Genomic DNA, 111,270 nt, shown 5'->3' with positions numbered 1-111,270 from the left:
GCCGTGCTGGGTGAACTCAAGGCCAACGGAAAGCTGTCCGACAAGCTGCGCTTTGCGCTGTCCGTGGCCGCCTTCAACCGCATCGCCCAGTACGACGGCGCCATCAGCGACTACCTGTCCAGCGTGAAGTTCGAGGACGAGAAGCTCTCCGAAACCTACGTGCCCGAGCGCAGCCCCTTCCCCGGCCAGAGCAACGGCCACTTCACCAAGGTGCAGGACCTGCGCTACGGCGAAAACAGCCACCAGCAGGCCGCCCTGTACCGCGACCTGTATCCGGCTCCTGGCTCCCTGGTCACGGGCGAGCAGCTGCAGGGCAAGGAGCTGTCGTACAACAACATCGCCGACGCCGACGCTGCCTGGGAATGCGTCAAGAGCTTCGAGCAGCCCGCCTGCGTGATCGTCAAGCACGCCAACCCCTGCGGCGTGGCCGTGGGCAAGGACGCGCACGAAGCCTATGCCAAGGCCTTCCAGACCGACCCCACCAGCGCCTTCGGCGGCATCATCGCCTTCAACCGCACGGTGGACAAGGCAGCGGCCGAGGCCGTGGTCAAGCAGTTCGTCGAGGTGCTGATGGCTCCCGACTTCACGGCCGAGGCGCTGGAAATCTTCAAGCCCAAGGTCAATGTGCGCCTCATGAAGATCGCCCTGCCGGCCGGCGGCGAGCGCGCCTGGGACCAGGGCCGCAACGCCATGGACGCCAAGCGCGTCGGCTCGGGCCTGCTGCTGCAGACCGCCGACAACCATGAGCTGGCCCTGGCCGACCTCAAGGTCGTCACCGTCAAGCAGCCTACCCCCGAAGAACTGCAGGACCTGCTGTTCGCCTGGAAGGTCGCCAAGTACGTCAAGAGCAATGCCATCGTGTTCTGCAAGAACGGCATGACCATGGGCGTGGGCGCAGGCCAGATGAGCCGCCTGGACTCGGCGCGCATCGCCTCCATCAAGGCCGAGGCCGCCAAGCTGAGCCTGCAGGGCACGGTCGTGGCCAGCGATGCCTTCTTCCCCTTCCGCGACGGCCTGGACGTGGTCGTTGACGCAGGCGCCACCTGCGTGGCCCAGCCCGGCGGCTCCATGCGCGACCAGGAAGTCATTGACGCCGCCAACGAGCGCGGCGTCGCCATGGTCTTCACCGGCGTGCGCCACTTCCGCCACTGATGGCCGGCCAACTGCCTCCTGACGCAGACGACGAGGGCTACGACGCCCCCCACCGGCCCCGCTGGCTGGGCTGGGCGCTCGTGGTCTTCATGCTGCTGGTGGCGCTGGGTGTCTTCAACATCGGCTGGCGCATCATGCGCGGGCCGGCTGTCGGGGCCACCACGGCGGCGGCCAATGCGGCCCCGGCCGCCGCTGCCGTGACAGCCGACGCGCAGCTGGCCGCCGGCAAGGCCCTGGTGGAAGGCAATGACTGCCTGCGCTGCCACGGCCTGGTGCGCCACTACGTGGGCCCGTCCTTCCAGCAGATCGCCGAGCGCTACCGGGCCCGCGAAGATGCCGCCGACTACCTGGCGCGCAAGATCCGCGAGGGCGGGGCCGGCGAATGGGGCCGCGCCATCATGCCGCGCCACCCGCACCTCGATACGGCGCAATCCCTGCAGATGGCGGCCTGGCTGCTGTCCCTCCCCTCTCCCGAGCCCGGGAAGTCCTGACCATGTCCCGCCTGTTCACCGCCCCTGACGGCCGGCCGCGCTGCCACTGGTGCGCCGCCACGGACAACTACCTGGCCTACCACGACCGTGAATGGGGCTTTCCCGTCACCGACGACCGGCGCCTGTTCGAGAAGCTCAGCCTCGAAGGCTTCCAGTCCGGCCTGAGCTGGCTGACCATCCTCAACAAGCGCGAGAACTTCCGCGCGGCCTTTGCGGGCTTCGACTTCCACCAGGTCGCGCGCTTCACCGAAGACGACGTGCTGCGGCTGCTGGGCGATGCGGGCATCGTGCGGCATCGCGGCAAGATCGAGGCCGTGATCAACAACGCGCAGCGGGCGCTGGAGATGGTGGAGGCGGAAGGCTCGCTGTCGGCCTTCTTCTGGCGCCATGCGCCTGCACCCGTGACTGGTGGCGGGCCCGTGTCCGAGACGGCCGAGTCTCGGGCGCTGTCCAAGGAGTTGAAGAAGCTCGGTTGGAAGTTCGTGGGGCCTACGACTGTCTACTCGTTCATGCAGGCCATGGGGTTGGTCAATGACCATGCTTTGGGGTGTGTGGTGAGGGGGGAGGTGGAGAGGGCGCGGGGGGCGTTTTCCGCCTTCGCTCGGTAAGGTCTGGGGTTTCGTTTTTGACCCTGCCGGGTGGTTGTTTTTCGAGGCCGGGTTTCGGCCCGGCGGCCGACCACCTTTCTTGATCGCCAAGAAAGGTGGCCAAAGAAGGCGACCCGAATGTCCGCGACCCTCCGCTTCGCTGCGGGCAACCTGCGTCGGGCCGCCTGCGGGGTTCGCCGTGAAACTCACTTCGCGCTGCGCGCTCCGTTCAAACAATCACGGCGAGTCAGTTGACGAGGCAGTCCTGTCCTTCGGCAGGACTGCAACCCCGCAGGCGGCCCGACGCAGGCGCTGACATACGGGGAATGGGGGCGGGCCGTCGCTGCGCTCGGCCTGGTTTGCAATACCCAGCCATTACACTTGTCGCAGGCCGAAAGGCTTGGTGTGTCGTAACGCCACGGATACGGAGGTGCGGCCCCCACCTTGAAGGGGGTCTTGTCATGTCCAGATACCTGGGGCAGATGCGCTAGTGCGCGCCTGTCTCCAACGGTTTTGGACGGGATGGGCCTACCCGCAAGGATGGTCGCACGGCCGTATCCGTGTTACGAACATCCCGTCCACCCGTTGCCTGTCGTAGGGTGACGAGTGGCTCTCTTGATTCATATGGGAACCAAGACATGCACCCTCTCACCGCCGCGCAGGCGAACTCTCCCCAACCACCCCTTCTTCCCACCTGGCAGCAGGCCATGCACGCCTCGCTGGGGCTGGTGCAGAGCACGCTGCAGCAGTTGATCGATCTGATGGTGGACGATCCCGACAGGGACGACAGCGAAGTCGATGTGGACTGCGCCGTGGAGCTGGCGCTGGAACACATCAAGCGCATGAGTGTCCAGCAGCACGCGGACCGCTATGCCTTCGAGGTGGAATGGATCAAGGCAACGGCGGCGCTGCGGTTGGCGCAGGGCGCTTTCGGGCGGCCGGAATCACGCTTTGGCCTGCGGCTCAAGGATGCCATCCAGCAGCTGGAGATGCTGCCGGAGCTGGTGGAGTTCGTGGACCAGGGCGACGACGAGTGATGTGACCTGCACGCCAGCGCCGGATCACGGTGTTGGTGGCGTTGGCGTGCAAGGGGAGATATCTGCGGATATCAGAGCGTCTTGAACACTTCGCGCGCGGCTTCGATGGTTTTGTCGATGTCCGCGTCCGTGTGCGCGGCGCTCACGAAGCCGGCCTCGTACAGGGCGGGCGCGAAGTAGTGGCCGCGCTCCAGCATGCCGTGGAAGAAGCGGTTGAAGCGGGCGCCATCGGTCTTCATGACCTCGGTCCAGGTGCTGGGCAGCTCGGGCAGCAGGTAGAAGCCGAACAGGCCGCCCTGGTGGTCCACGCTGAAGGGCACGCCGGCGGCGTCGGCCTCGGCCTTGAAGCCGGCCATCAGGCGGCCGGTCTTCGCGTGCAGGGCGTCGTGGAAGCCCGGCTCGCTGATCAGCTCCAGCGTCTTGAGGCCGCAGGCCGTGGCGATGGGGTTGCCCGACAGCGTGCCAGCCTGGTAGACCGGGCCCAGGGGCGAGAGCTTTTCCATGATCTCGCGGCGCGCGCCGAAGGCCGCCATGGGCATGCCGCCGCCGATGACCTTGCCCAGCACGGTGATGTCGGGCGCAAAGCCTTCGATCTGCTGGGCGTACAGGCTCTGGGCGCTGCCCAGGGCCACGCGAAAGCCGGTCATCACCTCGTCGTAGACCATCAGCGCGCCATGCTCGCGCGTGAGTTCGCGGATGCGGCGCGTGAAGGGCACGCTGGCGCGCACGAAGTTCATGTTGCCGGCAATGGGCTCCATGATCACGCAGGCGATCTGGTCGCCGAACTGGGCGAAGGCCTCTTCGAGCTGGCCCACGTCGTTGTATTCCAGCACCACGGTGTCCTTGACCACGTCCTGCGGCACGCCGGCCGAGGAGGAGGCGCCAAAGGTCGCCAGGCCCGAGCCGGCCTTGACCAGCAGCGCGTCGGCATGGCCGTGGTAGCAGCCGTTGAACTTGATGATCTTGTTGCGGCCCGTGAAGCCGCGCGCCAGGCGCAGCGCGCTCATGCCGGCCTCGGTGCCCGAGCTGACCATGCGCACCATGTCCATGGAGGGCATGAGCGAGAGGATCTTCTCGGCCAGCACGACCTCGCGTTCCGTGGGCGCGCCGAAGGAGAAGCCTTCCAGCGCGGCGGCCTGCACGGCGGCCATCACCTCGGGGTGGCCATGGCCCAGGATCATCGGACCCCAGGAGCCGATGTAGTCGGTGAACTGCTGGGCGTTCTCGTCCCAGAAATGCGCGCCCTGCGCACGGCGCACGAAGCGCGGCGTGCCGCCCACGGCGTTGAAGGCGCGCACGGGTGAATTCACGCCGCCGGGGATCACGGCCTTGGCGCGTTCGAACAGGGGAATATTCAGGTCAGTGGTCATAGTGCAGGAGTCTGCCATGTGCGGGGTACAAGCCAGAGGCGCCAAGCCAAGGGCGCAGCCGCTCAGGGGCGGCATGCCTCAATGCTTGGTGTCATGGGGAGGCATCACGAAGCCTTCGATGGCCTGGGTGTCGGCGTCAAGCTCGGTGAGCGGCTCGGCCGCCTCGGCGTCTTCGTCCTCGGGTTCGGGCTGGGCCCAGAACATGCGGTCCGGGATGAAGTGGCCCATGCCGGGGCGAAAGCCGCTGTCCAGGCTGCGGTCCAGGTACTCCAGCGCCTCCTGCGTGGCCAGCCCCAGGTCGTTGCCGCTGGCCACCAGGGCCGCCAGCGCGGCCGACAGGGTGTCGCCCGAGCCGGTGAACGTGGCGTCGAACATCTCGTACTTGCTGTTGCCCAGCACGGACTGCGCCGTGGCCAGCACGTTGTCCACGAACTGGTCGGGCAGGGGGATGCCGGTGACCAGCACGTAGGGCACTTCCAGGGCCTCGGCCGCCATGGCGATGTCGCGCGCCGTGGGGCTGCGGCTGTTGCTCCAGTCGGGCAGCAGCCAGCGGCACAGCGTACTGTGGCTTCCAACCAACACCGAGGTTTGCGGCAGCACAAGCTCCTTGAGCGCGTCCATGTACTGGTCGAGCGGGTCTTCCTCCCACCACGACAGGTCCGGCATGTAGCAGACGATGGGGATGTCGGGATAGTCGGAAGCTATCTCGGCGATCGCCGCCAGGTTGCCCGGGCTGCCCACGAAGCCGACCTTGATGGCGGACACGGGTATGTCCTCCAGCACGGCGCGCGCCTGCTCGGCCACGGCCTCGTCGTCAAAGGGAAAATGCTCGAAGATCTTGGCCGAATCGCGTGCGTAGGCACCCGTGACCACGGGCAGCGGATGACCGCCGACCGAGGCGATGGTGGCGATGTCGGCCGACAGGCCACCTGCTCCGCTGGGGTCGCTGGCGTTGAAGACCAGCACGCATACGGGAGCGGTTTCGTCCACCAATTCGGTGTCGGGACTGGGGGAGTTGGAGGGGTTCAATGCCATGGCTCAGCCCAGTTTGCGCCCCGCCAGCGAAGGCCGTGGCGGGTGGTTATGACTAGATACAATCGTTGCATTCTATGTGAAGGCCCTTTAAGCTGTGACCGACCCTAAAACTTGGATGTGCTTGATCTGCGGGTGGATCTATGACGAGGCGCAAGGCTGCCCCGAGCATGGCATCGCACCCCAGACGCGTTGGGATGACGTGCCCATGAATTGGACCTGTCCCGAATGCGGTGCACGTAAAGAAGACTTTGAGATGGTCGAAATCTGAGCGCGGGACCACCCGCGCCGACTCATACATTTCCGGGAGGTTTCTCAGTGACGACATCGGGCGCACCCTTGCGCGTACTCGTGGTGGATGACAGCAATACCATCCGCCGCAGCGCAGAAATCTTCCTCAAACAGGGCGGGCACGAAGTGCTCCTGGCCGACGACGGCTTCGACGCACTGTCCAAAGTCAACGACTATCAGCCCCAGCTGATCTTCTGCGACATCCTCATGCCCAAACTGGACGGCTACCAGACCTGCGCCATCATCAAGCGCAACGCGCGCTTCTCCGATACGCCCGTGGTCATGCTCTCGTCCAAGGACGGCGTATTCGACAAGGCGCGCGGGCGCATGGTGGGCTGCCAGGACTACCTCACGAAACCCTTCACCAAAGACCAGCTGCTGCAGGCCGTGGAGCAGTTCGGCAAGCAAACCATAGGAGCACTTTGATGCCCATCCGCAAAGTCCTGGTCGTGGACGATTCCAAGACCGAACTGATGTTTCTGTCCGACATGCTGCAAAAGCAGGGACTGCAGGTACGTACGGCCGAGAACGGCGAGGAAGCCCTGCGCAGCCTGGCCGAAGACCGGCCCGACCTGATCCTGATGGACGTGGTCATGCCCGGCCAGAACGGCTTTCAGCTCACGCGCGCCATCACGCGCGACCCGCTGTACGCGGACCTGCCCATCATCATGTGCACCAGCAAGAACCAGGAAACCGACCGGGTCTGGGGCATGCGCCAGGGCGCGCGTGACTACATCACCAAGCCGGTGGATGCAGGCGAGCTGCAGGCCAAGATCGCGGCGCTGAACTGACGCGGTGCGCTGGCCATGGCGAACCGTGAAGCACTGCGCGATCTGCAATCCCGTCTGGCCGGCCGTCTCCAGGCCGCACGCAGCGAAGGCGTCAAGGTGGCGGCCTGGCTGGCCGTCCAGGCCGGCGGGCGCAACTACCTGATGCCGCTGGGCCAGTCCGGCGAGATCTTTCCCTGGGCCGGCGTACAGCCCGTGCCCTATACAAAGCCCTGGTTCCTGGGCATTGCCAACCTGCGCGGCACCCTGGCCGGGGTGATCGACCTGGCCAGCCTGCTGGGCCATGGCGTGGCGCGCAGCGAACCGGCGCTGGCCGAGTCCAGCCTGCTGGCCTTCAATGCCGCGCTGGAGGTGAACGCCTCCCTGCTGGTGGACCGCCTGCAGGGCCTGCGCAGCGCCGACGCCTTTGTGCGCACCGAGCCCGCGCCCGAGCAATCCCCCGCCTTTTTCGGCCCCGTGCATATCGATGAAGCGGGCCACCGCTGGCAGGAGCTGCAATTGCAGCGCCTGTCCCAAACCTCCGAGTTTCTGAGCATTCGCGCCTGAGTTTCTGAAGGTCGTCCCATGTCATTCTTGCAACGTCTTGCAAATCGCTTCCAACGCAAGCCGGCCGACTCCGGCTCGGGCGCGGACAACAGCATGCTCGGAGACACCGTCTCCCAGGATATGTACGCACTCGATGCGTCCATGACCGTGCAGGGCGCGCCCGACGCCATGCCGGGCGACGCCGGCGCAGTCCTGGACCAGGAAACGGTGGTCCTGCCGCTGCTGGGCCGCGCGCCTGCCGCGCGCCACCAGCGCACGCTGTCCACGCTGCTGGGCGTTTCCGTGCTGGCCCTGGTGCTGGCGGCGGCATGGGCTCTGCGCCAGGCGGACGGCTCGGCACAGCAGCTGGCCGCCACCGGCCAGGCCCTGATGCAGTCGCAGCGCCTTGCCAAGTCGGTGTCGCAGGCGCTGACCGGCGCGGCACCTTCTTTTGCGGACGTGCAAGACAGTGCGGGCGTGCTGGCGCGCAACGTGCGCGCCCTCACCTCGGGCGATGACTCCATGGGCGTGCGCCCGCTGGGCGGCGCCTACGCCGACGAGCTGGGCCAGATCATGCCGCTGATGGAGCGCGCCGAGCAAAGCGCCAAGGTGGTGATGGAGCAAAAGCAGATCCTGACCCAGGTCGGCGACGCGCTGCGCACCATCAACCGCCAGTCCTCGGACCTGCTGGAGATCGCCGAAACCATCTCCTCGCTCAAGCTGCAGCAGGGCGCCAGCCCCGCCGAGATCTCGGCCGCAGGCCAGCTGGTGATGTTGACCCAGCGTATCGGCAAGTCGGCCAACGAATTCCAGACCGCCGAAGGCGTGAGCCCCGAGGCCGTGTTCCTGCTGGGCAAGGACTTGAACTCGTTCAAGGAAATCTCCGAAAGCCTGCTGGGCGGCAGCAGCGAACTGCGCCTGCCCCCCACGCGCGACGCCCAGACCCGCGAGCAGATCGAGGCACTGATCAAGCTCTACGAAGAGACCCGCACCGAGGCCAGCGCCATTCTGGGCAACCTGCAGGGCCTGGTCTCCGCCCGCGAGGCACAGACCGCCATCAACGCCGACAGCGAACCGCTGCGCCGCCAGCTGGAAGACCTGCAGACCAAGCTGCAAAGCGGCGCCGGCATCGGCTCGCTGCCCATGGGCCTGCTGGCCCTGGCCACCGTGCTGGTGCTGCTGTGCGGCGTGGGCCTGTCCCGCGTGCAGCTGCTCGACAGCCGCCTGCGCCAGGAAGCTGCCGAACGCCGCCAGGAAGAGTCGCGCGTGCAGGAGCATGAAGCCAAGCGCATCAACGACGCCAACCAGGCCGCCATTTTGCGTTTGATGAACGAGTTGCAGTCGGTGGCCGAGGGCGATCTGACGCAGGAAGCCACCGTGACCGAGGACATCACCGGCGCCATCGCCGACTCGGTGAACTACACGGTGGAAGAGTTGCGCGCCCTGGTGGGCAGCGTGCAGAACACGGCAACGCGCGTGGCGCAGACCACGGCCGAGGTGGATGCCAACTCCACCGAGCTGCTGGCCGCATCGACCGAACAGCTGCGCGAGATCCGCGAAACCGGCCGCTCCGTGCTGGACATGGCCGGCCGCATCAACGAGGTCTCCACCCAGGCGCAGGAATCTGCCCAGGTGGCGCGCCAGTCGCTGGAAGCTGCCGACCTGGGCCTGAAGGCCGTGCAGAACGCCATCGGCGGCATGAACTCCATCCGCGACCAGATCCAGGAAACCTCCAAGCGCATCAAGCGGCTGGGCGAATCCTCGCAGGAGATCGGCGAAATCACCGAGCTGATTTCCGACATTACCGAGCAGACCAACGTGCTGGCGCTGAACGCCGCCATCCAGGCCGCATCGGCCGGTGAAGCCGGTCGCGGCTTCTCGGTGGTGGCCGAAGAAGTGCAGCGCCTGGCCGAACGCTCGGCCGACGCGACGCGCCAGATCGCGGCGCTGGTGAAGGCGATTCAGACCGACACCCAGGATGCCGTGGCCGCCATGGAGCGCTCCACCCAGGGTGTGGTCGAGGGGGCCCGCCTGTCCGACTCCGCCGGCACCGCGCTGACCGAGATCGACTCCGTGTCGCGCCATCTGGCCGAGCTGATCGAGCTGATCTCCTCGTCCACCTCGCGCGAAGCCGTTCTGGCCAACGACGTGGCCGAGAACATCCAGCACATTTTCGCGGTGACCGAGCAGACGGGCGAAGGTACGCGCACCACGGCACAGCAGGTGCGCGAACTCTCGCACATGGCCGAGGAACTGCGCCAGTCGGTGGCGCGTTTCAAGATTGCCTGACCCGGTCCAACATAGCTATGCACAGGCCCTAGGGGCTTGGGGAACTGTCCATGTCAGTGGTTGACGAATCGCAAACGGGCGCGGCGCAGGCCGCGCACACCGAACAGGACCTGGGCCCGCTGGCCTGGGTGCTCGATGAGCTGCGCAAGTCGCTGGAAGGGGCGAGCAAGGCGGTGGCCCGTTTCGTGCGCGATGCCGATGCGGCACGCGCCTCGGACCTTGAGGAGCTTGACACCTCGGCCCTGCGCATCGCCCGCCAGCAACTGCACCAGGCCTGCGGCGCCCTCGAAATGGTGGGCCTGGGCTCTCCGGCCCTGGTGCTGCGCGGCATGGAAAGCGCCGTGCAGCGCTTTGTGCAGCGCCCCGAGCTGTGCACCGACCAGGCTGCCGCCACGCTGGAGCGCGCCAGCTTCGCGCTCATCGAATACCTGGAAACCGTGCTGGCCGGCAAGACCGTCTCGGCCGTGGCCCTGTTTCCCCAATACCGCGACACCCAGGCGCTGGCCGGCAACGACAAGGTGCATCCGGCCGACCTATGGCCTGCCGAGCGCCGCGCGCGCGAGCCCGAGTGGGCGCGCCAGCCCGAGCCGCTGGCCTACGGCCCCGATGCCCGGGCCCTGCTCGACGGCGTGGTGCTGCGCATGGTCAAGAGCGACGACCGCGAGGCCGCCGCCCAGATGCGCGACCTGTGCCTGCGCTTTGCCGTGGGCCAGACCGAGGATGTCACCGCGCGCAGCTTCTGGAAGGTGGCGGCCGGCTTCTTCGACGCGCAGTCGCGCGGGATGATCGTGGTCGACCTGTACGTCAAGCGCATGGCCTCGCGCGTGCTCATGCAGTACGCGGCCATGGCCAAGGGCGACCGCACGCCGCCTGCGCGGCTGCTGCAGGACCTGCTGTTCTTCTGCGCCCAGGCCCGCCCTGCCGAGCAGGCCGGCGCCGCCCTGCAGGCGGTGCGCCAGGCCTACGGCATGCAGGCCCAGCCCCAGGTGGACTACCAGCAAACACGCTTTGGCCGCTACGACCCGGCGGTGCTGGTGCAGGCGCGCAAGCGCATCACCACGGCAGCCGATACCTGGTCCGCCCTGGCCGGCGGCGACCGTGCCCGCACCAAGACCGTGGTGGACCAGTTCGCCCAGGTGGCCGAATCCCTGGTCAAGCTGCATCCGGCCAGCCATGGCCTGGCGCGCATGCTGATCAAGGTGGCCGAAACCGTGGCCCGCATCGGCGAGCCGCCACCGGCCGAACTGGCCATGGAAGTGGCCACCTCCGTGCTCTACTTGCAGGCGGCCTTTGCCACCATGGACATGGGCGACGAGGAACTGGCCGAGCAGTCCGCCAACCTGGTCCAGCGCCTGGAGGAATCCCTGCAGGGCGCGCCCGCGCGTCCGCTGGAGCCCTGGATGGAGGAGCTGTACCGCCAGGCCAGCGACCACCAGACCATGGGCTCGGTCGTGGGCGAGCTGCGTGCCACGCTGGCCGAGGCCGAGCGGCACCTGGACCAGTATTTCCGCAATCCTGCCGATGCCACCGTGCTGGCACCCGTCTCGGGCCAGATGGCCCAGATGCGCGGCGTGCTGTCCGTGCTGGGCCTGGACCAGGCCACGCAGGCCATGCAGCGCATGCGCGAGACCGTGGAACGGCTGGTGCTGGGTGAGATCGACGACGCAGAACGTCCCCAGGTGTTCGAGAAACTGGGCAACAGCCTGGGCGCCATGGGCTTTCTGATCGACATGCTGAGCTACCAGCGCAGCATGGCGCGCAAGCTCTTCGTCTATGACGAGGCCGAAGGCGGCCTGCGCATCCTCATGGGCCGTCGCGGCCACCGGGCCGATGATGCGGGCAAGGCGCCCGAGCAACTGCCCGCCCTGGATACCGCCGCCGTGCCGCCGCAGCGCGAAGCCGTTGCCGTGGCCCAGCCGCTGCCCGTGCCGCAGGACGCCATCGCCGAGCCGGAATCTGCCGCGCCCTCCACGCCGCCCCCGCCGCCCCCGGCTCCCGTGGACATCGCGACCGAGCCGCTGGCGCAGCCCGCCGCCGCCGAGCAGGACGCGCTGGCCGATGCCGCGGAACTGGCGCAATTCGCCAAGGCCCTCGAAGCACCGGCCGAGCCGGTCTTCCAGCTGGACCAGTCCCTGGCCGAGCCAGAGCCCGCAGCCGAATCTGCGCCTGAAACCGTCTCTGAATTCGTCTCTGCATCCGTGTCCGCGCCCGTGCCCCCGCCGGCCGGCCTGTCGGTCTCGGAAGAAGACTCGGACGACGAACTGCTGGGCATCTTCCTGGAAGAGGCCCGCGAGGTGGTGGACAACGGCCTGCAGGCCCTGCGCGCCCTGGCCGACGAGCCGGGCAACCTCAGCGAGCAGACCACGCTGCGCCGCGCCTTCCATACGCTCAAGGGCAGTTCGCGCATGGTGGGCCTGGATGAATTCGGCGAAGCCGGCTGGGCCATGGAGCAGATGCTCAACGCCTGGCTGGCCGAGCAAAAGGCCATGCCCCAGCCCATGCAGGAGCTGGCCAGCGATGCGCTGCGCGCCTTTGGCGCCTGGGCCTCGGCCATAGAGCGCCACCAGGCCGATGCCTGGCAGGCCACGCCTTTCCGCGCTGCGGCCGATGCCATGCGCCTGGAAGGCCTGCGCGCCGACGTGGCCCTGGTGCCGCGCACACCGCGTGCCGAGCCCCTTGCACAGCCCGAACCCGAACTCGAGCCCGCATCCGCACCCGCCGCAATCGAGGAATTCGCGCCCGTGGCCCAGGAGCCGCAGGCAGAACACCTGGATGCGCCCGAGCAGGCCACGCCCGCCCAGCCCGCCCAGCCCGTCCAGCCCGTCCAGACCTCTGGCGAGCTGGACTTTGCGCTGGACTTCGACCTGCTGGAGCCGGACCCCCAGCCTTCGGCCGCCGCGCCTCAGGAGTCGCTGGAGGCACTGACGCCGCAAGCCCCCGAGGCGCCTGCCGAACTGGCCACCGACGCCGTCGAGGAACTGGACTTTGCGGCCTTCGAAGCCGCCATGCGCGACAGCGAGCAGGAGGCCCTGGCCGTCGTCGCGGGCGACCCGCCCGCGCTGCCCGAGGCCGCCGCCATCGAAGCCGAAGCCATCAAGGCCGAAGCTGAAAGTGAAACCGAAACTGAAACTGAAGCACCGCAAGCCGCCGTGCCCCTGGCGCCTTTCGAGGGGCTGGACCTGGATCTGGGCCTGACCCCGGCAGCGGCACCCGCCGAAGCGATCGAGATGATCGCGGTGCCAGAAACGGTTGAGGCGGTCGAAGCGGTCGAAGCACCAGAAGCGGTTGAAGCGGTTGAAGCACCCGACGCAGTCGAGCCGGTCACGGCGCCCGAGGTGCCCGAGGCAGAAACCCCGCAGGCTGAAGAGTCCGGCGACGAGGATCTGTCCGGCATCGACGCCGATGGCTTCAAGGTCGTGGATGGCCTGCGCATCAGCGCGCCGCTGTACAACGTCTATCTCAACGAGGCCGACGAATGGTCGCGCCGCCTGGACCTGACGCTGCAGCAATGGGCGACCGAGCCCGGCGAGCCCGTGCCCGACGACGCCGTCGCCTTTGCGCATTCGCTGGCCGGAAGCTCGGCCACCGTGGGCTTCAAGGCCTTGTCGGACCTGGCGCGCCTGCTGGAACATACGCTGACCCATCTGCAGCCGCAGCGCTGTGGCACGCCCGACCAGGTTGCCGCCTGCGTGGCGGCCTCCGACGAAGTGCAGCGCCTGCTGCACCAGTTCGCCGCCGGTTTCCTCAAGACGCCCCAGCCGGGCGTGGAAGAAGCACTGCAGGCGCTGCTGGCGCTGGACATCGAGGCCGCAGACGCGCCGGACAGCCGCCTGGACGCGCTGGAGCAGCTGGACCAACTGGACCAGCTGGAGCCTCAGGACGCCAGCGATGGCACGGACGCCGTGCTCGACGCCGGTGCCCAGGCGCAGACACCGTCGGTGGCGCCCCTGGCCTACTCCATGCGCCCCCTGGTCAACGATGCGCGCCACGAAGCCGAGCTGCAGCGCCGCATCGACGAGGCCATCGCCCATGCCGTGGCCGTGGGCAGCGACCTGGACGATGACATCGATGCGCTGGACGAGGTCGATCCCGACCTGTTCCCCATCTTCGAGGAAGAGGCCATCGAGCTGCTGCCCCGCCTGGGCGCCGCGCTGCGCCGCTGGCATGGCCGGCCCTCGCTGGACGAGGCGCGCCACGAAACCCTGCGCGCCCTGCACACGCTCAAGGGCAGTGCCCGGCTGGCGGGCGCCATGCGCCTGGGCGAGATGGCTCACCGCCTTGAATCTGCCGTGGAGCGGGTCGATGGCGAATCTCCGACCGCCGAGCAGATCGAGCCCTTGCTGGGCAGCTTCGACGCGCTGCAGGCCGGCTTCGACGTGCTGCGCGTGGCCGGTGAGCAGGCGCAGGAAGCGCCGCTGGACCTGGGCGATGAAATCTCCCTCGACGAGCCTGCAGCGGCTGCGGCCTCCGACGCATCGGCAGCGGCTGGATCACCGGCGGCCGCGGCCCCTGTGCCAGCGCCTGTCACTGCGCCGCTGCGCGCCGGTGCCCAGCAGACGGTGCGCGTGCGCGCCCAGCTGCTGGACCGCCTGATCAGCCAGGCCGGCGAGGTGCTGATTGCGCGCTCGCGTGTCGATGCGCGCCTGGCCCAGGCCCGTGGCTCGCTGGACGAGCTGGCCGGCAACCTGGAGCGCCTGCGCATGCAACTGCGCGACATCGAGGTCCAGGCCGAGAGCCAGATGCAGTCGCGCCTGGCCCTGTCCAAGGACTCGGCCGTGGGCTTCGACCCGCTGGAGTTCGACCGCTTCACGCGCGTGCAGGAACTCACCCGCATGATGGCCGAGTCGGTCAACGACGTGGCCACCGTGCAGCGCAACCTGCAGCGCGACATGGCCGGCGCCGAGGACGACCTGGTCGCCCAGGGCCGCCAGGCCCGCGAGTTGCAGCGCGACCTGCTGCGCACGCGCATGGTGGAGTTCGACTCCCTGGCCGAGCGCCTGTACGCCGTGGTCCGCCAGACCTCCAAGGAGATGGGCAAGCAGGTGCGGCTGAACATCCTGGGCGGCACCATTGAAATGGACCGGGGCATGCTGGACCGCATGATGCCGGCCTTCGAGCACTTGCTGCGCAACTGCGTGGCCCACGGCATCGAGTCGCCCGAGCAGCGTGCCGCCGCAGGCAAGCCCGCCATGGGCACCATTGAAATCATCCTGAGCCAGGAGCGCAACGACGTGGCGCTGTCGGTGGAGGACGATGGCGCCGGCCTGAACCTGCAGCGCATCCGCGACAAGGCCGTGGCCCAGGGCCTGTGGCCCGAGGACCAGACGCTGACGGAGCAGGACGCCGGCCGCCTGATCTTCGAGCCCGGCTTCACCACGGCCACCGAGGTGACCGGCGTGGCCGGGCGCGGCATCGGCATGGACGTGGTGCGCTCCGAAGTCAACGCGCTGGGCGGCCGCATCGAAACCCACAGCGAGGCGGGCCGGGGCAGTGCCTTCCGCCTCGTGCTGCCGCTGACGACCGCCGTCACCCAGGTGGTCATGCTGCGCGCGGGCCAGTTGCTGGTCGGCGTGCCCGCCAGCCTGGTGGAAATCGTGCGCCGCGCGCCGCTGGAGCTGCTGCAGCAGGCCTATGCCAGCCACAGCTTCGAAGACGGCAGCGAGACCCTGCCTTTCTACTGGGCCGGCGCGCTGTGGCAGTCCTCGCTGCGCAGCGAGGAAACCGTGGGCCGCACCCGGCCCGTGGTCATCCTGCGCAGCGCGGCGCAGCGCATTGCGCTGCACGTGGACGAAGTGCTGGGCAACCAGGAAGTGGTGATCAAGAACCTCGGCCCCCAGCTGGCCCGCCTGCCCGGCCTGACCGGCATGTCGGTGCTGGCCTCGGGCGCCGTGGTGCAGATCTACAACCCCGTGGCGCTGGCCAACGTCTATGGCGACGAGGTGCGCGCCCGGACCGAAGAGGCCGAGCGCGCCGCAGGCCAGGGCGACGGCGAAGCCGTGCTGGCCAGCGCAGGGCCGGCCTCGGTGCCGCTGGTGCTGGTGGTGGACGACTCCATCACCGTGCGCCGCGTCACCCAGCGCCTGCTGCAGCGCGAAGGCTACCGCGTGGCCCTGGCGGCCGACGGCCTGCAGGCCATGGAACGCCTGGCCGAGGAGCGCCCCACCCTGGTGCTGTCCGACATCGAGATGCCGCGCATGGACGGCTTCGACCTGCTGCGCAACATCCGCGCCGACGAGGCCCTGCGCGACCTGCCCGTGGTCATGATCACCTCGCGCATCGCCCAGAAGCATCGCGAGATGGCGCGCCAGCTGGGCGCCAACCACTACCTGGGCAAGCCCTACTCGGACGAGGAACTGCTGGGCCTGATCCAGCACTACTCCCTGCAGGGCGGCAGCATCAGCGGCGGCCCGCTGGCGCCGCAGTCGCTGCAGGCGCAGCAGGTGGACAGCGAGCCCCTGGGCGAAGGGGCCTGAAGGCTGGTGGCCTGAACAAAAAAGAGCAGCATCCGCTGCTCTTTTTTGTTTCAACGGCCCGTGCGTGAGGCCCATTTCGAAGTGCTTATGATGTGCAGGATTCTGTACAACTCCTGGGGGAGCCGAACATGGCCATTTCTGCCGGTGACGTGATTCCGCTGTCGCAAGCCAGGGCACACCTGTCTGAACTGGCCGACCAGGTGAAGGCAGGGGCCGAGAAGATCATCACCAAGAACGGTGAGAGCTACGTGGCCATCATCGACGCCCAACGGCTGGGCTACTACCATCAGCTGGAGCGCGAGCGAATCCATTTGCTGCTGATCGACGATGCCAGCCAAGGCCTCGCGGATGTGGCGGCGGGCGAGGTCAAGGATGCGCGCAGCACGCTGGGCGCCATCAAGCGCCGACGTGCTGCCAGGGCGGCCGGGTAATGCATAGCACGCCCTGAACGCGGCCTCGCAGCATGGCAGCCAGGAGCACCGTCAAGCTCACGGGCAACTTCGAGCGGAACCTGCAAGTGCTTGAGGACTTCCTGATCGAGGCCCAGGCCCCGCACGCCTTCGACGCGCTGCTGGACGAACTGACGGAGACCGTCATCCCAAATCTGGAAAGCTTCCCTGGCATGGGTCGCTCGTTTCTGGAGCTGCCGGCTCGCTCGGTCGAGGGCGCCAGAGGCTTGGCACGTCTGAAGAAACAACTGGGCTCACTCGACAAGGACGGCGAGCTGCGTGAGTACGTGATGGCCCACTATCTGCTGCTGTATGCGCGGATCAGGGGCACGGTTTACCTGCTTTCGATCCGCCACCAAAGGCAGCTTTCCTTCGATTTTCCGAACCACTGGACCCTGCAGCGATGAGGTGGGCAGTGGGAATCATTTGGAGTCATCGGCCGCCTGTTTGACCACGCCATAGCGGGCCAGCGTGCGCTCGCGCGCGGCTGCGTGGTCCACCACGGGATGGGGGTAGTCCGTGCCCAGCACCACGCCGGCCTCGGCCAGCTCCAGCGGCCGGGCCTGCCAGGGCGCATGGCGCAGCGCGGCGGGCAGGCGGGCCAGTTCGGGCACGTAGCGCTCGATGAAGCGCGCATCGGCATCGAACTTCTGGCTTTGCGTGATGGGGTTGAAGATGCGGAACCAGGGCTGGGCGTCGCAGCCCGTGGAGGCCGCCCACTGCCAGCCGCCGTTGTTGGCCGCCAGGTCGAAGTCGTTGAGCTGGCGCGCAAACCAGGCCTCGCCCCGGCGCCAGTCTATGCCCAGATCCTTGACCAGGAAGCTGGCCGCCACCATGCGCAGCCGGTTGTGCATGTAGCCCGTGGTGTTGAGCTGGCGCATGGCGGCATCGACCAGCGGATAGCCGGTGCGGCCCTCGCACCAGGCGGCGTACAGCGCGTCGGCCTCGGGGCCGGTATCCCACACGATGGCGTCGTAGGCGGGCTTGAAGCTGGCGTGCACCACGTGCGGATGGTGGGCCAGGATCTGGAAATAGAAGTCGCGCCAGATCAGCTCGGACAGCCAGGTGGCGGCGCCCTCGGCATCATGGGGCTGGCTCTGCGTCTGCTCCCAGGCCAGCCTTGCCAGGCGGCGGATGGAGACCGTGCCAAAGCGCAGGTGCACGCTCAGGTAGCTGGGTCCCTTGACGGCGGGAAAGTCTCGCGCCTGCTTGTAGCGCGGCAGGCGCGGCAGGAAGTCGGCCAGCAGTTCCTCGGCGCCAGCGCAGCCCGTGGGAAGGCGCAGGCCGTCCAGCGTGCCGGCTTCGAAGCCCAGGTCGGCTGCGGTGGGCACGGGGCGGCGCTCGCCTTCGGGGCGCGGGGCCAGGCGCTCGGGCAGGTCGCGCTCGCTGGGATAGGCGGACAGGAAGAAGGGCGTGATCTGGCGCAGCCAGGCGTTCTTGTACGGGGTGAACACCGAGAACGGCGCGCCGGCCTGGGTCAGCACCTCGTCGCGCGCAAAGACCATGTGGTCCTTGAAGCTGTGCAGGGCCACGCCCTCGGCGGCCAGGGCCTGGCGCACGCGGGCGTCGCGGGCCAGGGCGTCGGGCTCGTCGTCCCAGTTGCAGAACACGGCCTGGGCGCCGAGCTGCCGGGCCAGGTCCGGGATCTGCTCAGCGGGCTGGCCACGGCGCACGATGAGGCCGGTGTCGGCGCGGCCCGAGGCCTCGCGCAGCGCATCGTCCAGCCCGCCCAGGCTCTGGCAGATGAACTCCACGCGCCGGTCTGCACGGGGCAGGGGGGCGAGGATGTCGTCGTCGAAGATGAACACGCAATGCACCTGCCTGCACTGGCGCAGCGCGTGGTAGAGGGCAGCGTGGTCGGCCAGGCGCAGGTCGCGCCGCAGCCAGACCAAGCCCACAGGGTAAGAAGGTGGCATGGATCGCCGGTAAAATCCGTGGTTATGTCTGCTGAAACTGCGCCTATCAATCTGACGCACCACTTCCTGATTGCCATGCCTGGCCTGGAAGACGAAGCGTTCTCGCGCAGTGTGATCTACCTGTGCGAACACAGCGAGCGCGGTGCGCTCGGTCTGATTATCAACAAGCCCTCGCAGCTTACGCTGGAAGGCTTGCTGGAAAAGGTGGATCTGGCCCTGGGCCGCGAGGACCTTCGCGGCAACCGTGTCTTCAACGGCGGGCCCGTGCAGACCGATCGCGGCTTCGTGCTGCACGACCCCATGGTCATCGAAGGCGCGCCCGACGACGAGTCCGCCTACGCCTCGACCATGACCATTCCCGGCGGCCTGGAGATGACCACCTCCAAGGACGTGCTCGAAGCCCTGTCCGACGGCGCAGGCCCCAAGCGCCTGCTGGTCACCCTGGGCTATGCGTCCTGGGGCGAGGGACAGCTGGAGTCGGAGCTGGCCGAAAACGCCTGGCTCACGGTGGGCGCCGACGCCAACGTCATCTTCGATACCCCGGTCGACGACCGCTATGACCGCGCCCTGGGCCTGCTGGGCCTGCAGCGCTGGATGATCTCGCCCGAGGCGGGGCGCGCATGAGCCTGCCCGCTCCCGAGTCCCAGGCAGCAGCGGCAGCCGGCACGGCCGTGCCGCCCACCGTTCCCTCCCATTTCCAGAGTTTCGTGGCCTTCGACTTCGGGGCCAAGCGCACGGGCTGCGCCGTGGGCACGCGCATGCTGCGCTCGGCCAACCCGCTGCCCACCATCCGCGCCGAGGCCGGCGAGGCCCGCCTGGCCCAGGCCGGCGAGCGCATCAAGGAGTGGCAGCCCGATGCGCTGGTCATCGGCGTGCCCTACCACCCCGACGGCAATGCGCACGAGAACACGGCGCGGGCGAAGAAGTTCGGCCGCCAGCTCAAGAGCCGCTTCGGCCTGCCTGTCTACGAGGTGGACGAGCGCTACAGCACCACCGAGGCCCTGGCCGGTGGCGCAAGGGATGCCGATGCGGCCTCGGCCTGCATCATTCTTGAACAGTTTTTGAGGAGTCTTCCATGAGTGAAACCATTGCGGGAGCCGGCAGCCTGGTGCTGGACGCCGAGGCCCTGTACCGCGAACTGCTGCGCGGCGTGCGCAGCCTCATGGGGCCTGAAACCCGCCTGGCCGGCATCACCTCGGGCGGCGCCTGGCTGGTGGAGCGGCTGCACAAGGACCTGAACCTGCCCGGCAACCCCAGCGTGCTGTCCTCGGCCCTGCACCGCGACGACTTCGCGCAGCGCGGCATGGCCACCAGCGCCCAGACGCAGATCGACTTTGACGTCAACGGCGCCGACATCCTGGTGCTGGACGACGTGCTCTACACCGGCCGCACCGTGCGCGCCGTGCTCAACGAACTCTATGACTACGGCCGCCCGGCCTGCGTGCGCCTGGCGGTGCTGGTGGACCGGGGCGGGCGCGAGTTGCCCTTCCAGGCCGACTTTGCCGCCGCGCGCATCGCGCTGCCGGCCGACCGCCTGCTGTCGCTGGCGCGCGATGACGCCGGCGTCTTCCAATTCCGCATCCAAGAGGCCTGACCGTGCTGTACAAGCGCAATCCCCAGCTCAACAAGAACGGCGAACTGATCCACCTGCTGTCCACCGAAGGACTGTCCAAGGACATCCTGACCCACATCCTGGACACGGCGGCCAACTTCGTCAGCGTCAATGACCGCGAGGTCAAGAAGGTGCCGCTGCTGCGCGGCAAGAGCGTGTTCAACCTGTTCTTCGAGAACAGCACGCGCACGCGCACCACGTTCGAGATCGCGGCCAAGCGCCTGTCGGCCGACGTGTTCAACCTGGACATCGCGCGCAGCTCGGCCAGCAAGGGCGAGTCGCTGCTGGACACCATCGCCAACCTCTCGGCCATGGCCGCCGACATCTTCGTCGTGCGCCACAGCGAGTCGGGTGCGCCCTACCTCATCGCCCAGCATGTGGCGCCCCATGTCCACGTGGTCAATGCCGGCGACGGCCGCCACGCCCACCCCACGCAGGGGCTGCTGGACATGTACACCATCCGCCACTACAAGAAGGACTTCGCCAACCTGCGCGTGGCCATCGTGGGCGATGTGCTGCATTCGCGCGTGGCGCGCTCCGACATCCATGCGCTGACCACGCTGGGCGCAGCCGAAGTGCGCGTCGTCGGCCCGCGCACCCTGGTGCCGCCGGACCTGGCGCAGATGGGCGTGCGCGTCTTCCACACGCTGGAAGAGGGCATCCGGGACTGTGACGTGATCATCATGCTGCGCCTGCAGAACGAGCGCATGAGCGGCGCCCTGCTGCCGTCCAGCCAGGAATACTTCAAGAGCTTCGGCCTCACGGCCGAGAAGCTGCGCCTGGCCAAGCCGGACGCCATCGTCATGCACCCGGGACCCATCAACCGCGGCGTGGAGATCGACTCCGAAGTGGTCGATGGCCCGCAGGCCGTGATCCTGTCGCAGGTCTCGTTCGGCATCGCCGTGCGCATGGCCGTCATGTCGATAGTGGCCGGCAACGAAGCCTGAAATGAAGCACCCCCTGAGCGACTGCGTCGCTTCCCCCTCTCTCGCTACGCGGGAGGGGGACGACGCCCTCGCTGCAGGGCGGCCTTTGCTCGGCGTCCCTGAGATGGGCCATGCTTTTTCCATGCCCGGTGTCCTGGACTGAGTCCAGGCGCTTTTTGTGAATGCATATGTTTTTGATCGCCGCAGGCCGCAGCCCATGCGCCGCCTGCGGTCTACGGGGTAGCAAACCATGAAGATACTCATCCGCAACGGCCGAGTGATGGACCCGGCACGGGGCCTGGACCAGCAGGCCGACGTGGCCATCGACGGCGGCAAGGTGCTGGCCATCGGCAAGGCGCCCGAGGGATTTGCCGCAGAACGCGAGATCGATGCCGCCGGCTGCTGGGTGCTGCCGGGCCTGGTCGATCTGGCCGTGCGCCTGCGCGAGCCCGGCCACGAGCACGAAGGCATGCTGCAGTCCGAGATGGCTGCATCGGTGGCCGGTGGCGTGACCAGCCTGGTCTGCCCGCCCGACACCGACCCCGTGCTCGACGAGCAGGGCCTGGTGGAGATGCTCAAGTTCCGCGCCGAGAAGCTGCACCAGTCGCGCCTGTTCCCGCTGGGCGCGCTGACGCTGGGCCTCAAGGGCGAAGTGCTGACCGAGATGGCCGAGCTGACCGAGTCCGGCTGCATCGGCTTCAGCCAGGCCGAAGTGCCTATGACCAGCACCCAGACCCTGCAGCGCGCGCTGGCGTATGCGGCCACCTACGGCTACACCGTGTGGCTGCGCCCGCAGGAGCTGTACCTGGGCAAGGGCGTGGCCGCCAGCGGCCCGCTGGCCACGCGCATGGGCCTGTCCGGCGTGCCCGTGGCGGCCGAGACGATTGCCCTGCACACCATCTTCGAGCTGATGCGCGGCACCCAGGCGCGCGTGCACCTGTGCCGCCTGTCCAGCGCCGCAGGCGTGGAACTGGTGCGCCGTGCCAAGGCCGAAGGCCTGCAGGTCACGGCCGACGTGTCCATCAACTCGCTGCACCTGACCGATACCGATATCGGCTACTTCGACAGCAGCGCACGCGTCACGCCCCCGCTGCGCCAGCAGCGCGACCGCGATGCGCTGTCTGCCGCGCTGGCCGATGGCACCATCGACGCCCTGGTCTCCGACCACACGCCCGTCGATGAAGACGCCAAGGTCCTGCCCTTTGCCGAAGCCGAGCCCGGCGCCACGGGCGTGGAGCTGCTGCTGTCGCTGGCCGTCAAGTGGTCGCAGGAAAGCGGTGTGCCCCTGAGCCGCGCACTGGCTGCCATCACGGCATCGCCCGTGCAGGTGCTGGGATCGGCGCTGGGCGAGCTGCAGGAGCAACTGGGCCGTCTGGCCGAGGGCGGCGTGGCCGACCTGTGCATCGTCGATCCGCAGGCGGCCTGGACCGTGAAGCCCCAGGAACTGGCCAGCCAGGGCAAGAGCACGCCCTTCGGCGGCTACGAGCTGCCGGCCCGTGTGCGCTGCACGCTGGTCGATGGCCGTATCGCTTACGAACGCCGCTGAAATGAAGCGCCCCCTGAGTCGCTTCGCGACTTCCCCCTCTCTACTCGCTACGCGAGGGAGGGGGACGACACCCTCGGTGCGGGGCGGCCCTTCCTCGGTGTCCCTGAGATGGAGCGTGCCTGTTTCACGGGCATGGGCGTTGCCAAACGCTCTGAATGGCTGAAATGAAACGCTTGCGTAATGGAGGGCGCGCCACGCTGCGCGCAGCGCGCCTGTTCGGCCATGTGTGCAAGGGGCTGTGGATCGTGGCCCTGCGCTTTCCGCAGCTGCCCGAGGCGCGCCAGCACGCCCATGTGCAGGCCTGGGCCCTGCAGTTGCTGGCCCATGCGGGCGTGCGACTGGAGATCCAGGGCGAGCCGCCGCGCCAGGGCCCCATGCTCATGGTCAGCAACCATATTTCCTGGCTCGACATTCCCGTGCTGCATGCAGCGCGGCACTGCCGCTTCATCTCCAAGTCCGACGTCAAGGGCTGGCCGCTGATCGGCACGCTGGCCACGGCGGCGGGCACGCTGTACATCGAGCGCACCTCGCGCCGCGATGCCCGGCGCATGGTGCAGAGCATGGAGGAATCCCTGCAGCGCCGCGAGATCCTGGCCATCTTCCCGGAAGGCACGACGGGCGACGGCCGCAAGCTGCTGCCCTTTCATGCCAACCTGCTGCAGGCGGCCGTTCAGATCGATGCGCCCGTGCTGCCCGTCGGCCTGCGCTTCATCGACGGCGCCACCGGGCAGATCAGCCACGCACCCAGTTACGAGGGCGATGAAACCCTGCTGGGCTCCATCTGGCGCACGCTGTGCGCCGACGACCTGGTGGCCGTCGTCCACTATGGGCAGCCTCAGACGGCCGAAGGCCGCGACCGCCGCGTCTGGGCCCAGGATCTGCATGCCGAGGTGGACCGGCTGCGCCAGGCCTGAACGCTGCCAGCGACATGACAGACACCCTCACGCTCCGGCCCTCGCGGCCTGATGACCTTCCGGCCCTGAACGCCGTTCTCTGGGCCACCTACGACAGCACCTGGAAGCCCCAGCTGACGGCGGACAAGCATGCGGAGTTCTGCGCCTCCGGCAAGACCGCGCAGTACGTGCAGTCGCGCGGCCACCTGTTCTGGGTGGCCGAGTGCGGCGGCGTAGTCGCCGGCTTCGTGGACTGGGTGGATGACTTCATCGGCGCCCTGCATGTGCTGCCGGCCTGGCAGGGGCGCGGCGTGGGCCGTGCCCTGCTGGCCCATGCCGAGCAGGCTCTGCGCGCCGCCGGCCACGCCCAGGTGCGCCTGGAGACCGACAGCTTCAACACCCAGGCCCTGGGCTTTTACACGGCGCAGGGCTATGCCACGCTGGACACCTATCCCGACGAGGAGTGGGACTGCGGCCTGACCACGGTGCTCATGGGCAAGCCGCTGGCCTGAAGGCCGGCGCGGAGCAGGCCCGCCCTCAGTTGCTGTAGGGCTGTCGCTCCAGCACCAGGTTGGCGAAGTCCTCCACCAGGTCGGCGCCCAGTTCCTCGATGGCGTCGTCTTCCTCGTCGAAGGCCCAGACTACGCGGATGTCCGTGCCCTTTTGCCCGGCCTGGTCGAGCAGCTCGAACAGCGAGCGCAGTCCCATGGTCGATGCGCTGTTGATGTACTGCAGCTTCACCTCGGCCACGAAGCGTGCGGGCTGGCTTGCCTCGAAGTACTGGCCCAGCATGGCCAGCAGGGGGTTGAAGAAGGGCAGGGGGTTTTCGGGATAGCACTCGCCTTCGATGCGCAAAAGCTGCTCGGCCGGCGAGAAGACCACTTCGGGCGTGACGGAAGTGCGTTCGGATTTCAGTGCTTGCATGGCGGCGTCATTCGGATTCGGGAAGGGGGCCCGGCGCTCAGATCAGCGCCTTGACGTGGAACACGGCATGGGGCGCGGTATCTGCGGCGTCCTCTCCCGTGGCGATGTGGTACTGCAGCGGTGCCGAGGCGTCGCGCGCAATGGTCAGCCAGCCCAGGCCCGCGCCGCGGCTGATGTCATCGCTGGCGCTGTGGTCGGTGTTGTGCAGCTGGGCCTTGTAGGCGGCCTTGATTTCGGGGTGGCTCATGGCGCGAACGGCATCCAGCTTGGCGGCCAGGCGCGGCACATGTTCGCGGCGCACGGCGTTGCTGCAGGCAATCCAGAAGCGCGCCTGTGCCTGATCGGCCCCCGCGTCCGGGGCACCGGCCGGTGCATCGATGCGGCCCACGCCGATGGCGCCCTGCGCCACGGGTTCGCCGAGTGCCTGGCTGGCTCCGGCGTCAGAGGCATGCAGCGGCGCCGCGTAGTGCAGCACGTTCTGCGCCATCTCGATGAAGGTGGAAAACAGCTTGCGCTTGGCGCTGCTCGATCCGTCCTCGCTGGCCAGCCGGCACTTGAGCGTGTCGGCCGCCGCCTGGATCACATTGGGGTTGAAGGTGCCCGCGTAGTACAGCAGCAGACCGTTGTGCTCGGCCTGGGCGCGCAGGTGCGCGAATTCGGACGGGCTCATGGCTGCAGGGCCTGGTTGCGCCACACCAGCAGCGAGACATCGTCGCGGCGGCGCTGCGTGCCCTGCCACTGGGCAAAGGCCTGCCGGAATTCGGCGCAGGCCTGGGCGGCGGGGCGGTCGTGCTGCTCGTGCAGGAAGCGCGCCAGGCGCTTTCTGCCGTGGGCGATCTGGCGCGGGCCGCCCAATTGGTCGATGACGCCATCGGTGGCCACCATCAGCAGCGAGCCGGGCGCGACCTCCAGCTCCTGCGTGCTCCAGGCCGCGTCGTCGGGCGTGGTCGCATAGCCTATGCCCAGCTTGTCGCCGGCATGGATCTGCACCTGTGCCGCCTCCTGCACGCCGGGTGGCGCCACCAGCAGGTCCAGCCGGGCCGAGGCAAAGCGCAGTTGCGTGCCGCAGTGCGACTGCAGGAACAGCGCGGCGTCCAGGCCGTCGCTGGAGGCTTTTTCGGCGGGCAGGCCATCGGCGGGCGCTGCCGGTGCGACCCAGGCGGGCTGGACGTCGCGGCTGCGCTGCTGCAGCACGCGCTTGATGTAGCGGTTCATCTGGCCCAGCAGGGCGCCGGGGTCGATGGCCGCGCCGGTGCCGATACCTGCAGGCGCCACGGCCTGTTCGAGAAAGGACAGCGCAATCAGCGTCATGAAGGCGCCCGGCACGCCGTGGCCCGTGCAGTCGAACATGCAGCCCAGCAGGCCCTGCGGTGTGGCGCGGAAGAAATACGCATCGCCGCCCACCACGTCGCGCGGCTCCCACAGCAGGCCGTGGTCCGCCAGCTGGCTGGCGAGCACGCGGTCGGACTCGACCAGGTGCGAGCGCTGGATCAGGCTGGCGTAGTCGATGCTGGCCATGAGCTGGCGCGTCTTGTCGGCCTCGATGTCGGACATGGCGGCCATCAGCGCGTGGCCCGTGCCTATGCCTGCGTAGCGGCCTTCCTCCACGGTGATGAAGCCGTCCTTGAGCACGCGGCTGCCGCTGGCCAGCGCCTGCTGCACCAGCTGGTCGATGGGCAGGCCGGCCGCCACCACCATGGGCGCGGTGTCGGTGAAGACCATGCAGCTGCGGCGGCCGAACACGTCGCGCGCAAAGGGCCGCGCGTACTGCTCCATGAACCGCTGGCGGTTGATCAGGCCCAGCGGCCGGTCATCGGCCACCACGGCCAGGGTTTCGAGCAGGGGCTGCTCGCTGAACAGCCGGTGCACATCCTCGTTGCTGGTCTCGGGGGGAATCGGTGCCGTGGGCTGGCTGAGCTGGCCTGCACGGGCCACGAGGCGCGGCGCGGCGGGCGCCGGGGCCAGCGCGGGAATGGGGGCAGGGTCGGGTAGGTGATCCGCTGCAGGGTGCTGCGTGGAGGAGGGGTCCAGAGCAAACATGGGCGGCCTTGAATTGTCACAAGATGTGACTGATTCTGGGTTCCACCCGTGACCGTCGAATGACAAAGCCCGGACGGCGCGGCGGACGCCGCTGGTTCAGGCTGCAGCGGACTGCGGGGCGCCCTGTGTTTCTCGCGGGAAGGCGACCACGTGATTCATGTCGAGCCGGATTCCCACCCACTCGCCCACCGCATGGTCGTGGTGGCTGGGCACATGGGCCATCACGCTGTGGCCGCTGGCCAGCTCCAGCGTGTAGAGGAACTCCGAGCCGCGAAACGCCTTGCGCAGGATGCGTGCCTGCACGGGAGAGGCATCGTCGTGCACCACATCGTCGGCGCGCAGCAGCACATCGCATTCGCCGCCCGGAAACTGCGCGGGCAGCGGGCAGGTGGCCGGATCGACCAGATCGCCCAGCGCCGTGCGCGCCACCACGCCGCCGGCCCCGGAAGGCGCCAGCGTGGCCGGCACGAAGACGCCGTGGCCGATGAAGTCCGCCACGAAGCGCGTGGCCGGGCGGTGGTACAGCGAATAGGCGTCGTCCCACTGCTGCAGCTGCCCCTGGTGGACCACGCCGATCATGTCGCCGATGGCAAAGGCCTCCAGCTGGTCGTGCGTGACGAACAGGGCCGTGGCGCCTGCGGCCTTGAGGATGCCGCGCACCTCATGCGCCAGGCGCTCGCGCAGGTCCACGTCGAGGTTGGAGAACGGCTCGTCCAGCAGCATCAGCTGCGGGCTGGGCGCCAGTGCGCGGGCCAGTGCCACGCGCTGCTGCTGGCCGCCCGACAGCTCATGCGGAAACCTCCCTGCACTGCCGGCCAGGCCCACCAGCTCCAGCACCTCGGCCACGCGCTCGGCCTGGCGTGCCTTGGGCAGATGGTGGATGCCGAAGGCCACGTTGCGGCCCACGTTCAGATGGGGGAACAGCGCATAGTCCTGGAACACCATGCCGATGCGCCGCTGCTCGGGAGGGAGCGAGAAATCCGCGCTGCCCACGAGCTGGCCGTCGATGCGGATCTCGCCGCCGCTCACGGGCTCCAGGCCCGCCACGGCACGCAGCAGCGTGGTCTTGCCGCAGCCCGAGGGGCCGATGAGCACGCCGATGTCGCCAGCGGCCAGATTCAGCGTGACGCCCTGCACGGCAGGCCTGTCGCGGCCCGGGTAGCGCACCTCGAGTTGGGAGACGGTCAAAAACATGCGGCGATTGTAGAACCGCGCAAATGAATAGAATTCGCATTTGCATTGGCGGGCCAAGGGCATGCCCGGAGCCCGCCGACTCCAGCAGCCTGCAGGCACGCCCGGTCTCGGCGGCACATCGGCCCACAGGCCGGCGGCAGCCGCAGATCCCGGCCCGTTCCATAGCCCGGCAGCCAGATCCTCCCCCTCATCCTCTAGCCGAGACCTCCGCTTTGCGCCGTCTGTCGTCCGTACTCCGCTCCCTTCCCCTGCTATTGCTGGCCCTGGTGCTGATGCTGCCCGTGCTGGCCGTGCTCGGCTCCTGGCTGCCCGTGGGGCAGGGCGATGCCCTGGCCGGCTCCATCCTGCGCGAGATGGCGGCCACCGTGCTGCCCGGCTATCTGTGGACCACGGTCTGGCTGGGCCTGCTGGTGGCGCTGGGCGCGGCCATCGTGGGCACGGGCACGGCGGCGGCCGTGACGCTGTTCGACTTCCGGGGCCGGCGCCAGCTCGAATGGCTGCTGCTGCTGCCGCTGGCCATGCCGGCCTATGTCACGGCCTATGCCTATACCGACTTCCTGCAGTTCAGCGGCCCGCTGCAGACCTGGCTGCGCGATACCTATGGCCTGGAAGGCCGGCTCCTGCCCGAGGTGCGCAGCCTCGGCGGCGCGGTCTGGGTCTTCATCTTCTCGCTCTACCCGTATGTCTACCTGCTGGCGCGCACCGCGCTGGGCGAGCGCGCCGCGCACCTGATGGAGGCCGCGCGCCTGATGGGCGCGCCGCTGTCGCGGCGCATCTGGTCGGTGGCGCTGCCGCTGGCGCGCCCGGCCGTGGCCGCTGGCGTGGCCCTGGTGGTGATGGAGACGCTGGCCGACTTCGGCGTGGTCAGCTACTTCGGCATACAGACCTTCACCACGGGCATCTACAAGGCCTGGCTGTCCATGGACAACCGCATTGCCGCCGCGCAGCTGGCCACCTTCCTGCTGGTGCTGGTGGTGCTGCTGCTGCAGCTGGAGCTGCGCGCCCAGCGGCGCATGCGCTTTGTGACCGGCAGCACGGGCCGCGCCAGCTCGGCCGAGGCGCAGCCGCTGCGCCTGCGCGGCTGGCGCTGCGCGCTGGCCTGGCTGGCGTGCCTGCTGCCCGTGCTCATGGGCTTTGTGGCGCCCGTGTTCTTCATGCTGCGCCCGCTGGCGGCCGACTGGTCGGTGCTGCCCTGGGACCGCTTCCTCGACTGGGCGCTCAACAGCGTGCGCCTGGGCACCATCACCTCGGTGCTGGCCGTGATCATCGCCGTGGCCCTGGCGTTTGCCGTGCGCCGCCACAAGGAGTCGGCCGTCACGCGCGGCGTGGTGCAACTGGCCAGCCTGGGCTATGCGGTGCCGGGCGCCGTCGTCGTCGTCGGCCTGCTGCTGCCCGTGGGCTGGGTGCAGCAGGTGCGGCCCGAATGGGGCTTTGCCGGCCTGGTCACGGCCACCGCCGTGGGCATTGTCTGGGCCTACCTGGTGCGCTTTTGCGCCGTGGCCCTGCAGTCCATGCAAAGCGGCTATGCGCGCATCGCGCCCAGCCTGGACGACTCGGCCCGCATGCTGGGCACGGGCGCCTGGGGCATGCTGTCGCGCGTGCACTGGCCGCTGCTCAGGCGCTCCACGGCGGCGGCGGCGCTGCTGGTCTTCGTCGATGTGATGAAGGAGCTGCCCGCCACCATGGTGCTGCGCCCCTTCAACAGCGACACCCTGGCCGTCGTGGCCTACCAGCTCGCGCGCGACGAACGCCTGGGCGAGGCCGCCCTGCCGTCGCTGGCCCTGGTGCTGGTGGGCCTGATCCCCGTGATCATGCTCAGCCGCACGCTGCGCGCCGAGCGCCCGGGCACGGCCCGCTGAGCCTGGGCTGCCGGGTGCTGCAAAGCGCGGCCCGGCAAACCCCGCTACGCTCGCGCCATGCACGCCAGAGTCCTGCGCTATCTCGACGAAGTGGTCCGCCGCGGTTCCATCCGCAAGGCGGCCGAACATCTGCACGTGGCCCCCACGGCCGTCAACCGCCAGATCCTCGACCTGGAGGCCGAGCTGGGAACGCCCCTGTTCGAGCGCATCCACAAGCGCCTGCGCCTCACCCCGACGGGCGAGATGGTCCTGGCCCATGTGCGCGCCACGCTGCGCGAGCATGCGGCGCTGCGCGAGCGCATTGCCGAACTGCAGGGCGCGCGCAGCGGCGAGATCACCGTGGCCGCGACCACGGGGCTGGCCGGCTCGCTGCTACCCTCGCTGGTGCATGAATTCCGCCAGCGCCACCCGGGCATCGTGGTACGCATCATCGACCTGCCCCTGAGCGACATCGCGGCCGCCGTGGAAGGCGGCGACGCCGACCTGGGCCTGGCCTACGACCTGTCCGAACGCCCCGCGCTGCGCGCGCTGGCCACCAGCGAATGGCAGATCGGCGCCATCGTGCCGCCCCGGCATGCGCTGGCGCGCCAATCGTCCGTGCTGCTCAGCGAGTGCATAGGCCATCCGCTCATCCTGCCCGCGCCGCCGCTGTCCATCCGCAGCCTGCTGGACGAAGCCTTTGCGCGCAACGCCATCGAGGTCACGCCCGTGGCCGAATCCACCTCCATGGCGCTGATCCAGCGCCTGGTCATGCTGGGCGAGGGCATCGCCCTGCTCAATCCGCTGGACGTGATGGAGGAGCGCAGCCGCAATGCCCTGGTCTTCGTGCCTTTGCGCGATGCGCATCTGCGGCGGCAGACGCTGGTGCTGACCGGCCGGGCCAGGGGGCAGTTGAGCGCGGCGGGGGAGCTGATGGCCCAGTCCATCGGCCAGGCGCTGGCAAGGCTGTTTGCCGGGGGGCGGTGAGTCTTTGGCACTGTCCACTTTTTGTGGACACATCGGGCGGAATTCAGCGCTATCGGCAATGGCTTGTCCTTCCTAGACTGGCGGCTTTTCCATTTCGAAGAAGAGAACGCCATGACCTTGATCGCACTGAACGCCGATGTACTCGTCACCATGGATGCGCAGCGCCGCGAGATCCGCGACGGCGCCCTGGTGGCCGACGGCCCGGCCGTGCAATGGGTGGGCGCCACGGCCGATCTGCCGCCGCAGTACCGCCGCATGGTGGACGACGGCACGGCCCAGGTGCTGGACATGCGCGGCCGCGTGCTCATGCCGGGCCTGGTCAACACGCACCACCACATGTACCAGAGCCTCACGCGCGCCGTGCCGGCCGCGCAGGATGCGGAGCTGTTCTCGTGGCTGACCAACCTCTACATGCTGTGGTCGCACCTCACGCCGGAGATGATCCACGTCTCCACCCAGACCGCCATGGCCGAGCTGATGCTGTCGGGCTGCACCACCACCAGCGACCACCTGTACCTGTATCCGAATGGCGCTCGGCTGGATGACTCCATCGCCGCGGCGCAGCAGATGGGCATGCGCTTTCATGCGGCGCGCGGCTCCATGAGCCTGGGCCGCAGCAAGGGCGGCCTGCCGCCCGACGCGGTGGTGGAAGAAGAGGAAGCCATCCTGCGCGACAGCCTGCGCCTGATCCAGCAGTACCACGACAGCGCACGCCACTCCATGCTGCGCGTGGTGCTGGCGCCGTGCTCGCCGTTTTCGGTGACGCGCGAGCTGATGCGCGAGTCCGCCGTGCTGGCGCGTGCGCACGGCGTGTCGCTGCACACCCACCTGGCCGAGAACGACAACGACGTCGCCTTCTCGCGCGAGAAATTCGGCCTCACCCCCGCGCAGTACGCCGAAAGCCTGGGCTGGGTCGGCCCCGATGTCTGGCATGCCCACTGCGTCAAGCTCGATGCCGAGGGCATTGCGCTGTTCGCGCGCACGGGCACGGGCGTGGCGCATTGCCCGTGCTCCAACATGCGCCTGGCCTCGGGCATTGCGCCCGTGCGCACCATGCGCGATGCGGGCGTGTCCGTGGGCCTGGGCGTGGACGGCAGCGCCTCCAACGACGGCGCCCACATGCTGGGCGAGGCGCGCCAGGCCCTGCTGCTGCAGCGCGTGGGCCACGGCCCTGCCGCCATGGGCGCGCGCGAGGCGCTGGAGATCGCCACGCTGGGCGGCGCGCGCGTGCTGGGGCGCGACGACATCGGCGCGCTGGCGCCGGGCATGTCGGCCGACTTCGTGGCCTTCGACATGTCGGGCGTGGGCTACGCGGGCGCAGGCCATGACCCCGTGGCCGCGCTGGTGTTCTGCACGCCCACCGACGTGTCCACCAGCGTCATCAATGGCCGCGTCGTGGTCCGCGACGGCCACCTGCTCACGGCCGACCTGCCGCGCGTGCTGACACGCCACCGCGAGCTGGCCCGCACGCTGTTCGAGCGCGCAGCGGGCCACTGACATAACCCTGCAGCGCGGCACGCCGGCACCCAGGCCATCGCGGGTGCCGGCGTGCCGTCCTGCGCCATTTCCCCGAAGCACCTCCAGGAGGCTCGAAGACCCGGACAGCACTTTCAGGACCCCCACCCTTTTCCGGCACCACTGCCCCGACATACATACAAGCGCCTCTGAAGAGGCCAACGGCCAGGACACAAGGAGACAAGACAATGGAACAACTGCTTTACAAGGTGGAAGACCGACCGCCAATGCTCATCACCACGGTGCTTCTGTCGCTGCAGCACCTGCTGGCGGCGCTGGGCGGCATCATCGCCGTGCCCCTGGTCTTCGGCGGGGCGCTCAAGCTGCCGGCCGACCAGATCGTGGCGCTGGTGAATGCAGCGCTGCTGGGCTCGGGCGTGGTCACCATCGTCCAGTGTAGGGGGGTGGGGCCCGTGGGCATACGGCTGCCCTGCGTCATGGGCACAAGCTTCGCCTTCGTGGGCGCGGGCATCAGCGTGGGGCTGGAGCATGGCGTGGCCGGCATCCTGGGCTCCTCGCTGGTAGGGTCGCTGGTGATGATCGTGGGCAGCTACTTCATGCCCGTGATCCGCCGCTTCTTTCCGCACACCGTGACCAGCGTGGTCGTGACCATGATCGGCCTGTCGCTGACCCCCGTCGCCGTGGACTGGGCTGCGGGCGGCGTGGGCCGCAGCGACTACGGCGCGATCGGCCACTTGGCCATCGCCGGCTTCGTGCTGGTGCTGGTGATCGGCTTCGTGCAGTGGGGCAGGGGCATCGTCTCTGCCTCGGCCGTGGTGCTGGGCATCGCCTGCGGCTATGTGCTGTGCCTGGCGCTGGGCCTGATCGACTTCACCCAGGTGAGCGAGGCCGCGGTCTTCGCCATCCCGCAGCCGCTGACCTTCGGCATGACGTTCCCGGTGGCCGGCATCGTCGCCATGTCCATCGCCTTTCTGGTGACCATCGTCGAGACCACGGGCACCTTCATGGCCCTGGGCGCGGCCACGCAGACGCGCATCGACGGCAAGCGCCTGTCCAGCGGCATGCTGTGCGATGGCGTGGGCTCGGCCTTTGCCGCCGTGATGTCCAGCCCTCCGCTGTCCACCTTCGCCCAGAACGTGGGCGTGGTCTCGCTGACCGGCGTGGCCAGCCGCCACGTGGTCATGCTGACGGGCGTCATGCTGCTGCTGGCCGGACTCTTTCCTGTGCTGGGCGCACTGGTGGTGACGATTCCGCAGCCCGTGCTCGGCGGCGCGGGGCTGATGATGTTTGCCATGATCATTTCGGCCGGCATCCGCATGCTCAGCGGCGCCGAGCACTCGCGGCGCGCCAGCCTGATCATCGCGGTCTCGCTGGGCTGCGGCCTGGCGGTCACGGTGCGCCCGGACCTGCTGTCCCGCATGCCTGCCTTCGTGCGCGAAGTCTTCGGCTCGGGCATCACCGTCGGCGCCCTGGTCGCGGTGGGACTGAACCTGCTGCTGCCCGGCCGCGAGGTCGATGCCCATCCCGAGGAAGCCGTGGCCTGATGCGCATTTTCATGGGCCTACACTGCGGCCCATGAACACCACCGCACCCCGCACCGACATCACCATCTACCACAACAACCGCTGCAGCAACTCGCGCGGCGCGCTGGCCCTGCTGCGCGACAACGGCGTGGAGCCGACCATCGTCGACTACATCGCCCAGCCCCTGGACGCTGCGCAACTGCAGGCCCTGGTCCGGCGGCTGGGCGTGCCCGTGCGCGAGCTGCTGCGCAGCAAGGAAGCCGTCTACACCGAGCTGGGCCTGGGCGATGCATCCGTCAGCGATGCGCAGCTCATCGCCGCCGTGGCCGAGCACCCCGTGCTGCTCAACCGCCCCATCGTCGTCACGCCCAAGGGCGCGGCGCTGTGCCGCCCGCCGGAGAAGGTGCTGGCGCTGATCTGAGATGCACGGCGAGGGTTCTAAGCCTCGCCTAAGTCTGCCCCTTCAGACTTCTCCTCAACGCAGCAAGGAACGCTGCTTTTGAGGAAAGGTATGCGATGAACAAGATTCTGTCCACTCCCCGCCGTCTGGTGCTGGCCCTGGTGGCCGCAGGTGCCATCGGCGCCCTGGGCGCCACGGGCGCCGGTCTGGTTGGTGTGGTGCATGGCGATGCGCGTGCCGCCACGTCGCTGTTTGCGCCTGCAGCACAGCCGGCTTCTACCGCTTCTCCAGCTTCTCCCGCCGCCGCCGTGGTGGCGCCCAACTTTGCCGACATCACGGCGCGCAACGGCGCGGCCGTGGTCAACATCAGCGTGGTCGGCAGCTCGCGTGCCATGGGCGAGGATGGCGACGAGGCCGCTGCACGGCAGGGCCAAGGCCAAGGTCAGGGCCTGCAGGGCATGGACCCCAACGATCCGTTCTTTGAATTCTTCCGCCGCTTCGGCGTGCCCGGCATGCCGGGCATGGGCCAGGGCCAGCCCCAGCGCGATGTGCCCACGCGCGGCGAAGGCTCGGGCTTCATCGTCTCCAGCGACGGCCTGATCCTGACCAACGCCCACGTGGTGCGCGGCGCCAAGGAAGTGACCGTCAAGCTGACCGACCGGCGCGAGTTCAGCGCCAAGGTGCTGGGCGCCGATCCCAAGACCGACGTGGCCGTGCTGCGCATCGAGGCGAAGAACCTGCCCACCGTATCGCTGGGCAAGACGGCCGATCTGCGCGTGGGCGACTGGGTGCTGGCCATCGGCTCGCCCTTCGGTTTCGAGAGCAGCGTGACGGCCGGCGTGGTCAGCGCCAAGGGCCGCACCCTGCCTGACGACTCCTTCGTGCCCTTCCTGCAGACCGACGTGGCCATCAACCCCGGCAACTCGGGCGGCCCGCTGTTCAATGCGCGCGGCGAGGTGGTGGGCATCAACAGCCAGATCTACTCGCGCTCGGGCGGCTACCAGGGCGTGTCCTTCGCCATTCCCATCGAGGTGGCCACGCGCGTGCAGCAGCAGATCGTGGCCACGGGCAAGGTGCAGCATGCGCGGCTGGGCGTGGCCGTGCAGGAGGTGAACCAGGCCTTTGCCGACTCCTTCAAGCTCGACCGTCCCGAAGGCGCCCTGGTGTCCAGCGTAGACAAGAGCGGCCCCGCCGCCCAGGCAGGCCTGGAGCCCGGTGACGTGGTGCGCAAGATCGATGGCCAGCCCATCGTGGGCTCGGGCGATCTGCCGGCCTTTGTGGGCCAGGCGCTGCCGGGCCAGAAGGTCACGCTGGAGATATGGCGCAACGGCGAGGCCCGCACGCTCAGCGCCGTGCTGGGCGATGCCAGCGACAAGGCCGCCAAGGTGGCCAAGGACAAGCCCGACGCCGGCAAGGGAAAGCTGGGCCTGGCCCTGCGCCCGCTGCAGCCCGAGGAAAAGCAGCAGATCGGCGTGAAGGACGGCCTGGTCGTGGCCGACGCCGCAGGCCCGGCGGCCGAGGCCGGCATCACCCAGGGCGATGTGCTGCTGTCCATCAACGGCTCGCCTGCCGGTGATATCGAGGCCGTGCGCGCCGCCATGGCCAAGGCCGGCAAGACCGTGGCCGTGCTGATCTGGCGCGATGGCAACAGGATCTTTGTCCCCGTACGTCTCGGGTAAGTGAAAGGAGGTAAGGGACCAGAAGTATCCACACACTTGATTGATCGCACGGCCCCGGCGTGAATGCGCCGGGGCTATCGCTTTGGGAAAACCCAGAGAAAAATGCCAGCGGTCCAAGGAGCGGTACGCCAATGTGATGGTTGTATCGTGTGAAATGACGCCCGTTTGCGTTAGTAATGTTTCTTTTTGTGACGGATTGATGTAAGGGAAACCGCTTAGACTGCCGGCCCATCGAGGCGTGCGCTGACCGTCTTGATTCACGGAATACGGCCCCTGGGGGCGCAACGCATCACAGGAAAGGCACGGCTTTGAATCAGGACTACAGCTTGCAGGTGGCGGGTTTGGGCGCATCGTTCGGTGCGCGCGTCATCCTGGCTGAGGTGGACTTCGCACTGCCCGCCCGGGGCGTCACCGTTTTGCTGGGGCCTTCGGGATCGGGCAAATCCACCCTGCTGCGCACGCTGGCCGATCTCAATGCCGCCAACCCGCGTTTTCGCCGCTGGGGCAGCACGCGCTATGCGGGCCAGCCATGGCGCAGCGGCCTGCAGGCGCCGCGCCTGGTGCAGCAGCAGGCCAGGCTGATGATGGCCAGCACCTTCGATGCCATCGTGGAGCTGGCGCGCCCCCGTCTCAAGCTGGTGCCGCATGAACTGCGCGACTGGTGCCGCGCCCAGGTGCAGGCCTTTGGCTTCCCCGAGCTTGCGCTGATGTTCGACCAGCCGGCGCTGCAGCTGTCCCCCGTGCAGCAGCGGGCCGTGGCCATCCTGCGCGAGGCGCTGGCCGAGCCGGCGCTGCTGATGGTGGACGAGCCCACCGCCGAGCTGGAGGGCTACGAGGCCTTCGTGCTGCTGGAACTGCTGCGCCAGGTGGGTCAGCGCACCGCCGTGCTGATGAGCACGCACCAGCAGCAGCACGCACAGGCCGTGGCGCAGGACATGCTGCTGCTGGCCGGTGGCCGCATCGCCGAGGCGCAATCCATGGAAGCCTTTCAGCGTGCACCGCTGTCGCTGGCGGGCCAGCAGTTCCTGCGCACCGGCAGCTGTGCCGTGGCCTCTCCCGATGCGCGGGCCGAAGACCTGGAGGAGGGCGTGCCCCTGCCTCCTCCGCTGCCTGCAGCGGCCGTGGCCGCGATCTCCGAGTTTCTGTCGGATGCAGTGGCCACCGAGCCTGCATCCGAGCCCATGCCTGCACCTGAGCCTGCACCTGAGCCTGCACCCGTGCCTGCATCCATGCCTGCGCCGGTACCCGCACCGACACCCGCTCCCCGGCCGCGCGCCGTCAATCCCGCCGTGCTGGTGGACTGGCAGCCGCTGGCCGCCGACCCGCAGGCCGTGCCCGCCAGCCGTGGCCCCAACGGTTTTGCCTGGCTGGTGCCGGGACGGCTGGCCGGTGCGCCGCAGCCCGGCGTGGTGCAGTCCATGGACTTTGACCTGAAGGCCCTGCGCGGCTGCGGTGTCACCGTGTTGATCACGCTGACCGAAAACGACCTGCCGCAAGAGCCGCTGCAGCGGCACGGCCTGCGCAACCTGCACCTGCCGGTGCGCGACCACGAATCACCCACGGTGGCCCAGATCCAGATGCTGCTGGCGCGCATGTCGGCCATGCTGCGCGCGGGCGAGGTGCTGGCCGTGCACTGCCTGGCCGGCCTGGGCCGCACGGGCACGGTGCTGGCCGCATGGCTGGTGCGCGAGGGCCTCACCGCCGACGAGGCGCTGCGCCGCGTGCGCCTCATCGACGCCCAGTACGTGCAGTCCCAGGCCCAGGAGGACCTGCTCTACGCGTACGAAGTGGCACTGCTGCTGAAGATGGGCTGACCGATCACATCCATTCACAAAAAAAGGAAAGCTGCAATGAGCCTGGATAACGTTTTGAGCGAGGTGGCCGGGTCCGTGCCCGAGTGCCTGGCCATCGGCTACGTGGATGCCGCCTCCGGCATGCTGCTGGCCATCCGCACGGTGGACTCGCATCCGCGCGAAGTCATCGACCTGGTGGCCGCTGCCACGGCTGACCTGTTCAACGGCCCCAATGTCTCGATGATCGAGAGCCTGTTCAAGAAGTCGCGCGGCCTCAAGGACGACGGCCACCACTACTTCCAGGAGCTCATCGTCAACAGCGACAACCTCATCCACGTCTTCCTGCGCGGCAAGCTCATGCCCGACTACGTGGCCGTCTTCGTCTGCCGCCGCACGGCCAACCTGGGCATGGCGCTGACCAAGGCCCGGATGGCCATGCCGAAGATTGAAGCGGCGGTGTAGCCGCCGCTCACCCCCTGAGTCGCTGCGCGCCTTCCCCCTCTCTAATCGCTTCGCGAAGGAGGGGGACGACAGCCTCGCGGCGGGGCGGCCCTTGCTCGCTGTCCCTGACGTTTGAGCGCGCCAGTTTCGGGCGGCATGTGCCTCAGAACTGAGCCAGCCTTCCAGGGAGCTATTCTTCAACCATGCGCTTACTGCTTGTCGAAGATGACGCCATGATCGGCGAGGCCGTGCAGACCCTGCTGCGCGGCGAGGGCCATGCGGTGGACTGGGTCCGTGACGGCCTGCAGGCCGATGCGGCCCTGTGCCCCGGCCCGGGCGGCGGCCATGGCTATGACATGGTGCTGCTGGACCTGGGCCTGCCCGGGCAGGACGGATTGCAGGTGCTGCGCCATCTGCGCGGGCGCCGCGACCGCACGCCGGTGCTGGTGGCCACGGCGCGCGATGCCGTGCGCGACCGCATTGCCGGGCTGGATGCGGGGGCCGATGACTACGTGGTCAAACCCTATGACCTGGACGAGCTGCTCGCGCGGCTGCGCGCGCTGGCGCGGCGTGCCTCTGGCGGGTCCGACCCGCTGTACGAGCGCGAGGGCGTGCGGCTGAACCCCGCCACGCGCGAGGCCAGCGTCGATGGCCGCGACGTGGTGCTCTCCGGCCGCGAATGGGCGGTGCTGGAGACGCTGCTGGCGCGCCCGGGCAGCACGCTGTCGCGCCAGCAGATCGAGGACAAGCTCTACGGCTGGGGCGACGAGGTCAGCAGCAACGCCATCGAGGTCTACATCCACGGCCTGCGCAAGAAGCTGGGCGCGGGGCTGATCCTCAATGTGCGCGGCGTGGGCTACATGGTGCCCAAGCCATGACGGCGCCGGCTTCCTCCCTTGTTTCCTCCCTTATCGCCCGGGCGCGCAGCCGCCTGCCCGGCGCACTGGGCACGCGGCTGCTCATGTTCCTGGGCGCGGCCATCGTGCTCACCGCGCTGCTGCAGGGCCTGCTGGCCTACCGCAATGCGCTGCTGCAGACCGACACCCTGTTCGATTACCAGATGCAGCAGACCGCCTTTGCGCTGCGCGCCGGCCTGCCGGTGGATGCGCGCGGCAGGCCCCAGGGCACGCCGCCCGAGGATGAGAACCACGAATTCATCGTCCAGGTCTGGACCAACGAAGGCCTGCGCATTTTTGAATCCGCCCTGGGCGCCGCGCTGCCGCAGATGGCCGTGCTGGGCTTTGCCGACGTGCCTGCGCGCGGCACGGTGTACCGCGTGTTCTCGCTGCAGACGCGCTCGCAGGTGATCCAGGTGGCGCAGGACATGCGCGTGCGCCGCACCCTGGCGCGCGATGCCGCCTGGCAAAGCCTGCTGCCCATTGCCCTGCTGGCGCCCGTGCTGGCGCTGGCCGTGTGGTGGGTGGTGCGCAGTTCGCTGGCGCCCGTGCAGCGCGTGCGCCGCGAACTGGCCACGCGCCGCCCGCAGGACCTTGCGCCCGTGCCTGCCGAGGGCCTGCCCGACGAGGTGCGGCCCCTGGTGGCCGAGCTCAATGCGCTGCTGCAGCGCGTGGGCCAGGCCTTCGAGGCGCAGCAGCACTTCGTGGCGGACGCCGCACACGAGCTGCGCTCTCCGCTGGCCGCGCTCAAGCTGCAACTGGTGGCCTTGCAGCGCGCGCCCGATGCGGCCGCGCATGACGAGGCCGTGCAGCGTCTTTCGGCCGGCATAGACCGGGCGACACGGCTCGTCGAACAATTGTTGACATTGGCGCGGCAGGAAGCCCAAGGCACGGTACAAGGCACGGCCCCAGGCCTGCAAGGCATGCAGGGCCAGCACGGCGCTGCCGCGGCCGCACCTGCCGACGTGGACCTGCGCGAGGTGGTGGAGCAGGCCCTGGCGGACCAGGCCGTGGCGGCCCAGCAGCACGGCCTGGACATGGGCCTGAGCGAGTCCCCGCAACTGCGGCAGTCCTTTGCCGTGGCGGGCGACGCACAGTCCTTGCAGATGCTGGTGCGCAACCTGCTGGACAACGCCGTCAAGTACGTTCCGCAAGGCGGCCGCGTCGATGTCGGCTGGCGCAGCGATGCACAGGGCCGCGCGCTGGTGGTCGAGGACTCGGGCCCCGGCATTGCCGAAAGCGAGCGCGAACTGGTGCTGCGGCGCTTTGTGCGTGGACCCTCTGCGGCTTCAGCGGCTTCTGCGGGCCAGCAGGCGCAGGGCAGCGGCCTGGGCCTGGCCATCGTGCAGACCATTGCCGAGCGCCACGGTGCTCGCTTGCTGCTGGACCGCTCGCCCACGCTGGGCGGCCTGCGCGTGCAGGTGCTGTGGCCGCCCGTGTCGGGCCGCTGACATCGGCCGTGGCGCGCAGACGTATCAGCGTGTAGCGCGCGGCGGGAATGCTTCCCGCTTGCGTCCGGCCGGGTCACAATCCCCAAATTGGTGCCGGCCCGCCTGCCTTCCCATTCCCTCATCAGGCGCGCGGGCAGTCTGCATCCGTAGTTATTTCGAGAGGTATTTCATGGAGTCCCTTGTCCAGCGCCTGTCCCAGTCCGTGACCCAGGCGCATTCGTTGGAAGAGTTGACGCGGCCCCTGCTGCAAATGCTCGAAGAGAGCACGCATCTGGAGTCCACCTATCTCACCACCATCAACGAAGAACAGGGCCAGCAGCGCGTGCTCTACGCACGTAACGCGAGCGAGATGCAGATTCCCGAGGGCCTGGTCGTTCCCTGGGGCGACACGCTGTGCAAGCGCGCCCTGGATGAGGGCCGCATGTACACGCCCGATGTGGGCGACTGCTGGGGAGACTCCGAGGCCGCGCGTGAACTGGGCATACGCACCTACGCCAGCGCGCCCGTGCGTTTTTCGGATGGCCAGCTCTACGGCACGCTGTGCGCGGCCAGCAAGTCCTCGCAGGCCCTGAGCAGCGAGGCCGAAGGCATGCTGCGCCTGTTCGCCAACCTGATTGCCGAGCGCGTGGAGCGCGAGCAGCTCATCGCCAGCCTGAACCGGACCAACCGGGAGCTGGCGGCGCTGGCCTTGCTGGACCCGCTGACCGGCCTGCCCAACCGGCGCTGCCTCACCGACGAGCTGGGCCGGCTCATCGCCCGGTGCGCCCGCAGCCAGGAATGCGTGGTGGTGGGCTTCATCGACCTGGACCGCTTCAAGAACGTCAACGACGAGTACGGCCACGAGGCCGGCGACGCGCTGCTGCGTGCCATGGGCGAACGCCTGTCCGCCCACCTGCGCAGCGCCGACATGCTGGCGCGCTTTGGCGGGGACGAGTTCGTCTTCATCGGCGTGGGGCCCTTGTTCGGCAGCGAGGCCGATGCCGTGGCGCGTGAACTGCAGCAGCGCCTGTCGGATGCCTCGGCCTTCCAGGTCGATCTGTCCGATGGCAAGACGCTGGACTACGGCGGCGCCAGCGTGGGCGTGGTCTGCCTGCGGCCGGACTCCATTGACGCCGACGACGCGCTGCAAAAGGCCGATGCGGCCATGTACCGCGTCAAGATGGCGCGCAGCCGCGAAGCCAGGGGCACCGCGCTGCATTGAGCCAGCCGCAGGCCTGGCCCGGCGGCCAAGACCTGTTGCTGCCTTGCTCCGGCCTGTCTCGCTGCTTCTCGCGCGCGCTCTTTTTTCTTTCCGCCTCAGCCTGCTGCCAGCATGGGCTGCCTGCGCTGCAGCTCCACGGCGGCATGCTGATGGCCGCTTGCCGCCTCCAGCTTGAAGGCGCCCACCGTGCGCACCAGGTCGCCGGCCTGGCCGCGCAGGCTGGAGGCGGCGGCGGCCATCTCCTCCACCAGTGCCGAGTTCTGCTGCGTGGCCTGGTCCATCTGCGTGACCGCCTGGCCGATCTGGGCCACGCCCGAGCTTTGCTCGGAACTGGCGGCGCTGATCTCGCCCATCAGATCCGTCACGCGGCGTATGGCGTCCACCACCTCGGCCATGGTCGTGCCGGCCTGGTCGGCCAGCGCGCTGCCGTTGTGCACGCGGCTGGCGCTGTCGGTGATCAGTTGCTTGATCTGCTTGGCGGCCTCGGCACTGCGGCTGGCCAGGCCGCGCACCTCGGTGGCCACCACGGCAAAGCCCCGGCCCTGTTCGCCCGCACGCGCGGCTTCCACGGCCGCGTTCAGCGCCAGGATATTGGTCTGGAAGGCAATGCCGTCGATCACATTGATGATGTCGGCGATCTGCCGGCTGGAATCACTGATGCCGCGCATGGTGTCCACCACCTGCCGCACGACCTCGCCGCCCTGCTCGGCCACGGTGGAGGCACCCAGCGCCAGCTGGTTGGCCATCTGCGCGTTGTCGGCGTTCTGGCGCACGGTGGAGCTGAGCTGCTCCATGGAGGCGGCCGTCTGCTGCAGGGCGCTGGCCTGGCTTTCCGTGCGTGAGGACAGGTCCTGGTTGGCCTGCGCGATCTGCCCGCTGGCAGCTGCCACGCTGACCGATCCCTGGTGCACCTGGCGCACCACGCCACGCAGCCCCTCCTGCATGGTCTGCAGCGCGCGCAGCAGCATGGACACCTCGTCCTTGCCGCGCACATCGATGTGCCGTGTCAGGTCGCCCGCCGCCACGGCATCGGCCGTATGGATGGCCAGGCGCAGCGACCGCGCCATGTTGCGGATGATGGACCAGCCCAGCAGCACCCCGAGCAGCACGCCCGCGATGATGGAGCCCACGGCCACCGCAAAGATCACCTGGTAGAGCGACTGCGCGGCGTCGTATTCCTCCTTGGCGACGCGGGTCTGCAGCGCGGTCAGCTGCACGATCACATCACGCAGCGGCGCGTACAGGGCCTCGTCCTTGTCGATCAGCAGCTGCCGGGCCAGCTCCAGGTCGCCGGACTGCAGCGCCTGCTGGGCCGGCTTCAGAAAGCCCTGCAGGAACAGCGCGCGCACGGCCTCGAAGCGGTCGGCCAGCTGCTCCTCTTCCTCGGTCATCCGGGTCTGGCGGAACGAGGCCCAGGCCTTGTTCACGTCGTTGATGTTGATCTGTATCTCCTGCTGCTTTTGCTGCGTGTATTCGGGCAGGTGCACGGCAATGGCGCCCGAGACCGCATGGCGGTTGCGCAGCAGCAGGCGCTGCACTTCCAGCAGATCGCCCAGTGCGACCAGGCGCTCTTCATAGACCACCTTGAATCGGCGGTTGGACTCGCTGATTCCATATAGCCCAAAAGCGCCGATCACGATCATGAGCAGTGAGAGAAAACCAATCAAGGCGGTCAGGCGAGTCGATAACTTGAAATTATTCATACTGCGTCCTTTGCATGCATTGCGGATGGTTGGTGGGTACTTGCGTTGTCAGGCCGCCCCGTGATGACTCGTATCTCTCACAACGAACTCGGTAATGAAAATGAGATTTCATTAACGGGAAATGCCCGGTCTGCACAAATGCTCACAGGCATCCGGAAACGGCGATGCTGGCTTGCCGATGGCCTGCGTGGCCAATGGCGATCCATGTTGTATTGGTTTGTAAACTATTTGTTACAAACTATAGTATGAATCGAATGGGCCAGGCAATACCAGTTTTTCAGGCATTGGCCTTGGCCTGATAGGGGCTCTCTGCGTATTGCTTCGCTATTGTTTCGCTATGAAAAATACAGGCGGCAACGGCCCTGGCAGTGGCTGCGGCGCCGAACGGCCCGCCTAGAATCCGCCTTTATGCGCTGTGCATACGCGTTCATCCGCGCTTGCGCGAGGCCCCTGGCCTGCCTTCACGAAAGAGATCCATGAAACCCAAAACCCTTGCCCGCGCGCTGGCCGCCCTCTGCGTGGCTGCGGCCGGACTGCTCTACGCATCGCCCTACATCGCCCTGCACCAGATCGGCAAGGCCGTGGAGCGCCGCGACGCCCAGGCCCTGTCCGGCTACGTGGACTTCCCCGCGCTGCGCGAAAGCATCAAGGGCCAGATGATGGCCAGGCTGCAGTCCCAGATGGGCGGCTCGGGCGACAGCGCCTCCAACCCCCTGGCCGGCTTTGGCCAGCAACTGGCCCAGGGCCTGGTCAGCCAGTTCACCGAGGCGCTGGTCTCGCCCGACGGCGTCATGCTCATGCTGGAAAAAGGCAAGCCCGGCAAACCCACGGACGTGGCCGCCGCAGGCGTGGGCGTGGACACCCAGGGCGGGCCGCCGCGCAAGGACTACTCCGTGGAGTACCAGGGCTGGTCCAAGGTCTTCGTGCACCCGCGCGGCGAGCCGGGCGGCTTCATCTTCAGGCGCGAAGGCCTGATGGGGTGGAAGCTGGTGGCCGTGAAGATGGATTGAGGGGCGCGGGCAGGCGCCAGCACCCTGGCGCCTCAGCCTTGATGCAGCACCTTCATCACATGGCGCTTGCCCAGCCGCAGCGCGCGGGCATCGGCCTCTGGCTGCGTATCGCAGGGCTGGTCATCGGTGACGGCCTCCAGGGCCTTGCCGCTGGCCACCTCCAGCAAGGTGGCGCGCGGCAGCCAGGCGCCTGGCGAGGCATCGCTGGGCAGTGATGCGGGCGTGATCCGCACGCCCATGTAGAGAAGGCTGTCCATGGCCTGCCGTATCCGTTCGGATCAGCCTGCCAGGGGCGGGCGGGGCAGGGCCAGCCACTGCTGGACGGCGGGGTGTTGCCACTGCCGGCGCGCATAGGCGGCCAGCGGCGCAGGCACGGCATCGCCGTTGAGCACCAGGCGGTTGAGCATCAGCGCCAGATCCACATCGGCAATCGACCACGGGCCGGCGATGTGGTCATCTTCCGAGCGGATGAAGGCACCGGCCACCGAAAACAGCTTGCGCGCCGCAGCCTGGCCCGCATCCGACAGCGGCGTGGGCGTGGGGCGGTAGAACACCACTTCGGTGCTGCGCTCCGAGCGCAAGGCCATCAGATCGCTGCGCAGCCAGGCCTGGACCTGGCGTACACGGGCACGCGCCTGCGCATCCTGGGGGTAGAGCGGGGCGCCGCCAAAGCGGTCCTGCAGGTACTCGCAAATCGCCGAAGACTCCGACAGGCTGAACTCACCATCCACCAGCGTGGGAACCCGTGCCGTCAGCGACGCGGCCACATAGTCCGCCCCGGTGTTCTGTCCCGCCGAAAGGTCCAGCGTGCGCAACTCGAAGTCAATCCCCTTGACCTTCAGCGCAACGAATACGGACATGGCATAGGGAGAGGCGAATTGCGAATCGGCGTACAGCAGCATGAGGGCCTTTCGGGGAAACTGCATGGGGATTGGGGCACCGATGGTAGCCGAGTGGGCAGCCGGATGGCCGGGCCGGCCATGCCTCGGCCCAAGCCCCGCAGTCCCAGGATCACACCTTCAGCGACCGCTCGATATCCGTCAGCTTGTAGCGGGCCAAGGCGAGGTTGCCACGGGCCTTGTCCAGCACCAGGTAGAGAAACAGCCCGGGGCTGTTGGGGATGAGGCGGATCAAATGGTATTGGTCGCCCAGGGTGATCAGAATATCTTCGATGCCCTTGCGCAGTCCCAGCGACTCCATGGTCTTGAGCTTGGCCCGCACCACCTGGGTATTGCCTGCCGCAGCAAGCTCCAGATCCACGCCGCTGCCCGCCTGGGCCAGGCACATCCCGCTTTGATGGTCCACCAGGGCCGCTGCCATGGCGCCTTCGATGGAAATAATGGATTGCATGGATTGGGATAGATTGCTTGACATTGAAACTTCTCTTTTTCTGAAATCGGTGTTGCCACCGGATGAAAATCGGGCTAAGAGCTTCTGCAGCTCTTCGATCAAAACAAACCAAAGTGTTTCTGAACTGCTGTCCGGTAATCGGTAAAGCTGAATGGATTCATGGTGCGGCATCAGCATTTGCTTGAGCGCTATTTCTTCCATGATGGCGCTTGGCATCAGAAAAATGCGTACGCAACGCACGGCCTCATTCAATGCTCTTTGAAACAACTCCCTGGCCTGATGCACGGCGCCGGGGCCGATCAGCAGCACCAGGGCGCTCGGCGCCGAGGGCTCGCACAGCGGCTCATCCCGCCCCGGCGGTCCGCCCCAGTCGATGACAGGGGCGCTTTCCGAGTCCGCCAGCCTCACGGCAACCCGTGGCTTGCCGGGGGCGTAGGCCACGCCCAGCTTGGCCAGGGCGCGGCCGCCCAGGCTGGAAGTCAAATCGATCACCCGAACGCCACAAGACATTTTTCAAGCACACAAGACAGAGGACGCCGCCAGGCGACGGAATGCTGCGAACTCTATATCAATTAGTTACATGTGTTTCTTGCTGCTTGAAAGACTTGGGCCAGAAAAGGGAATTGGATGCCTTGAGAAAATGCAAACAATTGTGAATTGAAGAGGAGTTTTTTTATTTCTGTAGGCGTCTTCTGACAGAAAGTGCACGTCAATGCGAAGGACGCAGAAAATAGCAAACAGATACAATCGTTGCCAGACCAGCCCATTGTCGGGCGCAAATCACCCATTCAGCGCTGAATAACAAGGGCTCCCATGCGCGGCATCCGCTCCATCCTGTCCAGGCTCGGCCTGCGTTCCGATTCCCCAAGCTCCCAACTGAAGGCCTTGTACAGCACCCAGGCCGTCATCGAGCTCGATCCCCAGGGCCACATCCTCTTTGCCAACGCGCAGTTTCTGGACCTCATGGGCTATGAGCTGGACGAGCTGCGCGGGCAGCACCACCGCATCTTCCTGGACCCGGCGGATGCGCAGGCTCGGGACTATCGGGACTTCTGGGCACGGCTTGCGCGCGGGCAAGCCTTTGTGGGCCGGTGCCGGCGCATCGACCGCCAGGGGCGGGAGGTCTGGCTGCAGGCCAACTACAGCCCCGTGCTCGACAGCCGTGGACAGGTGCTGCGGGTCGTCAAGTACGCCATGGATATCTCGGCCGAAGTGCTGCGCGACGCCGAAGCCAGCAGCCAGCTGGCGGCGGTAGGCAGGGCCCAGGCCGTGATCGAGTTCGGCCTGGACGGCAGCATCCTGCGCTGCAACCGCAATTTTCTGCAGGCCATGGGCTATGCGTCCGAAGACGAGCTGGTCGGCCGGCACCACAGCATGTTCGTGGCCCCGCAGGAGCGCAGCTCGGCCGAGTACGCGGCCTTCTGGGCGCACCTGTCGCAGGGCAAGCACTACCGGGGCCAGTTCCGGCGCATAGGGCGCCTGGGCAACGATGTCTGGATCGAGGCCAACTACAGCCCCGTGCTCAACCAGTCCGGCCAGCCCTTCAAGGTGGTGAAGTACGCCACCGACATCACGCAGCGCTACGAGGCCACGCGCCTGGTGCAATCGGCTTTCGAGCAACTGCAGCAACTGGTGCGCGACAGCGCTGCCCAGGCGCATGACGCGCATGCCCAGGCGAGGGACGTGACGCGCATTGCCCAGCGCGGCGACGTGGCCCTGGACAGTGCGGTCGACGCCATGTCCAGCATCTCCAGCAACTCCCGGCGCATTGGCGAGATGGTGGGCCTGATCGATGGCATTGCCTTCCAGACCAATCTGCTGGCGCTCAACGCCGCTGTCGAAGCCGCGCGTGCGGGCGAGCAGGGGCGCGGGTTCGGTGTCGTGGCCGGCGAAGTGCGCAGCCTGGCCCAGCGCTGCGCCGAGGCCGCCAGGGAGGTCAAATCCGTCATCGGCGCGTCTGCGGCCAGCGTGCAACTGGGCTTCGAGCGTGTGAATGAATCGGGCGACATGATGAAGCAGATGCGCGCGGCTGCCGTGAATGCCAGCGACATCATGGACACCATCATCCAGGCCTCGCAGGCGCAGGACACGCGCCTGGGCGAGGTGCGCGAAGCCGTGCTGAGGCTGGAGAACGTCGTCGTCCAGAGCTGAGCCGCGCCCCGCTCATCCCAGGCGGCCCATGCCGCCTTCAAAGATATGGCGCACGTCGCGCAGGACCGGCGAGCCCCAGCCATCACGGTGCTCGCCATGCAGGGCGGCGGCCACGAAAACGATCTCCGTCAGCTGCGCAATGCGCGCCGCCATGCCGTGCGCCACGACATGGGTCTCCATATCCTGGCGGTGGCCCATCTGCATCAGCGCCTGTGCCAACTGCTGGGCCTCGTAATTGGCCTCGCGGGCCAGTTCGCGCCACTGCGATGGCGTTGCGCCGGTGTCCAGCCTGGCTTGCAATTCGTGCAGCGTGGTGCGTGGAAACACGATCCCGTCCACCGGCGTCTCTGATATCTGCGCCAGCGCCTGGGCCGCTTCTGCCAGCAGGCGAGTGCGTGGGCCGGACTCCGCATCGCCGGGCACCAACCGCGCAGAATTGATGCAGGCGGCCACATCGAACGCCGTGTTCTGCAGATCGCACGTCGAGCCGGGCTTGGCCGCGTGGCGTGCCACATCGCTGGCAATGCGCAGCAGGCGGTCGGATTCCCCGCTGTGCCGGTGCGTCTCATCGGTCATCGCGGCCTGCTTGAGTGCTTCAGCGGCCTGCAGGAACAGCGCGCGGTCCGCCTTGGCGAGCTTCTTGCGCGATGGTTTTGCGGCAGCGTGCTTCATGGACCTCCTTCGTGCAACGTACAGGCGCAGCAAAGGAGCCGCCTGAGGGGTCAGGTAGTATTTGGAGTCAAGGTCTACAAGGTATATCGACTATCACACGGAAATCCGTGGTCGTCAACAAGATGAATGCAGAAATCCGTGTAATTTTTGGTGAGCGCCTTCGTCAAGAACGCGATCGTCTTGGCCTGTCTCAAGCGGACATGGCCGAGTTGGGCGGCACCAAAACGCGCACTTATCAGGACTGGGAGCGTGACGTGGCAACCGTCAGCGCCGAGTTTCTTGCACGGATTTCTGCGCATGGCCTGGACATTTCATTTGTTCTGACCGGCCTCCGCTCGTTTGACCCGAACGCCATCCAGCATGAGCGCCCTGAACCTACCCTCGCCGCCCGCCTGCAACAGGAGCGCCAGCGCCTGAACCTCAGCGAAGCCGAACTGGCCCGCAAGGCCGGCCAAGCCAAACAGGTCCTGCAGCAATTCGAGTCCGGCGCCCTCGTCCCCGACGCCACTGCGCTGCAGCAACTGCACCTTGCCGGTGTCGATATCGGCTACGTGCTGCTGTCCCTGCGCTCCCATGCGCCCGACGCCGATGTGCAGGCACTGCTGGCGCATTACGGCAAGGCGACGGACGCTGGGCGTGCGCTGGTGCGAGGGGTGGCGGAGCTGGCCGGGCGGGCGGGAATGGAGGGCGTTGCTTAGTCGCCATTCGGATGCGGTTCACGAAGCCATGGCTGCCAGCACGTAATCCGGTCCAGGTACCAGGATATGCAGAAACCGCCATCGGGGCGGTTTTTGTATTTCAAGAATATTTTCGAGAGCGTGTGTGCGTGGCTCCCTCTTGCAACGCTCGCAACCTTCAGTCCACATGCATTTGTGTACCATCTGGCCCAACTTCATTGGGGGCAGGCTGTGGTGGCAAGACTGGCAATCGCTATTTGGTGGTTTGGTGTGGTCGTCGGTGTCGGCGGTGCCTTGGCTGGGATGGCCCTGGGCGCTGTCGAGGTTCTGGTGAACCACGAAGAGCCCTGGGTCTTTTGGGGATACGGCGTGGGTGCCATCTGGTCATTGGTAACGGCTGTGACCTTCATGGGAATCAGCTATGTGCTGGGTGGTTCTTTCTGGAAGCCGCCGAAGGCTGATTGATGGCTTTTCGACAGCCATTGCTTGGCCCGCTCAGGCCGAACTAGCTGCAAGCTACTCAAGGAGAATCAGCGTTGCCTGCGTCTGGCCCGCCGGCGCCCTCTGACCGGCCGACCCCAATAAGAGTGGCTAACACCACCGATCCACGAAGCGCGCACAGATGATTGCCGCGGCCAGTTTCAGCAGCGCTTCGTGGATATCCAGTCGTCTTTCAAAGCGGATTCGCAGCTTGCCAAAGCCTGCAAACCAGCTGTGCGTCCTCTCCACCACCCACCGGTGTTTGCGCAGCCGCTCGCTGCTCTCAATGCCTCGTCTAGCAATCCGGCCAATGATGCCCCGCTGCCTCAGGTGGGCTCGGCATCGCTTGAAGTCGTAGCCTTTGTCGGCGTGCAGCTTTGCCGGTCTTCTACGGGGACGTCCTGGCAGGCCTGCAATCGCAGGAATCGCGTCCACGCACCTCTCGAACATCTTGGAGTCGTGCCGGTTCGCGCCGCTAACCAAGATCACCAGCGGGATGCCTCTGGCATCTACAACGATGTGTCGCTTGGAGCCGAGCTTGCCTCTGTCCGTCGGGTTGGGCCCCGTTTCCTGGCCCCCCGGGGGCTTGGTACCGAGGAGCCATCAATGCTGCCTCGGCTCCAATCGATCTGGTCATGTTCACGCAAGCGAGTCAGCATGGCCTGGTGCAACTGTTCCCACACACCAGCGGCATTCCAGTCGCGCAGGCGCCGCCAGCAAGTCATGCCGCTACCGTACCCAAGAGATTGGGGAAGGTCTTCCCATGGAATGCCTGTTTGCAGCACGAACAGGATGCCGTTGAGAGCGGCTTCATCGCTGACTGCGAGCTTGCGGGCACCACCTTTGGCGGAAGGTACGAAGGCTGGGATGAGAGGTTGTGGCTGTCGCCACAGTTCTTTGCTTACGGGTCGTCGTGCCATGAGGGCAGCGAGCATAACGCTCTGCGGGGGGGCTTCTGACCAAGTGGTGTTAGCCGCTCTAAATGTGTGGCTTTTGACGGCCCCCCACGACCGGGGCCCGTGCCAAGCGCGGCGGGGCCTGCACAGCGATGTGTTCGGCATTTCATGTGATGGGATTTGACGGAGAAACGCGGGTTTTGACGGTTTCACCAGGTGCCTGCGGAAATCACTATCGCGGGAGGCCAGAAGCGACAAGGCCCGTGAGGACTAAATTTGTCCGCACGGGCCTCGGCGATACGAGATTACTGAATTATCTTAGGTGTTAGGTGTTAGGTGTTAGGTGTTAGGGGTTGTGCCCTTTGTAAGGGCGTCTACCCCTTTCTTCATTACCTCTTTGTAAAAATCCACAAGAGGTAAGCCTGTGGTGGCATCTTTGTCACTACTCTGCTGTTTAAAAACACCTCGCATTAAACCCACTAAAAGAACCGTGGGAGGAATGACGAACGCTGCTATAAGCAAAGATGCATGCCAGTGTAATTCTTTATTCTCTGCCTTTGAGAGAATATGTATCATACACCCTCCAAAAACTATTGCAGAAAGGAAAAGAATTACTGACAGTGCAATGATTGAATAAAAAGTCGATTGTCTAAGGTTGTGAAACTGTTGATGCTCAATTAGGCCTAGTCCTACTTTTTGTCGTTCATCGTCCGGCAGCTGGCCAGATGAAAAATCTTCACCAGTCATTGAGCATTTCCAAGTTAATGAGGCGCCATTTCATGGCGACCTCAGATACACCAAACAACCTAGACAATGAGAATACTGAAGTGTACCCGCGCTCCCCAATAGCAAAATTCAGCATTCTTTCGGGCATCAAAAGTTCGGCGGCAAAATGATTTGCCTCTCTTTCGACTGGCTTGAAAACACCAGTTGAAAAATTAGAGCTCTCGTCACGAAGCAATTTATTGGTTTGATTGACATGTTTTAGAGCGAAATGCCCTATTTCATGAGCAATGGTAAATCTTTGGCGGTTGGGATGCTCGTTGTCATTAATGGTGATCGTAACTTCTTTTCCATTTGAAATCTCGATCATTCCGCTTTCGGAAAGGAAATAGCTTTTTCTTACTTTAATCCCTAGCCTTTTTGCAATATCAAAAACGTCAACTGGTAGCTTACCGTCCCAATATTTATCAAGTATTTTTTGTGCTTCTGACATATTAAGCTCCTAAATTAAGGGCATCAATAGCCAAATGTGCCGATATACCCTGCCTCTAGACATGAAAACTAAATTTTTCATTCATGCTCCCTTGCTAATTTGGGATCGCTGCAGGGGGATCAAGAGGTTGCTGCAAGCTTAGCAGCTATGCCTGCTAAGTTTGAGTGTCGAATCCTACCGCTGCATGTCAGCGCGGCTCCGACATAAAAATAGAGGGAGCCCATCAGCTCGGTTTTGTCCCACTGTTGTCCCGGTTAAGAAATAAATCTTTATAAATCAACAACTTGGTGGTCCCTCCGACAGGAATCGAACCTGTATCTGGCGCTTAGGAGGCGCCCGTTCTATCCATTGAACTACGGAGAGGAGCAAACGGCGATTGTAAACCCACGCCGGACCCGCCCCGCGCACCGCGGGGCGGGCGGCACGCGGGGCGCTGTGCGTCAGTCCTTGCGCACGGTGTAGATCAGGTCCAGCGCGCTGGTTTCCCCGGTCTGGCCGCGCAGGGTGAGGCGGCGCGAGAGGTCGTAGAAGATGTACAGCGTGCCCATGGCGCCCGAGAGGCTTTGCTCGTAGGTGACGTAGAGATCGCTGGACAGGCGCTTGCCCAGGGTGAGGGCGGCGCCGGTGGAGCCTTCGCCGCCCGGTCCCTTGAAGCCGATTTCGTCCAGGCCCAGGTTGCTGGCGATCTTGCCGCTGTTGTTGCGCCCGCCGCTGAGCAGGGACAGCGCGGCCTGCTGGAGCAGGGCGCTTTCGGCGCCGCCCGTGGCGGGGTCACGGCCCATGACCACCCAGGAGAGCTTTTCGGCATCGGGCATTTCGGGGTCGGAGTACAGGCGCACGCGCGGGGCGTTGGCCGTGCCCTGCACCTGCACGCCTGCGCGCACGGCGATGTTCGGGCGCAGCGCCAGGATGTCCAGCGAGGGGTTGGCGTAGGGGCCGTTGAAGCGGATGAGGCCGGTCTCCACGTCCAGCGACTGGCCCCAGGCGCGGTAGCGGCCCTGCACGGTGCGGATCTCGCCCGTGATGCGCGGCGGGCCGCCCGCCACGGTGGGGCCTTGCACTTCCAGCGCGCCTTCCAGGCGGGTGGTGATGCCGTAGCCCTGCAGCGCGAAGTCGCGGCCCAGGTCGAGCTTGACGAGGATGTCGGGCAGCTTGATGGTTTCCGCGCGGGCCTGGGCCTTGCGGTCGGCCTGCTGCTGTTTGCGCGCCGCTTCCTGCTCGGCCTTGCGCGAGGCGGCCGAGTGCACGACCACGTCGGAGTCCAGCGAGGGGGCGGATTCCTCGGGCAGGATGATGGTGGCGCGGTCGGTGGTGAGGTCGCCGCGCAGCGTGAACTGCCCTTGCTCCAGCTTGGCCTGCAGGCCGCCGGAGATGCTGACCTGGCGGTCTGCGCGCACCAGCACCTGCAGCCTGGTGGCCTGGGCGCGCAGGTCCATGCTCAGGCCGGAGTTGCTGCCATCGGCATTGGGCGGGTCCCAGCGCACGAAGCCCGAGCCCGTGAGTTCGCCGCCTTCGCGCGGGGCCGTGGTGAGGTTGCCGCTGTAGCCCAGGATGCGCGCATTGCTGCCGCGCCCGCCCTGCATGCGCAGTTCGGTCAGGTCCAGCCGGTTGCCTTGCAGGCGGGCGCGCAGCACGCCGTTTTGCAGGTCGATGCCGTCCAGCGCGGACAGGATGCTCAGGCCGTCGGCCGAGAGATTGCCCTGCCACTGCGGGTTCTGGCGGTCGCCGCTGATCTCGGCCTTGGCCTGCAGCGAGCCGGTGACGCGCCAGCCGGGCGGGGCGAACAGCGCCCAGATGCCGATGTCGGGCATGCGGGCGTCGATCTGGCCGGACAGCGGGGCCTTCTCGGGCCAGGTCCAGGTGCCGTCCTGCTGGGCCAGGCGCGTGCCCAGCTGGGCGGTCAGGGTGCCGGCGCGTTCGCTGTCCCAATCGAGCTTGGCCTGCACGTCGTCGCCCTGGGCACGCACGCTCAGGCGGGCTTGCTTGATGTGGGCGCGCATGCCGGCGCCGCGCACGGTATGCGTGCGCACTTCGCCGGGCTTGCTGGAGCGCGGGCCGGTGGTGTGGATGACGGTGGTGCCCGAGCCGTCTTCCACGGCCAGGCGCAGGTCGCCCGCGGCACGCTCGACCAGCAGTTCGGCCTTGAGCGCGGGGCCGGTGGTGTCCAGGTCCCAGCGGGCGTTGAAGCTCAGGTCGCCGCTCAGGCCCATGGCGGCCAGCGGGGGCTCCTCGGCCATGGAAAGGGCATCGACCCAGGCCAGCGGCAGGGCCTGGGCGCGGCCGGTGCTGCGCAGGGCCCAGCGGCCGTCGCCGCCCTGGGTGGCGCGGGTGTCGTCCCAGGCCAGCAGCACGGGCTGCGGCGCCTCGGCATTGGCGCGGCGCTGGGCCAGCGTGGGCGGCGTGACCTGCAGGCTGCCGGCCGACGCCGTGAACGTGGTGGACAGTACGGTACGGCCCGTGGTGCGCTGGGCGATCTGCACGGGCTGCTTGCCTGCCAGTTGCAACTGCCAGGGGCCGGGCAGGTCCTGGCCCGGATTCAGCCGTGCCTGCAGCCTGTCAATGCTGGCCTGCCAGTCCAGGGGCGCGGCACCGCGCGCCGTGGCAAGGCCTGCCTGCAGGGCCGTGTCGATCTGCGCGGTCTGCGTGCCACGCTTCGCCTGGCCGGTGAGGGTCAGGCTGGCCTGCTCGGGCGAGCCCTTGAGGGCCAGGCGCAGCTCGGGCAGCTCCAGCGCCTGCTCGGGCGGCGTGTTGGCGGGCAGGTAGCGCAGCTTGGCGGCCTGCAGGTCGGCCTGCAGTTGCAGGCCGCTGGCGGGAAGCGGGTCGCCCACGGCGGCCTTCATGCGCTTTTGCAGTGCGCCCCATCCGCCGCGCCAGCTGGCGTCCAGCTGGGCCTGGCCTTCGATCAGGGCGCCGGCCAGCGGGTCCTTCATGCCGGGCAGCTTGCGCAGCCATTGCGTGAGGGCGGTGAGTGACGACAGCTTGAGCTGGCTGCTGCCCTGGCCTGCGGCGGGGCTGATGTGGCCGTCCAGCGAGAGCTCGGCGCCGGGCAGCTCGGCCTTCAGCACGGTCTGCAGTTTTTGCTGTTCGGTGTCGAACTGCAGGCTGCGGCTGCGCACCGACGCCTGCAGCGCATCAAGCTGCAGGTTCTCCAGCGAGAGCACGGGCTGGGCCCAGCGGCCCTTGGTGGCGAGTTTCTCTATGCGCAGGGGCTGGCGCTTGCCGCCCGCGGGCGCGGCTGCGGCCTGGATGTCCACGCTGAAGTCCACCTGCTGCTCGGCCGTGGTGCTGGCGCGCAGCTCGCCCTGCAGCGGTGCGGCTTCCAGGATGCTGTAGAGCGCGGCGGGATCCAGGCGCTGGACCTTGGCCTGGCCTTCGAAGACCTTGGTGGCGGGCTCGAAGCGGCCCTGGGCGTCGATGCTGCCCGAGCCTATGGCGATCTGCGCCTGCTCCAGCAGCCACTGCTGGCCGTCATAGCGCACCGCGGCCTCGATCTGGTCCAGCGGCAGGCGCTGGCGGTCCCAGGGGCCGGGCATGGCGTTGTTCAGGCGTGTCGTCAGCTGCCAGGCGGTGGTGGCGATGGCCGAGCCTGGTGCCTGGTCCGATGCCTGTTCCGTGGCGGGTGCCTGGGCTGTATCAGCTGCCTTGCCATCCGGCCCGGCCTGCAATTCGCCGCTGATGCGGGTGCGCGGTCCCTGGGGCCAGAAGGCGGCGATGTCGATCTGGCTGAGCTGGGCGCGCGCGGTCTGCAGCGGCTGGGGCTGCCAGGGCCGGATGCTGGCCTCGATGTCCGCATGCATGGGTTCGGACACGGGGGCGGCTTCCTTGCGCTCCCTGGCCTTGCCGTTCTTGCCATCGGCCCTGGCGGATTTCTGTACGGCGGGAGGGGGAGGCGTTTCCTCGGACACCGTCCCGGGCTTGGCATCAACCTGGAGCTTGATGCCCAGTTGCGCAGCGGCGGTGGCCAGGGTGCCGTCGATCTGTGCCTTGGCCTGCACGGCCAGCGGTGCAGGCTTGGGGGCCTTGGCCGTGGAGGCCTCGTCGTCCGAAGCCAGGGCCGGCGCCTGCAGGTCGCCCTGCAGCTCGGCCTGGATGGCCATGGGCGCACGGGCCTGCAGGCGCAGCCTGGCCTGGTAGTTGCCATCGGCCCATTGCAGGTCGCGCACGTCCAGCTGGTGCTCGCTGCCGTCGTAGACGTAGTGGCCTTGCAGGCCCAGCACCTCGGCCTGGGGCGGGCCTTGCCAGACGATGCGTTCCACATGGAAGGGCACGTCGATCTTCACGGGCAGCACGAGCTGCTGCAGCGGCTCGACGGGTTTCTTGTCCTCGGGGTCGGGCGTGCTGGCAATGTTCAGCTCGGCGATGCGCACTTCGCCCAGGCGCACGGTGCGCGACAGCAGGGGGCGCAATTGCCAGCCGATGGTGGCGTCGCGCAGCTCCACCTTCATGGTGGGGCTTTGCCATTGCAGCCAGCCGATGCGCCCGCCCTGGCGCACGGTGCCGGTGACTTCCTTGGCCTGCAGGCTCTGGCCTGCGGGCAGCCAGCCGGCCACGCGCTGCAGGGTGTAGGCCAGCGAATCGGCGCGGCCGGCCCACCACCAGGCGGAGCCCAGCAGGGCGGCCAGCAGCAGGACCAGGACCAGGAAGAACCAGAGCAGGGCGCGCAGCCAGCGGCGGCGGCGGGGCGCGGGCGGGGGCGCCGGCGGGGAAGGGGACGCCTGGGGGCTTTGATCTGGCGCGGCGGAGGAGGCAGGGGTATTCAAGCGGGAATCCACCATGGTCAGAAGTTGAAGCCCAGGCGCAGGTGCAGGCGCAGCTGTTTTTCCTGGGCGCCCCAGGCGATGTCGGCCTGCACGGGGCCCACGGGGCTGCGCCAGCGCAGGCCGGTGCCCACGCCCACGCGCATGTACATGGAGTCGGGCGCATCGCCCACGGTGCCGGCGTCCAGGAAGACGGCGTGCTCCCAGTCCTGCGTGTTGCCCTTGATGACGATGGGCCGCTGCCACTCGATGCTGCCCACGGCCATGTAGCGCCCGCCGATGACCTTGCCGCTGTCGGTGCGTGCACCGATGCTCTGGTAGCCGTAGCCGCGCACGGTGTTGTCGCCGCCGGTGATGAACAGCTGGGTGACGGGCAGGTCGGCATCCTTGCGGGCCAGCAGGGCGCCGCCGGAGGCGCGCAGCGCCAGGCGGCTGCGGCGCTTGGTCTCGGGATCGACCTCGCCGATGGGAATCAGGCTGAGCCAGCGGCCCGAGACGCGGCCGAACGGCGTGCGCTGGGGCGTGAGCGTGGTGCCCGCGCCGACTTCCCAGGCGAAGCCGAAGCCCGAGGAGGGCGCCAGCGTGCTGTCGAAGTAGCGGCCCGTCCAGCCGTAGTTGGCCGTGACCGACGAGCTGGACGGCGGCGCGCCCTCGCCCTGGGTCTTGGCGTAGTCGTACTGCAGGTAGTAGTTGCGGTCGATGTGGTCTTCGGACTTGGTGCGGCCGGCGCGCAGCTGCAGGCTGTTGACATCGAAGTCGCCCGAGGGCGCGCGCTCGGCCTTGGCCGTGGTGAACCAGCGCCACAGGGTTTCATCGGGCAGGGCGGTCCACTGCGTGGAGATCAGCGGGTTCTTGCGGTCGAAGCGCATGCGCGTGACGGCACGCCAGCCCAGCCAGGGCAGGCGGTTGTGGATGTGGTCCACGCTCAGGCGCGGGCCGGTGTCGGTGCTCATGCCCACGCCGAAGACCCATTTCTGCATCTGGGCCTCGCGCACCTGGGCGATGACGGGCGTGGTGACCTGGGCGCCCTTGCGCTTGAGGGCCTCCTCATCCTCGGCGGCGCTTTCTCCCTGCTGGGGCACGTTGGCCAGCGTGAGGAAGACGGAGTCGTAGTAGCCGCTGCTGGCCAGGCGCAGCTGGGCGTCGACCAGGGCGGTCTGGTCGTATTCCTCGCCCTCGGGCAGCCGTGCGATGCGGGCCGTGCCCACGGGGTCGTAGCGCTGGGCGCCTTCGATGCGCAGCGGGCCGAAGGTGTAGGCCGGGCCGGGCGCATAGGCCACGCTGACATCGGCCTCATGCGTGTCGGCGTCGATATCGGCCAGGCTGGAGTCGATGCGCGCCAGCGGGTAGCGGCGCGACTGCAGCGTGCGCAGGCCCTGGCTCTTGGCCTGGCTCCAGCTGGACTGGCTGAAGCGCTGGCCGGGCTGCAGCGGCCAGTCCTCTTCGATGGTGGCGCGCTGGGAGGCGCCATCGGGATCGTCGGCATTGACGCCCGCAAAGCGCACCTGGCTGCGCGCAATGGTGGCGGGCTCGCCCGGGTCCACCTTGACGGTGACCTGCAGCGGGGCCTCTTCGGATTCGGGCGTTTCCTTGATCTCCACCGTGACCGTGGGGCTGAAGTAGCCCAGCGTGCCGATCAGGTCGCGCACGTTGGCGTCGGTGGCGCCCAGCAGCCGCGTGAGCTCGCGCCGCTGCAGATCGCTCTGGTAGCGGTAGCGGCGCAGCTCGAGGTGCTTTTCCAGCAGCTCGCGCACTTCCTTGGGCGCATCGACGACGAGCGAGAAGGCCGGGTCGCCGGTCGCTGCAATCAGCGACGGGTCCGTGTCCTTGTCATCATTCTTGGACGGCAGGAGGCTGCAGCCACCGAGCATCAGGGCTGCACTCAACAGAAACAAAAACGCCGGCCCTCGGGCCGGCGCTGTCGCGGGGGGGAGCTTGGGCATCGGCCTATTTTGACAGCAGGCGCATGGCGTCTTCCAGACCTTTGAGTGTCAAAGGGTACATGCGGTTGCCCGTGAGCTGCTGGATGATGCTGATGCTCTGGCGGTACTGCCAGACGCCAGGCGGCTCGGGGTTGATCCAGGCAAAGCGCGGGAAGGCATGCGTCAGGCGCTGCAGCCATTCGGCGCCGGGCTCCTCGTTCATGTACTCCACGCTGCCGCCGGGCTGCAGGATCTCGTAGGGGCTCATGGTGGCGTCGCCCACGAAGATCAGCTTGTAGTCCTTGTTGTACTTGCGGATGATGTCCCAGGTCGGAAACTTCTCGGCGAAGCGGCGGCGGTTGTTCTTCCACATGAAGTCGTAGACGCAGTTGTGGAAGTAGTAGAACTCCAGGTGCTTGAACTCGCTCTTGACGGCCGAGAACAGCTCTTCCACGCGCTGCACATGCTCGTCCATGGTGCCGCCCACGTCCATGAGCAGCAGCACCTTCACGTTGTTGTGGCGCTCCGGGATCATCTTGATGTCCAGGTAGCCCGCGTTGGCGGCCGTGCTGCGGATGGTGTCGGGCAGGTCCAGCTCCAGCTCGCCGCCTTCGCGGGCGAACTTGCGCAGCCGGCGCAGCGCGACCTTGATGTTGCGCGTGCCCAGCTCCTGCGTGTCGTCGTAGTCGCGGTAGGCGCGCTGCTCCCAGACCTTGACGGCGCTCTTGTTGCGGCCCGGCCCGCCGATGCGCACGCCGGCCGGGTTGTAGCCGCCGTGGCCGAAGGGGCTGGTGCCGCCCGTGCCTATCCATTTGTTGCCGCCTTCGTGCCGCTCCTTTTGCTCTTCGAGCCGCTTCTTGAGCGTCTCCATCAGCTCGTCCCAGCCCATGGCCTCGATGGCGGCCTTTTCCTCGGGCGAGAGCTCGCGCTCCAGCAGCTTCTTCAGCCAGTCCTGGGGAATTTCGCGCGTGAGGTCGGCCACCATCTCCACGCCCTTGAAATAGGCGGCAAAGGCGCGGTCGTACTTGTCGTAGTGTTTCTCGTCCTTGACCAGCACGGTGCGGCCCAGGTGGTAGAAGTCGTCCAGGCTCCAGGCGTCGTCGCTCTTGGGGCCGACCACGCCGGCCTGCAGTGCCTCCAGCAGGGTCAGGAACTCCTTGACCGAGACGGGCAGCTTGGCCGCGCGCATGGTGTAGAAGAAGTCGATCAGCATGGCATCTCCCGAGGGCCCGGCGTACGCGCCCTCATGTGCGCGCCACGGCGGTGCTGCCGTCCGAATGGCGCTGCAGCTGGTCCAGCAGCTGGGCGCGCGACTCGGGCCATTCGCCGCTGCGCAGGCTGTACATCACGGTGTCGCGGATGGTGCCGTCGCGGCGCAGCGCGTGGCCGCGGATCACGCCGTCCTTCCTGGCACCCAGGCGCTCGATGGCGCGCTGGCTGGTGAAGTTGAAGCAGTCCGTGCGCCAGCCCACCACATGGCAGGACAGCGTGTCGAACGCATGGCCCATGAGCATGAGCTTGGCCGAGGTGTTGACATGGGTGCGCTGCACGCTGCGCGCGTACCAGGTGTAGCCGATCTCCACGCGGCGCACCTCGGGCAGGATGTCGTGGTAGCTGCTGGTGCCCAGCACCTTGCCGCTGTCGTCGTCCAGCACGGCAAAGGCGAAGCGCTTGCCCAGGCTGCGCTGCTCCAGCGCGGCCTCGATATAGGCGCGCACATCACCGGGCTCGGGCGCCGAGGTCACGCGGATGCGCCACAGCTGGCCGTCCTGCACGGCCTCGCGCAGCCCGGCTTCATGGGCGAGGGCCAGGGGCTCCAGCCGCACGCCGTTGAAGCGCATGACCACGGGTCGCACAAAGCCCTGGTGCGCCACCGCGCCGGCCACGGGAATGGTCGTCACCTGGCCGGTGAGGGCCGGCACGCCCGTGTCGTTGGTGTGTTCGGGATGGGGCATGGGCGCAGGCCTCAGCGGTTGCGCTGGTTCATGAAGACCAGCTTCTCGAACAGGCTCACATCCTGCTCGTTCTTGAGCAGGGCGCCCACCAGCGGCGGCACGGCGACCTTGCCCTCGGCGGTCTGCAGCGATTCCACGGGAATGTCCTCGGCCACCAGCAGCTTGAGCCAGTCGATCAGCTCGCTGGTGGAGGGCTTCTTCTTGAGGCCGGGCAGGTTGCGCACGTCGTAGAAGACCTTCATCGCGGCGGTCAGCAGCTCGCCCTGCAGCTTGGGGAAGTGCACGGCCACGATCTGGCGCATGGTGTCGGCGTCGGGGAACTTGATGTAGTGGAAGAAGCAGCGGCGCAGGAAGGCGTCGGGCAGCTCCTTTTCGTTGTTGGAGGTGATGAACACCAGCGGCCGGTGCTTGGCGCGGATCATCTCGCGCGTCTCGTAGCAGTAGAACTCCATGCGGTCGATCTCGCGCAGCAGGTCGTTCGGGAATTCGATGTCGGCCTTGTCGATCTCGTCGATCAGCAGGGCCACGGGCCGGTCTGCCGTGAAGGCCTGCCACAGCACGCCCTTGATGATGTAGTTGTGGATGTCCTTGACGCGCTCGCCGCCGTCGATGTCGGACAGTTGCGAGTCGCGCAGGCGGCTGACGGCGTCGTATTCATACAGGCCCTGCTGGGCCTTGGTGGTGGACTTGATGTGCCACTGCAGCAGCGGCATGTCCAGCGCTGCAGCCACTTCCTCGGCCAGCATGGTCTTGCCCGTGCCGGGCTCGCCCTTGACCAGCAGCGGGCGCTGCAAGGTGGCTGCGGCATTCACCGCGAGCATCAAATCCTGGGTGGCGACGTAGTTCTCGGAACCTTGAAATTTCATGGGCGGTATCAGCGTAAGTATTGATGGGGACGCTTGACGGTGACTGCCATAATCGTTCGCGCTACCCGCTCAGCAGTAGGCATCCGTCAGAACTCTTGAAGGATTGTGCGCGCAAAATGATAAAAACTTTGACCACGGTATTGGCGCTGACTGTCGCATCTGTGACCCCTGTGGCACAGGCCCAGCAAAGCAAAGGTGACGCAAAGGCAGGGGAGGGGAAGATCGCCATGTGCATTGGCTGCCATGGCATCCAGGGCTACCAGGCCAGCTTCCCCGAGGTGTACAAGGTCCCCAAGATTTCAGGACAGGGCGCACCCTACATCGTGGCCGCGCTGCAGGCCTACCAGAAGGGCGAGCGCAAGCACCCCACCATGCGCGGCATCGCCGATCCGCTGACCGAGCAGGACATGGCCGACGTGGCCGCCTACTACGCCGAGCATGGCGTGGCCAAGGCCGCCGACGCCAAGGTCCGCGAGCCCAGCACCCAGGTTGCCGCGCTGCTGCAAAAAGGGGCCTGCGTCTCCTGCCACGGCCAGGGTTTTTCCAAGCCCATCGACCCCAGCTACCCGAAGGTGGCGGGCCAGTATGCGGACTATCTGTACTCTGCCCTCAAGTCCTACAAGACCGAAGGCAACCCCCACATCGGCCGCAGCAACGGCGTGATGGCCGGCATTGCCAAGCAGTTCACCAACAGCGAACTCAAGGCGCTGGCCAACTACATCGGCAGCCTCGATGGCGAGCTGCAGACCCTGCCCCAGCCCCATTTCCGCCTCGGCCAGAAATCGCAGTAGGTCGCGCCTTTCCTCCAAAGCAAAAGCCCGCAATTGCGGGCTTTTTTCGGGCTTTGTTTTGGGCTTTGTCTTGAGGCGCTGAACGGCCGGAACTATGCGCCGCCCGTGGCCTTGGCGCCGTCGCTGGTGGCGCGGCGCTGCACGGCGGCAATGTAGGCTTCGCCATCCGGGGGGCGGCCCGAGCGCTGGCTTTCCCAGAGCATCTGCCCCAGGCATTCCATGGTGGCGTGGTGGGCGTCGTGCAGCGAGTCCAGGCGGCGGCTGAGCAATTCCACCGCCTGGCGTATGCCGCGCGGCTGGTCGATGCTGCACTGCTCGCTGATGGACAGGTGCATGGACAGGTGCAAAAACGGATTGGTCACGCCGGGCGTGGCGTCGTAGTCGCGCAGCAGGGCGGCGTCCACGTCGGCGAGGTCATCGAAATACTCGGGATGCTCGGCAATCCAGAGGCTGGCCAGCGTCTCTATGGCCTCCATCGGCGCGCCGTTCAGCATCTTGGTGCGCACGCCGCAGAAAAAGCGCCGCACATCGGCTTGGGTGGGGTTGAACATGGTGGCGCGCAGCGTAGCACGCAGCCTTTTTGGGCGGGCACGCAAGGACTTTGCCGAGGGCCCGCCGCAAGACAGGGATCAGAGCACCTCGAAGACCCTGCCGGTCTGGGCGCCTTCCACGCTGCGCTGGTATGCCAGGGCTACGCGCGCGGCGGGCACGGTCTCGAAGCCGGGGAAGACCGAGCCATAGGCCTGGGCCGATTCGGTCAGCAGCGTGGGGCTCACGGCATTGATGCGCAGGCCGCGCTGCAGTTCGACCGCAGCGCCGGTGACGAAGCCGTGGAGGGCGGCATTCACCGTCGATGCATTGGCGCCGTGGCGGATGGGCTCGGTGGCGGCGACGCCGCTGGTCAGCGTGATGGAGCCGCCGTCGCGCAGCCAGCGCTGGCCCAGCAGGGCGAGCCGCACCTGGCCCAGCAGCTTGTCCTGCAGGCCGGAGTTGAACTGCTCGGCCGTCATCTCGGACAGCGGGCCGAAGTGCAGCTTGCCGGCCGTGCTGACGATGGCGTCCACCTGGCCGGCGGCTTCGAACATTTTCTGCAGCGTCTCGGGCTGCGTGAAGTCGGCGCGCAGGTCGCCGCTGTTGCGGCCCACGGTGACGATCTCATGGCGCGGGGCCAGCAGGGCGTGGACAGCGCGGCCAATGGTGCCGGTGGCACCGATGAGCAGGATCTTCATGCGGTTTTCTTTCGGAAGGAGTGAACAGGTCTCCAGTGTTTTGCAAATCGCTCATGCCATAAAGTAGCAAGATCTTTTTGTACTACTAAGCATTGGTTAGCAATCCATGGACAAGCTGCGCAATATGGAGGTCTTCATGGCCGTGGTCGAGGACGGCAGCTTTGCCCAGGCCGCGCGGCGCCTGGATATCTCGGCCGTGATGGTGGGCAAGCATGTGCAGCAACTGGAAGCCCACCTGGGCGCGCGCCTGCTGCAGCGCACCACGCGGCGCCACAGCCTGACCGAGGTGGGCCGCAGCTTCTACGAGGACAGCCGCCAGGTCTTCGAGCAGTTGCGCTGGGCCGAGTCTGCCGTGGAGCGCAGCCGCAGTGCCCCGCAGGGCCTGCTGCGCATCAGCGCGCCAACCACGCTGGGCAACCATGTGATCGCGCCGCTGGTGGCCGACTACCAGCTGGCCAATCCGCTGGTGCGCGTGGACCTGCAACTGAGCGACAGCATGGCCGACCTGGTGGGCGAGAACATCGACGTGGCCGTGCGCATCGGCCCCGTGGGCGGCGAAGGCCTGGTGGCGCGGCCGCTGCAGCCCTATCGCATGGTGATTGCGGCGGCGCCCTCGTACCTGCGGCGGCGCGGGCATCCGCGTGGCGTGGACGATCTGGTGCGCCATGACTGCCTGAGCTACGCGGTCTGGCAGAGACGCTCGGAATGGATTCTGCGCGGCGACGGCTCGGGTTCGGTGCAGTGGCCCGAAGACGCCCGCCTGCGCTGCAACAGCGGCGACGGGCTGCGCCATGCGGCGCTGCGCGGCCTGGGCCTGATCCTGCAGCCCGAGGTGCTGCTGGCCGCCGACATGGCCGCGGGACGGCTGGTGCCCGTGCTGCAGGACTGCGTGCCACTGCCGCGCCCGGTGCACCTGGTCTATCTGCCGGACCGCCGCCAGCTGCCCAAGCTGGCGCAGTTCGTGGACCACATGGTGCGAGCGCTAGGCGCGGGCTGAGGCCCGGTTTTCAGGGGCCGGGCGGCGGCGGGGCTTCCTGCGGCGCCTGGTCCTTCTCCTGCTGCGCCTGGGCCTCCTGCCGCTCCTTGGCCATCTGCTCGACCAGCTGCTGGCGGCCCTGCTTGGCCACGGCAATGAGCTGGGCCTGGTCCTTGTGGTGGGGGTACATGCGCTCGATCAGCTCCAGGTTGTGCTCCCGAAAGCGCGTGGTTGTGCGCTGGGCCTCGGCAGGGCTGTGGCCAGCGAGTTCCAGCACGGTGCGCGCCGAGACCAGGCTGGACTCGAAGACTTCGCGCTCGACATGGTGCACGCCCAGGTCGCGCAACTGGTACCAGTGGGCCATGTCGCGCGCGCGGGCCACGATCTCCAGGTGCGGAAAGCGCTTGCGCACGCGGGCGGCGATCTTCAGCGATTGCTCGGAAGAGTCCACCGCGATGACCAGCACCCGCGCCTTGTCCGCGCCGGCAATGCGCAGCAGGTCCATGCGCGTGGCATCGCCGAAGAACACGCGGTAGCCGAAGGTGTGGGCCACTTCCAGCATCTCCACGCTGTGGTCGAGGATGGTGGCCGGCACGCCCTGGGTCAGCAGCACGCGTGCCACGATCTGGCCGTAGCGGCCAAAGCCCGCAATGATGATTTGCGCGTCCTGCGGCTCCGATATTTCATGGGGCCTGGCAGTCTGGCCCGCGCCGTCGACCTGGCAATCCTTCATGTCGGCAAAGCGCTTGAGCAGCAGCTTGTCCATCAGCACCAGCACCAGCGGGCCGATCAGCATGGACAGGGCCACGGCGGCCACCAGCATGGACGAGATGCTGTGGTGGAACACCTTGTACTGCGCTGCCGTCTGGAACACCACGAAGGCGAACTCCCCGCCCTGGGCCAGCAGCAGGGCGAACACCGGGCGCTCGCGCCAGGGCAGCTTCAGCACGCGGGCCAGGGTGTAGAGCACGGCGCCCTTGAGCGCCAGAAAGCCCAGCACCATGGCCGCCATGGCCCAGGGCGCGCGCAGCAGCACGCCGAAGTCGATGCTCATGCCCACGGCCATGAAGAACAGGCCCAGCAGCAGGCCCTTGAAGGGCTCGATGTTGGTCTCCAGCTCGCTGCGGTACTCGCTGTCGGCCAGCAGCACGCCGGCCAGGAAGGCGCCCAGCGCCATGGACAGGCCCACCTGCACCATCAGCATGGCAATGCCCACCACCAGCAGCAGCGAGGTGGCCGTGAAGATCTCGGGCGTGCGGCTGCGCGCGATCCAGCGCAGCAGGGGGCGCAGCAGCAGGCGGCCGCCCACCACCACGGCGGCGATGGTGCCCACGGTCTTGAGCACCTGCAGCCACAGGTGGCTGTCGGTGTGCGTGGCATTGGCGGCCTTGACCGCGCCCAGGATGGGGATCAGCGCCAGGATGGGAATGGCGGCCACGTCCTGGAACAGCAGGATGGAAAAGCCGGCCTGGCCGCTGGGCGTGCGCATGAGGTTGCGCTCGGCCATGACCTGCAGGCAGATGGCCGTGGACGACAGGGCCAGGCCCATGCCCGCGATCAGGCTCACGCGCCAGGAAAAGCCGAAGGCCCAGGCCGCCAGGAACAGCACGCCCGTGCAGGCCAGCATCTGCGCCAGCCCCCATCCCAGGATGGGCCGGCGCAGCTCCCACAGGCGGCTGGGCTGCAGCTCCAACCCGATCACGAAGAGCATCAGCACCACGCCGAACTCGGCAAAGTGAAGAATGTCATCCACATTGCTGACAAGCGACAGTCCCCAGGGGCCCATGGCAATGCCGGCACCCAGGTAGCCAATGATGGCGCCCAGGCCCAGGGCACGCGCAATGGGCACGGCCAGCACGGCGGCGGTGAGATAGAGAAAGCCGTAGGTCAGCCAGATGGGGGCGCTGTGTTCCATGGGAGCTCGGGATCTTGGAGTTGGTGTTTACCCTGGGGCAATTGATTGTGTCACTCTCACAGCCGGGTCAGCTTCCTGACAGGGTTAAAAATGCCCCCCACGCTCCCCTTGCTGCGCAAGGTCCGCTGCCCCTGGCCGGGCGCCCCCCGAGGGGGCCGTTTTCATCTTGGGGCGGCCCGGCGATGAAAAATGCCACCGAATGCTTCACCGCCCCATCCGGCTTTGCTGCGGCAGTGCGCCACATCGGCTGCACAGTTTTAAGATGCCGGCCTGCTCCGTATTTTTAAGGTGTTTGGCATGGATTGGCATACTTGGATCGCCTACTTTGTGGCCTGCTGGATCATTGCGGTCTCCCCGGGCTCGGGCGCCGTGCTGTCCATGAGCCATGGCCTGTCGTATGGCGTGCGCAAGAGCAGCGCCACCATCTTCGGGCTGCAGCTGGGGCTGCTGACCATCTTGCTGATCGCCGGTGCGGGCGTGGGCTCGCTGCTGCTGGCCTCCGAATGGGCGTTCAACGCCGTGAAGATCGTCGGCGCCTGCTATCTGATCTACCTGGGCATCAGCCAATGGCGCTCGGGTGCCGCACCCCTGGCCGCCCAGGAATCCATGCCCGAGCTCAGCGTGCGCCGCCGCGTGCTCACGGGCTTCCTGACCAACGCCACCAATCCCAAGGGCATCATCTTCATGGTGGCCGTGCTGCCCCAGTTCATGACCACCAGCCGCCCGCTGTGGCTGCAGTTGCTGATCCTGGCCGCCACCATGCTGGCCGTGGACACCATGGTCATGCACGGCTATGCGGCCAGCGCCAGCGCGCTGCGCGGCTTCATGCGCAGCGCGCGTGCGGTGCGCAGCCAGAACCGGGTCTTCGGCGCGCTGCTGATGGCCGTGGGCACAGGCCTGTTCTTTGTTCAGCGCGCGTCCAGGTGACATCCACCCTGGACTAACCCTAGCCTGTCGCGCGCCCGACATGGAGCGCGGGGCACCGGCCCCTACCATTTGGGGCATGAAAACCTTCCATTCCTATTCCGAAGTGCGTGCCTGCGTGGGGCAGGAAGTCGCCGTCAGCGACTGGATCACCATCACCCAGCAGCAGGTGCAGCTGTTCGCCGATGCCACGGGCGACCAGCAATGGATCCATGTGGACCCCGAGCGCGCGTCCAAGGGCCCCTTCGGCGCGCCGATTGCGCACGGCTTTCTGACGCTGTCGCTGATCCCCCAGTTTTTCCAGAACTGCTTTCACATCGAAGGCGCGCAAATGGGCGTGAACTACGGCCTCAACCGCGTGCGCTTCACCTCTCCCGTGCCCGTGGGCAGCCGCCTGCGTGCGCGCCTGACGCTGCAGGCCGCCGAGCCCATCGAGCCCGGCGGGCTGCAGATGACCTGGCTGGTGACCGTGGAGCGCGAAGGCGCCGACAAGCCCGCCTGCGTGGCCGAGTCCGTGGCCCGCAACTACGGCGCCAAGGCTTGAACGAAAACTGACCCCCACGCTACCCTTGCTACGCAAGGTCCGCTGCCCCCCCCCCAAGGGGCGCTTTCATCTTGGGGCGGCCCGGCGATGAAAAAAGCCCGCAGGGGGCACCTGCGGGCTGGCTGCGTGGTGGCAGCGGTTGCGGGGGGCTGAGGCTCAGGCGCCGAAGTTCAGCTGGCCCGAACGCTCGGCGGCGGCGGCTTCGCGGCGCACTTCATCGCGGCTCACGGTGGCGGTGGCAGTGTTCTGGATGGGCAGGTAGCCTTCGGCGACGGAGGGCATGGTGCCATTGGCCTGGGCGGCCTTGAGGTCGGCCATGACCTGGGCGCGTGTCAGCGTGCTCTGGGTCTTCACTTCGGGCGGGTAGCTGCTGTTGTCGGCGTAGTCGAAGCCGGCAGCCTGGGCGGCGATGGCGGAGATGGAGAGGGCGGCCAGGACGGCAAAACGGCGGGTGTTCTTCATGATTCAAGTCCTTTGTTTTGTTTCTGGGACAGGGCGTTCTTTGCGGAAATCGCTTGGTAACGTAGAGCCCATGACTCAAATGTAGGGCGGCTTGGAATCGGGAAAAACCCTTGGATTGGCAATGCGCTTTTTCAGCTGTTGAAACAATCGGCCGGGAACTTTCCGCCCGGTCCGGCCGATCGCTCAGGCCGCGCCGGCTGCTCCCTCGGCCAGGGCAGCGCCCGCGAATTGCTGCTGGCGCCAGGCTTCGAACACGGTCACGGCCACGGCATTGGACAGGTTCAGGCTGCGCTGCTGCGGCAGCATGGGCAGGCGCAGGCGCTGCTGCGGCGGGAACTGCTCGCGCACCTCGGCGGGCAGGCCCTTGCTTTCGGAGCCGAACACCAGCCAGTCGCCGGGCTGGAAACCGATGGCGTGGGCGGGGCTGCTGCTGTGCGTGGTCATGGCGAACATGCGCTGGCGGTCCGGCTGGCAGTCCTGCAAGAAGGCCTGCCAGTCGGCATGGCGGCGCACGGGCGCGTACTCGTGGTAGTCGAGGCCGGCGCGGCGCATCAGGCGGTCTTCCATGGAAAAGCCCAGCGGCTCGATCAGGTGCAGGCTGCAGCCGGTGTTGGCGGCCAGACGGATCACATTGCCGGTATTGGGCGGGATCTCCGGCGCGACGAGAACGATATGGAACATGGCCCGTATTGTCTCGCGGCGGCCTATGCCCCCGGGCCCCGAGCCCCCACGATCAGGGCGTGCGCGCCAGCACCAGGGCGCTGACCTGGGCCGCGCCTGCACGCCGCAGGCAGGTGGCCAGCGCATGCAGGCTGGCGCCCGTGGTCATCACATCGTCGATCAGCAGGACCCTGCGGCCGCGCACATGGTGCAGTTGCGCCGGCGGCACCGCAAAGACCCCGCGCAGCTGGCGCAGGCGCAGGGCGCGCGGCAGGTCGTGCTGGGCCTGTGCCGTGTGGGTGCGCTGCACGGCCTGGTGCCGCAGCTTGCCGCGGGTGGATGGGCCGGACAGCGCACGGGCCAGCACCAGGGCCTGGTGAAAGCCGCGTTCGCGCAGGCGCTGGGCAGACAGGGGCATGGGCAGCAGCAGATCGCATTGCTCCAGCTGCTCGCGGGCCCCGTGCTGCTCCAGCAGCAGGGCGGCCAGGCTGCGTGCCAGGCCGGTGTCTCCCCGGAATTTGAAGTCGCCGATCACCGTGTGCCAGGGATAGGCGTAGTCCAGCGCGGCAAGGCAGTGCGTCAGTGGCGGAGGCTTGACCAGGCAGGCGCCGCAGACCTGCTGGCCCCCGCTGGCGCCGTGCCCCGCTGGCAGCGGCATGGCACAAAGCCCGCAGCGCGGCAGCGGCCTGGCCCAGCGCAAGCGGCAGTCCTGGCACAGGCGCTGCGCCGGCCAGCGGCGGCAGACGGCGCACTGGCTGGGCAGGCCGGCATGCCAGTGCGAAAGCCATGACGCAGGCAGGTTGGGCATGGAGTCAATATACTCGCGCCGCGTCCGCCACCCCTTTGCTCCGGGGCCGGGCGCCTGTCTTTCGAGGAGCCCGGATTCCCCGCCCAGCCATGTCCCACGAATTGCCCCCCACCATCGATCCGGCCGCCGCATTGCGCTGGCAGCAGGCCGCGCCTGCGGCCTCGCCGTGGCTGCATGAGGAGGTGGCGCGCCGCATGCAGGAGCGGCTGGACTGGATCGTCAAGCCGCCCCAGCGCTGGTGCCACTGGCAGCCCGTGCGCGGCGGCCTGCAGGCCCATGCGCTGCTGCGCCAGCGCTATGCGCAGTCCGAATGCCTGGTCTATGAAGCCTCGCCGCTGCATGAGGCCGCCGCCCGCGAGCAGCTGGGCGCGCGCTGGTGGCAGCCCGCGCGCTGGACCGGGGGCGCCACGCGCTTCGGCGAGCCCGAGCCTGCCGGCGTGGACATGCTGTGGGCCAACATGGCCCTGCACCAGCAGGCCGACCCGCAGGCGCTGATCACGCGCTGGCACCAGGCGCTGTCCGTGGACGGCTATGTGATGTTCTCCTGCCTGGGGCCCGATACGCTGCGCGAGCTGCACGCCATCTACGCCCAGCTCGGCTGGCCGCCCGCCGGCCAGGCCTTCACCGACATGCATGACTGGGGCGACATGCTGGTGCACGCAGGCTTCAGCGAGCCGGTGATGGACATGGAGCACATCACGCTGACCTTTGCCACGCCCGAGCGGCTGCTGCAGGAGCTGCGCGAGCTGGGCCGCAACTTCCATCCGCAGCGCTTTGCCGCCCTGCGCGGCCGACGCTGGCAGCAGCGCCTGCACGATGCCCTGCGCGAGCGCCTGGCCGGCCCCGACGGGCAGCTGGCGCTGACCTTCGAGATCGTCTACGGCCACGCCTACAAGCCGCAGCCGCGCGTGCGCCTGGAGTCCAGCAGCGCCGTATCGCTGGAGGACATGCGCAGCATGCTGCGCCAGCCGCGCAACACGGGTTTGCGATAGCCCCAATGTCGCTTTCCGGTCATTGATCGAAAACAAAAACGTCTACACTTTTCCCGAGCTGACAGAGACAACAGCTTTTCCCTGGGCTCGCTTTCCCGGGCCGGGAAAAGACCAGCGGTCCGCAGGCCGAAAGGGGAGACGATTTGGTGTTTCGTTTTGCCACGGGAACGAGAACGGGCCGACCCATCCAGGAGCGGCCCGCCCACGAGTTTGATCATCACCGGCTGCAGCAGTGCCTGTTCCTCTGGGAGCGGGCACTGGTCTTTCTGTCCCTGCTGTCCCCTCTTCTGCGTCGCATGCCGGGCCGCATGCGTCCCCTTTTCCAATCCGCTCCCGGCCCCCATGGCACACATGCCCTGAATGGCCGGCGTGCGCGCATTCTTCCGTCCACCTTGCTGCTGTCCTCCGAATTCATGCGCCTGCAGGCGCAGGCGGGGATGGCTGTACGCCCGAATCCTGGTCCCACGTCCGAGCTGCCGTTGATGCCGGCTGGCACGCTATTGGTGATTGCGCGCAGGCACATCTGCGGCGCTTTCATGCATGCTCGGACAGTTGAGGCCGGGAGTTGCCCTTTGGGCAGGCGTTGAACGGTCTGGCTGCGCGGCCCCCACGCCGGCGCAGCGGAGCGAGTGGATAACCCGAGGCTTAGATGTAAGTGAAAACTATGAAAAGCATTTCCACCAAGCTGGTTCTCTGGGGCTTGATGAGTGTGGCAGGGGGAGGCTCCCTTGCGCATGCGACGACAGATCTGCCAGGCGGCCCGGCCGTCAATCAGCTCAACCTTCATCCGGCGGTCACGCGCATCGCGCATGAGCAGCATTACCTGCACTGGATGATGCTGATCATCTGCACGGTGATCTTCATCGGCGTGTTCGCCGTGATGTTCTATTCGATCTGGAAGCACCGCAAATCGCGCGGCGCCAAGGCGGCGAACTTCCACGAATCGGCCACGGTCGAGGTGGTCTGGACCATCGTGCCGTTCATCATCGTCGTGCTCATGGCGCTGCCGGCCACCAAGGTGCTGGTGGCGCAGAAGGACACCACCAACGCCGATGTCACCATCAAGGCCACGGGCTACCAGTGGAAATGGGGCTACGACTACATCAACGGCGAGGGCGAGGGCCTGAGCTTCATCTCCACGCTGGACAGCAGCCACCGCGCGCTGTCCGACAGCGGCGATGTCTCCAAGGCACCCAACGACTACCTGCTCAAGGTGGACAACCCGCTGGTCGTGCCCGTGGACCGCAAGGTGCGCATCATCACCACGGCCAATGACGTGATCCACTCCTTCATGGTGCCGTCCTTCGGCATCAAGCAGGATGCGATCCCCGGCTTTGTGCGCGACACCTGGTTCCGTGCCGAAAAGACCGGCGACTACTACGGCCAGTGCGCCGAGCTGTGCGGCAAGGAGCATGCCTACATGCCCATCCACGTGAAGGTGCTGTCGAGCGACGGCTACAAGGCCTGGGTGGACGAGCAAAAGAAGATCGCCGCCGCCAAGAAGGACGACCCCAGCAAGGTCTGGAGCCTGCCCGACCTGATGGCACGCGGCGAGAAGGTCTATGCGGCCAACTGCGCGGCCTGCCACCAGGCCAACGGCAAGGGCGCCGGTCCCATCAAGCCGCTGGACGGCAGTCCCATCGTCCTGGGTCCCACGGCCGAGATGATGCATGTGGTGCTGGAAGGCCGTGCCAACGGCGCCATGCCCGCCTGGAAACAGCTGAGCGATACCGAGCTGGCCGCCGTGGTCACCTTTGCCAAGAACCACTGGTCCAACAAGACCGGCCAGCTGGTGCAGCCGGCCGAGTTCGTGGCCGCCCGCACCGGCAAGTTCCCCGGCCAGTGAGCCCGCAAGACAGATGAGCGATTGGAGATAACAGCATGAGCGCCGTACTTCCCCCCATCCACAGCCCTGCGGGCGAGGGCCACGAACATGCGCATGAGCACGAGCATGGACACGGGCATGACGACCATCACCACCACGCCACGCCCACGGGCTGGCGCCGCTGGATGTTCGCCACCAACCACAAGGACATCGGCACGCTGTACCTGCTGTTCTCGTTCACCATGCTGATGGTGGGCGGGGTGCTGGCGCTGCTGATCCGCGCCGAGCTGTTCCAGCCCGGGCTGCAGATCGTCAACCCCGAGCTGTTCAACCAGCTGACCACCATGCACGGCCTGATCATGGTGTTCGGCGCCATCATGCCGGCCTTCGTGGGCTTTGCGAACTGGATGCTGCCGCTGCAGATCGGCGCCTCCGACATGGCCTTCGCGCGCATGAACAACTTCAGCTTCTGGCTGCTGATCCCGGCCGGCCTGATGCTGGTGGGCTCGTTCTTCATGCCCGGTGGCGCCCCCGCCGCGGGCTGGACGCTGTATGCGCCGCTGACGCTGCAGATGGGCCCGTCCATGGACACCTCCATCCTGGCCATGCACATCATGGGTGCCAGCTCCATCATGGGCGCCATCAACATCATCGTCACCGTGCTCAACATGCGCGCGCCCGGCATGACGCTGATGAAGATGCCCATGTTTGCCTGGACCTGGCTGATCACCGCCTACCTGCTGATCGCCGTCATGCCCGTGCTGGCCGGCGCCATCACCATGACGCTGACGGACCGCCATTTCGGCACCAGCTTCTTCAACCCCGCAGGCGGCGGCGACCCGGTGATGTACCAGCACATCTTCTGGTTCTTCGGCCACCCCGAGGTCTACATCATGATCTTGCCGGCCTTCGGCATCATCAGCCAGATCGTGCCGGCCTTCAGCCGCAAGAAGCTGTTCGGCTATGCCTCCATGGTGTATGCGACCTCGTCCATCGCCATCCTGTCCTTCATCGTGTGGGCGCACCACATGTTCACGACCGGCATGCCCGTGACCGGCCAGCTGTTCTTCATGTACGCCACCATGCTGATCTCGGTGCCCACGGCCGTGAAGATCTTCAACTGGGTGGCCACCATGTGGCGCGGCTCCATGACCTTCGAGACGCCCATGCTGTTCTCGGTGGGCTTCATCTTCGTGTTCACCATGGGCGGCTTCACGGGCCTGATCCTGTCGATGGCGCCCATCGACATCCAGCTGCAGGACACCTACTACGTGGTGGCCCACTTCCACTACGTGCTGGTGGCCGGATCGCTGTTCTCCATGTTCGCGGCCTACTACTACTGGGCCCCCAAGTGGACCGGCGTGATGTATTCGGAGACGCGCGGCCAGATCCACTTCTGGGGCTCGCTGATCTTCTTCAACGTCACCTTCTTCCCCATGCACTTCCTGGGCCTGGCCGGCATGCCGCGCCGCTATGCCGACTACCCCATGCAGTTCGCCGACTTCAATATGGTGGCCTCGCTGGGCGCGCTGGGCTTTGGCCTGATGCAGGTGTATTTCTTCCTCTTCGTCGTCGTGCCCGCCATGCGCGGCAAGGGCGAGAAGGCACCGCAAAAGCCCTGGGAGGCCGCCGAGGGCCTGGAGTGGGAAGTGCCTTCGCCGGCGCCGTTCCATACCTTCGAGACGCCGCCCAAGCTCGATGCCACCGCCACCCGCATCATCGGTTGATGCAAGCCCCAAGGGAGATGCACATGGACGCACAGCAACGAAAAGCCAACCTGCGGCTGGCGCTGATCCTGGTATCGGTGGCGCTGGTCTTTCTGGCCGGCTTCGTGATCAAGATCACCGTGCTCCATTGAGGGCAGGCAACAGGAGGGACGTCCGTGAGCGTGCGCAGTGAAAACGCGAAGATGGTGGGCAAGCTGGCCGTGGTGGCGCTGGGCATGTTTGCCTTCGGCTACGTGCTGATTCCCATCTACAAGCACATCTGCGAGCTCACGGGCATCAACATCCTGTCGCTGTCCGAGCGCCAGGTGCCGGGCAACGGCACGGCCGGGCGCGATGTGAAGCTGCCCGCCAACTCGCAGGTGGACAAGAGCCGCACCATCACCGTGGAGTTCGACGCCAATGCGCGCGGGCCCTGGGACTTCAAGCCGGCGCAGCGCTCCATCCAGGTCCATCCGGGCGAGCTGGCCACGGTCATGTACGAGTTCCAGAATGTGCAGGACCGCCGCATGGCGGCCCAGGCGATACCGAGCTATGCGCCGCGCCAGGCGGCCGCGCATTTCAACAAGCTGGAGTGCTTTTGCTTTTCGCAGTACACGCTGGAGCCCGGGGAAAAGCGCGAGTGGCCGGTGGCCTTCGTGATCGATCCGCGCATCTCCAAGGATGTGACTACGATCACGCTGTCCTATACCTTCTTCGAGGTGGGCGGCAGGACGCCGGCCGCACCCACAGGCGAGGCGCCGGTGGCGGCAGGGCCGAAGCAGGAGCCCGCCTCATGAATGCGCCGCAGCCACGGGAGCCGCGCCGCCCGCCCAGCGTGTGGCGCACGGTGCGCGCCGTGGCCTGGTCGCTCTTCGGCGTGCGCAGGGGAAGCGAGTACCAGCAGGACGGGGAGCGCATCACGCCGCTGCATGTGATTGCAGTGGGGCTGGCGGCCATCTTCGTGCTGGTGCTGGGATTGATCGCGCTGGTCAAGCTCGTGGTCTGAGCGGCGCGGCCATCGGGGACAGAGAGTGATAGACGGGAAACCGAGAACCAAGAATTTCAGGAGCTGAGCAATGAGTGCAACCACCCACGGCAAAACGCCTTACTACTACGTGCCGGCCGAGTCCAGCCACCCCGTCATGGCGGCGGCGGGGCTGTTCTTCGTGATCCTGGGCGCGGGCAACTGGATCAATGGGCATGAATGGGGCATGTACAGCCTGGGCCTTGGCCTGGTCTGGTGGCTGGCCGTGCTCTTTTTCTGGTTCCGGGAAGCCGCGCATGAAAGCGAGTCGGGCAAGTACGGGCGCAAGATCGACCTGTCCTTCCGCTGGAGCATGAGCTGGTTCATCTTCTCCGAGGTGATGTTCTTCGGCGCCTTCTTCACCGCCCTGTGGTGGGCGCGCTCGCATTCCGTGCCCGCGCTGGGCAGCCTGGACAACGCCTTGCTGTGGCCCGACTTCAAGGCCGTCTGGCCCAGCATGGCAGCGGGTGCCACGGCCTCGCCGGCCAACAGCGTCGAGCCCTTCCAGACCGTGGGCCCGTTCTGGCTGCCCACCATCAACACGGCGCTGCTGCTGACCTCGGGCGTGACGCTGACCATCGCACACCATGCGCTGCAGGCTGGCCACCGCGCCCGCACCATCGCCTTCATGTGGATGACGGTGGTCCTGGGCTTCGTCTTCCTGTGCGTGCAGGGCTACGAGTACTACCACCTGTACACCGAGCTGAACCTCAAGCTGTCCTCGGGCGTGTTCGGCTCGACCTTCTTCCTGCTCACAGGATTCCACGGCTTCCACGTCTTCGTGGGCATGCTGATGCTGTTCTTCATCACCATGCGCCTGCACGCGGGGCACTTCACCTCCGAGCGGCATTTCGGCTTCGAGGGCGCGGCCTGGTACTGGCACTTCGTGGACGTGGTCTGGCTGTTCCTCTACGTCCTCGTGTACTGGATGTGAGGGTCTGCCCGCCCCATGCAAAAGAAGCGCCTGGGCGCTTCTTTTTGTTTGCGGGGCAGGGGGCTTGTCTATTGCCCGGCGGTCCAGCCGGTGGGATGGATGTAGCCCAGCTTGGCCGCCAGCAGCACGCACAGGAACAGCGCGATGGACAGGCCCACGCGCAGCGCCAGTGCGCGGAACATGGCGCGGCTGCGGCGCCTGTCGTCGCCCGGACCCTCCTGGTCTTCGGGATTGCGGCGCATCATGAAGAACAAGGCGCTGCCCAGACTGGCGACAATGGCCAGCAGGGCGAGAACGATCACGAATTTCATGGGTGGATTATCCGGTGCGTGTTTCCAGAATGCCAGACCGCTGGCGGTTTGTACTGATCACCTTGGCCGCGCTGATCGGCGTGGCCATCACACTGTCCCTGGGCCGCTGGCAACTGCAGCGCGCGGCCTACAAGCAGCAATTGTTCGATGCCGTGCAGCGCCAGCAGGGCCTGCCGCCGTTGGACAACGCGCAGCTGGCGCCCATGCAGCCCGGTGCTGCCCTGAACACCGAGGCGGCGCCCTGGCTGCACCGGCCCGTGCGACTGCAGGGCCACTGGATTGCCGGGCAATCGCTGTACCTGGACAACCGCCAGATGCAGGGCCAGCCGGGCTTCTTTGTGCTCACGCCGCTGCGGCTGGCCGCGCCGCATGAGGATGTGGTGATTGCCGTGCAGCGCGGCTGGGTGCCGCGCAACTTTCTGGACCGCACGGCCTTGCCCGAGGTGCAGACGCCCGAAGGCCTGGTGACCGTTGAGGGGCGCATGGAGGCCGTGCCGTCCCGGCTCTACGAATTCGGCCGTGCAGGGGCAGACCCTGATGGGCAAAAGTCGCGCATCCGACAGAATGTGGACATTGCCGAATGGGCCGTGGCCTCCGGGCTGCCGCTGCGCGAATGGAGCCTGCTGCAGACCGGCGAAGCCAGCGAAGGCCTGCGGCGCGACTGGCCCGTTGTGACGGCCGGTGTCGAGAAACACCATGGCTATGCGTTCCAATGGTTTGGACTTGCGGCCCTGATCACGCTTTTGTATGTCTGGTTCCAAATCGTCCGACGCTTTGTCCGCCCGCGCCATGCCCGCTCCTGAGACTCCCCTGGAGATGACCGTCCATGGCCTGCCACCCTTGCAGCCGGGCCTTGCAGGCGCGCAGCGCACGCGCAGCGGCCGCTGGAAGATGCTGGCCGTGTTCGCGGTCTGCGCCGCGCCCGTGGTGGCCTCCTATTTCACCTACTACGTGCTGCGGCCTGGCCAGCAGCGCAGCTTTGGCGAGCTGATCGCGGCCCAGCCGGCCCTGCCTTCGGCCACGGCCACCACGCTGGACGGCGCGCCGCTGCCGCTGCAGTCGCTCAAGGGCCAGTGGCTGCTGCTCAGCGTGGCGGGCGGTGCCTGCGGCAGCGCCTGCGAAAGCCATCTCTATCTGCAGCGCCAGCTGCGCGAGACACTGGGCCGCGAAAAGGACCGGCTGGACCGGGTCTGGCTCATCTCCGACGACGCACCCGTGCCCGCGCACCTGCGCCCCGCGCTGGCCCAGGCCACGGTGCTGCGCGTGCCCGAGGCCGTGCTGCGCGGCTGGCTGCAGCCCGCGCCCGGCCATGCGCTGCAGGACCACCTGTACGTGGTGGACCCGCAGGGCCACTGGATGATGCGCATGCCCGCAGGCCTGGGCATGGCCGATGCCGGCAAGGCCAAGCGCGACCTGGACCGGCTGCTGCGTGCATCGGCCTCCTGGGACACGGCAGGGCGTCCGGGCGACGGCGAGTAAGGCTGGCCAGTAGGCCCTGGTAGGCCCCGGCAGGCCCCGGCAGGCCCCGCGGCGCCGGGGTCTTGCGGTTATGGGTTATGGTTTGCGGCTGTGCGAAAGTGCCTTCAGCGGACGCTTTCGCCTTTTCCCTTTCCAGCCCGGGCCGGCGCGCAGCCTTTGCGGCCACGCAGCCTGCGGCAACTACCTTGTTGAGGAAGCATGAACAAACGGACAGCGCTGCGCGTTCTGGGCTTGACCGCCATGGCATGGGGCGCCCTGGCGCTGAGCGGGTGCTCGCGCGAGGCAAAGACCAGTTTCCAGGGCGTCGATGTCACGGGCGCCGAATACGCCAAGGACATTCCCCTGCGCGATGTGGACGGCAAGCAGCGCAGCATCAAGGACTTTGCGGGCAAGGTCGTCGTGGTCTTCTTCGGCTACACGCAATGCCCCGATGTCTGCCCCACCACCCTGCAGGAGCTGGTCGAGGTCAAGCAGCAACTGGGCGCCGATGGCGACAGGCTGCAGGGCGTCTTCGTCACCCTGGACCCCGAGCGCGACACGCCCGAGGTGCTCAAGGCCTACCTGGGCAATTTCGACCCCGGCTTCGTCGGCCTGCACGGCACGCCGGACGAGACGGCGGCCGTGGCCAAGGACTTCAAGCTCTTCTACAAGAAAGTGCCCGGCAAGACCGAAGGCACCTACACGCTGGACCATTCGGCCGGCAGCTATGTCTATGACACGGCCGGCCGCCTGCGCGTGTATGAGCGATACGGCGGCGGCCCGCAGGTGCTGGGCGCCGACGTCAAGGCCCTGCTGCAGGAAAAGCGTTCCTGATCCTGCGCGCGCCGCAGCCAATGTGACCCCCGTCACATTGGCTGCGTTTAGGTGCGCTGCAGCACACCATCCCTGATGTGCATCGCCTCAGGACTGCTTAGAGTGGGCCCCGCCTGGGGGTGTCATGCCGACGCCCCGCCCATCTCCGAGAGACCTGATCCATGCGGCGAAACGTGTACGTCACCCAGCGTGAGTACCCTCTGAGCGAAGGAGAGACGCTTCTTTCCGTCACCGACCTGAAGGGGCGCATCGTCTATGCCAACGATGCCTTCATCCGCGTCAGCGGCTTCGAGGCCGCCGAGCTCTACGGCAAGGCCCACAGCATCGTGCGCCATCCCGACATGCCGGCCGCCGCCTTTGCCGACATGTGGTCCACCATCCAGCGCGGGCTGCCCTGGAGCGCCTTGGTCAAGAACCGGCGCAAGAACGGCGACCACTACTGGGTGCGCGCCAATGCCAGTCCCATACGCCATGCGGGCGCCGTGGTCGGCTACCTGTCCGTGCGCACCCGGCCCGAGCCGCGCGAGGTGCAGCAGCATGCGGCGCTCTATGAACAGATCAATGCCGGCGTGCGCTCGCTTGGCCTGCACCGGGGCTTTCCCGTGGGGCGCGGCGCCGTGGGCGCACTGCAGCGGTGGTGGCGCTTTCGGCCACTGGCCTGGCGCGTGCAGGCCGTGGTGGCCGGCCTGTGGCTGCTGGGGTCAGTCGGGTTGTGGTCTTCCGCGCTGCAGGCATCGGCTGTGCCGCTGGCCCAGGTCTGGCCGGCCTGGCTGATCTGGAGCCTGGCCTGCGTGGCGTCCGGGCAGTGGCTGCGCCGCCGGCTGCTCATGCCCCTGGCGGCGCTGCGCGGCCAGGCACAGGCCGTGGCCAGCGGGCAGCAGACCGATGCACGGTTCCTGCAGCGCACGGACGAGATCGGTGCCATCGGCAGCGCCGTGCGGCAGACCGGACTCAACCTGGTCTCCCTGGTTGGCGACATCCAGGGCAAGAGCGACCAGGTGCGCCGCTGCGCGCTGGCCGTGCAGCAGGGCAGCACCGAACTGAGCGACCGCACCGAAGCCGCGGCCGCAAGCCTGGAGCAATCGGCCCAGGCCATGCAGGCCCTGGCCAGCGCCATCGAGCGCAGCAGCGCCCAGGCCGGCGAGGCCGCCGCCCGCGCGCGGCACGGCGTGGACATGGCAGGCCAGAGCAGCCGCATGGTCGTGCAACTGGACCAGGGCATGCGCGGCGTGGCCCAGACCAGCGACCAGGTGGGGCAGATCAGCTCGCTCATCGACGGCATCGCCTTCCAGACCAACCTGCTGGCGCTCAACGCCGCCGTGGAGGCGGCACGCGCGGGGGAACACGGCAAGGGCTTTGCCGTGGTGGCCGACGAGGTGCGCGGCCTGTCCCAGCGCAGCGCCCACGCCGCGCGCCAGATCAAGGCGTTGATCGAGGCATCGCAGCAGCAGGTGGCGCAAAGCTGCGCCATGGCGCGCGAAGTGGGCGAGGCCATGCTGGCCGTGCAGGCCGATATGCGCGAGCAACTGGTGCTGGCCGAAGGCATGCAGGCCGCCAGCCAGGCCCAGGCCGGTGGCGTGCAGCAGGTGCAGGCTGCCGTGCAGCAGCTCGAACAGATGACCCAGCACAATGCCGCCCTGGCGCGCGACACCATCGGGCATGCACAGCTGCTGGCCGGACAGGCGCAGGCGCTGGAGGCTGCGGCATCGGTCTTTCACGGCAACGGGGCGTCCGCATGATGGCGGCGGGCTGGAGCATGGTTGCCTGCGATCCCGCCGCACCGGGCGAGGCGCTGGACGAAGACCTCAAGCGCGTGGCCATGGAGGCCGCGCCCGACGGTATCTTGCTTGTGGACCGCAGCGGCCGCATCCTTCTGGCCAATCCCGCCATGCAGGCCATGAGCGGCTATGGCGCCGCTGAATTGCTGGGCCACTCGCTGCACATGCTGCTGCCGGCCGAGGCGCAGGCGGCCCACGGGCCGCAACTGCAGTCCTACTTCGCCCAGCCCGCGCGCCGGCCCATGGGCCAGGGGCGCGATCTGTGGCTGCTGCGCAAGGACGGCAAGCGCCTGTCGGTGGACATCGCCCTGGGCCACTCGCCGCACGGCAGCGGCGTGGCCGTGGCCTTTGTGCGCGACCTGTCGCAGCTGCGCCAGATGGAAGCCTGCATGCACTACCACGCCACCCACGACACGTTGACCGGCCTGCTCAACCGCTGGCAGTTCGGGCTGCAGGTGGAACAGGCGATCTCGCAAGCGCAGGCGCAGTCTGAATCGGGCGCCGGCCCCGCGTCCTTTGCGCTGCTGCTGCTCGACCTCGACAACTTCAAGGCCATCAACGACGGTTATGGCCACGACGTGGGCGACCAGGTCCTCAAGGAGGTGGCGCGCCGCCTGCAGGTCGCGCTGGGCGGCTCGGCCACGCTGGCGCGCATGGGCGGTGACGAGTTCACCGCCCTGCTGCAGCCCTGCAACGAGCCCGATCTGCGCCAGCGCATCGACGCGCTGCTGCACGAGCTGTGCCGGCCCTGCACCATAGGCCACTACGCGCTGAACTTCGGTGCCAGCGTGGGCGCAGCCTTCTATCCGCAGGACGCGGGCGATGCGGCCACCCTCATGCGCTATGCCGACATGGCCATGTACGACGCCAAGCAGCGCAGCCGCTCCTCCTATGCGCGCTATGCCAGCGCCATGGGCGAGGCCATGGCCGAGAAAGTGCTGCTGCACGAACGCCTCAAGCGTGCCCTGGACCGGGGTCTGCTGAGCCTGCACTTCCAGCCCCAGGTGCAGGTGCTGGGCGGCCAGGTCCAGGGCGTGGAAGCCCTGCTGCGCTGGAACGACGAGCAGATGGGCTGGGTCTCGCCCGAACGCTTCGTGCCCGTGGCCGAATCCACGGGCCTGATCCTGGCCCTGGGGGAATGGGTGATCGATGCTGCCTGCCGCCAGGCCGGCGACTGGATGCGCGCAGGCATGCCGCTGCGCGTGGCGGTCAACCTCTCGGCCCAGCAACTGCGCCAGGCCGATTTGCAGCAGCGCCTCATGGCCAGCCTGGCCCGGCATGGCGTGCCGCCGCACCTGCTGGAGCTGGAAGTCACCGAGTCCGCCGCCATGACCGACCCTCTGCAGGCGCGCGAGCTGCTGGGCAGCCTGCTGGCGGCCGGCGTCTGCGTGGTGCTGGACGACTTCGGCACCGGCTACTCCTCGCTGGCCCACCTGCGCGATCTGCCCGTCTCGCGCGTGAAGATAGACCGCACCTTCATCGGCCCCATGCTCGACAGCCCGGCCGACGCCAAGATCGTCAAGGCCGTGATCGCGCTGGCCCGCACCCTGGGCCTGCAGGTGGTCGCCGAAGGCGTGGAAACCGCCGAGCAGCTGCGCCTGCTGCGCATCCTGGACTGCGACGCCTACCAGGGCTGGCTCTTCGCCCGCGCGATGCCGGCAGAGCAGATTCCGCCTCTGTTGCAAAGGCCTGCAGAGGCGGTGTTGGTGCAGTAAGCGGGTGGTCCGAGTGTCAGGCTGCTGGCTGCTGCGATGCGGCAGGAGCGATGGTGAGCCTGAAGCCCATGGCCTGAATCACCTTGAACAGCGTCTCGGAACTGGGCGCCCGTTCGCCAGACAGGCTTTTGTAGAGGCTTTCGCGAGAAAGTCCGGTGTCGCGAGCGAGCTGAGTCATGCCGCGCGCGCGTGCGATGTCGCCCAGCGCCGCAGCCAGTTCGGCCGGATCGTTGTCTTCCAGCGCCTGGCGCAGGTACTCCACGATTTCCTCTTCGGTGCCTAGGTAGTTGGCCATGTCGAATGGCCGCATCTTGATGTTGCTCATAGCTTGATCTCCCTGGCCATCGCCCTGGCCGCAGCAATGTCCTGCGCCTGGCTGGACTTGTCTCCGCCGCCAAGCATCACGATCAGAACATGATCGCGTTGGATGTAGTACATGCGCCAACCTGGCCCGAAAAACTCGCGCATCTCCCATAGGCCTTCGCCAACGGATTTCACGTCTCCCAGGTTTCCGCGCATGGCTTTGCCCAGGCGACGACGCAGGCGGATACGAGTTGGCATGTCACGAATGCTGTCTACCCAATCAGCAAACGCCTCGGTTTCGATGACGCTGTACATGGTTGGATTGTAGCCAGTTGGCTACAAAAGAAGCCTGGTATGGGTGTTCAGCCTCCCATCCCCTGGTACTCCAAATCCTTCACCCCACCCCCACTGATCCTCGACAACACCGCAGGCTGCAGCACGCAGTGCCATCGGTCGGGCCGCTCCAGCGCGCCGAGCTGCACCAGGCGCACAAGGCTGCGCGCGATGGTTTCGCGCGTGGTGGCCAGCAGGGCGGCCAGCGCGCCCTGGCTGGGCAGGCGCACGAGCATGCTTGACTGCAGCGCGGCCAGTTGCATCAGGGTGGCGGCCAGCTGGCGCAGCACGCCGGGGATGCGGACGATGTGGGCCCATTCCGCCAGCAGGGCGTTGTTGCAGGTGTAGCTGGCGGCCAGCGCGCGCACGAAGGCGGCATCGACCAGGCCGCGGCGCGTGATGGTGGCGATGTCCACGCAGCAGATGCGCCCCGGGCCCAGTGCCTCGAAGTGCATGGCCGAGGGCTGCTGCAGCCAGCCCGGGCTGCCCAGCGCGTGGCCGTTGCCGAACAGCGCCACGGGCCGCTGCACGCCGTCGCCGCCACGGCGGATGGCCAGGACGAAGCCGATCTTGATCACCTGGAATTCATGGGCGACGCTGCCCTGCGCCTGGAGCTTCTGGCCCTTGGTCAGGCCGCGTTCGCGGATGTGCGGCAGCCATTGCTGGAATGCGGGCGCGGGCAATTGGCCCAGCAGGCAATGGGACGAACGCATGCATTCGCTGCAGCGAACCGCTGAAGGCGTGGAGGACGACGATGGCATGGAGCACGCAGGCTAGGATGCGCCGCAGCCTGGGCGGGCAGACAGCCACCCAGGGCACCGGCAGTGGACCCGGGCGGCGCGCCCCGGGAGAAGCCGTGCAGGCTAGCGGGCTATGCCGTTGAATGCAACGCGATGTAACGCGTTTCGCGCGGGATGGCGGCCATCTGCCGCTGTTTCTTGACCTGGGTCAGACGGCTGCGGTGCTGTCGGCGTTGTTGGCGCTGCCGCTGCCGTCACTGCTGCCACTGCCGTGGGCGCGGGCCGCCTCGCGCATGCGTGCCAGTTCGCGGGCGGGCAGCGGGATGTCGCCGCTGGCGACCTTCATCAGTAGGCAGTGCAGCATTTCGGTGGACAGGCCGTGCAGCACCAGGCGGTGGCCGGCGCGCAGGGTGGACAGGGGCACCAGCGGGTGCTTGTTGTTGAGCATGACAAGATGCTCGGGCGAGGCGAGGATCTTGGCCGCATAGATGGCCACGGTCTCGTCCAGCTGCAGCGAGTTGCTGGCGCGCCAGAAGTCGTTGTCCGTCAGCAGCAGCTGGTAGACGGGCGTGTAGACCTCGATGGCGCTTTGCAGGTCCAGCAGGTTCAGGCGCCCGCGCGGCATGTCCTCAAGGCGCAGGGGCGGGTTGCGCAGCATGGCGAAGTCGGGCTCGGCCACGGGCTGCAGTTCCTGGCCTGCGGCGCGCAGCGCGTTGTTCAGGCGGATGACGAAGTTGAACAGGTTCAGGTCGTGCCTGAGGAACAGGTCGTCCTTGATGTCGTCGATGCTGTCCGGCTCCAGCGGTGTGGTGGACACGGGCGTGGGCGCGTTGGCCGCGACAAAGGCCAGGATCTGCGAGCCCAGGTGGAAATGGCGCAGGATGAGCCAGTTGGCCTCGGGCGAGACGAAGCGGTTCATGCTGAAGGCCAGCAGCCGGTGCAGCAGCCTGGAGTGCGCCCAGTTGCGCGGCAGCAGCACCTTGAGGATCTGGATGAGCACGATGCTGGTGCGTGCCAGCGGCCGCAGGAAGGGCAGCAGGTATTGGCGCGAGCCGCTGCTGCAGTCACGCAGCCAGGCGGCCTTGACGTCGTCGGGCAGCGGCGTGCTCTGGTCCAGGTACAGCGCGCGCCAGGGGCTGGGGTCGCGCTCGTCGTGGGGCGGTTCGATGAAGTCTGGTGGTTGCATCAGTGCTCCTCGGGCAGGACATGCTCGAACTGCATCAGGTACAGCGCCGCCGTGTGGCGCGCGGTGCGCACGATGGCCTGCGCCGCCGTGCCCCCGCTGCCGTCTGTGTCGTCCAGCGCCATCACCATCTGCACGGCCATGAGCCAGCGCTCCAGGTGGTGTTCGTCGTTGGCGCCGTGGTATTCCAGGAAGCGGAAGGCATCGGGCGGCAGCGGCAGGCTGGCGCGCAGCAGCGGCAGCAGGCTGGGCACGATGCGCTGGCCCGTGCCTTCGATGATGTAGATGGCGCCCAGCAGGCCGATCGGATTGGGCGTGGCGGCCAGGCCGTGCAGGTAGGCGTTGAGCGCCTCGCCCCCGGGGTTGCGGCGCAGGCGGGTGAGGTCGGTCTCGGTGCCGCCGGCCTTGAGGTAGTCCTCGTGCAGGATGCGGAAGTCGTTCTGCTCCTCGCCCGCATGCACGTCGATCAGCGCAGCCAGCGCCGCGTGTTCGCCGGTCAGCGAGGCCGCGCCCTCGCGCATCCACAGGCTGCCCTCGCGCACCTGGGGAACCCAGTGGCTCATCCAGCGCACGTAGTCTGCGGTCTGCAGCCTGCCTGTGCGTATGCGCTGCAGCAGCGGCGTGCGCCACACGCGCGAGCGGTAGTCCTGCCAGAGGCTGGCCAGTTCGGTCAGCAGCGGCGCCAGCGTGGCCGGGGCCTGGTTCGGGTCGTGGGGCGGGGCGATGGTGGAGACATCGGGCAGCAGGTCCGGGGCAGCGGAAGCTTCGGCGGTGGCACTGCGTGCTGCGGCCGTGGCCGGGGTGGCGGTGGGAGCCTGGGCCGCATCCTCCACTTCCAGCAGCATGTAGCCGGCCGTGAAGCGGCCCGATTCGGGAATGAAGCACAGCACGGTGTCGCCGTGCTTCAGGCGCGCCGATTGCGTGCGCAGGAACTCGGACAGCATCACGAAGATGGAAGCCGCGCCCGTGTTGCCACGCCAGGCCAGGTTGCTCCACCAGCGCTCGCGCGGGATGCCGAGCTGGGCCTTGCCCAGCAGCTCATCGACCACGGGGATGAAGCGCTCGGACGAGTAGTGGCACAGGAAATGGTCGATGCCGCGCTCGGGCACCCAGCCCGTGTGGGCCAGGTGGGCGTATTCGTGGATGCAGACATCGAACAGGTGCGGCAGCAGGCGGATGTCCTGGCGCAGCGACAGCGCGCCTGCGGCCTCGGCATCGCCCCAGGCGGCAAAGTCCAGGTGGCTGGTGGCGCGGTCGGGCGTCAGGCCCAGCTGCATGCAGACCGGGTAGTCGCCCGCAAAGCTGCGCAGGTGCGTCCAGCGCAGCTTCAGCCGCAGGCCGGGCGCCTGGGGCAGGGCCTGCGGGCCGCCCAGCAGCACGGCGCCTGCGCCATCGGACAGCATCCAGCGCAGGAAGTGGGCGTCGAAGTCCGTGTTGTATCCCTGGGCCGCGAAGCGCGAGCGCTTGAACAGGCGCGAGGGCATTTCACTGGCCACGGCCAGGGCCAGGGAGTCGGGCGCACGGTCCACGGCCTGGGCCGCCGCCTGCAGCGCGCCCACGCTGGCGGCGCAGACGCCGTGCACGGACAGGGTCTCCATGGGCGGCGCGGCCATCTCTCCCTGGATCATGTTGGCAAAGCCGGGCATGAGCGCATCGCCGCCCGACGAGCCGCTGGCCAGGAAGCCGACATCGCCCAGCGCACGCCCGGCTTGCGCCAGGCAGTCATGGATGGCCTGGGCGGCCATGGCCGTGTTGCTGTGGACGGTGCGGCCTTCGGCGTCTATGGCGTAGTGGCGCTGGACAATGCCGTTCTCGGCCAGGATGCGGCGCTTGAGGCGCTCGGACAGGCGGTTGAGCGGTGCCACGTAGGCATCCATGCCTGCGTTGTCCACGGGTTCACCGGGCAGGAACATGCCTGCGGCATGCAGATAGACGTTGGAATAGGCGACGGGCATGGGTTCAGGGTCGTATCAGTCGTATGTTCCGGGAGGCATTTGCGCACGCGTGCGCGCCGGCGGCCAGACCGTGCCGAGCACGAAGACGCGGGCCATGTAGGGTAGCAGTCCGCCTTCGTTGAGCGCAGGGGCCACGCGCTGGCGGTAGTGTTCGCTGTGCAGGCGCGTGAGCTCGGACCAGTGGGCCTGGGGCCGCTCGTGGTGGGCCGTGTGCAGCCCGATGTTGAAAAGCAGCGGATTGACCCAGCCCTCGAAATTGCGCGCGTAGTTCAGTGGCGTGGCGCTGTCCAGCCGCTGGCCGCGCGTCAGCGGCCGGCCATCGGCATGGGCGTGCTGCAGGTAGTTGGTGGCCAGCAGCCAGTGCAGGCCATGCAGTTGGGGAACGATCACCAGCAGCAAGGCCTTTTGCCAATCCAGCGACAGCAGCAGTGCCCAGCTGCCCAGCCACAGCAGGTACTGGCCCATGCAGTAGCGAAAGGCGCCTGGCCAATGCCGCCGCAGCTGGCCCAGCCAGCGCAGGAACAGCGGGTACAGCACCCAGCCGGCCTGCAGCGGGTGGAGCAGGTAGCCCAGCAGATGGTTGTGGTCACCGCCGAAGCGGTAGGTGCGTGCCATGTCGCGCGGGCCGTGGCGGAAGCGGTGGTGGTTGGCCACATGGGCGGGCCAGAACACAAAGGTCGGGTGGCCCTGCAGCAGGGTCAGCCAGTAGTCGGTGATGCGGTTGGCCCAGCGCCCGCGCCACATGCGCAAATGCGTGTGGTTGTGGTGGATGACGCCCACGCCCAGCGTGAGGAACAGCTCGATCCCGTAGAGCCACAGGTTCCAGCCGTGCTGCCACTGCCACCACACGATCAGCGGCAGCGCCACCAGATAGGCCAGCGACTGCAGGTCGCGCCAGTGGCGCAGCCGGGGCAGCCGTGGCTGGACGTGGCGAGCAGGCGGTCGGCTCATTCCGTCCTGGGCCGGGCCGTGGCGGGCAGTGCCACGCGCGTGCGCATCAGCCGGTCCATGAAGGCCAGCGCAAAGCCGTAGTTGCCATTGGGCCGGGCATGGTGCAGATGGTGGCGCCGGCTGGCGGCCAGCGCATGCGTGTCGGACACCCCGGGAAAGAAGTCATAGTTGGAGTGGCCTATGACGTTCAGCAGCAGGCTGAGCACCGGCACCGAGGCCAGCGACCAGAAACTGAAGTCATGCACCACCATGGGCAGCAGGATGACGTTGCCGAGCATCAGCGCCTCGATGGGATGGAAGCTGTAGGTGGACCACGGCGTGGTGACGATGGAGCGGTGGTGGTCACCATGAAAGCGCCCCAGCAGCCGCGTATGCAGCAGGCGGTGGTTGATCCAGAAATGCACATCGTTCCAGATCAGCAGCACCACGATTTCGATGGCAATGCGCCAGGGGCCTGCATCGGGCTCCAGCCGCGCCCAACCCAATTGCAGAAGGCCCCAGGGCACGATCATGCCGATGCCGAAGATCAGCACCGAATGCAGCGACTGGCGCCATTCGCGGCGCAACTGGTCGGGCTTGAGCGGGCGCGTGTCCAGCACGCGGCCCACGCCGCGCCGCTGCAGCCAGCGCGTGAGCGCCGTCATGCCCCAGCCGCCGGCCGTATACAGCACGCCGAAGAAGAGCAGGCCCCAGGCCATGACCTGCCAGGCGTTGAGTTCGGTGAAGGCTTGGGCAGCGGTCATGGCAGTGTGATCGAGCACGTCATTGCGCGTGGATTCCCTGTTCGCGGATGATGCGGCCCAGTGCCGTCACGTCCTGGCGTATGCGCAGGGCCAGGCCCTCGGGCGAGCTGCCGACAGCCTGCCAGCCCTGGGCGGCCAGGCGTGCACGCATCTCGGGCGAGCGCACGATCTCGCTGACCGCTTCGGCGAGCTTCTGCACATGGGCGGCGGGCATGGCCTTGGGCGCGGCCACGGCGTTCCAGATCTCCAGATCGAAATCCCCCACGCCCAGCTCCTTGAGGCTGGGCAGTCCCGGCGCCAGCGGGCTGCGCGCGGCCGAGGTCACGGCCACGCCGCGCAGCTTGCCGGCCTGCACCTGGGCCATGGCCAGTGCGGGCGGCAGCATGGACAGCTGCAGGTCGCCCCCCTGGATGGCGTTGAACACCTGCGGATAGCCGGGGTAGGGAATGTGTTCGGGCCTGAGCGCGGAGCGGCTCTTGAGCAGCTCCATGCCCAGGTGGCCCACCGTGCCCACGCCAGGGGAGCCGTAGCTCCAGCGGCTGCCGGCCTGGGCAGCGGCCTCCAGGAAGGCCCGGCCCTCGGGCGCGCCGGCCGGCGCCACCAGCACCAGGGGCGCCACGCCGATCAGGCTGACGGGCTGCAGGTCCTTCACAGGGTCGTAGCGCACGGCGGGGTTGAGCAGGCGGGCAATCGTCAGGTTGCCGTTGATCATCACGCTGAAGGTATGGCCGTCGCGCGCACGGGCCACCTGCTCGCCTGCGATGTTGCCGCCTGCGCCCACCTTGTTCTCGACGATGACGGGCTGGCCCAGGCGCTTTTCCAGCGGCTCGGCCAGTGCGCGCGCCGTGAGGTCCGGGGAAGATCCTGCGGGAAAGCCGACGATCAGGTGCAGCGGCTTGCTGGGCCAGTTGTCGCCCGCCACGGCAGCGCAAGGCAGCAGGGCCGAAGCCAGGGCGGTGGCCAAGGCATTGGCGAAGAGGCGGCGTAGTGGCGAGATGGCGCTGGCGGGCATGGGGTTCGTGGGGGCCGCAAAGGCTGCGGGCAATAAAAAACCCGGAGATTATCCGGGTTTGTCGTGAAGCGGCCTGTCAGCCCAGGCCGTCAGGCCATCAGGCGAACTCGGCCAGGGCCTTCTTCATCTTCTTCATGGCAGCCACCTCGATCTGGCGGATGCGCTCGGCGCTGACACCGTACACGGCGGCCAGCTCATGCAGCGTCATGCCGCCCGAGCCGTCGTCGTTGACCTTGAGCCAGCGCTCCTCGACGATGCGGCGGCTGCGGTCGTCCAGCGAATCCAGCGCCATGGCAATGCCGTCGGTGGCCAGGTGGTCACGCTGGCGCGACTCGATCATGGCCGTGGGTTCGTGTGCGCCATCGGCCAGGTAGGCGATGGGGCCGAAGGCCTGCTCGCCATCGTCGCTGGGCGAGGGGTCCAGCAGCACGTCGCCACCGGCCAGGCGCGTTTCCATCTCCATGACTTCTTCGCGCTTGACGTTGAGCTTCTCGGCCACGGCGTCGATCTCGCCCGAGGTCAGCGTGTCACGCAGCATGGCTCCGTCCTCGGCCATGGCGGCGTCGGACTTCAGGCCCTGCTTCATGGAACGCAGGTTGAAGAACAGCTTGCGCTGGGCCTTGGTCGTGGCGACCTTGACCATGCGCCAGTTCTTGAGGATGTACTCGTGGATCTCGGCCTTGATCCAGTGCATGGCGTAGCTCACCAGGCGCACGTTCTGATCGGGGTCGAAGCGCTTGACGGCCTTCATCAGGCCCACGTTGCCTTCCTGGATCAGGTCGCCGTGCGGCAGGCCGTAGCCCAGGTACTGGCGCGAGATGGACACCACCAGGCGCAGGTGGGACATCACCAGACGCCCTGCGGCGTCCAGATCGCTGTGTTCTTTGAGCTTGCGGGCGTAGTCCTGCTCTTCCTCAAGGGTGAGCATGGGCAGGCGGTTGACCGCGGAAATGTAGGCATCCAAATTGCCCAGAGGCGGCACCAGGGCCCAGGGGTTAGCGGGTGCCAAGGTGGTCGCAATGGAGCCGGAGGCGTTTGTCATTGCAGAGTTCCTTTCTTCCATTCCTTCATATTAGCACTCGTTATGACCGAGTGCTAAAGCCAAAGTTCCGTGGGTTTTTCAGACGGTTGCACTCATTTTTGGAGTGCCAAAAGTCGTTTGTGCCTAGTCTGAGCGATTTTTGGAAACCCTGCTTGCCAGCGGTGGGCGCATATTGCTGGGAGAGCATTACAGTTTTTCCAGCAGGCTTTCAATCTGCCGGCCCAGTTGCAGCAAGGCCGGGTGCAGCTCCTGCACGATGGCCGGCAAAGGCTCCGTGGTGGAGACGCTGCAGTTCAGGACATAGATGGCATCGGGTGTCACCAGCGGCGTGGCCAGCGCAACCACTTCCGGCTGCCACGATGCGGCGCAGAAGCCTTGGCTTTTCACGGACTTGATCGCCGCCTGGATCTGCTGCTCCAGCGCAGGCCATTGGGCGCCTCTCTTGAGCCTGAAGCTGTCGAGCAAGGCCTTGCGCCTGGCCGATGGCGCCGCTGCCAGGCAGGCGCGCCCCAGCGACGTCAGTTCCATGGGAACGCGCTGGCCCGAGACCACATGCCTGAGCACGATCCGGCGGTTGTAGCGGATGGATTCCAGGTAGACCATCTCGTCCCGGTCGGGACATGCCAGGCCCACGTTGATCCTGCGTGTCTCGGCGAGGGTGCGCATCAGGGGCGCCGCAATCGACAGCACCGTCGAGCCTGTGCGCATGGCGTGCGCCAGGCTCAGGACCGCCGGGGCCAGGCGAAAGGCCCGGCTCGGGTGGTCGGCCTGCAGCATGCCGCAGCCCACCAGGGTCTGCGTCAGCCGGGTGACCGTGGCCTTGGACAGGCCGGTGCGTTCCGCCAGGTCGCTGTTGCCCAGCAGTTCCGAGCCGGGCCTGAACGCACGCAGTATTTCGACGCCTCTTTCCAGGGAGCGGTTGCTCGGGGACTGTCCCGGCTTGTCATGGAGGATGGGGGATCGCCTGTTCGTCATGCTGCTGCCGCTGGTGGGAGAACGCGCTTGCCCCGGTGTCGAAAGCTGTGTTCTTCCTGCCCGGGTACGGGCGCCTGATGGAAGCCAAGTATTCCACCGAATGCAAGGGAAATGCAGCCGCAGGCTCTGGCGCGCCCGCTTTGGAATTTCACTGGTTGGAATATGGGAGGTCACAAGCGCGGTGCGTTTCCCTAAGCTTTCACAAGCCAGTCGCCAGCGTCATCGCAACGCTGGCGCAGTGACCGGATCTCTGTCCATAGAACCAGGAGACACACCATGCCCAGTTTCGCCGCCCGCCGTTGTGCAAGGGCCATTGCGTTCATTGCCGTGCTCGCGACTGTCTGCAGCGCAGCATCTGCAGCATTCCCGGAAAAGCCCGTGCGCCTCGTCGTGCCCTTTGCGCCAGGCGGCGGAACGGACCTGATCGCCCGCACGCTGGGGGCCGAGATGGCCAAGGACCTGGGCCAGCCCGTCATCGTGGACAACAAGCCCGGTGCCGGCACGATCATCGGCACCGACAACGTTGCCAAGAGTGCGCCGGACGGTTACTCCTTGGTCGTGGCTTCGTTCGCGCACGCCGTCAATCCGGCGTTGCAGGCCAAGCTGCCGTACGGGAGCAACAAGGCCTTTGCTCCGGTGATCCTGATCGGCCGCGGCCCCAACGTGCTGGTGGTGCCCGCCGCCAGCCCGTACAAGACGGTGGCGGACGTGATGGCCGCCGCCAAGGCCAGTCCCGACAAGCTGACCTATGCCTCGCAGGGCGCCGGGACTTCGGCGCATCTGGCGGGTGAGCTGTTTGCCAACCTTGCCAAGGTCAGGCTCACCCATGTGCCCTACCGCGGCGCAGGCCCGGCGCTCACCGATCTCATGGGCGGGCAGGTGGACATGATGTTTGCCACGGCGGCGGCGGTATCCACCTTCATCGACAACGGCAAGCTGCGCGTGCTGGGGGTCACCACGGCCGAGCCGTCTGCGGCATTCAAGAACGTGCCACCCATCGCCGTCACCGTCCCGGGCTACCGCGTCGAGAGCTGGTACGGCCTGTACGCGCCGGCAGCCACGCCTGCCGCCGTGATCGATCGCCTGAACGCCGCGGCCCGCAAGGCGGCCCGCTCGCCGGAGTTCGTTCGCAAGCTGGAGCACGAGGGCCTGATGGTCAATGCCGGACCTGCGGCGGAACTGGACACCTATGTGCAGGCCGAGGAAAAGCGCTGGGCGCAGATCGTCAGGCAAAACAACATCCATCCCGATTGATCGCACTGGCTGCGATCGCTTTCAAAGCACGCCATGAACTACGAACTGATCCAACTGAATGTCGCCGATGCGGTGGCGACCGTGACCCTGAACCGCCCCGACAAGCGCAACGCCATGAGTGACGACATGCGCACCGAGTTCATCGATGCCCTGGAGCGCGTGGCGGCAGACAAGGCCATCAAGGCCCTGGTGCTGACAGGCGCGGGCAAGGGATTTTGCGCAGGCGGTGACATTGCCGGAATGCAAAGGCGCATGAATGCTCCCGCGGGCGAGGTGGGCTTCAACGGCTGGCAGCGCCAGCAGCGCGTGCACCATGTCCAGGCCCTGCTGCACACCATGCCCAAGCCCGTGATCGCCGCCGTCAACGGCGCGGCTTCGGGCCTGGGGGCAGACACGGCGCTGGCCTGCGACTTCGTGATCGCCAGCGAATGGGCCAGCTTCGCGTGGAGCTATGTGCTGCGCGGCATCATCCCGGACGGCGGCGGCATGTACTTCCTGCCGCGCCGTGTGGGCCTGGCCAAGGCCAAGGAGCTGATCTTCACGGGGCGCCAGGTCAAGCTGCCGGAAGCCCTGGCGCTGGGCATCGTGGACCGCCAGGCCAGTGCCGAGACCTTGGTGGCAGACGCCCAGGCCTGGGCGCGCGAGCTGTCCTCGGCTTCTTCCACCGCGCTGGCATTGACCAAGACCATCCTGAACCAGAGCTTCGAGCTGTCTTCGCACGATGTCTTCGCCCAGGGCAGCCAGGCCCAGGGCATCTGCTACACCAGCAGTGAACACCGCGCATCGGTGGAGGCCTTCCTGGCCAAGACGGCCGGCAAGGAGTGATGCCATGAGCGAAGCCATTGCCAAGCTGCTGTCGCCGCGCAGCGTCGCCGTCATAGGCGCCTCTGCCGACCTGAAAAAGACCACGGGCCGCCCGGTGGCCTACCTGCAAAAGCACGGGTTTGCCGGCCGCATTCTTCCCGTCAATCCGCGCGTGGAGCGCATTGGCGATCTGGCCTGCTATCCCGATGTGGCCTCGTTGCCTGAAGTGCCTGATGTGGCCGTGGTGCTGCTGGGCGCCGAGCGTGCGCACCAGGCCGTCAGGGAGCTGTCGGCGCTGGGCTGCGCGGCAGCCATCGTGCTGGCCAGCGGCTACACGGAAACGGGCGAGGACGGGGCGCACCGCCAGCGGCAGCTGATCGAGGCGGCCGGCAGCATGCGCCTGCTGGGGCCCAACACCATCGGGCTGGTCAACCTGACCGACCGGATCGTGCTGTCGCCCTCGGGCGCGCTGGAGATGGACGAGTTCCCCGTCGGAGGCATCGGCGTCGTCTCGCAAAGCGGCGGCATCCTGGGCTCGCTGCTGTCGCGCGCCGCCGCGCGTGGCATCGGCCTGTCCAAGCTCATCTCCACCAGCAATGAAGTGGATCTGGAACTGGCCGACTTCATAGACCACCTGGCCGATGACCCGGCCACCAAGGTGATCGCGCTGTATGTGGAGACGGTGCGCCATCCCGCCAGGTTCCGTGCCGCCTGCCTGAAGGCCGCGCGTGCCGGCAAGCCCGTGGTGGCCTTCAAGATCGGCCGCTCCGAGGCCGGCGCCAAGGCCGCCGTATCGCACACGGGCGCCATGGCCGGAGCCGATCGCATGTACGACGCGCTGTTCCGCCAGGTCGGCGTGATCCGTGCGCAAAGCTTTGCCGACCTGCTGGACGTGCCCGCTGCGCTGGCCACGGGCCGCAGGCTGCGCGGCAAGCGCATCGCCATCCTGACGTCCACCGGCGGTGCGGGCACCCTGGTGTCGGACGATCTGGGCGTGGCCGGATTCGACACGCCGGCCCCTGACCAGGCGACGGCCGACGCACTACGCGCGCTGCAGACCGGCAGCGAGGCCGTGCTGGACCGCAACCCCATCGACGTGACCCTGGCGGGCCTGCGTCCCGACCTGCTGCGCGGCGCCATCCATGCCTTGCTGGCAAGCCCGAGCTACGACGCGCTGGTGATCATCGTCGGCTCCTCCAGCCTGGCCATGCCCGAGCTGCTGGCCGGTGCCATCCAGGACTGCCTGCCCCACTCCGACAAGCCGGTGCTGGCCTACGTCAGCCCGCATGCGCCGGAAATCGGCGCGCTGCTCACGCAACGCGGCGTGCCGGCCTTCGCTGCGGCGGAAAGCTGCACGGCCGCGCTGGCGGGCATGCTGCGCGTCAACGGCTTCCAGGGTGCGCCTTCCGAGCTGGTCGTCGGCAAGGACACCCTGCAGGAACCGGATCTGCCCGTTGGCTGCCTCGATGAAGCGCAGGCCAAGGCCGTTTTCCGCCGTTTCGGCGTGCCGTGCGCGGCCGAGCGTGTGGTGCGCACCGCCGAAGAGGCCGAAGCCGCCGCGCGCGAACTGGGCGGCCGGGTGGTGCTCAAGATCCTTTCGTCCCGGATCACGCACAAGAGCGATGTGGGCGGTGTCGCCGTCGGCCTGACTGCGCAAACCATAGGTGCCCGGTTGGGCGCGATGGTGGCCGACGTGCAGGCAAGGGCTGGCGTGCGCCCGGACCGGTTCCTGGTGCAGCAGATGGTGGCCGGTGGCACCGAGCTGATTCTTGGCCTGCACAAGGATGCGCTGGGTACCGCCGTGATGCTGGGCATGGGAGGCGTGACGGCCGAGCTGTTCCAGGACACCACGCTGCGGTTGCTGCCGGACGACGGCTCACAGCTGGGGGTGCTGAGCCTGTCTGACGCCCTGGAGATGGCCAGGGAGCTCAAGACCTGGCCGCTGCTGGACGGCTTTCGCGGCCGGCCCAGGGCCGATGCCGATGCGCTGGCCCATGCCATCGTCGCGTTCTCTGCAATGGCCGCCCGGCTGGGCGACCGCGTGATCGAAGCGGAGATCAACCCGGTGTTCGTGCTGCCGCAGGGCCAGGGCGTTTGCGCTGCCGATGGTGTGCTGGTTCTGGCCTGAGGGCGCCAGGTACTGCACATTTCTTCCAAAAAAAGACGGCCTCATTGAGGGCCAATCCAAGGAGACCACGCATGCATGCGACCGAAGTGTTCGGGCAGTTTGCCGCTCAATACCACCGTACCGAGCTTCCCGAAACCGTCATCCACCATGCCAAGCGTGCCGTGATCGACTGGTATGCCGCTTTGTTCCCGGGGCTGGGCGCGGCCCCTCTTGCACAGTTGGAGCAGGTGCTTGCCGAGGACCTGGACCGCGGCTCCTGCCGGCTTGGAAACGGCCGCATGGCCACGGCGCGGGCGGCGGCACTGTTCAACGGTTCGGCGGCCCATGCCGCCGAGGTGGACGACAGCTTCCGCGATGCCATGTACCACCCCGGGGCCGCAACCATTGCGGCGGCGCTGGCGGCAAGCCAGCAGGCAGGGGCCAGTGGCCTGGACTTCCTGCGTGCCGTGGTGCTGGGCTATGAGGTCTCCACCCGCATCGGCGTGACCCTGGGCCGGGCCCACTACCGCTTCTGGCACAACACCGGCACCGTGGGCGTCTTCGGGGCAGCGGCAGCCGCAGGGTATGCGTTGCGGCTGGATGCAGGGCAATTCGCCCATGCACTGGCCACGGCGGCCACCTTCTCTGCCGGGTTGCAGCAGGCATTTCGCATGGATTCGATGTCCAAGCCCTTGCATGCCGGGCGCGCAGCGGAGGCCGGCCTGCTGGCCGCGCAGCTTGCGCACCAGGGGGTGACGGGATCGCTGGACGTGCTGGATGGAGAACTGGGCCTGGGCCGCGCAGTCAGCGACGGACCCGACTGGTCAGACATCGGTGCGACGTTGGGCAGGGACTTCCACATCACCCGGCTCACCTTCAAGAACCACGTCGGCTGCGGCCATACGTTCGCCGCCATCGACGCCGCGCTGGCCTTGCGCAGCCAGCATGCCCTGCGGGCGGACGACATCTGCAGCGTGGCCGTGGCCACCTATGGCCCGGCCCTGGATATCGCCTGCTACACCGATCCTGCGACGGAAAACGAAGCCCGCTTCAGTCTTCGTTTCGTGGTGGCCACGGCCCTGGTCCATGGCAGCGTGCGGCTTTCGGCGTACAGCCCGGAGCGCCTGGCCGATCCCGCCGTTCGCGCAATGCTTGGGCGTGTCCAGGTGGCCGTGGACCCGCAAATCGACCGGGCCTTCCCTGGCAAGAGATCGGCACGCGTGGAAATCGTCACCAGGGATGGCCGCCGCCATGTCTGGTTCCAGCCGGACCGCAAGGGCGATCCCGAGCTGCCTTTGTCGGATGGGGAACTGGAGGACAAGTTCATGGAGCTTGCCGCGCCCGTCGCCGGCGAGGGACGTGCCCGGCAGCTGCTTTCCAACATCTGGGAGCTTGAACGGGCGGGCTGCCTTGCAGGCCTCGCAGCCTGACAGGGCTGCATCGCTTGTGGATTGCAGCCTGGCCTTCAGCAGGCCTGTGACAGCTGCTCCAGGATCGCCGGGTTCTCCAGGGTGGAGGTGTCCTGCACGATGGACTCGCCGCGTGCAATGCTGCGCAGCAATCGCCGCATGATCTTGCCGCTGCGGGTCTTGGGCAGGTTGTCGCCGAACCGGATGTCCCTGGGCTTGGCGATCGGCCCGATCTCCTTGGCCACCCACTCCCGCAGCAGCCTGGCGATGTCGGCCGCCTCGGCGCCGCTGGGCCGCGAACGCTTGAGGACGACGAAGGCGCATATGGCCTCTCCCGTCGTGTCATCGGGCCGCCCCACGACGGCGGCCTCCGCCACCAGGTCGGTCATGGCCACCAGGGCGGACTCGATCTCCATCGTGCCCATGCGGTGGCCGCTGACGTTGAGCACATCGTCGATGCGGCCGGTGATGGTGAAGTAGCCGGTGCGCGCATCGCGGACCGCGCCGTCTCCCGCCAGGTAGTAGCGGCCCTTGAATTCTTCGGGGAAGTAGCTGGCGACAAACCGCTCGGGATGGCCCCAGATGTTCCTGATCATGGAGGGCCAGGGGCGCTTGATCACCAGGATGCCGCTGTCGCCCCAGGGCAGCTCGTTGCCGGCCTCGTCCACCACGGCGGCGGCAATGCCCGGGAAGGCCAGCGTGCAGGAGCCGGGCACCAGGTCCGTGGCTCCGGGCAGCGGCGTGATCATGTGCCCGCCCGTCTCCGTCTGCCAGAACGTATCGACGATGGGGCAGCGGCCCCCGCCCACCTGCTCGTGGTACCAGTGCCAGGCGGCGGGATTGATCGGCTCGCCCACGGACCCCAGGATGCGCAGGCTGCCCAGGTCGTAGCGCGCGGGATGCACCTGCGCATCGGCGTCGGCGGCCTTGATCAGCGAGCGAATTGCCGTGGGCGCCGTGTAGAAGACCGTCACCCCATGGGCCTCGATCATTTTCCAGAAGCGTCCCGCGTCCGGGTAGGTGGGCACGCCCTCGAACACCACCTGCGTGGCGCCCAGCGCCAGCGGGCCGTAGGCGATATAGGTATGGCCGGTCACCCATCCGATGTCCGCCGTACACCAGAAGACATCGGAGGGCTGCAGGTCGAAGGTCCAGGCGCAGGTCACGGCGGCATGCAGCAGATAGCCTCCCGTGGCGTGCTGGACGCCCTTGGGGGTTCCGGTGGAGCCCGAGGTGTAGAGCAGGAACAGCGGATGCTCGGCCGGCACCCATTCCGGTTCGCAGACATCGCTCTGGGCTGCGGTGATTTCTTCAAGCCACAGGTCCCGGGGCTGGTGCATGGCGATGGCGGCGCCCGTGCGCCGTGCCACCAGCACGTGGCGGACCTGCTCGCAGCCGGGCTGGGCCAGGGCCTCGTCCACGATGCTCTTGAGGGGCAATTGCCGTCCTCCCCGCACTTGCTGGTCTGCCGTGATGACGGCGCAGGCCCCCGTGTCCGCGATGCGGTCGCGCAGCGCCGTGGCGGAGAAGCCGCCGAACACCACGCAGTGAATGGCGCCTATGCGCGCACAGGCCTGCATGGCGGCCACGCCGTCAATCGACATGGCCATGTAGATGACGACGCGGTCGCCCTTGCCGACGCCCAGGCTGCGCAGGGCGTTGGCCAGGCGATTGACCCTGGCGAGAAGCTGCGCATAGGTCACCTGCGTCACCGCGCCGTCATCGGCTTCGAAGATGAGGGCCGTGCGCTCGCCCAGCCCCCGCTGGATGTTGCGCTCCAGGCAGTTCCAGCTGGCGTTGAGCGTGCCGTCATTGAACCATTCGTAGAACGGGGCGCGGCTTTCATCGAGCACGCGCGTGAACGGGCGCTTCCACGCGACGAACTCGCGCGCGAGCCGGCCCCAGAACGCCTGGGGGTCGGCGTCCGCCTCCGCGACGAGCCGGTCATAGGCGGCGCGCCCGCTCACGCGCGCATTGCGGGCCAGCTCTGCAGGTGGGGGATAGGACGGTGCAAGGGACGGTGCAAGGTCTTGGCTCATGGTGGTTGTCTCCTGGGTCTAGAAATCAAGGGGGCACGAAGCCGGTGCAAAAAGCTCAGGCGCAAAGGCTGCGGCGCAAGGCTCCGGGGCTTCAGTCCCCGCAGTGCCTGCCTATCCAGCCTGCAATGGCCGCCGCGCTGCGGAAGTCGTCGCAGGAGCGGGCCGGAATGTCCGGATGGCGCTGGTTCCACAGGCGTGCCAGCGCCTGGCCGGGGCCGATTTCCAGAACGCACCGCACCTGGCGTGCGGCAATGCTGTCCATGCAGTCGTCCCAGTGCACCGTGCCCGCTATCTGCTCGGACAGGGCTGCACGGGCTCCTGCGGCATCACGCACCCGCCGGGCCGTGTTGCTGAACAGCGCCACGGCGGGCGCGTGCACGGCCACCTGGCCCAGGTCCTGTGCGAAGGCCTGTGCGGCCTGTCGCATCCACGGGGTGTGGGAAGCTACCTGCACGCGCAGCCGGGTGGCATGCGCGCCCTGGCGCACTGCCATCGCCTGCGCCTGCTCCAGCGCCGCATGGGGGCCGCCCAGGATGAGGTTCTCGGGGCCGTTGCGTATGGCCACGGCCAGCCCGGTCGTCTCCAGCAGGGCGGCCATGCGTGCGGGCGGGAGGCCGCTGACGGCCAGCAGCCCGCCGCCGGGTATCTGCTGGGCGCAGCGGTCCATGGCCGCCGCCCGGCGCGCGGCCAAGGCAACGATGTCGCAGGCATCCAGCGCGCCCGCGGCACCGAATGCGGGCAGTTCCCCCACGCTGTAGCCCGCCATGGTCGAAGGCGCGGGCAGTTGCTGGGACAGCTGCATCCACGCGGCCATGGCCAGGCCTGCCAGCAGGGGCTGGGCCACGGCGTTGGACTCGGCCCACGGCGCATCCGCCAACCTGTCGCGCCAGTGCGCAACCTGCAGCTGTTCGCAGACTGCCTGTGTCCATGCATCGTCTGCCAGCCAGGGAAGCATGGCGGGATGCTGCGTACCCTGGCCCGAAAACAGCAGTGCAAAGCTCATGGCCGCTCGCAGACACGCAGCACCCAGCAGGCCGCCGCCAGGGTGTCGGCCGCGCCGCCTGGTGAAAGGCGGCGCGCCACGAAATCGGCGCAAATGGCCTGCGCCCTGGACAGGCCTTCGGGATGCGCGCAGCCGCCCGCCTGGAGAAAGCGCCGCGCGGCATCCTGGCCATGGCGCAGCCCCTGCATGCCCGCGCGGTGGGCCATGTTGCAGTCGTCCAGCACCGCCATGATGTGGAACAGGGCCTCCAGCCGCGCCAAGGGGGCGGGCAGCCCGCTGGCATGCGCTCTGGCCAGCGCCGGCACGGCGGTCTCGAACAGGACGGGGAAACCCAGGGCCGCCTCCTGCGATGCACCCCGCAGGCCGTGGCGGCGCGCGGCGATGCCGCCGGGCAGGGCGGAGGCCCGCAGGCTGCGCTGCTGCAGCGCATCGCCCCAGTGGCGGCACAGGGCCTCGCGCAGCCATGCGGCGCCGGGAATGCAGTCCTGCTCGGCCAGCACCGCGCCGCCGGCCGCGCACAGCAGGCCCAGCATGAAGACGGCGCCACGGTGGGTGTTGATGCCGCCGGTGGCGGCCAGCATGCGCTGCTCCGCCTCGATGCCCAGGCGCTCCAGCACGGGGAACGATGCGCCCTGGCTGCCTGCCTGGGCCATTTTGGGGAAGTAGCTGCGCAGCGCGAACAGGCTGCGCATGAAGCTGTGGGCATCCATGTCGTCATGGCTGCCGCGGTCCACCAGGGTCACCAGGCCGGGCTTGGGTGTCAGCGACAGCTCGTCGTAGAGGGCCAGCGTGGCCGCGCGGCCGATATGCCCGGTCGATGGCAAGGCCCGGGCCGGGCGGAGAAGGGCAGGTTTCATGCAGGAACTCCAGGCGCCGCAGCCGACGCACACCATTCATGGTCTTCACGCAGTGCCACCCCGTGCAGGCCCTTGACCAGGACCGATCGCACCCTGCCTGCACGCCAGGCGGCCCATTCGCGCCAGGCCACGGCCCAGCCGCCGGGAAACACCAGCTCGGCATCCACGCGCGGGCCTTCCTGCGGGATGGCCTGCAGCAGGCTGGCCAGCCGATCGCCCTGTTCGGCGCCATTGACCGGAACCCAGAGGTCGATGTCCGAGCCTGGCCGCAGATAGGGCAGGCCCGTGATGCACTGCCACCCGTGGCTGCCGAAGACAAAGCCCGTCGCCCCGGCAGCGCGCAGGCACTGCTGCAAGGTGCCGTATGTGGCGAGGGGCGAGGCCGAGTACGAGATCGTGTGCGAGGCCATCAGCTCGTCCAGCGAGGGAAATTCGCGGGTGCCCATGGCCGCGCCGCGCGCCACATCGAAGCCCATGCGCCGCCGCTGCCAGCGCCCGGGCGCAGGCAGGCCCAACGCCATCAGGCCGGCGGCGGCATGGTCGGCCGACTGCCGCGCGACCACCAGCGGCAGTGCATGGTCGCGCCAGTGCGTGAGGATCTCGCGCGCCTGCGCATCCCAGGGGCGCTCCAGCAGGTCCGCCCAGGCCTGCGGGCCCAGGTCCACCAGCTGGTGGCGGTGCAGGGTGTCCAGCATGCTGCGGCCTGCCTTCATCCAGCGGCCAGGACGCGCTGCACCACCTCGGCGGCCAGCTTGCGGCCGCCGCGCTCGGCGCCGTCCAGAGCGCGCATGTCCTCGCGCGGGCTGTGGGCCAGGGCGTCGCGCAGCGCCGCCTGCAGATCGCCTTGCCACAGGCCGCGCACGCCGCCCATGGCCACGTAGTTGCCCACGCCGGGCGCGAACACCGGGTTGGACTCGGACAGGGCATTGAGCAGGGACTCGGGCAGCTTGGTGATGCGCGACATGGCGGGGATGCGCATCACGCGGATCTCGGCCTCGGGCAGGGCGTAGCAGGCATCGGCGATCAGGCCCGAGGTGATGAAGCCGCCCGACAGCGCCTGGTCATAGACCAGGCCGATGACGCGGTGGCCCCGGCGCCGTGCCAGGTCGATGCAGGTGCCCAGGTGGGCCATGGCGCGGTTGATGCCCAGCAGCTCGTCATGGCGGCGCAGTTGCTGGCCCTGCGTGTCGATCAGCAGCACGATGGGGCGGCCAGGGTGCGCGCCGACCGTCTCCAGTACCACGCGGGCCTGGGCCAGGGCCAGCCGCACGCCGATGGGCGCGTGGCCCGTGGTGCCGACGATGGTGAGGGGCTGGCCATCGAACACGGCGTGGCCTTCGAGGAAATCGCCGTTGGCGTGGATCTGGTGGCCGGGGCCGAACAGGTGCTCGGCAAGTGTGTTCCATTGCATGGCGGCTACTCCTGTGAAATGCCCGTGGCGGGCGTTGTGCGCAAGGCACGCACGGCGGCGGCGTCCAGGTCGGGTACGCGCCAGGCGTCGGGCACGCCCAGGGCCTGCCACAGGCGCATGGCCTCGTCCTGCGGGCCGATGGCGCTGCCCGCCTTGAGGGCGTCCAGGGTGTCCAGCCGCGCGCGCAGCAGCGCATGCTCCTGCAGCAGCCCTTCAAGACTCACCGGACGGGAGTGGTCCAGCGCGGCGATGGCGGCGGCGCGGAAGGCCTCGACATCGTCGGCCACCAGCGCATCGCAGTCGCCGCACAGCCAGCGGTGCTTGCCGCCGGTGGTGCGCCAGACCAGGGCGCGATCGCGCGCATCGAATTCATCGACGCCGTGCGAGGCCTCGATCACCTCCGGTCCCGACATGGCCAGGCGGCCGATGTCGCTCATCACCACCTGGTCGGCGCAGCGCGCCACGATGCCCATGCCGCCGAAGCAGCCGTTGGCTCCGCCGATGAGGACCACCACAGGGATGCCCGAGGCGCGCACGTCCAGCAGGGCGCGCATGACCTCCGACACCGCGATCAGCCCGGCATTGGCCTCATGCAGCCGAACGCCGCCCGACTCGGCCAGCAGCAGCACGGCCGCGGGCCGCTCCAGCAGGGCGCGGCGCAGCAGGCCCACGAGCTTGGCGCCATGCACCTCGCCCACGCCGCCGCCCATGAATTCGCCCTCCTGCGCGGCCACGAACACCGTGCGCCCGCCCAGCAGGCCCCGGCCGATGGCCACGCCGTCGTCAAAGGCGCTGGGCACGCCCAGCTGTGCCAGATGCGGGCTGGTCAGACGCTCGGAGGGCGGCAGCCATTCATGGAAGCTGCCGGCATCCAGCAACTTCGCCAGGCGCTCGCGCGCCGTGCATTCCGCGTAGCTGATCATGGCTGGCCTCCCTGCAGTTCGGCCAGGGCCTGGTCCAGCCGCAGGCTGACCACGGCCGGCGTGGCCCCCATGTCGTTGATGGACACGCGCACGCCGCCCACGGGGTGGCGCTCGCGGAAATCCTCCACCACGGCCTGCCAGATGGCGCCGAAGCCGTGTGCCGAGGTCTGCACCTGCACTTCGCAGCCATCGCCGCCCGTGCTCTCCAGCATCACCTCCAGGTTGCCCGAGCCGACCACGCCGACCAGGACGGGGGCAAAGGCGCCGGCCGGCCGGCCGCCTGCGAAGCAATAGCTCAGGGACTCCAGCCCTGCGGGTATCTCGCTCATATCGTCTCTCCTACCAGTTCCTGAATCGGCGGGGAGGCTGGTACAGCCCGCCCGAGGCCTGGGCCAGATCGCGCATGCTGCGCGCGGCCAGCAGATTGCGCGTGGCCTGGCGCGGGTCGATGCCCAGGTCCTGCGGACGGCGGATCACCCCGCGGTCACGCAGGTTCTCCACCATGCGACGGTCGCGCGCCAGGCCCACGGCCGTGTAGCCGGCCACGCCGCGGATGGCCTGCTCGCGCTCTTCGTCGCTGCGGCACAGCAGCAGGTTGGCAATGCCTTCCTCCGTCAGGATGTGGGTCACGTCCTCGCCGTAGATCATGATGGGCGGCAGGTCCATGCCGGCCTGCTCCTGCAGCGTCCAGGCATCGAGCCGCTCCACGAAGGCGGGCTGCATGTGCTCGCGGAAGGTCTCCACCATCTGCACCACCAGCTTTTGCCCGCGCGGCGTGCCTGCCGCGCCGCTGCGGCCCGCCCGCGCCTCGCGCCCGGCCTTGAGCCAGGCGGCGCTGGCATGGCGCCGGCCGCGCGCGTCCGCGCCCATGTTGGGGGCGCCGCCGAAGCCGGCAATGCGCCCCAGCGTCGCGGTGGAGCTGTTGCCGTCCAGGTCGATCTGCAGCGTCGAGCCGATGAACAGGTCGCAGGCATAGTGGCCCGCCGCCTGGCAGAAGGCGCGGTTGCTGCGCAGGCTGCCGTCGGCGCCGGTGAAGAACACGTCCGAGCGCGCCCGGATGTAGTCCTCCATGCCCAGCTCGGAGCCGAACGAATGGATGGACTCCACCCAGCCGGCCTCGATGGCCGGTATCAGCGCCGGATGCGGGTTCAGCGCCCAGTGCCGCGCAATGCGGCCCTTCAGCCCCAGCGATTCGCCATAGGTCGGCAGCAGCAGCTCGATGGCCGCCGTGTCGAAGCCGATGCCATGGTTCAGGCGCTGGACCTCGTACTCGGCGTAGATGCCCTTGATGGCCATCATGGCCATCAGCACCTGGATTTCGCTGATCTGGGCCGGGTCGCGCGTGAACAGCGGCTCGATGACGTTGGGCCGGGGCGCCTGCACGACGAAATGCACCCAGTCCGAGGGAATGTCCACGCGCGGCAGCGCCGTGGTGGTGCCATCCACCATCTCGTTGACCTGGGCGATGACGATGCCGCCCGAAAAGGCCGTGGCCTCGACGATGGCCGGCGTGTCCTCGGTGTTGGGGCCGGTGTACAGGTTGCCCTGGGCATCGGCCGCGTGGGCCGCCACCAGGGCCACCTTGGGCGTCAGGTCCACGAAGTAGCGCGCGAACAGCTCCAGGTAGGTGTGGATGGCCCCGATCTCCAGCTGCCGGGCCGAGACCAGCTTGGCCAGCCGCGCCCCTTGCGGGCCGGAGAAGCTGAAGTCCAGCCGCCGCGCGATGCCGTTTTCAAACACATCCAGGTGCTCCGGCAGCGCCAGCACCGACTGCACCATGTGCAGGTCGTGCACCTGCTGAGGATCGAGCTGGACCAGGGCGCGGGCCAGGAAGTCGGCCTGCTTCTGGTTGTTGCCTTCGAGGCAGACGCGGTCGCCGGGCGCCAGCACGGCGTGCAGCAGCTCGGTGATGGCGCCGGCATCGACGCGCTTGCCGGCCAGGCGCGGCCCGAGGGCGGCCTGGGCGCGCGCCAGCCTGGCGGCGCGCTCCCCGGCTTTGAGGTTCCAGGAGGGGTCAGTCATGGGATATCAGGGGTTGGCGTGACATGGAGGGGGCAGGGGGCGGGCGTTCCGTCGAAGTGCCTGGCTAGAGGACCACGAACAGCAGCCACACGAGCAGCGGCGCCACCAGGGTGACAAGGCCGCCGTAGACCATCAGCTGGCGGAAGAAGCGGTCGCGGTCCACGCCCTTGGCATTGGCCAGGACGAGGGCGCCGTTGGTCGAGAAGGGGCTGACATCCACGATGGTCGAGGACACGGCCATGGCCGCGATGAAGCCGACGGCGCTCACATCGGAGCCACCCTGCAGGAAGGGCACGGCCAGCGGAATCAGCGAGCCCAGCACCGCCGTCGAGGAGGCGAAGGCCGACACCACGGCGCCCACGAAGCACAGCAGCAAGGCCGCCACCAGGGGCGAGGTCAGCTGCGCCACGCTGTGGCCTACGAAGTCGATGGTGCCCATCTTGTCCATCACGCCCACATAGGTGCTGACACCCACGATGAGCATGATCTCGGGCCAGGACACCTGGCCCAGCGCGCGTTTTTGCAGGTTGGGCGCCATCAGCGTCAGCACCAGGCCGATGGTGATGGAGACAAAGCCGATGTCCTGCTTGAAGAACAGGGTGAGGACCGCGAGCGCCAGCAGGCCGACCACGGTGGCCACCTGGTAGCTGCGCGATTGCGGGGCGGCGTCCTGTTCAGGGGCGGCGCGCATCAGCGAGTCGCTGGAGCGTGCAGCCGTGTTGCGCTCCTCGGACAGGGCCTCGCCTTCGGCGTCGCCATACACCTGGGCGCCGCCCTGGGCATGCGAGACGCGCGGCGTGGCGGGCACGCTGCCATCGGCATCGGCCTTCATGCGCATCAGCCGGGCGCCGCCCATCAGGAAGAACAGCAGCACGGCCACGGCCAGGTTGACCCCCATGCTGGCCAGCATGGTGGCCATCTCGTTGAGCGGCAGGCCCGCCTTGGCCACGATCTTGTTGGTGATGCCGCCGTAGATGCTGATGGGCGAGAAGCCGCCGCCCTGCGCGCCATGGATCACCAGCAGACCCATCATCAGCGGATTGATGCCGTACTTGGCGGCAAAGCCCAGGGCAATGGGCGCGATGATGGCCACGGCCGCAGGGCTGACGGCGCCCACCGCCGTCAGCAGGGCCGCAATGAAGAACATGATCCACGGTATGGCGGCAATGCGCCCGCGCACGGCGCGCACCGCCATGCGGACCAGCCAGTCGATGGTTCCGTTGTTCTGCGCCAGCGCGAACAGGTAGGTGATGCCCGCCAGCGTCAGAAACAGGTCGGCGGGAAAGCCGCCAATGATGGCCTTGGTCCCCATGCCGGCCACCAGGGTGCCGACCAGGAAGGCCCCGACAAAGGCCAGCAGGCCCATGTTGATGGGCAGTGCCGTCGCCAGGACGAACATGCCTATGAACGCGCCAATCGATATCCAATGGGAATTCATGCGATGTCTCCGGTTTTTTATGCGCCTGCAATACGTGTGCATGCTGGTATGCACGGTACGCGGCGGCCCGGAGCGCATCAATAAAGCGCGAGCGCCAACAATTACGCAGAGAGAAACAATGAAGGGTTAACCCGGCGAAGCGGGGCTGTCGCCCCCGGCATGCCGCCGGGTCAGCCGAGCTGCCCGTCCGCGAGGCGGCACACGCTGAGCAGGGCCAGCAGGTTGGGGTCGCGTTCGCGGGAGCGCAAAAAGGTCAGCACGATGGTCTGGCGCATCAGATACCTGGCCTGCAGCGGTATCAGCTGCACCTTCTGCGGCATCACGCCGCGCACCCGCCCGGGCAGCAGCGTGTAGCCGACGCCGCCGCTGACCAGGTTCATCAGCGAGAAGATGTCATCCGTCTTCATCACCACGTTGGGCGTGAAGCCGGCCACCCGGAAGGACTCGATGAAGCCGCCATAGGTCGCAAAGCCTTCGCCCAGGCTCACGAAGTTCTCGCGCGCCATGGCGCCCAGATCGACCTCGGCCAGATGCGCATAGGGCGATCCCACGGGCGCGGCAAAGAAAATGTCGTCCTCGAACAGCAGCTGCGTCTGCATGTCGGCGGCGTTGTCCGGCATGGCCATCAGCGCCGCGTCCAGCGTTCCGTTGCGCAACCGCTCCAGCAGGCCGGCGTTCGAGCCCAGCACCAGTTCGGTCTGCAGATCGGGGCGGCGCAGCTTCAGCGCCATCACCAGCGCCGGCACGGTGCGGTTGGTCAGGGAGTACAGCGAGCCGATGCGGATGCGGTCCGCCGAGTAGCCTGCCACCTCGCGCGTGGCGCGTATGCCCTCGGACATGGTGGCCAGCACTTCCCTGGCGACATCGGCCAGGGTCTGCGCTGCCTCGGTGGGCTTGAGGTTGCGCCCCTCGTGCCGGAACAGGGCGCAGCGCATGCCGGCCTCCAGCGCATGCAGGGCGCGGTGCACGCTGACCGAGCTGGTCTCCAGCCGTTCCGCCGTCTTGGCGAGATTGCCTGTCTCCAGGAAGGCGAGCAGCACCTCCAGTCTGCGGAAGGTTATTTCGTCATCGATTCTCAGGCTCATGGCAACGTCACGCTCTCATCGTGGGGGACGGGCGGATTGTGGCGTTGATCGCGTTGCGTGCACAGACTCCGGTCTGTGCGGGGGCCGGGGCCCCGGGTGGCTCACGATGCGGATTGGCTGCGCTGGATGCTGCGGATGTCGAAGGCGCCGCCGGTCTGGGCCTGGTCGCTGGTGGTGACGGCCCGCTTGCCGAGCAGGGGGAAGACCAGCTCGGCAAAGCGGATGGATTCCTCCAGGTGCGGGTAGCCCGAGAGCACGAAGCTGTCCGCGCCCAGCGCGGCGTACTCGCGCAGGCGCTCGGCCACGGTGGCGGCATCGCCGACCAGGGCCGTGCCGGCGCCGCCGCGCACCAGGCCCACGCCGGCCCAGAGGTTGGGCGCCACCTCCAGCCGGTCGCGCCGCCCGCCGTGCAGCGCGGCCATGCGCGACTGGCCCACGGAGTCCATGCGCGCATAGCCGGCCTGGGCGCGGGCGATGTCCTCGTCGGTGAGCTTGCTGATCAGGCGCTCGGCATCGGCCCAGGCCTCCTCGTTGGTCTCGCGCACGATGACGTGCAGCCGCACGCCCAGGCGGACCTGGCGGCCCTGCTGCGCGGCGCGGCGGCGGATGTCGGCGAACTTTTCGGCCACGGCGGCGGGGGGCTCGCCCCAGGTGAGGTAGGCGTCCACCTGGCGCGCAGCCAGGTCGTGGGCGGCGTCCGAGGAGCCGCCGAAGTACAGCGGCGGATGCGGCTTTTGCACCGGGGGAAAGAAGTTGCGGCCATGCTTGACCTTGAAGTATTTGCCGTCGAAGTCCACGGCCTCGCCGGCCAGCAGGCGGCGCCAGATGGTCAGGAATTCATCGGCGTAGGCATAGCGTTCGTCGTGGGCCAGGAAGATGCCGTCGGCCTCCAGCTCGGTGGCATCGCCCCCGGGCACCACGTTGAGCAGCAGGCGCCCGCCCAGGGCCTGGTCCAGCGTGGCGGCCTGGCGCGCGCTGGACACGGGCGCGCCCAGCGAGGTGCGCAGGGCCACCAGCAGCTTGATGCGCTGCGTGACGGGCACCAGGCTGGAGGCGACCACCCAGGGGTCCAGGCAGGAGCTGCCGGTGGGGATCAGCAGGCCGTCGTAGCCCAGCTCCTCGGCCGTGACGGCGATCTGGCGCATGTAGGCGTTGGTGGGGGCGCGGCCGAAGTCGGAGGTGCCGAGGTAGCGCGTGTCGCCCGAGGTGGGCAGGAACCAGAAGATGTCTGGCGATGCGTGGGGGTCTTGGCTCATGGGATCTCCGGGGACGATGGAAAAGACGGTGGCGCGGCCTCGCCCGGCACCTGGCCCAGGCGCTGCAGCCGCGCGCGCACCACGCTGCGGCTGATGCCCAGCTGGCGCGCGGTCTGCACCTGGTTGCCGCGGTTGCGCTGCCAGGCCTTGAGCAGCAGGGCGCCCAGCACGTGCTGCTCCAGGCCTTCGGCATGCACGTCGCACAGGCTGTCCAGCGCTTCGCCCAGGGCCAGTTCGGCGGCGGCGGCCTGGGCGCCGTGTTCGGCCTCGCGTGTGGGGACGGGATCGGGCTCGCCCTGGCTGCTGGCGATGTGCAGGTCACCCGCGCCGATGTGCATGCCCTGGGTCAGCAGCAGGCTGCGGTGGATGACGTTCTCCAGCTCGCGGCTGTTGCCGGGCCAGTCGTGCTCCAGCAGCTTGCGCTGCGCGTCCTGGCTCAGTGCCATGGGCGCGTAGCGCATGCGCTGGCAGTAGCTCGCGATGAAGTGCCGCGCCAGCGGCAGGATGTCGGCCGGGCGCTGGCGCAGCGGCAGCACGGTGAGGGTGACGACATCGAGCAGGTAGTACAGGTCTTCGCGAAAGCGCCGCGCCGCCACCTTGGTGTGCAGCGGCGCGCTGCTGGCCGCGAGCACGCGCACATCGGCCGGCGTGCGCTGGCTGGCGCCGATGCGGGTGACCGCCTTGTCCTGCAGCACGCGCACCAGCTTGCTCTGGATGTGCAGGGGCAGGTCGTCGATCTCGTCCAGCAGCAGGGTGCCGCCGTGGGCGTCCTCGAAGCGGCCGGGCAGGTTGCCGAAGGCACCCGTCAGCGCACCGCTTTCGTGGCCGAAGAGCTCGGCGTTGATCAGGGCCTCGGACAGCGCGCCGCAGTTGACGGCGACAAAGGGGCCGTGGCGGCGCGGGCTCAGGCGGTGGATGTGGCGGGCCACCATTTCCTTGTCGGCGCCGCTGTCGCCCAGGATGAGGACGCCGGCCTCGCTGGCGGCCACCTGTCCCATGGTCTTGAGCAGGGCCTGCGAGGCCGGGTCTTGCAGTATCCACGGCGCGGGCGCGGCGCCGTCATCGTGCGCGGCAGAGGCTGCGGGCGCAGGCACGGTTGCAGGTACGGGCGCAGGTGTTGCCGAGGACTTGCCGGGCGGCCAGGTGGGCAGACGGGTGTTCATGGCGCGGCGTCACGAATAGAAGCTGGGCTGCGGATGGGTTCCGTTGAGCACCCAGTCGCCCAGCTCCTGCAGCTTGTAGTGCAGCGGGTCGTGCAGCGTCTGCGTGCGCAGGTTGCGCCAGAAGCGGTCAAAGCGCAGCGCCGCGTGCGTGGCGCGCGCGCCCGTGGCCTCGAAGATGCGGCTGGACAGGTCCAGCCCCGAGCGCGTGGTGGCAATCTTGGCGGCCGTCACGGCCACGGCGACTTCGCCGCGCTCGTGGGCGGTCAGTGCCGGGCCACGGCGCCAGGCGGCGTCAAAGCGCTGCGCGGCCTGCAGGGTCAGCAGGCGCGCGCCTTCCAGCGCGGCCCACAGCTCGCCATACAGCGCCTGGATGTGGGGGTCTGCGCCGGCCGCATCGGCCGGGGACTTGAACCAGGGCCGCGCCTCGTTCAGCGTGTAGCCGCGCGCCTGCTCCAGCGCGCCCTGGGCAATGCCCAGGAACAGATGGGCCAGGATGAGCTGGGCCAGCAGCGGGCGCAGCGCGGCATGCGGCGTGGACAGCGGGCCGGGGTCCAGCAGCAGCTCGGCCGCCTCCACGCGCACGCGCTCGAACAGGGCCGAGCCGCTGTCGGTCTGGCGCTGGCCCATGTTGTCCCAGTCGCGCAGCAAGGTGATGCCCGTGCGCTCCGTGGGCACCACGCCGATCAGCAACTGGCCGCTGTCGGCATCGATGGCCGAGGCCACCAGCATCTGCGAGTCCAGCGCGCCCGAGGTGAAGCTTTTCTTGCCCGAGAACTCCCAGTGGCCGGGCTGGCGCGTGGCCGTGGTGCGGCGGTCCAGAGGGTTCAGCGTATTGCCCCAGAACCAGCGGTGGCGCGCCGTCTGCAGCAGCCAGGGCCGCCACTGGGCGGGCTGGCCGAACAGCTGCACGGTGGCCAGGTGCAGGTGCTGGAAGCCGTAGACATGGGCCAGCGAGCCGTCTGCCGTGGCCAGAATGCGCACCGTCTCCAGCGTCTGCACCCAGTCCGCGCCCAGGCCGCCCAGCTCGCGCGGAATGCTCAGTGCCAGCAGGCCGCTGGCGCGCAGCGCATCGCGCTCGGCCTTGGGCGTGCCGCCTGCGGCATCGCGCCGGGCTGCCGTGGCGGCAAGGCGCTGCGCCAGATCCTGCGCAGTGGCTATCGGGTCCGCAGGGACGGCCTCTGCCTGGCTCACGCGGACTGCCCGGCCAGGGCCAGGTCGGCGGCTTCGGGAACAGGCCGCTGTGCCTCGGCTTCGGCCTGGGCCTGCACCAACTGCTGCAGCGCACCGCGCAGCACCGGGGCCGACAGCTGCACGGTCAGCTCGATGCGCTGGCGCAGCGATTCGCTGTGGACCTGGCCGCCCTGGATGTCCTCGGGCGTGGAGTACACGCCAATGGGCAGGGTGAGGGCCGAGAAAAAGCCGAACAGCGGGCGCAGCTGGTGGTCCAGGATGAGGGCGTGGCGCGGGCTGCCGCCAGTGGCGGCCAGCAGCACGGGCGTGC

General features: G+C 67.8%; 105 protein-coding genes and 1 tRNA gene (2 of these 106 cut by a window edge). 54 read left to right on the top strand and 52 right to left on the bottom strand.

What is annotated here, in order from left to right:
• From purH to AC57B5_RS14205, 4 genes are all read left to right on the top strand, one after another.
• Positions 1-1,152 carry the 3' portion of a bifunctional phosphoribosylaminoimidazolecarboxamide formyltransferase/IMP cyclohydrolase gene (gene purH / locus AC57B5_RS14220; protein WP_034390602.1) on the top strand. 447 nt of this gene lie to the left of the window's left edge, so only the last 1,152 of its 1,599 coding nucleotides appear in the window; its start codon lies off the left edge, out of view; it ends in the stop codon at positions 1,150-1,152.
• The gene (locus AC57B5_RS14215) at positions 1,152-1,643 is read left to right on the top strand and encodes a c-type cytochrome (RefSeq protein ID WP_496399773.1); all 492 of its coding nucleotides are present in this window, start codon (positions 1,152-1,154) and stop codon (positions 1,641-1,643) included. The genes purH and AC57B5_RS14215 overlap by 1 nt, the downstream gene beginning before the upstream one ends.
• A 2-nt stretch (positions 1,644-1,645) precedes the next feature.
• A complete protein-coding gene (locus tag AC57B5_RS14210; RefSeq protein WP_486704128.1) occupies positions 1,646-2,251 on the top strand; it encodes a DNA-3-methyladenine glycosylase I in 606 nt (201 codons plus the stop codon).
• Positions 2,252-2,868: 617 nt separating this feature from the next.
• Positions 2,869-3,267 carry a hypothetical protein gene (locus tag AC57B5_RS14205; RefSeq protein WP_496399772.1) on the top strand — a complete coding sequence of 133 codons (399 nt, stop codon included), beginning with the start codon at positions 2,869-2,871 and terminating at the stop codon, positions 3,265-3,267.
• Between the two features lie 71 nt (positions 3,268-3,338).
• On the opposite strand, the gene hemL is transcribed toward AC57B5_RS14205, so the two are convergent.
• Positions 3,339-4,655: a glutamate-1-semialdehyde 2,1-aminomutase gene (hemL, locus tag AC57B5_RS14200; protein ID WP_373681038.1), complete on the bottom strand. Its 1,317-nt coding sequence runs from the start codon at positions 4,653-4,655 to the stop codon at positions 3,339-3,341.
• A 60-nt stretch (positions 4,656-4,715) separates the two neighbouring features.
• On the bottom strand, positions 4,716-5,672 hold the full coding sequence (gene thiD, locus AC57B5_RS14195) for a bifunctional hydroxymethylpyrimidine kinase/phosphomethylpyrimidine kinase (RefSeq protein WP_012203499.1): 957 nt from the start codon (positions 5,670-5,672) through the stop codon (positions 4,716-4,718).
• A gap of 115 nt (positions 5,673-5,787) precedes the next feature.
• Between thiD and AC57B5_RS14190 the strand changes: the two genes are divergently transcribed.
• The 8 genes from AC57B5_RS14190 (at position 5,788) to AC57B5_RS14155 (ending at position 16,891) form a co-directional block, all read left to right on the top strand.
• Entirely contained in the window at positions 5,788-5,940 is a 153-nt protein-coding gene (locus AC57B5_RS14190; protein WP_013804031.1) for a rubredoxin, read from the top strand.
• Between the two features lie 47 nt (positions 5,941-5,987).
• Entirely contained in the window at positions 5,988-6,386 is a 399-nt protein-coding gene (locus tag AC57B5_RS14185; RefSeq protein ID WP_012203501.1) for a response regulator, read from the top strand.
• Positions 6,386-6,751 (top strand): response regulator, encoded by a 366-nt coding sequence (locus tag AC57B5_RS14180; RefSeq protein WP_013804030.1) that lies wholly within the window; start codon positions 6,386-6,388, stop codon positions 6,749-6,751. Before AC57B5_RS14185 ends, AC57B5_RS14180 begins: the two co-directional genes overlap by 1 nt.
• A 15-nt stretch (positions 6,752-6,766) precedes the next feature.
• Positions 6,767-7,294, top strand: coding sequence for a chemotaxis protein CheW (locus tag AC57B5_RS14175; RefSeq protein WP_012203503.1), 528 nt, complete (start codon positions 6,767-6,769; stop codon positions 7,292-7,294).
• 18 nt (positions 7,295-7,312) lie between these two features.
• Positions 7,313-9,562 carry a methyl-accepting chemotaxis protein gene (locus AC57B5_RS14170; RefSeq protein WP_012203504.1) on the top strand — a complete coding sequence of 750 codons (2,250 nt, stop codon included), beginning with the start codon at positions 7,313-7,315 and terminating at the stop codon, positions 9,560-9,562.
• A 50-nt stretch (positions 9,563-9,612) separates the two neighbouring features.
• Entirely contained in the window at positions 9,613-16,035 is a 6,423-nt protein-coding gene (locus AC57B5_RS14165) for a hybrid sensor histidine kinase/response regulator (protein WP_496399771.1), read from the top strand.
• Between the two features lie 128 nt (positions 16,036-16,163).
• On the top strand, positions 16,164-16,466 hold the full coding sequence (locus tag AC57B5_RS14160; protein ID WP_043824197.1) for a type II toxin-antitoxin system Phd/YefM family antitoxin: 303 nt from the start codon (positions 16,164-16,166) through the stop codon (positions 16,464-16,466).
• Positions 16,467-16,498: 32 nt separating this feature from the next.
• Positions 16,499-16,891, top strand: coding sequence for a type II toxin-antitoxin system RelE/ParE family toxin (locus tag AC57B5_RS14155; RefSeq protein WP_496399770.1), 393 nt, complete (start codon positions 16,499-16,501; stop codon positions 16,889-16,891).
• Positions 16,892-16,906: 15 nt separating this feature from the next.
• Here AC57B5_RS14155 and AC57B5_RS14150 read toward each other — a convergent pair whose 3' ends face one another.
• Positions 16,907-18,400: a cryptochrome/photolyase family protein gene (locus AC57B5_RS14150; protein ID WP_496399769.1), complete on the bottom strand. Its 1,494-nt coding sequence runs from the start codon at positions 18,398-18,400 to the stop codon at positions 16,907-16,909.
• Positions 18,401-18,424: 24 nt separating this feature from the next.
• On the opposite strand from AC57B5_RS14150, the gene AC57B5_RS14145 reads away from it, so the two are divergent.
• The 7 genes from AC57B5_RS14145 to AC57B5_RS14115 all read left to right on the top strand — a co-directional run bounded on the left by AC57B5_RS14145 (position 18,425) and on the right by AC57B5_RS14115 (position 23,889).
• Positions 18,425-19,024, top strand: a complete 600-nt coding sequence (locus AC57B5_RS14145; RefSeq protein WP_012203507.1) for a YqgE/AlgH family protein — start codon at positions 18,425-18,427, stop codon at positions 19,022-19,024.
• Positions 19,021-19,479 (top strand): Holliday junction resolvase RuvX, encoded by a 459-nt coding sequence (gene ruvX, locus AC57B5_RS14140; protein ID WP_012203508.1) that lies wholly within the window; start codon positions 19,021-19,023, stop codon positions 19,477-19,479. The genes AC57B5_RS14145 and ruvX overlap by 4 nt, the downstream gene beginning before the upstream one ends.
• The gene (pyrR, locus tag AC57B5_RS14135) at positions 19,476-19,994 is read left to right on the top strand and encodes a bifunctional pyr operon transcriptional regulator/uracil phosphoribosyltransferase PyrR (protein ID WP_012203509.1); all 519 of its coding nucleotides are present in this window, start codon (positions 19,476-19,478) and stop codon (positions 19,992-19,994) included. The genes ruvX and pyrR overlap by 4 nt, the downstream gene beginning before the upstream one ends.
• A gap of 2 nt (positions 19,995-19,996) precedes the next feature.
• Positions 19,997-20,959, top strand: coding sequence for an aspartate carbamoyltransferase catalytic subunit (locus tag AC57B5_RS14130; protein WP_012203510.1), 963 nt, complete (start codon positions 19,997-19,999; stop codon positions 20,957-20,959).
• Positions 20,960-21,188: 229 nt separating this feature from the next.
• A complete protein-coding gene (locus AC57B5_RS14125; protein WP_013804025.1) occupies positions 21,189-22,484 on the top strand; it encodes a dihydroorotase in 1,296 nt (431 codons plus the stop codon).
• A gap of 164 nt (positions 22,485-22,648) precedes the next feature.
• Positions 22,649-23,398: a lysophospholipid acyltransferase family protein gene (locus AC57B5_RS14120; RefSeq protein WP_043824190.1), complete on the top strand. Its 750-nt coding sequence runs from the start codon at positions 22,649-22,651 to the stop codon at positions 23,396-23,398.
• A gap of 14 nt (positions 23,399-23,412) precedes the next feature.
• Entirely contained in the window at positions 23,413-23,889 is a 477-nt protein-coding gene (locus tag AC57B5_RS14115; protein ID WP_496399768.1) for a GNAT family N-acetyltransferase, read from the top strand.
• Between the two features lie 25 nt (positions 23,890-23,914).
• Here the strand turns inward: AC57B5_RS14115 and AC57B5_RS14110 are convergent, their stop codons facing one another.
• From AC57B5_RS14110 to AC57B5_RS14095, 4 genes are all read right to left on the bottom strand, one after another.
• The gene (locus tag AC57B5_RS14110; protein WP_269197405.1) at positions 23,915-24,301 is read right to left on the bottom strand and encodes a DUF1987 domain-containing protein; all 387 of its coding nucleotides are present in this window, start codon (positions 24,299-24,301) and stop codon (positions 23,915-23,917) included.
• A gap of 37 nt (positions 24,302-24,338) precedes the next feature.
• Positions 24,339-24,971: a DUF6272 family protein gene (locus AC57B5_RS14105; RefSeq protein WP_496399767.1), complete on the bottom strand. Its 633-nt coding sequence runs from the start codon at positions 24,969-24,971 to the stop codon at positions 24,339-24,341.
• Positions 24,968-26,341: a SpoIIE family protein phosphatase gene (locus tag AC57B5_RS14100; RefSeq protein ID WP_496399766.1), complete on the bottom strand. Its 1,374-nt coding sequence runs from the start codon at positions 26,339-26,341 to the stop codon at positions 24,968-24,970. The genes AC57B5_RS14105 and AC57B5_RS14100 overlap by 4 nt, the downstream gene beginning before the upstream one ends.
• A 96-nt stretch (positions 26,342-26,437) precedes the next feature.
• A complete protein-coding gene (locus AC57B5_RS14095; RefSeq protein WP_013804019.1) occupies positions 26,438-27,535 on the bottom strand; it encodes an ABC transporter ATP-binding protein in 1,098 nt (365 codons plus the stop codon).
• A 212-nt stretch (positions 27,536-27,747) separates the two neighbouring features.
• Here AC57B5_RS14095 and AC57B5_RS14090 point away from each other — a divergent pair, with 212 nt between their 5' ends.
• The 11 genes from AC57B5_RS14090 to AC57B5_RS14040 all read left to right on the top strand — a co-directional run bounded on the left by AC57B5_RS14090 (position 27,748) and on the right by AC57B5_RS14040 (position 41,220).
• Positions 27,748-29,394, top strand: a complete 1,647-nt coding sequence (locus AC57B5_RS14090; protein WP_096915293.1) for an ABC transporter permease — start codon at positions 27,748-27,750, stop codon at positions 29,392-29,394.
• 57 nt (positions 29,395-29,451) lie between these two features.
• Positions 29,452-30,360 carry a LysR family transcriptional regulator gene (locus tag AC57B5_RS14085; protein ID WP_012203519.1) on the top strand — a complete coding sequence of 303 codons (909 nt, stop codon included), beginning with the start codon at positions 29,452-29,454 and terminating at the stop codon, positions 30,358-30,360.
• A 111-nt stretch (positions 30,361-30,471) separates the two neighbouring features.
• Positions 30,472-31,857, top strand: coding sequence for an 8-oxoguanine deaminase (locus tag AC57B5_RS14080; RefSeq protein ID WP_496399765.1), 1,386 nt, complete (start codon positions 30,472-30,474; stop codon positions 31,855-31,857).
• A 206-nt stretch (positions 31,858-32,063) separates the two neighbouring features.
• Complete coding sequence (locus AC57B5_RS14075) at positions 32,064-33,380, top strand: nucleobase:cation symporter-2 family protein (protein WP_012203521.1); 1,317 nt, start codon at positions 32,064-32,066, stop codon at positions 33,378-33,380.
• A gap of 31 nt (positions 33,381-33,411) precedes the next feature.
• A complete protein-coding gene (gene arsC, locus AC57B5_RS14070; RefSeq protein WP_063327155.1) occupies positions 33,412-33,780 on the top strand; it encodes an arsenate reductase (glutaredoxin) in 369 nt (122 codons plus the stop codon).
• Between the two features lie 95 nt (positions 33,781-33,875).
• Positions 33,876-35,438, top strand: coding sequence for a Do family serine endopeptidase (locus AC57B5_RS14065; protein ID WP_496399764.1), 1,563 nt, complete (start codon positions 33,876-33,878; stop codon positions 35,436-35,438).
• Between the two features lie 308 nt (positions 35,439-35,746).
• The gene (locus tag AC57B5_RS14060) at positions 35,747-37,252 is read left to right on the top strand and encodes a phosphatase domain-containing putative toxin (protein ID WP_496399763.1); all 1,506 of its coding nucleotides are present in this window, start codon (positions 35,747-35,749) and stop codon (positions 37,250-37,252) included.
• Between the two features lie 36 nt (positions 37,253-37,288).
• Entirely contained in the window at positions 37,289-37,693 is a 405-nt protein-coding gene (locus AC57B5_RS14055; protein ID WP_012203525.1) for a hypothetical protein, read from the top strand.
• 182 nt (positions 37,694-37,875) lie between these two features.
• Positions 37,876-38,550 (top strand): response regulator, encoded by a 675-nt coding sequence (locus AC57B5_RS14050; protein WP_012203526.1) that lies wholly within the window; start codon positions 37,876-37,878, stop codon positions 38,548-38,550.
• Complete coding sequence (locus tag AC57B5_RS14045; protein WP_496399762.1) at positions 38,547-40,019, top strand: ATP-binding protein; 1,473 nt, start codon at positions 38,547-38,549, stop codon at positions 40,017-40,019. Before AC57B5_RS14050 ends, AC57B5_RS14045 begins: the two co-directional genes overlap by 4 nt.
• A 169-nt stretch (positions 40,020-40,188) precedes the next feature.
• Positions 40,189-41,220: a GGDEF domain-containing protein gene (locus tag AC57B5_RS14040; RefSeq protein WP_099752072.1), complete on the top strand. Its 1,032-nt coding sequence runs from the start codon at positions 40,189-40,191 to the stop codon at positions 41,218-41,220.
• A gap of 95 nt (positions 41,221-41,315) precedes the next feature.
• Here AC57B5_RS14040 and AC57B5_RS14035 read toward each other — a convergent pair whose 3' ends face one another.
• Entirely contained in the window at positions 41,316-42,923 is a 1,608-nt protein-coding gene (locus tag AC57B5_RS14035) for a methyl-accepting chemotaxis protein (protein ID WP_428141290.1), read from the bottom strand.
• Positions 42,924-43,399: 476 nt separating this feature from the next.
• On the opposite strand from AC57B5_RS14035, the gene AC57B5_RS14030 reads away from it, so the two are divergent.
• Positions 43,400-43,933, top strand: a complete 534-nt coding sequence (locus AC57B5_RS14030) for a DUF2939 domain-containing protein (protein ID WP_065346315.1) — start codon at positions 43,400-43,402, stop codon at positions 43,931-43,933.
• 32 nt (positions 43,934-43,965) lie between these two features.
• Here the strand turns inward: AC57B5_RS14030 and AC57B5_RS14025 are convergent, their stop codons facing one another.
• From AC57B5_RS14025 to AC57B5_RS14015, 3 genes are all read right to left on the bottom strand, one after another.
• Positions 43,966-44,190, bottom strand: coding sequence for a hypothetical protein (locus AC57B5_RS14025; protein WP_012203534.1), 225 nt, complete (start codon positions 44,188-44,190; stop codon positions 43,966-43,968).
• Positions 44,191-44,211: 21 nt separating this feature from the next.
• Positions 44,212-44,835 (bottom strand): glutathione transferase, encoded by a 624-nt coding sequence (yfcF, locus tag AC57B5_RS14020; RefSeq protein WP_063327144.1) that lies wholly within the window; start codon positions 44,833-44,835, stop codon positions 44,212-44,214.
• Between the two features lie 109 nt (positions 44,836-44,944).
• A complete protein-coding gene (locus tag AC57B5_RS14015) occupies positions 44,945-45,283 on the bottom strand; it encodes a hypothetical protein (protein ID WP_017405441.1) in 339 nt (112 codons plus the stop codon).
• An 813-nt stretch (positions 45,284-46,096) separates the two neighbouring features.
• On the opposite strand from AC57B5_RS14015, the gene AC57B5_RS14010 reads away from it, so the two are divergent.
• A complete protein-coding gene (locus AC57B5_RS14010; protein ID WP_099734574.1) occupies positions 46,097-47,434 on the top strand; it encodes a methyl-accepting chemotaxis protein in 1,338 nt (445 codons plus the stop codon).
• Between the two features lie 12 nt (positions 47,435-47,446).
• Here the strand turns inward: AC57B5_RS14010 and AC57B5_RS14005 are convergent, their stop codons facing one another.
• Positions 47,447-48,106 carry a hypothetical protein gene (locus AC57B5_RS14005; RefSeq protein ID WP_454709697.1) on the bottom strand — a complete coding sequence of 220 codons (660 nt, stop codon included), beginning with the start codon at positions 48,104-48,106 and terminating at the stop codon, positions 47,447-47,449.
• A gap of 107 nt (positions 48,107-48,213) precedes the next feature.
• On the opposite strand from AC57B5_RS14005, the gene AC57B5_RS14000 reads away from it, so the two are divergent.
• Together AC57B5_RS14000 and AC57B5_RS13995 are read left to right on the top strand one after the other, a co-directional pair.
• On the top strand, positions 48,214-48,804 hold the full coding sequence (locus AC57B5_RS14000; protein WP_496399761.1) for a helix-turn-helix domain-containing protein: 591 nt from the start codon (positions 48,214-48,216) through the stop codon (positions 48,802-48,804).
• A 66-nt stretch (positions 48,805-48,870) separates the two neighbouring features.
• Complete coding sequence (locus tag AC57B5_RS13995) at positions 48,871-49,248, top strand: hypothetical protein (protein ID WP_447916655.1); 378 nt, start codon at positions 48,871-48,873, stop codon at positions 49,246-49,248.
• A 126-nt stretch (positions 49,249-49,374) separates the two neighbouring features.
• Here the strand turns inward: AC57B5_RS13995 and AC57B5_RS13990 are convergent.
• The 9 genes from AC57B5_RS13990 to AC57B5_RS13950 form a co-directional block, all read right to left on the bottom strand.
• Positions 49,375-50,183 (bottom strand): IS5 family transposase gene (locus tag AC57B5_RS13990; RefSeq protein WP_496400115.1). Its coding sequence is split into 2 segments (ribosomal slippage): positions 49,375-49,853 and positions 49,853-50,183, totalling 810 coding nucleotides; the frame shifts between segments, so codons are not numbered across the junction.
• A 315-nt stretch (positions 50,184-50,498) separates the two neighbouring features.
• Positions 50,499-50,906, bottom strand: a complete 408-nt coding sequence (locus AC57B5_RS13985; RefSeq protein WP_496399760.1) for a hypothetical protein — start codon at positions 50,904-50,906, stop codon at positions 50,499-50,501.
• Positions 50,896-51,375 carry an ImmA/IrrE family metallo-endopeptidase gene (locus AC57B5_RS13980; protein ID WP_496399759.1) on the bottom strand — a complete coding sequence of 160 codons (480 nt, stop codon included), beginning with the start codon at positions 51,373-51,375 and terminating at the stop codon, positions 50,896-50,898. The genes AC57B5_RS13985 and AC57B5_RS13980 overlap by 11 nt, the downstream gene beginning before the upstream one ends.
• 288 nt (positions 51,376-51,663) lie before the next feature.
• Positions 51,664-51,738: transfer RNA gene (locus AC57B5_RS13975), tRNA-Arg, on the bottom strand.
• A 77-nt stretch (positions 51,739-51,815) separates the two neighbouring features.
• Entirely contained in the window at positions 51,816-56,150 is a 4,335-nt protein-coding gene (locus tag AC57B5_RS13970; RefSeq protein WP_496399758.1) for a translocation/assembly module TamB domain-containing protein, read from the bottom strand.
• Between the two features lie 2 nt (positions 56,151-56,152).
• Positions 56,153-58,075, bottom strand: a complete 1,923-nt coding sequence (locus tag AC57B5_RS13965; protein ID WP_202760167.1) for an autotransporter assembly complex protein TamA — start codon at positions 58,073-58,075, stop codon at positions 56,153-56,155.
• A gap of 4 nt (positions 58,076-58,079) precedes the next feature.
• Entirely contained in the window at positions 58,080-59,267 is a 1,188-nt protein-coding gene (locus AC57B5_RS13960) for a vWA domain-containing protein (protein ID WP_012203587.1), read from the bottom strand.
• A 31-nt stretch (positions 59,268-59,298) separates the two neighbouring features.
• A complete protein-coding gene (locus AC57B5_RS13955; RefSeq protein ID WP_496399757.1) occupies positions 59,299-60,009 on the bottom strand; it encodes a GNAT family N-acetyltransferase in 711 nt (236 codons plus the stop codon).
• A gap of 11 nt (positions 60,010-60,020) precedes the next feature.
• Positions 60,021-60,875, bottom strand: a complete 855-nt coding sequence (locus AC57B5_RS13950) for an AAA family ATPase (protein ID WP_012203589.1) — start codon at positions 60,873-60,875, stop codon at positions 60,021-60,023.
• Positions 60,876-60,991: 116 nt separating this feature from the next.
• On the opposite strand from AC57B5_RS13950, the gene AC57B5_RS13945 reads away from it, so the two are divergent.
• Complete coding sequence (locus AC57B5_RS13945; RefSeq protein ID WP_012203590.1) at positions 60,992-61,666, top strand: c-type cytochrome; 675 nt, start codon at positions 60,992-60,994, stop codon at positions 61,664-61,666.
• Between the two features lie 92 nt (positions 61,667-61,758).
• On the opposite strand, the gene AC57B5_RS13940 is transcribed toward AC57B5_RS13945, so the two are convergent.
• Positions 61,759-62,217, bottom strand: a complete 459-nt coding sequence (locus AC57B5_RS13940; protein ID WP_012203591.1) for a DUF1841 family protein — start codon at positions 62,215-62,217, stop codon at positions 61,759-61,761.
• A 78-nt stretch (positions 62,218-62,295) separates the two neighbouring features.
• On the bottom strand, positions 62,296-62,895 hold the full coding sequence (locus AC57B5_RS13935) for a short chain dehydrogenase (RefSeq protein WP_012203592.1): 600 nt from the start codon (positions 62,893-62,895) through the stop codon (positions 62,296-62,298).
• Positions 62,896-63,001: 106 nt separating this feature from the next.
• On the opposite strand from AC57B5_RS13935, the gene AC57B5_RS13930 reads away from it, so the two are divergent.
• Entirely contained in the window at positions 63,002-63,892 is an 891-nt protein-coding gene (locus tag AC57B5_RS13930) for a LysR family transcriptional regulator (RefSeq protein WP_496399756.1), read from the top strand.
• Between the two features lie 10 nt (positions 63,893-63,902).
• Here the strand turns inward: AC57B5_RS13930 and kefC are convergent, their stop codons facing one another.
• Positions 63,903-65,786 carry a glutathione-regulated potassium-efflux system protein KefC gene (kefC, locus tag AC57B5_RS13925; protein ID WP_043824431.1) on the bottom strand — a complete coding sequence of 628 codons (1,884 nt, stop codon included), beginning with the start codon at positions 65,784-65,786 and terminating at the stop codon, positions 63,903-63,905.
• 297 nt (positions 65,787-66,083) lie between these two features.
• Between kefC and AC57B5_RS13920 the strand changes: the two genes are divergently transcribed.
• Both AC57B5_RS13920 and AC57B5_RS13915 read left to right on the top strand, forming a co-directional pair.
• Positions 66,084-66,713 carry a LysE family transporter gene (locus AC57B5_RS13920; RefSeq protein ID WP_269197388.1) on the top strand — a complete coding sequence of 210 codons (630 nt, stop codon included), beginning with the start codon at positions 66,084-66,086 and terminating at the stop codon, positions 66,711-66,713.
• A 76-nt stretch (positions 66,714-66,789) separates the two neighbouring features.
• Positions 66,790-67,254 carry a MaoC family dehydratase gene (locus AC57B5_RS13915; protein ID WP_034390662.1) on the top strand — a complete coding sequence of 155 codons (465 nt, stop codon included), beginning with the start codon at positions 66,790-66,792 and terminating at the stop codon, positions 67,252-67,254.
• A 156-nt stretch (positions 67,255-67,410) separates the two neighbouring features.
• On the opposite strand, the gene AC57B5_RS13910 is transcribed toward AC57B5_RS13915, so the two are convergent.
• The 3 genes from AC57B5_RS13910 to AC57B5_RS13900 all read right to left on the bottom strand — a co-directional run bounded on the left by AC57B5_RS13910 (position 67,411) and on the right by AC57B5_RS13900 (position 69,184).
• Positions 67,411-67,716, bottom strand: a complete 306-nt coding sequence (locus tag AC57B5_RS13910; protein WP_013803990.1) for a DUF4148 domain-containing protein — start codon at positions 67,714-67,716, stop codon at positions 67,411-67,413.
• A 183-nt stretch (positions 67,717-67,899) separates the two neighbouring features.
• On the bottom strand, positions 67,900-68,397 hold the full coding sequence (gene trmL, locus AC57B5_RS13905; RefSeq protein ID WP_065346320.1) for a tRNA (uridine(34)/cytosine(34)/5-carboxymethylaminomethyluridine(34)-2'-O)-methyltransferase TrmL: 498 nt from the start codon (positions 68,395-68,397) through the stop codon (positions 67,900-67,902).
• Between the two features lie 52 nt (positions 68,398-68,449).
• On the bottom strand, positions 68,450-69,184 hold the full coding sequence (locus AC57B5_RS13900) for a ComFC family protein (RefSeq protein WP_496399755.1): 735 nt from the start codon (positions 69,182-69,184) through the stop codon (positions 68,450-68,452).
• Between the two features lie 89 nt (positions 69,185-69,273).
• Here AC57B5_RS13900 and AC57B5_RS13895 point away from each other — a divergent pair, with 89 nt between their 5' ends.
• From AC57B5_RS13895 to AC57B5_RS13865, 7 genes are all read left to right on the top strand, one after another.
• Positions 69,274-70,176 (top strand): class I SAM-dependent methyltransferase, encoded by a 903-nt coding sequence (locus AC57B5_RS13895; protein WP_012203600.1) that lies wholly within the window; start codon positions 69,274-69,276, stop codon positions 70,174-70,176.
• A gap of 664 nt (positions 70,177-70,840) precedes the next feature.
• Complete coding sequence (gene coxB / locus AC57B5_RS13890; RefSeq protein ID WP_013803986.1) at positions 70,841-72,022, top strand: cytochrome c oxidase subunit II; 1,182 nt, start codon at positions 70,841-70,843, stop codon at positions 72,020-72,022.
• Between the two features lie 35 nt (positions 72,023-72,057).
• The gene (gene ctaD / locus AC57B5_RS13885; RefSeq protein ID WP_012203603.1) at positions 72,058-73,728 is read left to right on the top strand and encodes a cytochrome c oxidase subunit I; all 1,671 of its coding nucleotides are present in this window, start codon (positions 72,058-72,060) and stop codon (positions 73,726-73,728) included.
• A 23-nt stretch (positions 73,729-73,751) separates the two neighbouring features.
• Complete coding sequence (locus tag AC57B5_RS13880; RefSeq protein ID WP_012203604.1) at positions 73,752-73,859, top strand: cytochrome oxidase small assembly protein; 108 nt, start codon at positions 73,752-73,754, stop codon at positions 73,857-73,859.
• A 24-nt stretch (positions 73,860-73,883) separates the two neighbouring features.
• Complete coding sequence (locus tag AC57B5_RS13875) at positions 73,884-74,504, top strand: cytochrome c oxidase assembly protein (RefSeq protein ID WP_013803985.1); 621 nt, start codon at positions 73,884-73,886, stop codon at positions 74,502-74,504.
• Positions 74,501-74,713: a DUF2970 domain-containing protein gene (locus AC57B5_RS13870; RefSeq protein WP_013803984.1), complete on the top strand. Its 213-nt coding sequence runs from the start codon at positions 74,501-74,503 to the stop codon at positions 74,711-74,713. The genes AC57B5_RS13875 and AC57B5_RS13870 overlap by 4 nt, the downstream gene beginning before the upstream one ends.
• A 70-nt stretch (positions 74,714-74,783) precedes the next feature.
• Positions 74,784-75,665 (top strand): cytochrome c oxidase subunit 3, encoded by an 882-nt coding sequence (locus tag AC57B5_RS13865; RefSeq protein ID WP_012203607.1) that lies wholly within the window; start codon positions 74,784-74,786, stop codon positions 75,663-75,665.
• A 68-nt stretch (positions 75,666-75,733) separates the two neighbouring features.
• Here the strand turns inward: AC57B5_RS13865 and AC57B5_RS13860 are convergent, their stop codons facing one another.
• Positions 75,734-75,976 carry a twin transmembrane helix small protein gene (locus AC57B5_RS13860; protein ID WP_034390667.1) on the bottom strand — a complete coding sequence of 81 codons (243 nt, stop codon included), beginning with the start codon at positions 75,974-75,976 and terminating at the stop codon, positions 75,734-75,736.
• A gap of 29 nt (positions 75,977-76,005) precedes the next feature.
• Here AC57B5_RS13860 and AC57B5_RS13855 point away from each other — a divergent pair, with 29 nt between their 5' ends.
• The 5 genes from AC57B5_RS13855 to AC57B5_RS13835 all read left to right on the top strand — a co-directional run bounded on the left by AC57B5_RS13855 (position 76,006) and on the right by AC57B5_RS13835 (position 81,761).
• The gene (locus tag AC57B5_RS13855) at positions 76,006-76,779 is read left to right on the top strand and encodes an SURF1 family protein (protein ID WP_486302217.1); all 774 of its coding nucleotides are present in this window, start codon (positions 76,006-76,008) and stop codon (positions 76,777-76,779) included.
• A complete protein-coding gene (locus AC57B5_RS13850) occupies positions 76,766-77,455 on the top strand; it encodes an SCO family protein (RefSeq protein ID WP_063328002.1) in 690 nt (229 codons plus the stop codon). Before AC57B5_RS13855 ends, AC57B5_RS13850 begins: the two co-directional genes overlap by 14 nt.
• A gap of 198 nt (positions 77,456-77,653) precedes the next feature.
• Positions 77,654-78,268: an SCO family protein gene (locus AC57B5_RS13845; RefSeq protein ID WP_034390671.1), complete on the top strand. Its 615-nt coding sequence runs from the start codon at positions 77,654-77,656 to the stop codon at positions 78,266-78,268.
• Positions 78,269-78,429: 161 nt separating this feature from the next.
• The gene (locus AC57B5_RS13840; RefSeq protein WP_496399754.1) at positions 78,430-80,007 is read left to right on the top strand and encodes a methyl-accepting chemotaxis protein; all 1,578 of its coding nucleotides are present in this window, start codon (positions 78,430-78,432) and stop codon (positions 80,005-80,007) included.
• Positions 80,004-81,761, top strand: coding sequence for a putative bifunctional diguanylate cyclase/phosphodiesterase (locus tag AC57B5_RS13835; RefSeq protein WP_496399753.1), 1,758 nt, complete (start codon positions 80,004-80,006; stop codon positions 81,759-81,761). Before AC57B5_RS13840 ends, AC57B5_RS13835 begins: the two co-directional genes overlap by 4 nt.
• A 16-nt stretch (positions 81,762-81,777) precedes the next feature.
• Here the strand turns inward: AC57B5_RS13835 and AC57B5_RS13830 are convergent, their stop codons facing one another.
• From AC57B5_RS13830 to AC57B5_RS13785, 10 genes are all read right to left on the bottom strand, one after another.
• Positions 81,778-82,086, bottom strand: coding sequence for an addiction module antidote protein (locus tag AC57B5_RS13830; protein ID WP_063327131.1), 309 nt, complete (start codon positions 82,084-82,086; stop codon positions 81,778-81,780).
• Positions 82,083-82,379: a type II toxin-antitoxin system RelE/ParE family toxin gene (locus AC57B5_RS13825; protein WP_192367136.1), complete on the bottom strand. Its 297-nt coding sequence runs from the start codon at positions 82,377-82,379 to the stop codon at positions 82,083-82,085. The genes AC57B5_RS13830 and AC57B5_RS13825 overlap by 4 nt, the downstream gene beginning before the upstream one ends.
• A 47-nt stretch (positions 82,380-82,426) precedes the next feature.
• Positions 82,427-83,110: a Crp/Fnr family transcriptional regulator gene (locus AC57B5_RS13820; RefSeq protein WP_496399752.1), complete on the bottom strand. Its 684-nt coding sequence runs from the start codon at positions 83,108-83,110 to the stop codon at positions 82,427-82,429.
• 235 nt (positions 83,111-83,345) lie between these two features.
• Entirely contained in the window at positions 83,346-84,323 is a 978-nt protein-coding gene (locus AC57B5_RS13815; protein ID WP_071954481.1) for a DUF6999 family protein, read from the bottom strand.
• A complete protein-coding gene (locus AC57B5_RS13810) occupies positions 84,323-86,275 on the bottom strand; it encodes a 3-oxoacyl-[acyl-carrier-protein] synthase III C-terminal domain-containing protein (protein WP_496399751.1) in 1,953 nt (650 codons plus the stop codon). Before AC57B5_RS13810 ends, AC57B5_RS13815 begins: the two co-directional genes overlap by 1 nt.
• Positions 86,276-86,290: 15 nt before the next feature.
• A complete protein-coding gene (locus AC57B5_RS13805; RefSeq protein ID WP_099734558.1) occupies positions 86,291-87,226 on the bottom strand; it encodes a fatty acid desaturase in 936 nt (311 codons plus the stop codon).
• The gene (locus tag AC57B5_RS13800) at positions 87,223-87,969 is read right to left on the bottom strand and encodes a sterol desaturase family protein (protein WP_012203620.1); all 747 of its coding nucleotides are present in this window, start codon (positions 87,967-87,969) and stop codon (positions 87,223-87,225) included. Before AC57B5_RS13800 ends, AC57B5_RS13805 begins: the two co-directional genes overlap by 4 nt.
• Before the next feature lie 19 nt (positions 87,970-87,988).
• On the bottom strand, positions 87,989-88,981 hold the full coding sequence (locus AC57B5_RS13795) for a Bug family tripartite tricarboxylate transporter substrate binding protein (protein WP_034390683.1): 993 nt from the start codon (positions 88,979-88,981) through the stop codon (positions 87,989-87,991).
• Between the two features lie 97 nt (positions 88,982-89,078).
• Entirely contained in the window at positions 89,079-90,023 is a 945-nt protein-coding gene (rpoH, locus tag AC57B5_RS13790; protein ID WP_012203622.1) for an RNA polymerase sigma factor RpoH, read from the bottom strand.
• Positions 90,024-90,209: 186 nt separating this feature from the next.
• A complete protein-coding gene (locus AC57B5_RS13785; RefSeq protein WP_496399750.1) occupies positions 90,210-90,998 on the bottom strand; it encodes an IclR family transcriptional regulator in 789 nt (262 codons plus the stop codon).
• Positions 90,999-91,274: 276 nt separating this feature from the next.
• Between AC57B5_RS13785 and AC57B5_RS13780 the strand changes: the two genes are divergently transcribed.
• The 4 genes from AC57B5_RS13780 to AC57B5_RS13765 all read left to right on the top strand — a co-directional run bounded on the left by AC57B5_RS13780 (position 91,275) and on the right by AC57B5_RS13765 (position 96,593).
• Positions 91,275-92,252, top strand: coding sequence for a tripartite tricarboxylate transporter substrate binding protein (locus AC57B5_RS13780; RefSeq protein WP_496399749.1), 978 nt, complete (start codon positions 91,275-91,277; stop codon positions 92,250-92,252).
• A gap of 33 nt (positions 92,253-92,285) precedes the next feature.
• Positions 92,286-93,077 (top strand): enoyl-CoA hydratase/isomerase family protein, encoded by a 792-nt coding sequence (locus tag AC57B5_RS13775; RefSeq protein WP_043824655.1) that lies wholly within the window; start codon positions 92,286-92,288, stop codon positions 93,075-93,077.
• Positions 93,078-93,081: 4 nt separating this feature from the next.
• Positions 93,082-95,184, top strand: a complete 2,103-nt coding sequence (locus AC57B5_RS13770) for an acetate--CoA ligase family protein (protein WP_496399748.1) — start codon at positions 93,082-93,084, stop codon at positions 95,182-95,184.
• A gap of 71 nt (positions 95,185-95,255) precedes the next feature.
• Positions 95,256-96,593 (top strand): MmgE/PrpD family protein, encoded by a 1,338-nt coding sequence (locus tag AC57B5_RS13765; protein WP_496399747.1) that lies wholly within the window; start codon positions 95,256-95,258, stop codon positions 96,591-96,593.
• Between the two features lie 35 nt (positions 96,594-96,628).
• On the opposite strand, the gene acs is transcribed toward AC57B5_RS13765, so the two are convergent.
• The 14 genes from acs to msuE all read right to left on the bottom strand — a co-directional run.
• Complete coding sequence (gene acs / locus AC57B5_RS13760; RefSeq protein ID WP_496399746.1) at positions 96,629-98,611, bottom strand: acetate--CoA ligase; 1,983 nt, start codon at positions 98,609-98,611, stop codon at positions 96,629-96,631.
• Between the two features lie 91 nt (positions 98,612-98,702).
• Positions 98,703-99,614, bottom strand: a complete 912-nt coding sequence (locus AC57B5_RS13755; RefSeq protein ID WP_496399745.1) for an acyltransferase domain-containing protein — start codon at positions 99,612-99,614, stop codon at positions 98,703-98,705.
• A complete protein-coding gene (gene mdcB, locus AC57B5_RS13750) occupies positions 99,611-100,471 on the bottom strand; it encodes a triphosphoribosyl-dephospho-CoA synthase MdcB (RefSeq protein ID WP_496399744.1) in 861 nt (286 codons plus the stop codon). Before mdcB ends, AC57B5_RS13755 begins: the two co-directional genes overlap by 4 nt.
• Positions 100,468-101,166 (bottom strand): malonate decarboxylase holo-[acyl-carrier-protein] synthase, encoded by a 699-nt coding sequence (gene mdcG, locus AC57B5_RS13745; protein WP_496399743.1) that lies wholly within the window; start codon positions 101,164-101,166, stop codon positions 100,468-100,470. Before mdcG ends, mdcB begins: the two co-directional genes overlap by 4 nt.
• Before the next feature lie 14 nt (positions 101,167-101,180).
• Positions 101,181-101,882 (bottom strand): biotin-independent malonate decarboxylase subunit gamma, encoded by a 702-nt coding sequence (locus AC57B5_RS13740; protein WP_097203377.1) that lies wholly within the window; start codon positions 101,880-101,882, stop codon positions 101,181-101,183.
• Between the two features lie 5 nt (positions 101,883-101,887).
• Positions 101,888-102,805 carry a biotin-independent malonate decarboxylase subunit beta gene (locus AC57B5_RS13735; RefSeq protein WP_063327115.1) on the bottom strand — a complete coding sequence of 306 codons (918 nt, stop codon included), beginning with the start codon at positions 102,803-102,805 and terminating at the stop codon, positions 101,888-101,890.
• Entirely contained in the window at positions 102,802-103,134 is a 333-nt protein-coding gene (gene mdcC, locus AC57B5_RS13730; protein WP_012203694.1) for a malonate decarboxylase acyl carrier protein, read from the bottom strand. The genes AC57B5_RS13735 and mdcC overlap by 4 nt, the downstream gene beginning before the upstream one ends.
• Positions 103,135-103,144: 10 nt before the next feature.
• Complete coding sequence (gene mdcA / locus AC57B5_RS13725; protein ID WP_034390705.1) at positions 103,145-104,827, bottom strand: malonate decarboxylase subunit alpha; 1,683 nt, start codon at positions 104,825-104,827, stop codon at positions 103,145-103,147.
• Between the two features lie 64 nt (positions 104,828-104,891).
• Positions 104,892-106,265: an SLC13 family permease gene (locus AC57B5_RS13720; RefSeq protein ID WP_496399742.1), complete on the bottom strand. Its 1,374-nt coding sequence runs from the start codon at positions 106,263-106,265 to the stop codon at positions 104,892-104,894.
• A 170-nt stretch (positions 106,266-106,435) separates the two neighbouring features.
• Positions 106,436-107,350 carry a LysR family transcriptional regulator gene (locus tag AC57B5_RS13715; RefSeq protein WP_012203697.1) on the bottom strand — a complete coding sequence of 305 codons (915 nt, stop codon included), beginning with the start codon at positions 107,348-107,350 and terminating at the stop codon, positions 106,436-106,438.
• A 101-nt stretch (positions 107,351-107,451) separates the two neighbouring features.
• Positions 107,452-108,606, bottom strand: a complete 1,155-nt coding sequence (gene ssuD / locus AC57B5_RS13710; RefSeq protein ID WP_496399741.1) for an FMNH2-dependent alkanesulfonate monooxygenase — start codon at positions 108,604-108,606, stop codon at positions 107,452-107,454.
• Positions 108,603-109,769 carry a sigma-54 interaction domain-containing protein gene (locus tag AC57B5_RS13705; RefSeq protein ID WP_496399740.1) on the bottom strand — a complete coding sequence of 389 codons (1,167 nt, stop codon included), beginning with the start codon at positions 109,767-109,769 and terminating at the stop codon, positions 108,603-108,605. Before AC57B5_RS13705 ends, ssuD begins: the two co-directional genes overlap by 4 nt.
• Before the next feature lie 9 nt (positions 109,770-109,778).
• Positions 109,779-110,960 carry an acyl-CoA dehydrogenase family protein gene (locus AC57B5_RS13700; RefSeq protein WP_012203700.1) on the bottom strand — a complete coding sequence of 394 codons (1,182 nt, stop codon included), beginning with the start codon at positions 110,958-110,960 and terminating at the stop codon, positions 109,779-109,781.
• On the bottom strand, positions 110,957-111,270 hold the end of the coding sequence (msuE, locus tag AC57B5_RS13695; protein WP_496399739.1) for an FMN reductase. It continues 316 nt past the right edge of the window; only the last 314 of its 630 coding nucleotides appear in the window; its start codon lies beyond the right edge, outside the window; its stop codon occupies positions 110,957-110,959. Before msuE ends, AC57B5_RS13700 begins: the two co-directional genes overlap by 4 nt.

Source organism: Delftia sp. BGA-UO-ETr-SB1 (assembly GCF_059567865.1).
This window is presented reverse-complemented; position numbering and strand designations above follow the sequence as displayed.

Bases quoted from the DNA above. Each gene is read 5' to 3' on its own strand.
- AC57B5_RS14215 (WP_496399773.1), top strand. From the start codon at position 1,152: ATGGCCGGCCAACTGCCTCCTGACGCAGACGACGAGGGCTACGACGCC.
- AC57B5_RS14210 (WP_486704128.1), top strand. From the start codon at position 1,646: ATGTCCCGCCTGTTCACCGCCCCTGACGGCCGGCCGCGCTGCCACTGG.
- AC57B5_RS14205 (WP_496399772.1), top strand. From the start codon at position 2,869: ATGCACCCTCTCACCGCCGCGCAGGCGAACTCTCCCCAACCACCCCTT.
- hemL (WP_373681038.1), bottom strand. From the start codon at position 4,655: ATGGCAGACTCCTGCACTATGACCACTGACCTGAATATTCCCCTGTTC.
- thiD (WP_012203499.1), bottom strand. From the start codon at position 5,672: ATGGCATTGAACCCCTCCAACTCCCCCAGTCCCGACACCGAATTGGTG.
- AC57B5_RS14190 (WP_013804031.1), top strand. From the start codon at position 5,788: ATGTGCTTGATCTGCGGGTGGATCTATGACGAGGCGCAAGGCTGCCCC.
- AC57B5_RS14180 (WP_013804030.1), top strand. From the start codon at position 6,386: ATGCCCATCCGCAAAGTCCTGGTCGTGGACGATTCCAAGACCGAACTG.
- AC57B5_RS14175 (WP_012203503.1), top strand. From the start codon at position 6,767: ATGGCGAACCGTGAAGCACTGCGCGATCTGCAATCCCGTCTGGCCGGC.
- AC57B5_RS14170 (WP_012203504.1), top strand. From the start codon at position 7,313: ATGTCATTCTTGCAACGTCTTGCAAATCGCTTCCAACGCAAGCCGGCC.
- AC57B5_RS14165 (WP_496399771.1), top strand. From the start codon at position 9,613: ATGTCAGTGGTTGACGAATCGCAAACGGGCGCGGCGCAGGCCGCGCAC.
- AC57B5_RS14160 (WP_043824197.1), top strand. From the start codon at position 16,164: ATGGCCATTTCTGCCGGTGACGTGATTCCGCTGTCGCAAGCCAGGGCA.
- AC57B5_RS14155 (WP_496399770.1), top strand. From the start codon at position 16,499: ATGGCAGCCAGGAGCACCGTCAAGCTCACGGGCAACTTCGAGCGGAAC.
- AC57B5_RS14150 (WP_496399769.1), bottom strand. From the start codon at position 18,400: ATGCCACCTTCTTACCCTGTGGGCTTGGTCTGGCTGCGGCGCGACCTG.
- AC57B5_RS14145 (WP_012203507.1), top strand. From the start codon at position 18,425: ATGTCTGCTGAAACTGCGCCTATCAATCTGACGCACCACTTCCTGATT.
- ruvX (WP_012203508.1), top strand. From the start codon at position 19,021: ATGAGCCTGCCCGCTCCCGAGTCCCAGGCAGCAGCGGCAGCCGGCACG.
- pyrR (WP_012203509.1), top strand. From the start codon at position 19,476: ATGAGTGAAACCATTGCGGGAGCCGGCAGCCTGGTGCTGGACGCCGAG.
- AC57B5_RS14125 (WP_013804025.1), top strand. From the start codon at position 21,189: ATGAAGATACTCATCCGCAACGGCCGAGTGATGGACCCGGCACGGGGC.
- AC57B5_RS14120 (WP_043824190.1), top strand. From the start codon at position 22,649: ATGAAACGCTTGCGTAATGGAGGGCGCGCCACGCTGCGCGCAGCGCGC.
- AC57B5_RS14115 (WP_496399768.1), top strand. From the start codon at position 23,413: ATGACAGACACCCTCACGCTCCGGCCCTCGCGGCCTGATGACCTTCCG.
- AC57B5_RS14110 (WP_269197405.1), bottom strand. From the start codon at position 24,301: ATGCAAGCACTGAAATCCGAACGCACTTCCGTCACGCCCGAAGTGGTC.
- AC57B5_RS14105 (WP_496399767.1), bottom strand. From the start codon at position 24,971: ATGAGCCCGTCCGAATTCGCGCACCTGCGCGCCCAGGCCGAGCACAAC.
- AC57B5_RS14100 (WP_496399766.1), bottom strand. From the start codon at position 26,341: ATGTTTGCTCTGGACCCCTCCTCCACGCAGCACCCTGCAGCGGATCAC.
- AC57B5_RS14095 (WP_013804019.1), bottom strand. From the start codon at position 27,535: ATGTTTTTGACCGTCTCCCAACTCGAGGTGCGCTACCCGGGCCGCGAC.
- AC57B5_RS14085 (WP_012203519.1), top strand. From the start codon at position 29,452: ATGCACGCCAGAGTCCTGCGCTATCTCGACGAAGTGGTCCGCCGCGGT.
- AC57B5_RS14080 (WP_496399765.1), top strand. From the start codon at position 30,472: ATGACCTTGATCGCACTGAACGCCGATGTACTCGTCACCATGGATGCG.
- AC57B5_RS14075 (WP_012203521.1), top strand. From the start codon at position 32,064: ATGGAACAACTGCTTTACAAGGTGGAAGACCGACCGCCAATGCTCATC.
- arsC (WP_063327155.1), top strand. From the start codon at position 33,412: ATGAACACCACCGCACCCCGCACCGACATCACCATCTACCACAACAAC.
- AC57B5_RS14065 (WP_496399764.1), top strand. From the start codon at position 33,876: ATGAACAAGATTCTGTCCACTCCCCGCCGTCTGGTGCTGGCCCTGGTG.
- AC57B5_RS14055 (WP_012203525.1), top strand. From the start codon at position 37,289: ATGAGCCTGGATAACGTTTTGAGCGAGGTGGCCGGGTCCGTGCCCGAG.
- AC57B5_RS14050 (WP_012203526.1), top strand. From the start codon at position 37,876: ATGCGCTTACTGCTTGTCGAAGATGACGCCATGATCGGCGAGGCCGTG.
- AC57B5_RS14045 (WP_496399762.1), top strand. From the start codon at position 38,547: ATGACGGCGCCGGCTTCCTCCCTTGTTTCCTCCCTTATCGCCCGGGCG.
- AC57B5_RS14040 (WP_099752072.1), top strand. From the start codon at position 40,189: ATGGAGTCCCTTGTCCAGCGCCTGTCCCAGTCCGTGACCCAGGCGCAT.
- AC57B5_RS14035 (WP_428141290.1), bottom strand. From the start codon at position 42,923: ATGAATAATTTCAAGTTATCGACTCGCCTGACCGCCTTGATTGGTTTT.
- AC57B5_RS14030 (WP_065346315.1), top strand. From the start codon at position 43,400: ATGAAACCCAAAACCCTTGCCCGCGCGCTGGCCGCCCTCTGCGTGGCT.
- AC57B5_RS14025 (WP_012203534.1), bottom strand. From the start codon at position 44,190: ATGGACAGCCTTCTCTACATGGGCGTGCGGATCACGCCCGCATCACTG.
- yfcF (WP_063327144.1), bottom strand. From the start codon at position 44,835: ATGCTGCTGTACGCCGATTCGCAATTCGCCTCTCCCTATGCCATGTCC.
- AC57B5_RS14015 (WP_017405441.1), bottom strand. From the start codon at position 45,283: ATGCAATCCATTATTTCCATCGAAGGCGCCATGGCAGCGGCCCTGGTG.
- AC57B5_RS14010 (WP_099734574.1), top strand. From the start codon at position 46,097: ATGCGCGGCATCCGCTCCATCCTGTCCAGGCTCGGCCTGCGTTCCGAT.
- AC57B5_RS14005 (WP_454709697.1), bottom strand. From the start codon at position 48,106: ATGAAGCACGCTGCCGCAAAACCATCGCGCAAGAAGCTCGCCAAGGCG.
- AC57B5_RS13995 (WP_447916655.1), top strand. From the start codon at position 48,871: ATGCAGAAACCGCCATCGGGGCGGTTTTTGTATTTCAAGAATATTTTC.
- AC57B5_RS13985 (WP_496399760.1), bottom strand. From the start codon at position 50,906: ATGACTGGTGAAGATTTTTCATCTGGCCAGCTGCCGGACGATGAACGA.
- AC57B5_RS13980 (WP_496399759.1), bottom strand. From the start codon at position 51,375: ATGTCAGAAGCACAAAAAATACTTGATAAATATTGGGACGGTAAGCTA.
- AC57B5_RS13970 (WP_496399758.1), bottom strand. From the start codon at position 56,150: ATGGTGGATTCCCGCTTGAATACCCCTGCCTCCTCCGCCGCGCCAGAT.
- AC57B5_RS13965 (WP_202760167.1), bottom strand. From the start codon at position 58,075: ATGCCCAAGCTCCCCCCCGCGACAGCGCCGGCCCGAGGGCCGGCGTTT.
- AC57B5_RS13960 (WP_012203587.1), bottom strand. From the start codon at position 59,267: ATGCTGATCGACTTCTTCTACACCATGCGCGCGGCCAAGCTGCCCGTC.
- AC57B5_RS13955 (WP_496399757.1), bottom strand. From the start codon at position 60,009: ATGCCCCATCCCGAACACACCAACGACACGGGCGTGCCGGCCCTCACC.
- AC57B5_RS13950 (WP_012203589.1), bottom strand. From the start codon at position 60,875: ATGAAATTTCAAGGTTCCGAGAACTACGTCGCCACCCAGGATTTGATG.
- AC57B5_RS13945 (WP_012203590.1), top strand. From the start codon at position 60,992: ATGATAAAAACTTTGACCACGGTATTGGCGCTGACTGTCGCATCTGTG.
- AC57B5_RS13940 (WP_012203591.1), bottom strand. From the start codon at position 62,217: ATGTTCAACCCCACCCAAGCCGATGTGCGGCGCTTTTTCTGCGGCGTG.
- AC57B5_RS13935 (WP_012203592.1), bottom strand. From the start codon at position 62,895: ATGAAGATCCTGCTCATCGGTGCCACCGGCACCATTGGCCGCGCTGTC.
- AC57B5_RS13930 (WP_496399756.1), top strand. From the start codon at position 63,002: ATGGACAAGCTGCGCAATATGGAGGTCTTCATGGCCGTGGTCGAGGAC.
- kefC (WP_043824431.1), bottom strand. From the start codon at position 65,786: ATGGAACACAGCGCCCCCATCTGGCTGACCTACGGCTTTCTCTATCTC.
- AC57B5_RS13920 (WP_269197388.1), top strand. From the start codon at position 66,084: ATGGATTGGCATACTTGGATCGCCTACTTTGTGGCCTGCTGGATCATT.
- AC57B5_RS13915 (WP_034390662.1), top strand. From the start codon at position 66,790: ATGAAAACCTTCCATTCCTATTCCGAAGTGCGTGCCTGCGTGGGGCAG.
- AC57B5_RS13910 (WP_013803990.1), bottom strand. From the start codon at position 67,716: ATGAAGAACACCCGCCGTTTTGCCGTCCTGGCCGCCCTCTCCATCTCC.
- trmL (WP_065346320.1), bottom strand. From the start codon at position 68,397: ATGTTCCATATCGTTCTCGTCGCGCCGGAGATCCCGCCCAATACCGGC.
- AC57B5_RS13900 (WP_496399755.1), bottom strand. From the start codon at position 69,184: ATGCCCAACCTGCCTGCGTCATGGCTTTCGCACTGGCATGCCGGCCTG.
- AC57B5_RS13895 (WP_012203600.1), top strand. From the start codon at position 69,274: ATGTCCCACGAATTGCCCCCCACCATCGATCCGGCCGCCGCATTGCGC.
- coxB (WP_013803986.1), top strand. From the start codon at position 70,841: ATGAAAAGCATTTCCACCAAGCTGGTTCTCTGGGGCTTGATGAGTGTG.
- ctaD (WP_012203603.1), top strand. From the start codon at position 72,058: ATGAGCGCCGTACTTCCCCCCATCCACAGCCCTGCGGGCGAGGGCCAC.
- AC57B5_RS13880 (WP_012203604.1), top strand. From the start codon at position 73,752: ATGGACGCACAGCAACGAAAAGCCAACCTGCGGCTGGCGCTGATCCTG.
- AC57B5_RS13870 (WP_013803984.1), top strand. From the start codon at position 74,501: ATGAATGCGCCGCAGCCACGGGAGCCGCGCCGCCCGCCCAGCGTGTGG.
- AC57B5_RS13865 (WP_012203607.1), top strand. From the start codon at position 74,784: ATGAGTGCAACCACCCACGGCAAAACGCCTTACTACTACGTGCCGGCC.
- AC57B5_RS13860 (WP_034390667.1), bottom strand. From the start codon at position 75,976: ATGAAATTCGTGATCGTTCTCGCCCTGCTGGCCATTGTCGCCAGTCTG.
- AC57B5_RS13855 (WP_486302217.1), top strand. From the start codon at position 76,006: ATGCCAGACCGCTGGCGGTTTGTACTGATCACCTTGGCCGCGCTGATC.
- AC57B5_RS13850 (WP_063328002.1), top strand. From the start codon at position 76,766: ATGCCCGCTCCTGAGACTCCCCTGGAGATGACCGTCCATGGCCTGCCA.
- AC57B5_RS13845 (WP_034390671.1), top strand. From the start codon at position 77,654: ATGAACAAACGGACAGCGCTGCGCGTTCTGGGCTTGACCGCCATGGCA.
- AC57B5_RS13840 (WP_496399754.1), top strand. From the start codon at position 78,430: ATGCGGCGAAACGTGTACGTCACCCAGCGTGAGTACCCTCTGAGCGAA.
- AC57B5_RS13835 (WP_496399753.1), top strand. From the start codon at position 80,004: ATGATGGCGGCGGGCTGGAGCATGGTTGCCTGCGATCCCGCCGCACCG.
- AC57B5_RS13830 (WP_063327131.1), bottom strand. From the start codon at position 82,086: ATGAGCAACATCAAGATGCGGCCATTCGACATGGCCAACTACCTAGGC.
- AC57B5_RS13825 (WP_192367136.1), bottom strand. From the start codon at position 82,379: ATGTACAGCGTCATCGAAACCGAGGCGTTTGCTGATTGGGTAGACAGC.
- AC57B5_RS13820 (WP_496399752.1), bottom strand. From the start codon at position 83,110: ATGCGTTCGTCCCATTGCCTGCTGGGCCAATTGCCCGCGCCCGCATTC.
- AC57B5_RS13815 (WP_071954481.1), bottom strand. From the start codon at position 84,323: ATGCAACCACCAGACTTCATCGAACCGCCCCACGACGAGCGCGACCCC.
- AC57B5_RS13810 (WP_496399751.1), bottom strand. From the start codon at position 86,275: ATGCCCGTCGCCTATTCCAACGTCTATCTGCATGCCGCAGGCATGTTC.
- AC57B5_RS13805 (WP_099734558.1), bottom strand. From the start codon at position 87,226: ATGAGCCGACCGCCTGCTCGCCACGTCCAGCCACGGCTGCCCCGGCTG.
- AC57B5_RS13800 (WP_012203620.1), bottom strand. From the start codon at position 87,969: ATGACCGCTGCCCAAGCCTTCACCGAACTCAACGCCTGGCAGGTCATG.
- AC57B5_RS13795 (WP_034390683.1), bottom strand. From the start codon at position 88,981: ATGCCCGCCAGCGCCATCTCGCCACTACGCCGCCTCTTCGCCAATGCC.
- rpoH (WP_012203622.1), bottom strand. From the start codon at position 90,023: ATGACAAACGCCTCCGGCTCCATTGCGACCACCTTGGCACCCGCTAAC.
- AC57B5_RS13785 (WP_496399750.1), bottom strand. From the start codon at position 90,998: ATGACGAACAGGCGATCCCCCATCCTCCATGACAAGCCGGGACAGTCC.
- AC57B5_RS13780 (WP_496399749.1), top strand. From the start codon at position 91,275: ATGCCCAGTTTCGCCGCCCGCCGTTGTGCAAGGGCCATTGCGTTCATT.
- AC57B5_RS13775 (WP_043824655.1), top strand. From the start codon at position 92,286: ATGAACTACGAACTGATCCAACTGAATGTCGCCGATGCGGTGGCGACC.
- AC57B5_RS13770 (WP_496399748.1), top strand. From the start codon at position 93,082: ATGAGCGAAGCCATTGCCAAGCTGCTGTCGCCGCGCAGCGTCGCCGTC.
- AC57B5_RS13765 (WP_496399747.1), top strand. From the start codon at position 95,256: ATGCATGCGACCGAAGTGTTCGGGCAGTTTGCCGCTCAATACCACCGT.
- acs (WP_496399746.1), bottom strand. From the start codon at position 98,611: ATGAGCCAAGACCTTGCACCGTCCCTTGCACCGTCCTATCCCCCACCT.
- AC57B5_RS13755 (WP_496399745.1), bottom strand. From the start codon at position 99,614: ATGAGCTTTGCACTGCTGTTTTCGGGCCAGGGTACGCAGCATCCCGCC.
- mdcB (WP_496399744.1), bottom strand. From the start codon at position 100,471: ATGAAACCTGCCCTTCTCCGCCCGGCCCGGGCCTTGCCATCGACCGGG.
- mdcG (WP_496399743.1), bottom strand. From the start codon at position 101,166: ATGCTGGACACCCTGCACCGCCACCAGCTGGTGGACCTGGGCCCGCAG.
- AC57B5_RS13740 (WP_097203377.1), bottom strand. From the start codon at position 101,882: ATGCAATGGAACACACTTGCCGAGCACCTGTTCGGCCCCGGCCACCAG.
- AC57B5_RS13735 (WP_063327115.1), bottom strand. From the start codon at position 102,805: ATGATCAGCTACGCGGAATGCACGGCGCGCGAGCGCCTGGCGAAGTTG.
- mdcC (WP_012203694.1), bottom strand. From the start codon at position 103,134: ATGAGCGAGATACCCGCAGGGCTGGAGTCCCTGAGCTATTGCTTCGCA.
- mdcA (WP_034390705.1), bottom strand. From the start codon at position 104,827: ATGACTGACCCCTCCTGGAACCTCAAAGCCGGGGAGCGCGCCGCCAGG.
- AC57B5_RS13720 (WP_496399742.1), bottom strand. From the start codon at position 106,265: ATGAATTCCCATTGGATATCGATTGGCGCGTTCATAGGCATGTTCGTC.
- AC57B5_RS13715 (WP_012203697.1), bottom strand. From the start codon at position 107,350: ATGAGCCTGAGAATCGATGACGAAATAACCTTCCGCAGACTGGAGGTG.
- ssuD (WP_496399741.1), bottom strand. From the start codon at position 108,606: ATGAGCCAAGACCCCCACGCATCGCCAGACATCTTCTGGTTCCTGCCC.
- AC57B5_RS13705 (WP_496399740.1), bottom strand. From the start codon at position 109,769: ATGAACACCCGTCTGCCCACCTGGCCGCCCGGCAAGTCCTCGGCAACA.